Genomic DNA, 110,846 nt, shown 5'->3' on the forward strand with positions numbered 1-110,846 from the left:
TGCTTTAATAACGGTCTGATCATGCGCGCCGTGGGCGACACCATGATCATCGCGCCGCCCCTGGTGATCAGCCAGGCAGAAGTGGATGAGCTGGTCGAGAAAGCACGCAAGTGCCTGGACCTGACCTGGGAGCAGGTGCGTAGCCTGGCATAAGCTCACGGTCCGGTGGGAGGGGCTTTAGCCGCGACAGTAACAACCCGCAGCTAAAGCGCAATGCCGCCCAGCCGCTCCTACAGGTGTAGCTTTTGCGTAGGAGCGGCTTCAGCCGCGAAGGACGATGAGCAAAAGAAAACCCCGCAACCGTTACCGGTGGCGGGGTTTCGTTTTTCAGCCGCTTACTTGAGGCTGTTCTTCAGCGTCTGCGCGGCCTGATCCATGGCGGAGCGCACCGCCGGGACTTCGGTCACCACGTTGAGCAGGCCGTAGTCGTGGATCATGCCGTTGTAGCGCACGGCGGTTACCGGCACGCCAGCCGCGTTCAGGCGGCGGGCGTAGGCTTCGCCTTCATCGCGCAGCACGTCCATCTCGGCGGTCTGCACCAATGCCGGCGGCAAGCCTTTCAACTGTTCCAGGCTGGCGCGCAGCGGCGATGCATAGATCTCGTTACGTTGCTTGGGGTCGGTGGTGTAGTTGTCCCAGAACCATTCCATCATGCCGCGAGTCAGGAAGTGGCCTTCGGCAAACTGGTTATAGGACGCATTGTTGAAGTTGGCGTCGGTCACCGGCCACAGCAGCACCTGGGCGCGCAGTTTCGGGGTGCCGGCTTCCTTGGCCTTGATGGCCACCACAGCGGCCATATTGCCGCCAACGCTGTTACCGGCCACGGCCAGGCGCGAGCCATCGACACCGATCTGGCTGCCGTTGTCAGCGACCCATTTGGTTGCGGCGTAGGCCTGGTTGATCGCGGTCGGGTACTTGGCTTCCGGCGACGGCGTGTAGTCGACGTAGATCGCGGCGGCGCCGGAACCTACCACCAGATCACGGATCAGGCGTTCGTGGGTCGGGTAGTCACCCAGCACCCAGCCACCGCCGTGAAAGAACATGAAGCCCGGCAGAATGCCGCGAGCACCTTCGGGGCGAACCACCTTGAAGGTGATCGACTGGCCTTCGACCTGAATCACCTTGGTGTCTACGACGATGCCGGACAAATCCACCTTGATGCTGGCCTGAGCCCCCACCAGCACGGCACGGGCGTCTTTCGGCGAGAGGGTTTCCAGCGGCTGACCGCCACCGGCTGCCAGGGCATCGAGGAAGCCTTGGGTGTTGCGCTCCACGCCGGGGCTGCCGGCGGCGAAGCTGCTGTTGATGGCCAGGGCGAGCAGGCCGGCAGTCAGGGTACGAGAAATGTTCATGGTCAAACTCCTGTCGATCAGTTGGGCTGCCGGTTGTCAGTTCTGGTTGGCGCAAGCGCTGGAAAGCTGTTCGTAGCCGAGAATTTCCACGTCACCCGCGCTGTTGCGGTAGGTCATCTTCGCCGTGACCACTTCGCACTGCGGTCTATTGGGCACGTCGATGGAAATCACCTTGGCGATATCCAGGTTCTGGCCGTAGCGGTAGGGCGTGGCCTCGGCACTGTGGGCGAGGGTGGTGAGCGATGCGCTGAGCGAAAGAACGGCCAGGGCGGTGGCGAACAGGGTGCGGGTTTTCATGGGGTTCTCCTCTTGGGGCCGCGCTCGGGCTATGGCCGCGAGCGCGGGCTGCTAGCTGTCAGACGATGGTCAAAGTGACGTCGATGTTGCCGCGAGTGGCGTTGGAGTACGGGCAGACGATGTGCGCGCGATCCACCAGGGTTTGTGCGGCTTCAGGGGCCAGGCCGGGCAGGCTGATGCGCAGTTCCACTTCGATGCCGAAGCCGGTGGGGATGGCGCCGATGCCGACGGTGCCTTCGATGAAGGTGTCAGCCGGGATGCTCAGCTTGTCGCGGGCGGCGACGAATTTCAGGGCGCCGAGGAAGCAGGCGGAATAACCAGCAGCGAACAGCTGCTCCGGGTTGGTGCCATTACCGCCGGCACCGCCGAGTTCTTTCGGGGTGGTCAGGGCAATGTCGAGGATGCCGTCGGAGGAAACGGCGCGGCCTTCACGGCCACCAAAAGCTTCGGCGGTTGCACGGTAGAGAACGTTTTCGATAGTCATGGCATTGATCCTTGTAGGTGGGGTAGTGATGGACTGGTTCGCTAATGTTTTGTGCGCTAACCGCTTCCATGGGGCGAACTATATTGCGCAAAACATTAGCGCGCAATATAAATCCATGGAAGATTTTGTTATGGATTTTTATTTTTCAGGAATAAGTAGGCGCGGCAGGGGTTGTGGCCATGCTTAGCAGTAGATGTTGTGGTGATTTGCCAGGTTTCCAGCGAATCGAGGTTCAGGATGAGTCAGTGAAACGGGGGCGTGGAAGGGGCGTGAGAGCGTTGGGAGCTGCGTGCAGGGGCGCGCTCGGAGGGGGAGCGTCTACGGCTTGGCGGGAGCAGGCGATGGCTGGCATCGCCAGGGATCAGAGGGCGTCTTGCAGATGGCTACGCAGTTCGATCAGGTCATCACGCAGCTTGCCTAGCTGTTCCATGTTCAACGCAGAAGCCTTGAGGATGCAGGCAGGCAGTGCTTTGGCCTGTTCGTGCAGGGCGCGACCTTTGTCGGTCAGGTACAGCTGCACCACGCGTTCGTCCTGGCTGCTGCGCTGGCGTTGCAGCAGGCCTTCGCTTTCCAGGCGCTTGAGCAGAGGCGTCAACGAGCCAGGGTCGGTCAGCATGCGTGCGCTGATCTCGCTGACGGTAATGCCCTCGTTTTCCCACAGCACCAGCATGGCCAGATATTGCGGATAGGTGAGACCAAGCGCCTGCAGCAACGGCTTGTAGGTCTTGGTCATCATCAGCGAGGTGGAATAGAGGGCAAAGCACAGCTGGTTATCCAGCATCAGCTCGGCGCAGGGTTCCACTTGGGATGTCATGGCATTGGCCTGTGCAAAGGGATGGGCGTTGACGGCAAGTGGTGCGGGGCAACCCGCACCCCGATGGCATCAGCCGCAGGATACGCGGGTGATCACTCGCTGATCGTCAACGTTGAGGTTAAGGCGCTGACCATTGTATTCCAAGGTCACCACGCTGTTCGGCGTGAGAATGCGGGCGGTGCTGGCGCCGGCTTGCTGACGTGCTTGCTCGAGCAGCTCGGGCGTTGCGGTCTGGCCTTTGAGGCGCTCGACAGCGGATGAGGTACAGCTGTCCGGAGCAGGGCCGCTCGGTGCGGCTGCGGAGGATGGTTTCTCAGCGGTGCTGCTGCAACCGGCAGCGAGCAGGGTGGCGCCGAGGATGAGGCAGAGACGGGTTTTGAAATTCAATGCATGAGCTCCTTGGGTTACTGCACGCCTTCCAGGCGCGCCAGGCGTTCTTCGAGGGCGGCGATGCGCGCTTCCAGTTCGACCAGTCGATCTTCGTTAGGTGCCGCAGCTTCTGCGCGAGCAGCTGGGCGGTTGGCCAGGAGGCTTTCCAGGTCGGCAGACTCACCCAGCAGGTGCATGTAGCGATCCTCGCGTTGACCGCTTTGGCGCGGTAGCAGCATGGCCATCCCACGACCGATCAGACGCTCCAGTTGATGCTGGACCTCCGCGACATCATCGAAATCGTGCATGCGATTGCTACGCGTGAGCAGCTCATTGAGCGTCTGTGGGCCGCGCAACAGAAGCAGGCCGAGCAGTACCGTCTGCGGTTTCACCAGCTCTAGCTGCTTGTCGCAACGCTGCTCCCAGCGGTCTGCACGGCTGCCCATCACCAGGTGCACCAGCTTGCGACCTTCCAGGCTGCGCAGGTAGCGCCCGACTTCGCCGGTTTCCAGGTTCATCAACGGCTCGCGGCTGGTCTTCTGGTTGCAGGCCAGTTGCACCGCATTGAGCGTCAGCGGGTAGGTTTCCGGGGTGGTCAGTTGCTTTTCGATCAGGCAGCCGAGGATGCGCACCTCGACGGCGTGCAATGGGGTTTCACCAACCAGCGGGGAAGGAGTGTGCGACATGGGGCGATCCTGGCAGAGATAACCTGTCTAGGTTAACGGCATCCGCGCTCAGCTGACAGGCTTCAATGTATGTTCGAGCATGTCCAGGCTGGCGCCGAGTACCTGCTGGCGCGACTCTTGGCTGGCCATCATGCGGGCCAGCAGCAGGCTGCCGAGGCATTGCGCGAGAATCGTCCAGGCCAGTTGCGGGTCACCAATGATCTCGGCCCAGGTGCTCTGCAGCTGCAGGATCTGCTGTTCGGTACGCAGCCTGACACGTTCGTCGGCGCGGGCGATTTCCGCGCCCAGGGTTGGCAGCACGCAGCCCTTGTCCGGCTGCTCGACATGCGCCAGGCTGAGATAGGCCGTCAGGCAGCGTTGCAGCTTTTCGCGCCCGGCGTCACCCGCTTCGCCGCCCAGTCGGCTCAGGCTGTTGCGCAGCTCGCGTTCGATCAGCTCGGCGAACAAGTCGTCCTTGCTCGGGAAATGGCTGTAGAAGGCTGCGCCGGTCAGGCCGATGTTCTTCATCAGCGCGTCCACGCCGGTCACGGCAAAACCTTGCTGCTTGGCAATCGCGCCGCTGCTGGCGAGCAGGCGCTCGCGGGTTTCGGCCTTGTGTTCGGCGGAATAACGCATGGCTGACTCCCTTCTATGCTGGGTTGACCTGCCCGAGAGCATAGCATAACGTTCGTTCAGATAACGACCGTTAGTTAATGGAGAAAGCCATGAACGAAAACAAGAAGGTCGCGTTGATCATTGGCGCGGGTGATGCCACCGGCGGCGCCATCGCCCGGCGTTTTGCCCGTGAGGGTTATGTCGCCTGCGTCACCCGCCGTAGCCTGGACAAGCTGCAACCGTTGCTGGAGGACATTCGCGGCGAAGGCGGCGAGGCGCACGGTTTCGCTTCCGATGCGCGGCGCGAGGAGCAGGTGGCTGAACTGGTCGAGAGCATCGAGCGTGACATCGGGCCGATCGAGGTGATGGTATTCAATATCGGCGCCAACGTGCCCTGCAGCATCCTCGAGGAAACCGCGCGCAAGTACTTCAAGATCTGGGAGATGGCCTGCTTCTCCGGCTTCCTCACCAGTCAGGCGGTGGCCAAACGCATGGTCGCCCGTGGCCGTGGCACCATCCTCTTCACCGGCGCCACTGCCGGCTTGCGCGGCGCTGCCGGGTTCGCCGCGTTCGCCGGTGCCAAGCACGGCATTCGTGCGCTGGCGCAGAGCATGGCGCGCGAGTTGGGGCCGTTGAACGTGCATGTCGCCCATGTGGTGGTGGATGGCGCCATCGACACGGCGTTCATCCGTGACAGCTTTCCCGAGCTCTACGCCAAGAAGGATCAGGATGGCATCCTCGATCCCGAGCACATCGCCGACAGCTACTGGTTCCTGCACGCACAGCCGCGTGATGCCTGGACGTTCGAGCTGGACCTGCGGCCGTGGATGGAGCGCTGGTAATCTGCGCTGAGCCCATAATCACAATAACGAGCGAGTGAAACTGATGAGCAAGACGGTGGAGTTCTTCTTCGATCTGGGCAGCCCGGCCTCCTACCTGGCCCATACTCAACTGCCCGATCTGTGCCGCGAGGCCGGCGCCCAACTGGTGTATCGGCCGATGCTGCTCGGCGGCGTGTTCCAGGCGACGGGCAATGCCTCGCCAGCGATGATTCCGGTCAAGGGCCGCTACATGATTCGCGACCTGGCGCGCTTTGCCGAACGCTATGGCGTACCGATGCGCTTCAACCCGCATTTCCCGATCAATACCCTGACGCTGATGCGCTTGCTGGTAGCCGTTCAGCTGCATCAACCGGAACGCTTCGACGATGCCTTGCAGGCACTGTTCCGGGCGATCTGGGTCGACGGGGTAAACATGGGCGATCCGGCCAAGGTGGCGGGCGTGCTGGTGGCGGCCGGTTTCGATGCAGCGCAGTTGCAGGCACAGATCGCTGAGCCGGCGGTCAAGGATGCGCTCAAGGCCACCACCGAGGAGGCGGTCAAGCGCGGTGTGTTCGGTGCACCGACCTGCTTCGTTGGCGCCGAGATGTTCTTCGGCCAGGATCGTCTGGATTTCATCCGTAAAGCTCTTGGCTCCTAGGCGCTTTTCGCGCTGCGCCTGATGCCTGGCACAATGGCCGGGTTGATTTCCGAGCATACGAGCAACCAATGAACCCCGAAGCACTGAAACTCCTGGTGACCCGCCGCATGCCTTACGGCAAGTACAAGGATCGACTGATCGCCGATCTGCCGGGTCACTACCTCAACTGGTTCGCCCGCGAAGGCTTTCCCAAGGGGGAGCTGGGTCAGTTGTTGGCGCTGATGCAGGAGATCGACCACAACGGCCTCAAACCGCTGCTCGATCCGCTGCGCAAGAATGCGTAAGCCGTAGGGTGCGCCATGCGCACCGGCATGCGCGTGCAGGAATTGCGGTGCGCACAGCCTGGGCGTCCCCGCGACACCCTGCGGTAATGCCGTCATCTCAATGCCAGCTGCGCCCGTGATCCAGCTTCTGGTCCACCAGCCATTTGCCGTGGGCGATGGAAGCGTGCTGGGCTTTGTTCAGGTCATCCATGAAGGCGTAATCCACCGGCAAGGTCTGGCGTTTGCTGGTATGGCCGTTGGGCTCGGTGATCTGGCAACCGCCGGCCCAGGGTGTCGGCAGGCCCGGATGTTCCATGACGCTGGCATGGATGGTGTGGTCGCGGTGGGTACAGGTAAGCGCGCTCATGAGGCCACCTCGTAGCTCAGGGCGCCGCCCTCGGCATCGACGCTACACCGAGGTTCCAGCCGGGAGCCGGTAGCGGCGCCGCGTGGATGAATGATGCGTCTGTTCCCATACCTTAGCCCAGCTACCGCCGCGGCGAGCACTGCCCGACAAACGCACAGGGCCGGCAATGGCCGGCCCTGTGTGGCGCATGCCGCGAGGTTACTCGGTCGCCTGGCGCACCTTGTCCGCGTTGCGTGGCTTGGGCGCAAAGCGGGCGGCCAGGCGCATCGAGACGGTCACCAGGCGTTGATACAGCGCCGGCATGCTGCGCTGCATCCAGTCCAGCACGTGGGCATCGGCGCCGATGAGGATGCGCCGCTTGTTGGCCAATACGCCGCTCACTATGACCCTGGCCGCCTGCTCCGGTGTGGTCCGTAGCAACTGGTCGTTGAATTGCTGGCGCGCCTGCTCGGCTGCCTGGCCGGTGACCTTGGCCAGGCTGTCGTTCATCCGCGCGGTCTTGGCGATGTTGGTGCGGATGCCGCCCGGGTGCACGCAGCTGGCGGAAACGCCGCAAGCGGCCATGTCCAGTTCCTGGCGCAGCGACTCGGTAAAGCCGCGCACGGCGAACTTGCTGGCGTTGTAGGCGCTCATGCCGGGTTGGGAGAACAGACCGAAGACGCTGGAGACGTTGACCACATGGCCCTGGCCAGCGGCCTTGAGGTAGGGCAGGAAGGCCTTGGTGCCGTTGACCACGCCCCAGAAGTTGATGTTCATGATCCACTCGTAGTCGGCGTAGTCGTTGCCTTCCACGGTGCCGCCCTGAGCCACGCCGGCATTGTTGAAGATGGCATTGACCCGGCCGAACTCGCTGACGATCTGCTCGGCCCAGGCCTCGACGGCGGCGCGGTCGGCAACGTCGACACGCTGCTGGCTGACGGTAACGCCGAGCTTGCGCGCCTGTTCGGCGGTTTCCTTGAGACCTTCGACATTGACGTCGGACAGCGCCAGGTGACAGCCCTGGCGAGCCAGGTGGTAGGCGAGGGCGCGGCCGATACCGGAGCCAGCGCCGGTGATGCCGGCTACTTTGTTTTCGAAGGATTTCATGCGGTGACCTCCTGCACATCGAGGGCGATGGCGTTGCTCTGCGCCGGATGAACGGCCTGTTTGCGGCTGAAGTGATAGGCATGCGGGTCGAAGTTGCGCGTGAGCATGCGGTAGCGCCAGGTGAAGTCCGGCCACACCGTGCAGTTGCGGCCGCTGACCGGGTGCAGGTACCAGCTCATGCAGCCTCCGGCGTTCCATACGGTGTTGCCTAGGGTGCCCTGGATCTTCTTGTTGAAAGCGTCCTGCGCCTCGCGCTTGGGCTCCAGGCTCTGCAGGCGGCCGTCCTCGATCTGGCGCAGGGCGCCGAGTACGTAGGTGATCTGCGATTCGATCATGTAGACCATGGAGTTATGGCCGAGGCCGGTGTTTGGCCCCATGAGAAAGAACAGATTGGGGAAGCCGGCGGTCATGGTGCCCTTGTAGGCCTCCGGCCCCATCGGCCAGGTGTCGAGCAGGTCGACGCCGCCACGGCCGAAGACCGTGCCGCGCGGCAGTGGGTCACTGGGGGTGAAGCCGGTGCCGAAGATGATCGCGTCGACCTCGCGCTCCTGACCGTCGCTGGTGCGCACGCCGTGTGGCAGGATCTCGGCGATGCCATCGGTGATCACGTCGACATTGGCCTGGGTCAGTGCCGGGTAGTAATCGTTGGAGATCAGCACGCGTTTGCAGCCCATGGTGTAGTCCGGGGTCACCTTGGCGCGTAGCACCGGGTCCTTGATCTCCTTCTTGATATAGAGTTTGGCGATGCCCTGGGCCATGCGCAGCAGGCGCGGAGCGAAGGCGAAGGCGATGACCCGGCTTTCGAGGATGCCGTACAGGGCGCCGCGCCAGAGTTTCTGCGCCAGCGGAAAACGCTTGAAGCGGGTGCGCTCGCCGTCGCGGATGGCGCGGTCCGGCTTGGGCATGATCCACGGCGCGGTGCGTTGGTAAAGATCGAGGTGCTGCACCTGCTTCTGGATCTGCGGGACGAACTGGATGGCCGAGGCGCCGGTGCCGATCACCGCCACGCGTTTGCCGCTCAGATCAAAGTCGTGATTCCACTGCTGTGAGTGGAATACTGCGCCGGTGAAATTCTCTAAACCCTTGAGCTTGGGAACCGACGGTGTAGACAAGGCACCCATGCCCGAGACTACGAACTGCGCGCTGTACTGATTGCCGGCACGATCCTGCAGGTGCCACAGCTCGGCATGTTCATCCCAGCGGATCTGCACGACCTCGGTGCCCAGCAGGGTCTTGTCCTGCAGGCGGTACTTCTCCCAGCAAGCTTCCAGATAGGCCTTGATCTCCGGTTGTTTGGCGAACATCCGCGTCCAGTTCGGGTTCGGCTCGAAGGAGAAGGAGTACAGGTGCGATTGCACGTCGCAGCCGCAGCCTGGGTAGTTGTTCACCCTCCAGGTGCCGCCAACGCCGGCCTCTTTTTCGAACAGCAGAAAGTCCTGCTCGCCTTGTTGCTTGAGACGAATGGCCATGCCGAGGCCGGAGAAGCCGCTGCCGAGGATGGCGATCTTGCAATGGCGGGCAGTGGTAGGGGGTGACACGGGCGCATTCATGGCCGAACTCCTGCTTGTCGTTCTTGTTGGTGTCTACATCTGTCTACCAAGGTAGACATGTGTATACTCCTCGGCAAGCCAGCGGATCAACAAGCCAACTTTAGGTAGGGGTAAGGATGCACAACGACGACGCGCAGGTACGCGACAAGGCCAGCGCAGCGCCTGGCAAGCGACTATTGATGGACGCAGCGTTACGTCTCACCTCAACCAGTCGCAGCCTCAGTAGCCTGGGGTTGCGGGAATTGGCGCGCGAGGCCGGGCTGAACCCCAACACCTTTTATCGGCACTTTCGTGATGTCGATGATCTTGGCCTGACCGTGATCGGCGAGATCACCACCTTGCTGCGCCAGCCGTTGCGTGACCTGCGCCGTGAGGCTGCACAGCGTGCGGTCAAGGACGAGGGGGCGATGCTGCCCAAATTGCTCGGTATCGACCTGGGGCGTGGGCGGCGCGTCTGCCACGAGACGGTGCAGCTGTTCTTCGACTTCGTCGCCGAGCACCCCGAGGCCTTCATCATCGGCGTGCGCGAACTGCATGGCGCCTCGCCGGTGCTACGCGAGGCGCTGCGCCAGGTGATGGACGATTTCGCCGACGACATGGCCGAAGACATCATCGAGTTCAAGTTGTTGCCGGGTATCGTCAGTGCGGCGGCGGTGCGCCAAGTTTCAGGGCTGATCAGCCGCAACCTGTTCGAGCAGTCGCTGGACTACATCGGCCAGCCACAGCGGCGCGAGGCGATCTGTGCACTGGCCGAGGAACAGATCGTCATGCTCTTCACCGGCGCCAGCGTGCTGCAGAGTCTGGGGCAGCTTCGCCTGGGCTGAGATGATTGCGTATGAGCGAGCTCTGCTCATACAGGTAGGTTGGCAAGGCAATGAAAAAGGGCGACCTAGGCCGCCCGAAGGGACATCAGTTGCTGAAGCCGAGACGCTCGCGCCAGCGGTTTTCCAGCTTCTCGGTATCGTGATCCTTGGGATGGAAGCCCGGGCGGTAGTAATCCAGGTAAGGGCCGATCAGCTTGGTGAAGAAGCCATTGCGCGGGCCGAACAGCTTCTTCAGGCCGAAGCCCCAGCTGCGCCAGTTGAACAGCTGGCCGTCCTTGCGCAGCAGATGAATCTGGAACCAACCGATCACGCCGAGGAACACCACGGTAGTCAGCAGCATGATCAGCGTGCGGGTGAAGTAGCCGCCATAGACCTTCTGGTACACGTCATAGCAGACGGCCTTGTGCTCGTTCTCTTCGATGGCGTGCCACATCCACAGCTGATACAGCTTGGGGTCGTTCATCTGCGTGGTCAGGTCTTCGCGCTTGAGCAGTTGCTCGGCCATGGTCGCGGTGAAGTGTTCCAGGGCACAGGTGGCCGCCAGCCGCTGCTTCTTGGTGCTGAAGCGTGTCGTCCATTCCAGCAGCACCTTGATGCGCAGCTCCAGGCGTTCCAGGTCGATGTCATGCGCGTTGGCGTAGTCGTTGTACGCCGCGTGTTCCTTGGAATGCATGGCCTCCTGACCAATGAAGGCACTGATGTCCTTCTTCAGTTGCGGCTCGGTGACCTGATCGCGCACAGCTCGTACGCTGTCGACGAAGAACTTCTCGCCATACGGGAACAGCGACGACAGGTTGTTCATGAACTGGCTCATGAACGGGTCGTCGTAGAACCAGTATTTGGGCGTTTCGGTGAAGCTGAAGTCCATGCGGCGAACCGGGAAGCTGGATTTCGGCTGGGGCAGGGTGGCGCTGGCGCTCATCGTTCGAGTCCTCTTCTGGGGAGTTGGTGCTCCCGATTGTTGTGCGGCTCTGGCTGACAGCACTCGGGGTCGCAGGTGGTTAATCTCGACAGACCAACTGTGTCATTGAACGATGTAACTATCGGATGTGTCGGCGCTTCGCGCCGCCAACTTAAGGCGGGTGTGTGATGGTGAAGGCGCGCAACCCGCTATGCCAGAGGCTGCGGGTTACTCCCAAGGACGGCTTAAGGTGCGCTACGGCGTAGTTCAGCCACTTCGCTGCGCAGTGCACGCAGTTCTTCGAGGATCGCCTGTTCACGTGCTATCGAGGCCTGTTCCTCGGCATTGGGCTCGTGGGTGCTCTGCATCGCGTTGACGATGACCGCGATGAACAGGTTGAGCATCATGAAGGTGGCGATGAGGATGTAGGGGATGAAGAACAACCAGGCCAGTGGGTGCTGTTCCATCACTGGGCGCACGATGCCCATCGACCAGCTCTCCAGCGTCATTACCTGGAACAGGGTGTACAGGCTGGCGCCAATGTTACCGAACCACTCGGGAAAGCTTTCGCCGAACAGCTGGGTAGCCATCACCGCGGCAACGTAGAACACCAGCCCCATCAGCATGACGATGCTGCCCATGCCTGGGAGCGAGGCGAGCAGTGCCTGTACCACCTTGCGCATGCTCGGGTTGATCGAAACCAGGCGCAGGACACGTAGCACGCGCAGGGCGCGCAGTACGGCGAATGGGCCGCTGGCCGGTACCAGGGCGATACCGACTACCAGGCAGTCGAATACGGCCCAGGGGTCACGCAGCAAGCCGAGGCCACGAGCGGTGAAGCGCAGTGCCAGCTCGATGACGAAGCAGGCGAGGATCAGACTATCCAGAACCAGCAGGGGCTTGCCCCAGTCGCTCATGATCGCTGGCGAGGTCTGCAGCCCCAGAATAGCGGCGTTGATGATGATCAGCAGGGTGATCAGGCGTTGTACGGAGGTGCCGTCCATGACAGCGCCCAGGCGCTGACGCCAATCGCTGGATGGGTTCAGTTCGAGTTCTTGCATGGGATCTGATTATGGCTGTCGGTGATGCCGGGCTCGCCCGGCAGAATCAGGAACCCGCCAACCGCGATCGGTCTGCGGGCGTGTCTGTTCAGCGATCGTCAAGCGCGAAGGCTGTCAGGGTGAAGGTGGGGATATTGGCATCCTGCAGCTTCTGCGAGCCGCCCAGTTCTGGGAGGTCAATGATCGCAGCGGCCTCGAAGACGGTCGCGCGCATGCGGCGCACCAGGTTGGCCGCGGCGATCAGGGTGCCGCCAGTGGCGATCAGGTCATCGAAGATCAGCACCGAGTCGCCTTCGCAGAGGCTGTCGCTGTGCACTTCGAGGAAGGCTTCGCCGTACTCAGTCTGGTAGCCCTCGCTGAGAACGTCCGCCGGCAGCTTGCCCTGCTTGCGGAACAGCACCAGCGGCTTGTTCAGTTCATAGGCGATGATCGAACCAATCAGAAAGCCGCGCGCATCCATGGCGCCGATGTGACTGAACTCGGCCTCCACGTAACGCTGGATGAAGCTGTCGGCGACCATGCGCAGGGCGCGCGGCGACTGAAACAGTGGGGTGATGTCGCGAAAGATGACGCCCGGTTTGGGGAAGTCCGCTACCGGGCGGATCAGGGTCTTGATGCTGAATTCGTCAAAGATCATCGTGGGGTCCTAATGCGTTGAGCCCGCGAACCTCGTGCGAACTCAAACGTCGAGATTACCGCCGGCCAGGGCACACAGCTCGATCGGGTCGAGAATGTGCACTTCCTTGCCTTCGGCTTCGAGCAGCTTGTTCTGTTGGAAGCGGGTAAATACGCGAGACACCGTCTCTACCGCAAGGCCCAAATAGTTACCAATTTCGTTGCGCGACATCGACAAGCGGAACTGGTTGGCCGAGAAGCCGCGTGCGCGGAAACGGGCAGAGAGGTTGACCAGGAAGGTGGCGATGCGTTCGTCGGCGGTTTTCTTCGACAGCAACAGCATCATCTGCTGATCGTCGCGGATCTCGCGGCTCATGATGCGCATCAGTTGGCGACGCAGCTGCGGCAGCTGCAAGGCCAGGTCGTCGAGGCGTTCGAAGGGAATCTCGCAGACCGAGGTGGTTTCCAGCGCCTGCGCGGAAACCGGGTAGCGCTCGCCGTCGACGCCAGACAGGCCGACCAGCTCGCTGGGCAGGTGGAAACCGGTGATCTGCTCCTCACCGCCATCGCTCAGGCTGAAAGTCTTCAGCGCACCGGAGCGCACGGCGAACACAGAGCCGAAGGTGTCGCCCTGGCGGAACAGGAATTCGCCCTTTTTCAGCGGGCGGCCGCGTTTGACGATGTCGTCGAGCGCGTCCATGTCTTCCATGTTCAGGGAAATGGGCAGGCACAGGGCAGCCAGGCTGCAATCCTTGCAATGGGCTTGATGCTGCTTATGCAGCTTGATGCTCTCGGACATCGTTGGGCTTCCCGGATATACACGCAATGTTCGTAAGGGTACCGCAGGGCTTGAGTGGCGGCCAGCCATATCAAGACTGACCGAGTGCTCAAGTTTGGCCTCTGGGTGCCGATGCAGACTGTAGAACCATAGTCCAAAGCAGGGAGCAACGCGATGCGCATACCATCCACGGGGCCATTGAATAATCTGGTCCAGGGCGTCCAGCGACAATTTACCGCAGGCGAGCGGAGCCCTGAGGAGGTGCGCGAGGGGCTGCGCGTGAGCCTGTCCGAACTGGGCAAGAGCATGTCGGCCGAGTCTGAAAAGAACGAGGACATCGACAAAAGCGACCTGCCTCAGGCGATCAAGGATCTGCTCAAGATGATCCGCGAGCTGCGCGCACAGATTGTCGAAAAGCAGGCGCAGATCGAGGCGATCATGAGTGATCAGAGTCTCGATGCGGAAGCCAAGCGCCAGCAGTTGGAAGGGCTGCAGACCGAACTGGCGTCGCTCAACAGCGCATTGACGGCGGCCAATGCCAATCTGATCAAGCTGATGCGCGAGAACGGCCTGTCGAGTGAGCAGATGCAGACCGCCGCTACGCTGGCGATGGGCTGATAGGGCAGCCAGTGTTGGACTCACTGGCTGTCATGATGGTCTTCAGATCACCCGAGAGAAGCGCTGGCGCACCTGATCGTTGAGATAACGGTCGAATAGCATGCACAGCGAACGCACCAGCAGACGTCCGGCCGGACGCACCTGGATGCCCTGTTCGTCGAGCACGATCAGGCCGTCACCTGCGAGTTGCTCCAGTTCGGGCCAGAGAGCGGCGAAGTAATCACGAAACACCACGCCATGCGCGCGCTCGATGTCGGCGAAGCGCAGTTCGAAATGACAGATCAACTGCTGGATCACGGCGCGGCGTAGGCGGTCATCGGCATTGCAATGCAAGCCGCGACGTGTCGCCAGCTGGCCGTTGCCCAGGGTCTGCTGATAGCTGGCGATGTCGCTGTCGTTCTGGCTGTACAGATCGCCGATCTGGCTGATGGCGGAGACCCCGAGGCCGATCAGGTCGCAATGGCCGTGGGTGGTGTAGCCCTGGAAGTTGCGTTGCAGCGTGCCTTCTTCCTGGGCGATAGCCAGTTCGTCATCGGGAAGGGCGAAGTGATCCATGCCGATATAACGGTACCCGGCGCGCGTCAGCTGCTCGATGCTGTTCTGCAACATGGCCAGCTTGTCTGCCGGGCTCGGCAGATCATCAGCGCTGATGCGGCGTTGCGGCATGAAGCGTTCCGGCAGGTGTGCGTAGTTGAACAGCGACAGGCGATCCGGTTGCAGGGCGATGACTTCGGCCACGGTGCGTGCGAAGCGCTCCGGGGTCTGCTTGGGCAGACCGTAGATCAGGTCGATGTTCACCGAGCGGAACTGCAGGGTGCGTGCTGCCTCGACGATGGCGCGGGTTTCTTCCAGGGTCTGCAGGCGATTGACCGCGCGCTGTACCTCGGGGTCGAGGTCCTGCACACCGAGGCTGACGCGATTGAAACCCAGCTCGCGCAGCAGGCCCATGGTCGACCAGTCGGCCTCGCGCGGGTCGATCTCGATGCTGTAGTCACCTGAGTCGTCATCCAGCAGGTTGAAGTGCTGGCGTAGGTGCTGCATCAGCCGGCGCAGTTCATCGTGGCTGAGGAAGGTTGGTGTGCCGCCACCGAAGTGCAGCTGTTCGATTGGCTGGTTACGGTCGATGTAGCGGCTGATGATCTCGATTTCCCGCTCGAGCTTTTCCAGATAGGGCAGGGCGCGGCCGCGGTCCTTGGTGATGACCTTGTTGCAGGCGCAGTAGTAGCAGATGTGGGCACAGAACGGCACGTGCACATACAGCGACAGCGAGCGCTTGGCTTTGCGGCTGTCACGCAGCGCGTGCAGCAGATCGAACGGGCCGATGTCGTCGTGAAACTGCACGGCGGTCGGGTAGGAGGTGTAGCGCGGGCCGGCGAGATCGTAGCGGCGGATCAGGTCGGCATCCCACTGGATGGTGTCGAGCATGGGAAATAATCCTGGACAGGCTGTGTGGCCAGTCTAGGGATGCGCGTAGGTGGCGGCCTTGACCTGAATCAAGGGCGCGTCGAGCGCCAGATGCGTTGTCGCTGCGTAGCCCGGATGAAATCCGGGCTACGTGTCAGTGCCCCATCAGCCAGTGTTGGTGAGGGCCGGGCAGGGTCCAGATGCCGAACAGGATGACCAGCAGGCCGCCAGCCATGCGAATGCCGCGCTTGCGTAGCAGTGCGGTGATACGTTCGGCGGCCAGGCCGGTAGCCAGCAGCACCGGCCAGGTACCCAGGCCGAAGGACAGCATCAGCAGGGCGCTGTTCACTGCGTTGCCCTGGCTGGAGGCCCATAGCAGGGTGCTGTAGACCAGCCCGCACGGCAGCCAGCCCCACAATCCACCCAGTATCAGGGCGCGCGGCAGGCTGCTCACGGGCATGAAGCGCCGGGTGAGTGGCTGTATATAGCGCCACAGGCCTCGGCCCAGCGCTTCGATACGCGTCAGGCCGCTCCACCAGCCGGCCAGATAAAGCCCCATGGCAATCAGCAGCAAGGCAGCCAGCGTACGCATGACCACTTCGGCTTTACTGCCGGCAACGGCCCAGCCGGCAAGGCCCAGGAGCAAGCCCGCAAGGCTATAGCTGAGAATGCGCCCAAGGTTGTAAGCCAGCAGCAACTGCAGGCGCCTGCCGCGTTGCTCCGGAGGAATCGCCAGGGTCAGGGCGCCCATCAGGCCGCCACACATGCCCAGGCAATGGCCGCCGCCGAGCAGGCCGAGAATCAGCGCGGACACCAGCAGCGGTGCCAGCTCAAGCATCAGGTTTGTCCTGCTTGCTGGATTCCTGGGCTTGTTCGACGCCTGCCTTGTGCAGCGGATCTTCGTCGTCGAACAGGATGCTGTGGGCCGGCCCGTCCAGGTCGTCGTACTGGCCACTGTCCACCGCCCAGAAGAACAGCCAGATGGCGAAGCCGACCAGGCCGATGGCGACGGGGATCAGGATATAGAGGGCGGACATGCGGTCTCCGTGGTGGCATCTGAATAGGACTGAGCGCAGCCCGAGAACCGCTGTCTCGTGAGCAGAGCTCGCTCCTATGTGTTCGGGGTGCTGCTCAGGCGCAGCGCGTTGAGCACCACCAGCAGCGAGCTGAGGGACATGCCTACGGCCGCCCAGATCGGTGTGATCCAGCCCAGGGCGGCGAAGGGCAGCACCAAGCCATTGTACAGCGTCGCCCAGGCAAGGTTTTCGATGATGATGCGACGCGTGCGTTTGGCCAGTTTCAAGCCGTCGACCAGGCTGCCCAGTCGGTTCGACAGCAGCACGGCGTCGGCACTGGTTTTCGCCAGGTCGGAGGCCGAGCCCATGGCCACGCTGATATCGGCAGCGGCCAGCACCGGTACGTCGTTGACGCCATCGCCGAGCATCAGCACGCGACGCCCTTCGCTGTGCAGCTGCTTGAGCACTGCCAGCTTGGCATCCGGGGTCAGGCCGCCACGGGCATCTTCGATGCCCAACTGCTGGGCGACTTCGCCCACCATCGGTGAGCTGTCGCCGGAGAGCAGGTGAATATGCCAGCCGCGGGCACGGGCTGCAGCAATCAGGGCCGGGGCATCTTCGCGCAGGCGGTCGTCGAGGACGAACCAGGCCAGTGGTCCCTGTTCATCGCCCAGCAGCAGCCATTGGCCGTGCTCGCCGGCAATAGAGGGCACGGCCTGGCCGCTCAGGGCGCAGACGAAGCTGGCTTCGCCAATGCGCAGTAGACGGCCGTCGACCCGGCCTTGCAGACCTTGCCCTGGATGACTGTCGACCGACTCCGCCGCGCGCGGCGCCTGGCTGAATGCGCGGGCGATGGGGTGTTCCGAGCGATTCTCCAGCGCGGCGGCCAGCGCCAGGCACGCGCCCTCGTCGAGCTCGCGCAGCGGGCGAATGGCCTTGAGCGTCAGGCGTCCCTCGGTCAGCGTACCGGTCTTGTCCAAGACCAGGGTGTCGATCTGGTTGAGGCCTTCGAGCACATGGCCGCGGGTCAGCAGCATGCCCAGTTTGTGCAGGGTGCCGGTGGCGGTGGTCAGTGCAGTGGGGGTGGCCAGGGCCAGGGCGCAGGGGCAGGTGGCCACGAGCAGGGCGAGCACGACCCAGAAGGCGCGGTTGGAGTCGATTTCCCACCAGGCGAAGCCGACCACGGCAGCGGCCACCAGGATAAACAGCAGGAACCATTGCGACACGCGGTCGGCGATTTCCGCCAGGCGCGGTTTCTCGCTCTGCGCACGCTCCAGCAAACGCACAATGGCCGACAGGCGCGTGGCATCGCCGAGTGCCTGCACTGCGACGGTCAGCGGGCCTTCGACGTTCAGCGTGCCGGCGGTGACGCTGTCGCCGATGCCGCGCGGCAGCGGCAGGTACTCACCGGTCAGCAGCGACTCGTCGACGCTGGACTGACCGGCAAGGATGCGGCCGTCGGCGGGAATCAGCGAGCCGGGTTGCACCAGCACCTGTTCGCCCTCATGCAATTCGCTGAGCAGGATGCGCTGGCTTTGGCCGCTTTCGTCCAGGCGCAGGCAGGAGGCTGGCAACAGCTTGACCAGCTGCGCGGTCGCGGCGGCCGTGCGTTCTCGCGCCCGTCGTTCCAGATAGCGTCCGGCGAGTAGGAACAGCGCGAACATGCCCACGGCGTCGAAATACAGCTCGCCCTGGCCGGTGATGGTCGACCAGATGCCGGCCACGTAGGCACCGCCGATGGCCAGCGACACCGATACGTCCATGGTCAGGTGACGGGTGCGCAGGTCGCGCAGGGCACCACGGAAGAACTGACCGCAGCAGTAGAAAACGATCGGCGTGGTGAGAAACAGGCTGGTCCAGCGCAGGATCTTGTCCAGCTCCGGCGACAGGTCGATGTTGAATTCCGGCCAGGTGGCCATGGTCGCCATCATCACCTGCATCCACAGCAGCCCGGCCACGCCCAGCTCGCGCATGCGCCGGCGGTTTTCCGCAGCCAGGCGTTCGGCAGCCTCATCGGCCCGCCAGGGATGCGCGGCGTAGCCGATACGGCGCAATTCGGCGAGCAGCTTGCTCAGGGGGATCTGGCTGTCCTGCCAGCGAACCTGCAGGCGGTGGTTGGACAGGTTCAGGTGTGCTTCGGCCACGCCCGGCACGCCGCGTAGGTGCTTCTCGATCAGCCAGCCGCAGGCGGCGCAACTGATGCCCTCGATCAGCAACTGGGTTTCGCTCAGCTCGCCTTCGTGCTGGACGAAGGGCTGCTGCACATCACTGCGGTCGTACAGCGCCAACTCGTCAGGCAGTGCTGCGGGTAATACCTGCGGGTTGGCGGCGTTCTCGCTGCGATGGCTGTAGTAGTGCTCCAGGCCGCCGGCAACGATGGCTTCGGCCACGGCCTGGCAGCCGGGGCAGCACATCTCGCGAGTCTGGCCGAGCACGTCGGCACGGAACTGGCTGCCGGCAGGAACCGGCAGGCCGCAGTGGTAGCAAGGAGTCGGGGCGGGCATTGGCGGGATCAGTAGGAGGGGTTGTCACCGATCATGATGGTCTGGCCACCGGTGATGTTTTCTTCCTCGAACAGGCGCCAGTTCTGGCTGCCTTCCTGACCGAGCAGCTCGACGAAGCGACGACCGCTGACCTCGTCGACCATCTGTCCACGGTACTGACCGTCAGCAGCCGGTTGCAGGATCACGCGGCGGTCACGCTCAGGCTGGGTTGGCGAAATCAGATTGAGGACAATCTGCTGCGGTCGGCTGTTGCCTTCCAATGTCAGGCTGGCGACACCGGTGGCGTTGTCCAGTACCAGTTCGCCATGCAACTGCAGACGCTCGGCCAGCTTCTCGCGCTCGAGCGACTGGTTGATGCCTTTGCCGACGTCGTAATAGTCATCGGAAATCAGGCCCGGTGGATTCTTGGTGGCGATGGTGAGCAGGGTCAGGCCCTGCACTACCGAATAGCCCAACAGGAACAGGATGAACCAGGGCCAGAACTGCTTGTACCAGGGTTTGACGGGCGATGAGGTTTGCTCGGTCATGCGTTTTCCGTTGTCAGCGGACGCTTGGGCCGATGAAACGGCTGTCGGCGTCATTCTTGATACTGGGGTCATCCGCGGATTGTACGTGGAAGACGATGTTGTTGGCGCTTGACGGCAGCTTCTCCGGTGCCATGGACAGCTCGACCGGGAAGGAATAGACCTCACCCGCCAGAGCGCGCACTTCGCGCTTGCCTTCGTAGACCAGGCCGTCGAGGCCGTCGGCGCTGATCACGTAAGTCATGTCGCGCTGCGCCTTGTTCATGATCTTCAGGGTGTAGACGTTCTCGATGTGGCCGCGCTCGTTCTCGCGGAACAGCACGCGATCTTTCAGTACGTCCAGCTCCACCAGCGGCCGATTGGCCACGGCCCAGGCGAACAGACCCATCATCGCTGCCAGCGCGACAGCGTACCCGATCAGGCGCGGGCGCAGCAGGTGGGTCTGGCGGCCAGACAGGTTGTGTTCAGTGGTGTAGCTGATCAGCCCTTTGGGGTAGTTCATCTTGTCCATGATGTCGTCGCAGGCGTCGATGCACGCGGCGCAGCCGATGCATTCGATCTGCAGGCCATCACGGATGTCGATGCCGGTGGGGCAGACCTGCACACACATCTTGCAGTCGATGCAGTCGCCGAGGCCCTGTGCCTTGTAGTCGGCGTCTTTCTTGCGCGGCCCGCGCGATTCACCGCGACGCGGATCGTAGGAGACGATCAGGGTGTCCTGGTCGAACATCACGCTCTGGAAGCGTGCGTAGGGACACATGTAGATGCACACCTGCTCGCGCAGGTAGCCGGCGTTGCCGTAGGTGGCGAGGGTGAAAAAACCGATCCAGAAATAGGCCCAGCCGCTGGCCTCCAGGGTGAAGATCTCGATCACCAGATCACGAATCGGCGTGAAGTAGCCAACGAAGGTGATCGCGGTCAACAGCGACACGCCCACCCAGATGCCATGCTTGGCCAGCTTGCGCCCCAGTTTCTTGCCGCTCATGGGTTGCTTGTCCAGCTTCATGCGCTGGTTGCGGTCACCCTCGGTGACTTTCTCCGCCCACATGAATACCCAGGTGAACACGCTCTGCGGGCAGGTGTAACCACACCAGACACGGCCGGCGAACACGGTGATGAAGAACAGGCCGAAGGCGCAGATGATCAGCAGCCAGGACAGCAGCATGAAGTCCTGCGGCCAGTAGGTGGCGCTGAAGATGTGGAATTTGCGTTCGGGGAGGTTCCACCAGACCGCCTGACGGCCGTTCCAGCTCAGCCACACCGTGCCGAAGAAGAGAATGAAGAGGAGGGCGCCGCCAGCGACGCGCAGGTTGCGAAACAGGCCGGTGAACGCGCGGGTATAGATCTTCTCGCGGCTGGCGTAGAGATCAACGCTGGCATTCTTGGCAGAAGGAGGGGTGACGTCCTGGACGGGAATCTGTTCGCTCATCAATGCATACCACGGCGGTTGGTTGGCAGCCCGGGCCGATACATGCCGGTCAGGGTCAGTTCACGATCACTATATGGTACGCCTGAAAGACAACGCCCGGGTGCGACCAGCAGTCGCGACCCGGGCGTTCATTGACCCTTGTCAAAAGAGTCGTCTGTGCTTACTGCTCTTGTGCCTTGTGCGACAGGCTGTAGACGTAGGCAGCCAGCAGGTGCACCTTGTCGTTGCCGAGGAATGCTTCCTGGGCCGGCATCTTGCCGTGACGACCGTAGCGGATGCTCTGCTGCAGTTGTGCGTAGCTGCTGCCGTAGATGAACGCTGCCGGGTTGGTCAGGTTCGGTGCGCCCATGGCTGGGGTGCCCTTGCCGTCGGCGCCGTGGCAGGCGAAGCAGGTACCGGCGAAGACCTTCTGGCCTGCCTCGATATCAGCTTCCACGCCTTCCGGCAGTTGACGACCGCCCAGTTGGGTCAGGACGTAGGCGGCGACGTTGCGCACGCCGTCTTCGCCGATGGCCGGGCCTTGGGCTGGCATGGCGCCTTCGCGACCCTTGAGGATGGTGGTCTTGATGGTTTCCGGCTCGCCGCCCCAGCGCCACTCGTTGTCGGTCAGGTTGGGGAAGCCGTAGCTACCCTTGGCGTCGGAACCGTGGCACACGGAGCAGTTGGAGGCGAACAGGCGGCCACCCATTTTCAGGGCTTGCTCGTCCTTGGCCACTTCCTCGATCGGCATGGCGGCGTACTTGGCGAACAGTGGGCCGTATTGCTCATCGGCGCGCGCCATTTCCTTTTCCCACTGGTGCACGCCGGTCCAGCCAGCGTGACGCATGGAGCCGTCAGCGATCTGTACACCAGCAGCGAAAGGCGTTTCTTTTTCGCTGTCGACGTAGTCGTAGCCCGGCAGCAGGCCTTTCCAGTTACCCAGGCCTGGGTACAGGGCGAGGTAGCCGAGGGCGAAGATGATGGTCGCGACGAACAGCATGAACCACCACTTCGGCAGCGGGTTGTCATACTCCTCGATGCCGTCGAAGCTGTGGCCGACGGTTTCTTCGGTGGTTTCCTGGCGCTGACCCTTGCGGGTGCCGAAGATCAGCCAGGTCAGGGCGAAGATGGTGCCCAGAGACAGAATGGTTACGTACCAACTCCAGAACGTGGTCATTGGTTATTGCTCCTGGAAGAGTCTTGATCGCGCTTGGACTCGGGCTTGGGATCGTCGGCGAAGGGCAGGTTGGCTGCTTCGTCGAAGCTCGATTTGCGCTTGCTGCTGTAAGCCCAGAGCACTACGCCAATGAAGGCGATGAAAACCACCGCCGTACCGATGCCGCGAATCATCCCGATGTCCATAGCGTCTTACCGTTTGTTCTTGATGGAAGTACCGAGAACCTGGAGGTACGCAACCAGCGCATCCATTTCGGTATTGCCTTTCACTGCATCGCGAGCACCGGCGATATCTTCGTCGGTGTAGGGGATGCCGAAGCCACGCATGACTTCCATCTTGTTCGCGGTGTCGCGACCGTCGAGCTTGTTCTCAACCAGCCATGGGTAGGCAGGCATTTTCGACTCGGGCACGACGTTGCGCGGGTTGTACAGGTGGGCGCGATGCCACTCGTCCGAGTAACGACCGCCAACACGGGCCAGGTCCGGACCGGTACGCTTGGAACCCCACAGGAAAGGGTGATCCCAGACGCTTTCGCCGGCGACGGAGTAGTGGCCGTAACGTTCGGTTTCGGCGCGGAACGGGCGGATCATCTGCGAGTGGCAACCGACGCAGCCTTCACGGATGTAGATGTCGCGGCCTTCCAGTTGCATCGCGGTGTAGGGCTTGAGGCCCTCCACCGGCTCGTTGGTGACGTCCTGGAAGAACAGCGGGACGATCTGGGTCAGGCCACCGATGCTGACGGCAATCACCATCAGCAGCGCCATCAGGCCGATATTCTTCTCGATGATTTCGTGTTTCATCAGTGAGCTACTCCGGCGGGAATCTGCGCAGCCGCTTCGTATTCAGCCGGCTTGGCGGCACGCACGGTGCGGAAGGTGTTGTAGGCCATCAGCAGCATGCCGGTCACGAAGAAGGCGCCGCCGATCATGCGTACTACGTAGCCCGCATGGCTGGCTTCAAGGGCTTCGACGAAGGAGTAGGTGAGGGTGCCGTCTTCGTTGACTGCGCGCCACATCAGACCCTGGGTGATGCCGTTGACCCACATCGACGCGATGTACAGCACGGTGCCGATGGTCGCCAGCCAGAAGTGGGTGTTGATCAGGCCGATGCTGTGCATCTGCTCGCGACCGAACACTTTCGGCAGCAGGTGATACAGCGAGCCGATGGAGATCATTGCAACCCAGCCGAGAGCGCCAGCGTGTACGTGGCCGATGGTCCAGTCGGTGTAGTGCGACAGGGCGTTGACGGTCTTGATCGCCATCATCGGGCCTTCGAAGGTGGACATGCCGTAGAAGGCCAGGGACACCACCAGGAAGCGCAGGATTGGATCGGTGCGCAGCTTATGCCAGGCACCGGACAGGCTCATCATGCCGTTGATCATGCCGCCCCAGCTCGGAGCCAGGAGGATGACCGACATCGCCATGCCGAGGGACTGCGCCCAATCCGGCAGCGCGGTGTAGTGCAGGTGGTGCGGGCCGGCCCAGATGTACAGGGTGATCAGCGCCCAGAAGTGCACGATGGACAGGCGATACGAGTAGATCGGACGTTCGGCCTGCTTGGGTACGAAGTAATACATCATGCCCAGGAAGCCGGTGGTCAGGAAGAAGCCCACGGCGTTGTGGCCGTACCACCACTGGATCATCGCGTCGGTCGCCCCGGCGTAGGCCGAATACGACTTGAACAGGCTCACCGGCATGGCGGCGCTGTTGACGATGTGCAGCATCGCGGTTACCAGGATGAATGCACCGAAGAACCAGTTACCCACATAGATGTGCTTGGTCTTGCGTTTGACGATGGTGCCGAAGAACACCACCAGGTAGGTGATCCAGACGATGCCCAGGAGGATGTCGACCGGCCACTCGAGCTCGGCGTATTCCTTGGAGCTGGTGTAGCCCATCGGCAGGGTGATCACCGCAAGAACGATGACCGCTTGCCAACCCCAGAAGGTGAAGGCAGCCAGACCGTCGGAGATCAGGCGCGTCTGACAGGTGCGCTGGACCACGTAGTACGAGGTCGCGAACAGTGCGCATCCGCCAAAGGCGAAAATCACCGCGTTGGTGTGCAGCGGGCGCAGACGGCCGAAGCTCGTCCACGGTAGGCCCAGGTTGAGTTCTGGCCACACGAGTTGTGCGGCGATGAACACGCCTAGACCCATCCCAATGACCCCCCAGATCACCGTCATAATGGCGAACTGGCGGACCACCTTATAGTTATAAGCAGTCTGACTGATTGCTGTGCTCATGCTAGGGGTTCCACGGTTAATGGATTTTTATGGGGCAAAAATCGGCGGCAAGTATGTAGAAAGCAAGTAGCCATTGCAACGCAAGGTGCCGACACGAATAGGGTTTCAGGGCCTTTTACGGGGAGTTCTAGACGCCCCTGGAAACGGCTCTGGCAGCTTTTTGCGCAACCAGTTTGCGCAGCGCTAAGAAAGGATCGCCTTGGAGTTGTGACAGATGGCGACTGAAAGGCAGCTTAGCCCAGATCAAGGAAATTGCAGGGCTATTGGTCGGCGGGTGCGACACTGGGTCGCATGCATATAAGGAGGGAGCCGGCGACCGCGATTCGGTCGCCGGTGACGCGGGTTTTACTTACTTGCGCCCTGGCTCAGCTTGAGCACGTAGGCGGCCAGCAGGTGGGCCTTGTCATTGCCGAGGAAGTCACCCTGGGCCGGCATGTTGCCGCTGCGACCATAGCGGATGGTTTGTTGCAGCTGAGCGAAGCTGCTGCCGTAGATGAACGCGCTGGGTTGGGTCAGGTTCGGTGCGCCCATCACTGGCATGCCGGTGCCGGCCGGCGTGTGGCAAGCAGAGCAGATAGTGGCGAAAATCTGCTTGCCGGCAGCGATGTCGGCCTGAGCGTCTTCCGGCAGCTCGCGGCCGCCGAGTTCGGTGAGGACGTAGGCAGCGACATTGCGTACGCCATCTTCGCCGATCACCGGACCTTGCGCCGGCATCATGCCCATACGGCCATGCATGATGGTGGTCTTGATGGTCTCCGGCTCGCCGCCCCAGCGCCAACTGCTGTCTGCCAGGTTGGGGAAACCGTAGCTGCCCTTGGCATCTGAGCCGTGGCAGACCGCGCAGTTGGAGGCGAACAGGCGACCGCCCATTTTCAGTGCGCGCTCGTCCTTGGCCACTTCTTCGATGGGCATGGCAGCATATTTGGCGAAGATCGGACCGTATTGCTCATCGGCACGATTCATCTCGCGCTGCCACTGGTTGACCTGGGTCCAGCCATCCTCATAGCCCGGCAGCAGGCCCTTGAAGTTACCCAGGCCCGGATACAGCAGCAGGTAGAAGACGGAAAACACCAGGGTGCCGAGAAATAGCATGAACCACCACTTGGGCAGCGGGTTGTCATATTCCTCGATGCCATCGAAGGCATGGCCCATGGTCTGTTCGGTCGGGCTCTTGTGCACTTCGCTCTTGCGAGTGGCGAAGATCAGCCAGAACAGGGCGACCATGGTGCCGAGGGTCAGCAGGGTGATGTACCAACTCCAGAAGGTGGTCATGCTTGGGTCCTCGAAACGGCGGGCTTGGGCTCATCGGCGAAGGGCAGGTTGGCGGCTTCGGCGAAGGCGTCGCGGCGTTTGCCGCTGTAGGCCCAGAGGGTGACGGCGGTGAAGGCGATCAGGACCAGCGCGGTGCCTAGGCCGCGCAGGGTGCCGATATCGATAAGCTCGAACATGGCACTCACCTCTTGTTCTTCACGGCGGTGCCAAGCACCTGTAGGTAGGCGACCAGAGCATCCATCTCGCTCTTGCCCTTGACCGCATCGCTGGCCCCGGCGATGTCTGCTTCGCTGTAGGGCACGCCCAATGTGCGCAGCGCGCTCATCTTCTTGGCGGTGTCCTTGCCATCGAGTGCGTGCTCCACCAACCAGGGGTAGGCGGGCATGATCGACTCCGGCACGACGTTGCGCGGGTTGTACAGGTGGGCGCGGTGCCACTCGTCCGAGTAGCGGCCGCCAACACGAGCCAGGTCCGGACCGGTACGCTTGGAACCCCACAGGAAGGGGTGGTCCCAGACGCTTTCACCAGCCACGGAGTAGTGGCCGTAACGTTCGGTTTCGGCGCGGAACGGGCGGATCATCTGCGAGTGGCAGCCGACGCAGCCTTCGCGGATGTAGATGTCGCGGCCTTCCAGTTGCAGCGCGTTGTACGGCTTGAGGCCGTCCACCGGCTCATTGGTGACGTCCTGGAAGAACAGCGGGACGATCTGCGTCAGGCCACCGATGCTGACCGCCAGGATCATCACCAGGGCCATCAGGCCGATGTTCTTCTCGAGAATCTCGTGTTTCATCAGTGGGCTCCTTCTACCGAGAACTGCGCAGCGGCTTCCATCTCGGTCGATTTCGCGCTGCGTACGGTCAGCCAGACGTTCCAGGCCATCAGCAGCATGCCGCTGAAGAAGATGGCGCCGCCGATCACCCGCACCACGAAGCCGACATGGCTGGCTTCCAGCGCTTCGACGAAGGAGTAGGTGAGGGTGCCGTCTTCGTTGACTGCGCGCCACATCAGGCCCTGGGTGATGCCGTTGACCCACATCGAAGCGATGTAGAGCACGGTGCCGATGGTGGCCAGCCAGAAGTGGCCGTTGATCAGGCCGATGCTGTGCATCTGCTCACGACCGAACACCTTGGGAATCAGGTGATACAGCGAGCCGATCGACACCATGGCGACCCAGCCGAGAGCGCCAGCGTGCACGTGGCCGATGGTCCAGTCGGTGTAGTGGGACAGGGCGTTGACGGTCTTGATGGCCATCATCGGGCCTTCGAAGGTCGACATGCCGTAGAAGGCCAGGGACACCACCAGAAAGCGCAGGATCGGGTCGGTACGCAGTTTGTGCCAGGCCCCCGAGAGGGTCATCATGCCGTTGATCATGCCGCCCCAGCTCGGTGCCAGGAGGATCAGCGACATCACCATGCCCAGGCTCTGCGCCCAGTCAGGTAGCGCGGTGTAGTGCAGGTGGTGCGGGCCGGCCCAGATGTACACCGCGATCAGCGCCCAGAAGTGGACGATGGACAGGCGGTAGGAGTAAACCGGGCGACCGGCCTGCTTGGGTACGAAGTAATACATCATCCCGAGGAAGCCGGCGGTGAGGAAGAAGCCCACGGCGTTGTGGCCGTACCACCATTGGATCATCGCGTCGGTGGCGCCGGCATACAGCGAGTAGGACTTGGTCAGGGTGACCGGAATCTCCAGGTTGTTGACCACGTGCAGGATGGCCACGGTGAGGATGAACCCGCCGAAGAACCAGTTGCCCACGTAGATGTGGCTGACCTTGCGCTGCATCACCGTGCCGAAGAAGACGATGGCGTAGGAGACCCAGACGATGGTGATCAGAATGTCGATCGGCCATTCCAGTTCGGCGTATTCCTTGGAGCTGGTCCAGCCCAGGGGCAGGCTGATGGCTGCAAGCAGAATCACCAGTTGCCAACCCCAGAAGGTGAAGGCCGCCAGTTTCGGTGCGAACAGCGTGGTCTGGCTGGTGCGCTGCACCGCATAGTAGCTGGTGGCGAACAGGGCGCAGCCACCGAAGGCGAAGATCACCGCATTGGTATGCAGCGGGCGCAGACGGCCGAAGCTGGTCCACGGTAGGTTTAAGTTGAGTTCGGGCCAGGCCAGCTGGGCAGCGATGAATACGCCGAGTCCCATGCCGACGATGCCCCAAACCACCGTCATAATGGCGAACTGGCGAACCACCCTGTAGTTGTAGGCGGAACGGGTTGTTGTGTTCATGTCTGGGCTTCCATCCACGGTTATGGCAGAGCGGCCGATAACCGTGGTGGCCGCAGGCATGAGCGAGCCACGGACACCACGGATATCGACGCGAGGCAAGCATGAGCAAAGGGCCATCTAGGTTTATTGACGCGGGTCAATGTGAGCAGGGACTACCCTGGCTGTGGGACGAACCGCCGCAGGCGGCATCGAGCACGTTGATCCTCGCCCATGGCGCGGGCGCGCCGATGGACAGTCCGTTCATGCAGACCATGGCTCAGGGCCTGGCAGAGCGGGGCGTGCGCGTGGTGCGCTTCGAGTTTGCCTACATGGCGCAGCGGCGGGTGGATGGGCGCAAACGGCCGCCCAATCCTCAGGCGCAACTGCTGCAACAATGGCGCGATGTGCATGCCCAGGTGCGCCAACGGGTCGCAGGACCGCTGGCTATCGGCGGCAAGTCCATGGGCGGGCGCATGGCCAGCCTGCTGGCAGACGAGTTGCAGGTGTCCGCTCTGGTGTGTCTCGGCTATCCCTTCTATGCCGCGGGCAAGCCCGAAAAGCCGCGCGTTGCCCATCTGGCTGAACTGCGCACGCCAACGCTGTTCATCCAAGGAGAACGCGATGCCCTGGGCAATCGGGAGACCGTCGCGGGTTATGCGCTTTCAGCGGCCATCGAGTTGCACTGGTTACAGGCAGCCGATCATGAACTCAAGCCATTGAAGGTGTCCGGCTTCAGCCATGAGCATCACCTCGAGGCGGCGCAGGCAGTGATCGCAGCTTATCTTTGTCCGGACTGACGGAGCGCTTCGCGCACTTGCAAGTGGCCCGGATGAAATCCGGGGATTTGCTCTAACAACCCGCCCCGGGATTTCATCCTAGCTACATCGATTCATTCAGACACTTTTTACTCGCGTGGCCGCTGTAAAAGCGGTTGCGCTCGACCGTTCGGTCACGCAATGTGACAGCTAAGTGTCCAGGCCCGTTTTAGGGCGGACGTTGCAGTCTTTCTGCCTGCATGGGTGAGCGACTGGCTGCCCTGCACGGCGCGCTGTGCCACGCAATGGGGCGGTGCGTCATGACGAGAACATGACAATGCACCTAAATGGTGCGTAATGTTTTTATTTTGTATGTAAGTTGTTGATATTAAAGGAATAATAGTGCTGGCTCGGGCCTTGCAGAGGATGCTGCAAGTCCGGGTGACAAGGAGTACGGCATGGCCCGCACCTTTTATGACGAGATGTACGACGCGAGCGGCGCTGTCCGCCCGCACTACCGCGAATTTGCCCGTTGGTTGGCAGAGACGCCGGACGATCTGCTGGCCCAGCGCCGACGAGAAGCCGACCTGCTGTTTCACCGCGCCGGGATTACCTTCACCCTCTATGGGGACGATCAGGGCACCGAGCGCCTGATTCCCTTCGACATCATTCCCCGCTCCATCCCCGCCAGCGAATGGCGTATCGTCGAACGCGGTTGCATCCAGCGTGTGCAGGCGCTCAATCTGTTTCTCGCCGACCTCTATCACGACCAGCGCATCATCAAGGCGGGGATCATCCCGGCCGAGCAGGTGCTGGCCAACGAGGGTTACCAGATGGCCATGCAGGGCCTCGACCTGCACCGCGACATCTACGCGCACATCGCCGGGGTTGACCTGGTGCGTGACGGCGACGGCAGCTACTACGTGCTGGAAGACAACCTGCGCACGCCCAGCGGTGTGAGCTACATGCTCGAAGACCGCAAGATGATGATGCGCCTGTTCCCCGAGCTGTTCGCCGCGCAGCGCGTGGCGCCGGTGGATCATTACCCCAACCTGCTGCTCGACGCGCTGAAGAGCTCGAGCCCGCTAGACAACCCCACGGTCGTGGTACTGACGCCAGGGCGCTTCAACAGCGCCTACTTCGAGCATGCGTTCCTCGCTCGCGAGATGGGCGTGGAGCTGGTGGAGGGCGCCGATCTGTTCGTGCGCGACGACAAGGTCTACATGCGTACCACCGCCGGTGCGCGTCAGGTGGATGTGATCTATCGCCGCCTCGACGATGCCTTCCTCGATCCGCTGGCTTTCAATCCAGATTCGATGCTCGGCGTTGCTGGCCTGCTGTCCGCCTATCGCTCGCGCAACGTGGTCCTGGCCAACGCCATTGGCACCGGCGTGGCCGACGACAAGTCGATCTACCCCTATGTCGGCGACATGATCCGCTTCTACCTGGACGAGGAGCCGATCCTCAAGAACGTACCGACCTGGCAGTGCCGCAAGCCGGAGGAGCTGTCCCACGTGCTGGCCAATCTGTCCGAGCTGGTGGTCAAGGAAACCCAGGGCTCCGGCGGCTACGGCATGCTGGTCGGCCCGGCGGCGAGCAAGGCCGAGATCGAGAATTTCCGCGCCCGCTTGATCGCCAGGCCGGAGGCCTACATCGCCCAGCCGACGCTGTGTCTGTCGACCTGCCCGACCTTCGTCGAACGCGGCATCGCACCGCGCCATATCGACCTGCGCCCGTTCGTCCTGACCGGCCGTGAAACCCGCCTGGTGCCTGGCGGCCTGACTCGCGTGGCACTGCGCGAAGGCTCGCTGGTGGTCAACTCGTCGCAAGGCGGCGGAACCAAGGACACCTGGGTGGTGGAGGACTGAATATGCTTTCGAGAACTGCCTCCGATCTGTACTGGATGTCGCGCTACCTGGAACGTGCCGAGAACCTGGCGCGCATGCTCGACGTCAGCTATTCGCTGTCGCTGATGCCGCAGGACGGCCGGGGCGATGGCCTCGACGAACTGGCCATGCCGCTGCTGATCACCGGCACCCTGGACGACTACCTGGAACGCCACGGCCCGCTGCACGGCGAACGCATGCTGCACTTCTTCGCCCTCGACGCGAGTAATCCGGGCAGCATCTACTGCTGCCTGCAGGCCGCACGCAGCAACGCCCATGCCGTGCGCGGGCGGATCACCGCCGACATGTGGGAGAACATCAACGCCAGCTGGCTGGAGATGCGCGGTATCGCCGAGCAGGGCCTGGGGCGTTACGGCATCAGCCGTTTCTGCGAGTGGGTCAAGGAGCGTTCGCACCTGTTTCGCGGCGCCACCTTCGGCACCATCATGCGCGGCGAGGCCTATCGCTTCATCCGCCTGGGCACCTTCATCGAGCGTGCCGACAACACCCTGCGCCTGCTCGATGCGCGCTACGAAATGCTCGGCGAGGAGATCGACGAGCTGGAGGAGCGCACGGCGCGCAGCTATTACCAATGGAGTGCGCTGCTGCGCGCGTTGTCCTCGTTCGAGGCCTTCGCCGAGAGCTATCGAGGCTCGCCACGCACGCGCAAGGTCGCTGAGTTGCTGCTGCTGCGTCCCGATGTGCCGCGTTCGCTGCGTGCCTGCATGGAAGAGCTCAATCTGATGCTTGCAGGTCTACCGGGAGAGAACGGCCGTCCGGCGCAGCGACTGGCTGCCGAACTGGATGCGCGGCTGCGTTACACCAGCATCGACGAAGTGCTCGACGAGGGCCTGCACGCCTGGCTCACCGACTTCATTCTGCTGGTGCGCCAGCTGGGCAACACCATTCACACATCCTATCTGGAGGTCGCATGAGACTCTCGATCAGCCATGACACCACCTACCGTTACGATGATCAGGTGCGCGCGAGCATCCAGTACCTGCGCCTGACCCCGCACGACAGCGAGCGCCAGCAGGTGCTCAGTTGGCAGCTCGATTTGCCGCGCCCGGTGCACGCCCAGCTCGACCCCTACGGCAACATCCTGCATGTGCTGACCCTGGACGAGCCGCACGAGTCGATCATCATCGGCGCCCGCGGCCAGGTGGAAATCGACGAAGCCTGCGAAGCCGAGCACGAGCGCCAGTCAGCGCTGCCGTTCTTGCGCTTCACCCGTCTGACCCAGGCCGATGACGCCATCCGTGAATTTGCCGTGCAGCAGAGCAAGGCGCGCAAGGATCGCAGCGGTCTGATCGACCTGATGCATGCGCTCAATGCCCATATCGCCTACCAGCCTGGCATCACTGAGGTGGATACCAGTGCGGCCGATGCTTTCGCCGGCCGTCGTGGCGTCTGCCAGGATCACACCCATGCCTTTCTCGCCTGCGCGCGCAGCCTGGGCGTGCCGGCGCGTTATGTGTCGGGCTACCTCTACACCGACGACGCCGAGCACCTGGCCAGCCATGCCTGGGCCGAGGCCTGGGTCGGTGATGCCTGGTACAGCTTCGACGTAACCAACTGCCTGGCGCGCCCGGAGCGACATCTGAAGCTGGCGGTCGGTCTGGACTACCTGGACGCCTGCCCGGTACGTGGCATGCGTCGTGGTGGTGGTTGCGAGCAGATGCATGCACAGGTGCAGGTGGCGCCACTGCTGCAGGTGCGTCAGCAGTGAAGCGCCAATGACGCTCATGACGTAGGTTGCGCCGCGCGCACCGCAGACGCTGCGTCACCACTGTGGGCCTTTCGTAGGTGCGCCGTGCGCACCTCGGGTGCCCCGTCAAAATCTCGGTGCGCACGGCGCACCCTACCTGAATCGCTCTACAGGCTCGTGTTGCTCTTACGCTGGGCCATGTGCTGCAGATAAGCGATCAATCGTTCTAGTTCGGCAGGCGGCAGTACCTGTTCGCTGAAGCCGGGCATGCGCCCCTGCGGCCAGCGGCGCAGGCTTTGCGGGTCGCGAATGTAGCGTTGTAGAAAATCGCCGCTGAAATAGTCGGTTGGGTTGTGCGGGATATTCAGATCCGGGCCGAACTCGGAGTCGCCCGCGCCATTGAGGCGATGACAGGCCATGCAGTTCTTCTGGTAGACGGCGAAACCCGTCTGCACTTTAGCATTCGCATCCGTCGCCGGGAGCAGGGCGGGGAAGCGTTGTTCGACCGGGGCCAATTGACGAATCCGGGCGACCTGAAATGGCCACTGCTCGGGGCCGATCTGGCTGGCGGTGGGATCGCTCCAGACCAGATAGAAAGGCCCGGCGCTGGCTTTGCCCTGTGATAGTGGTGGCCAGGGCTGTTGTGGATCTTCGATGGCCAGCCAGGCTTTCGCCCCTTCCTTGGCCAGCAGGATTGCGGCCGGCAGTTCTGCAGCAAAGCCGTCCAAGGCCACCGCTTGCAGGTGGTCGCCGGGTGCAACACCTTCGAGCAACGCACTGATCGGCACGGCGCGGTAGTGCATGGGACGCTTGTAGCTGACATCGTCGACGATTTCGATATCTCGGGCTTGCGGGTGCTCGAGCAATTCGCTGCTGCTCCAGGCATGCCGCCCATCGTTGAGCTGCACTTCGAACTCGGCAGCCTGCGCCACGTTGCTCAGGGCGATCAGAGCCAACAGCAGGGCGGCTCTCATTCGCGGTGCTCCAGCAATGGCCGCAGGTCGTCATAGGCGCCGGCATTGATCACCCTGCTATAGCCCATTTGTTCCAGGCTCTGCTGGGCGAGTGCCGAGCGGCGCCCACTGCGGCAATACAGCACCAACGGGCGGTCCTTGTCCGGTGCGACGCTGGCGATCTGTGCAGCGATGTCTTCGTGCCCGATGCGGATCGCACCAGGCAGCGCGCCGTCAGCGAACTCCTCGGCGCTGCGTACATCGATCAGCAGGCTGTCGCTTTGCTGCAAAGCGGAAATGGCGGCAGCCTGGTCGATTTCACTCGCTTGGGCAGTGAGCAGGCCGAGCAGACCGGCGAATAGGAGAATCAGGCGCATGGCGTACTCCGGAGTGGATTGATCAGCCCGTCATCATTGCCCGAGCCTTGCGTGCAGTCTAGGATGCCTCGCTCGACGTGACGGGAGTGGTAGATGTTAGCCGAGCTTTTCGCTGTTCTGGCCCCGGTTTTGATTGCTGCAGGCATTGGCTATGGCTGGGTGCGCAGTGGTCACGCCTATCCCACCGATTTCGTCGCGCGCCTGGTGCTCAATATCGGCACGCCCTGTCTGGTGCTGTCGACACTGAGCCGGGCGGAACTGGACCTCGGCGCGTTCTCGCAGATGGCGCTGGCCTGTGTGCTTGTGACCTGCGCGATGGGCGCGATTGGCTGGCTGCTGAGCCGCTTGTTCGCCATCGACTGGAAGGTGTTGGTGCCGGCCTACCTGTTCCCGAACTCGGGCAACATGGGGCTGCCCATGGCGCTGTTCGCCTTCGGCGAGCCAGGCCTGGCGTTGGCGGTGGCTTTCTTCCTGGCGTTGTCGGTGGGGCACTTCAGCATCGGCATGCTGCTGTCCGGCGCCGAGGGATCACTCAAGGGCCTGCTGCTCAACCCGATCATGATCAGCCTGGCGCTGGTGCTGCCGGTGTTGTTTCTCGATGTTGAACTGCCGCGCTGGCTGGCCAATACCGTCGACCTGTTGGGCGGCATGACCATTCCCATGATGCTGATCACGCTGGGCGTTTCGCTGGCCAGTATCCGTGTGCAGCACCTGGGCAGCGGCCTGCTGCTGGGCTTGCTGCGCATTCTCTGTGGCGCGGCGCTGGGCTGGATCATCGGTTGGGCAATCGGCCTGCAGCCGCTGGCGCATGCCGTGCTGGTGCTGCAATCGTCGATGCCGGTGGCGGTATTCAACTACCTGTTCGCCGTGCGCGCCGGCCGTTCACCGGAGCAAGTCGCCAGCCTGGTGCTGTGTTCGACGCTGCTGGCCTTCGCGCTGATTCCGTTGTTGCTAGCGTGGTGGATACCCGCACTGCGCTGAGCGCGCTACGGCGTCGGCACAGTGGCGGGTGCTGTGGAGGTTCAACTGACCAGGCGGGTCAGGTTGGGAAGGATCAGGATGACCGCCGTGGCGAAAAGGATGACGCCAGCCTGGCGGTATTTCGGCTGTTTGAACATGGCCGTATGCCTTTTTTGTTATGGGTGTGGCGTCGGGCGCCTGCCGCAATGCCTGGCGGGTCGCTTCGTCACGCCTGGGCGTGGTTCTGATTCACCACCCCGGCATGACCCGGCGGCGGCTCCCTGCGCCGTTATCTGTCCCGGCGCATGAATAACTCTAGGGTTGGCGTCACAATCTCCTTAGATGACTTGGTTTCTAGCCAAGGCTTTCTAGAAAGCTCGAGCTATGTGCATCGTCGTTGAACATGCTGCAGAGCCTGAGGCAGAGCGCTTGCTTGCAATGGCCGCAGCCAATCGAACAAACGACCGTTCGTCTGAGCTCAGTGGTCAATGGCGCTGAGCGCTTCGGTCATTGAGCCACGGCGCTCCGGCGCTATGGTAAGCAGGCTCAATAAGAACAGGCGTGGCCGGGGCATGATGTTCCACCAACGCCGCAATAGTCTCCGAGGACGCCATGACCGAAGCATATATTTTCGACGCGGTGCGTACGCCCCGTGGCAAGGGCAAGAAGGACGGCGCGCTGTACAGCGTCAAGCCCGTTCAACTGGTAGCCGGCCTGCTGAATGCCCTGCAAGCGCGCAATGATCTGGATACCAGTCAGGTCGACGACATCGTTCTGGGCTGCGTGACGCCCGTGGGCGATCAAGGCGCCGATATCGCCAAGACCGCCGCCATGGTTGCGGATTGGGACGTCAGCGTGGCGGGCGTGCAGCTCAATCGCTTCTGTGCGTCGGGGCTGGAGGCGGTGAACCTGGGCGCGATGAAGGTGCGCTCCGGCTTCGAGGATCTGGTGGTGGTCGGCGGTGTGGAGTCCATGTCGCGTATTCCCATGGGCTCCGACGGCGGCGCCTGGGTGATGGACCCGGAAACCAACATCCACAGCAATTTCGTCCCGCAGGGCATCGGCGCTGACCTGATCGCCACGCTGGAAGGCTTCAGCCGTAACGACGTCGATGCCTTCGCTCTGCGTTCGCAGCAGAAGGCCGCACGAGCCAGTGGCAATCGTGCCTTTGCCAAGTCGCTGGTGCCGGTTGCCGATCAGAACGGCATCGTGCTGCTCGACCATGACGAGTTCATTCGTGGAGATTCCACCCTCGAAGGCCTGGGCAAGCTCAAGCCCAGTTTCGAGATGATGGGGCAGATGGGCTTCGACTCCACCGCGCTGCGCGTCTACAGCTATGTCGAGCGTATCGAGCACGTGCACACGCCGGGCAACAGCTCCGGCATCGTCGATGGCGCAGCGCTGATGCTGATCGGCTCCGAGGCCAAAGGCAAGGAGCTGGGTCTGAAACCGCGCGCGCGCATCGTCGCCACGGCGGTGACCAGCACCGACCCGACCATCATGCTCACCGGCCCCGCACCGGCTACGCGTAAGGCACTGGCCAAGGCCGGATTATCCATCGACGACATCGACCTGTTCGAGGTCAACGAGGCCTTCGCCTCGGTGGTGATGAAGTTCATGAAGGACATGGGCGTCAGCGAAGACAAGGTCAACGTCAACGGCGGCTCCATCGCCATGGGCCACCCGTTGGGTGCCACTGGTTGCGCCATCCTCGGCACGCTGCTCGACGAGCTGGAAAAACGTCAGTTGCGCTACGGTCTCGCCACCCTCTGCGTCGGTGGCGGTATGGGTATCGCCACCATCATCGAACGAGTCTGACCGGTAGGGCGGGTGCAACCCGCCTTTCGTATGTTGGCGGGTTGCACCCGCCCTACGTGGCTCCCACAGCTTTGGCAAGAGAATATAAAAATGACTGACGCCATCCGTTACGAAAAGGGCCAGGACAATATCGTCGTCCTGACCATGGACATGCCTGGCCAGAGCGCCAACACCATGAACGCGGTCTACCGCGAAGCCATGGGCCAGATCGTCGACCGCCTGGAGGCAGAGAAGGATTCGATCGCCGGGGTAGTCGTCACCTCGGCGAAGAAGACCTTCTTCGCTGGCGGTGACCTGGGCGAGCTGATCAAGGTCACCCAGGCCGAGGCTCAGGGCTTCTACGCGATGATCCTGAAGATCAAGGGCCAACTACGTCGCCTGGAAACCCTCGGCAAGCCGGTGGTCGCCGCCATCAACGGCGCAGCGCTGGGCGGCGGCTGGGAAATCGCCCTGGCCTGTCACCACCGCATTGCCCTGAATGAAAGCCACGTGCAGCTTGGCCTGCCCGAAGTCACTCTCGGCCTTTTGCCGGGTGGTGGCGGTGTGGTGCGCATGGTGCGTCTGCTCGGCCTGGAAAAGGCTCTGCCATACCTGGCCGAAGGCAAGAAGGTGCGCCCGGACGCGGCGCTCAAGGCCGGCTTGATTCACGACCTGGCCAGCGACCGCGACGAGATGCTGGCCAAGGCCCGCGCCTGGATCGCCGCCAACCCCTCCGCCAAACAACCGTGGGACGTGCAGGGCTACAAGATCCCGGGCGGCACGCCGAGTTCGCCGAACGTGGCGCAGATGCTGGCCATCGCCCCGAGCGTGCTGCGTGACAAGACCAAGGGCTGCTTCCCGGCGCCGGAGAAGATCATGTGCGCCGCCGTCGAGGGTGCGCAGGTCGACTTCGACACCGCACAGATCATCGAAGCGCGCTACTTCACCGAGCTGACCTGCGGTCAGGTGGCGAAGAACATGATCGGCACCTTCTGGTTCCAGCTCAACGAGATCAACGCCGGTGGCTCGCGCCCGCAGGGCTATGAAAAGTCGGTAACCAAGAAGGTCGGTGTGCTCGGTGCCGGCATGATGGGCGCCGGTATCGCCTACGTCTCGGCGGCCGCCGGCATCGAAGTGGTGCTCAAGGATGTTTCCCTCGAAGCGGCTGAGAAGGGCAAGGCCTACTCGGCCAAGCTGCTCGACAAGAAGGTCAGTAAGGGCCATATGAACGCCGAGCAACGCGAGGCCTTCCTGGCGCTGATCAAGGCGACCGACAGCGAGGCGGACTTCGCCGGTTGCGACCTGATCATCGAAGCGGTGTTCGAGGATCGCGCGCTCAAGGGCAAGGTCACTGCCGCCGCAGAAGCCGCTGCGCTGAGCGATGCAGTGATCGCCTCCAACACCTCGACGCTGCCGATCACTGGCTTGGCGACTGCAGTGGCCAAGCCGGAGAAATTCATCGGCCTGCACTTCTTCAGCCCCGTGGACAAGATGCCACTGGTGGAGATCATCCGTGGCGAGAAAACCTCGGAAGAGACGCTGGCGCGTGGCTTCGACTACGTCATGCAGATCAAGAAGACGCCCATCGTGGTCAACGACAGCCGCGGCTTCTTCACCTCGCGCGTGTTCGGCACCTTCACCAACGAAGGCCTGGCCATGCTCGGCGAGGGCGTCAGCGCGGCGATGATCGAGAACGAGGCGCGCAAGGCCGGCATGCCGGTTGGCCCGCTGGCGATCAGCGATGAAGTGTCGATGAGCCTGATGAATCACATCCGCCAGCAGACCATCAAGGATCTGGCGGCCGAGGGCAAATCCATCCCCGAGCACCCGGCCTTTGCCGTGATCGATCTGATGTTCAATGAGTACAAGCGTCCGGGCAAAGCGGTGGGCGTGGGCTTCTACGACTACCCAGTAGGAGGCAAGAAGCACCTGTGGCCCGAACTCAAGGCGCGCTTCGAGAAGGCCGATGCGCAGATCTCGCAGGAAGACGTGCGCGACCGCATCCTGTTCATTCAGGCCATCGAGACGGTGCGCTGTGTGGAGGAGGGGGTACTGAAATCGGTGGCCGACGCCAACATCGGCTCGATCTTCGGCATCGGCTTCGCGGCCTGGACCGGTGGTGCGCTGCAGTTCATCAACCAATACGGGGTGAAGGACTTCGTCGCCCGTGCGCAGTACTTGGCCGAGCAGTACGGCGAGCGCTTCCTGCCGCCCGCGTTGTTGCTGGAGAAAGCGGCCAAGAACGAAACCTTCTGAGGTAAAAAGTCAGGCGACTCCGTAGGGTGCGCCACGCGCACCGAGTGTTATCAGGCACGCAATGAGAAACGGCCCGTCAGGGCCGTTTCTTTTGTTCAAGGGTGTCAATCTTCCAACTGGTCGCGAATCACTGCACCGCTCTTGCCGTCGATACGGAATTCGTAAAGGCGGCCATCCTGTTTCAGGCCTTCGCCTTCCCAGTAGCCAGCATCGTCGGCCTCGATCTTGTGCAGTTCGGTGTAGCCGGCCGCGCGGGCCTTGCTCAGGGCGTCGTCAATGGTGATCCAGTCGCTGCCGGGGCGATCCGCCAGGGCGTTGCCGGCCAGCAACAGGCTGCCGGTGAACAGGGCGATCAGAGTGCGTGTTTGCATGGGCCAGTTCCTCGTTCCGTGAATGTCACGAGAGTCTAGACCATCGCGATTTCACGCCACCTGGCACCAGCCCTGGCGAATGCAAACGGCTTCGTGGATCGCCAGCATCTCGCTGTGTCGTGTCGGCATGCGCAGGGTCAGCATGCTGCCATCATCGAGCTGCAGGGCGGCTTCGGTCTCGAATTGCAGGCCGCCGTCTTGCAGATGAACATAGGTGACGCCATAGGCGTCGTGGTTGAGTTGGCTGTGCATGGCTGCTCTCCTGCGTTGGCTGTCAGCTTTTACGAATGTCACGGGCGGCTGGCTCCGCTGGAGCGGGACGAGCCGGTGCCGAAGTCTGGAAGGCGGAAGCAGCGGCGAAGCTGGCGAGTGCGGCATAGATGCTCATGGTGAATTTCCTTCTGTGTGCTGAGGGCGACTGCCCGATGTGGCGATATTCGCCGCGGGCCGGCAATCACAGAAGTGAATGAAGCGCATGGTAACTATCGAAGCGGCTGATGGAGCGTCCTTCGGGCACGACTTTGCTTATGAGTTGTCAATTTTAATTGACGACTGTTCGTGGCATTGCACAGTGCCGACAATCGCGAATCTGCTTGAAAATCAGGGTCGGCTATTTCTTTGTGCGAGTTCATGTGTTAAGAAAAACGCACAAATCACCCACCCTCCGTGTTCACCACAGGAAACCTCATGTCACTGCGTATCTGCATCCTGGAAACTGACATCCTCCGCCCCGAACTGGTCGACCAGTATCAGGGCTATGGCCGCATGTTCGAGCAGTTGTTCGCTCAGCAGCCGGTTGCGGCGGAGTTCAGTGTCTACAACGTGGTGGATGGGCATTACCCGCCCGATAGCGAGAAATTCGATGCTTACCTGGTGACCGGCAGTAAGGCCGATTCTTTTGGTAGCGATCCGTGGATTCAGACGCTAAAGGAATATCTGCTTGAGCGTTACAAACGTGGCGACAAGCTGTTGGGCATCTGCTTCGGCCACCAACTGCTGGCGCTGTTGCTGGGCGGCAAGGCCGAGCGTGCCGAGCAAGGTTGGGGGGTTGGCGTGCACAGTTACCGCCTGGCAGGCAAACCGCAGTGGATGAGCCCGGCTCTGGACGAGCTGCAGCTGCTGATCAGCCACCAGGATCAGGTCACTCGCCTGCCGGAAAAGGCCACGCTGCTGGCGTCCAGCGACTTCTGCCCGATTGGTGCTTACCACATCGAGGATCAGGTGTTGTGCTTTCAGGGGCACCCGGAATTCGTCCACGATTACTCGCGGGCGCTGCTTGAGCTGCGTCAGCAGCATCTTGGCGAGCAGATCTATCAGCAGGGCGTGGATAGCCTCAAACACTCGCAGCAGGGCAGTGCTGTGGCGGAGTGGATGATGCGTTTTGTCGCTCAGGGCAAACAAGCCAAGGCCTGAATCTGATATCGAGACATGAAAAAGCCCGGTTATCCGGGTTTTTTCATGTCTGCTGAGTGAGCACGAAGTAAGGCGAGAGCCGTTCGCCTCTGCTCGGTGGTGGGCTGCTGCGCTGCCGCTTGAGGCTCTCGGCCAGCTCCAGATGATGAGCCAGTTTGTGGCTGCATTCGATATTGCGCGCCACGGTGCCAGCCGAGCCTTTGCCGATGCCACTCAGGGCCAGCAAGGTGGTCAGCAGCGACAGGCTGGCGAGCACCAGCAGGCGGGTGCGGTGATTTTTGATCATGGCCGTCCACTCAACCTTGCGAGCGCGCGCCGAGCAGGGCGGGCAAATGAGTGATCAGGCTCTGTAGCGGGCCTGCTTGTGCAACGGTTGGAGTGCTTGGCTGGACGGCGGCGTAACTCACGACCAGCACCGTAGAGGTGCAGATCAGGTATAGGCCGATGGCTGCGAGGGCACCGTTGCGGGCGGCTTGAGAGAGGCGGGACATGTTCTGTGCTCCAGGTCGGGAGGTGGCGTGGGCACAGAATCGCCGAAGTCATTTCGATTGAATAATGGATGCTCTGCAGAGTCACTATCGATGGATTTGATGATCAAGGCGGGTCGCCATTGCGCACAGGCGTCCCGCTTCAACACTCAGGCCGTCGCCAATTCCCTGTCCATGCTGCTGATGCACTCGCTCATGGCTTGCTGGCAGCGTTCCATCAGGGCGGGCATGTCGTCCAGGCTGAGGCCTTCGGTGGGGATTGCTGGCAACGAACGGATCATGATGCGCCCGCTGTTCCAGCGATTCAGGCGCATGGACTTAGCGTAGTTGCTCACGCACACCGGGATGATCGGTACGCCGGCACTGATCGCCATCTGAAATGCTCCCTTCTTGAACGGCAGCAGGCCGCGGCCTAGGTTGCGCGTGCCTTCGGGGAAGACCCAGATCGAGGTGTCGCGGTTGCGCAGCGTTTCGGTGGTGGTGAGCATCGCGCGCTTGGCGGCGACGGCGTTACTGCGATCGATCAGCACGTTGCCGGCCAGCCAGTACAGCTGTCCGAAGAACGGCACCCACTTGAGGCTCTTCTTGCCGATGCTCACGGTGCGCTCCGGTACCACGCGGCCAAGCACGTACAGGTCGAAGTTGGACTGGTGGTTGGCGATGATCACGCAGGAGCGCTGGTGCTCCAGCAAGGGACGTACATCGGTCTTCAGCTTCAGGCGCAGCAGGCACAGTGCAGGTAGCGAATAGAGGCGTGCACAGAGGCGGCTATTGTCCGGATTGAACGGGCGACACAGGCCAATCAGCAGGCCGAGGAGGCCGGCCAGGATGAAATGCACGCCCATCAGCAGCATGCGCAAAACGAAGAGCATGGGGGATAACCGTCAGAGGAGGGGCGCGCAGTGTACGGGCGTTCACTCTGCCGGGCAATTGTCCGAAACTACCGCTTGGTGTGCGCTAACGTCCTGAATTGTCGCAGAACTTGTCGGTTTCCGTGCCCCATGCAGAAAGGGCGCCTCACGGCGCCCTTCAATGCTTAGTCGGTTTCTGCCTTGGCCGGCTTGCCTGGCAGCAAACCGTCGGCGCGGAACATCGCCTTGATGCCGCGCAGCGCCTGACGACTGCGGTCCTGGTTCTCGATCAGGGCGAAGCGTACATGGTCGTCGCCATAGTCGCCAAAACCCAAGCCCGGCGAGACGCAGACCTTGGCCTCGGCCAGCAGCTTCTTGGCGAACTCCAGCGAGCCCAGGTGCGCGTAGGCGTCGGGGATCTTGGCCCAGATGTACATCGAGGCCTTGGGTTTTTCCACCATCCAGCCGATCTCGTGCAGGCCCTTGACCAGCAGGTTGCGGCGTTGCCGGTACTGTTCGGCGATGTCGTGCACGCATTGCTGATCGCCTTCCAGCGCAGCGATGGCCGCCACCTGCAGCGGGGTGAAGGTGCCGTAGTCGTGGTAGCTCTTGATCCGCGCCAGGGCGCTGACCAGCTCCGGGTTGCCGACCATGAAGCCGATCCGCCAGCCAGCCATGTTGTAGCTCTTGGACAGGGTGAAGAACTCCACCGCGATGTCCTTGGCACCCGGCACCTGCATGATCGAGGGCGCTTTCCAGCCGTCATAGACGATGTCGGCGTAAGCCAGGTCGTGCACCACCAGCACGTCATACTGCTTGGCCAGAGTCACCACGCGCTCGAAGAAATCCAGCTCCACGCACTGCGCGGTGGGGTTGGAAGGGAAGCCGAGGATCATCATCTTCGGCTTGGGAATCGATTCGCGGATGGCCCGTTCCAGCTCGGCGAAGAAGTCCACGCCCGGCACCAGCGGTACGGAGCGCACCTGGGCGCCGGCGATCACGGCGCCGTAAATGTGAATCGGGTAACTGGGGTTGGGCACCAGCACGGTATCGCCATGATCCAGGGTGGCCAGCATCAGATGCGCCAGGCCTTCCTTGGAGCCGATGGTGACGATAGCTTCGTTTTCCGGATCGATCTCCACGTCGTAGCGGTCCTTGTACCAGCGCGAGATTGCACGGCGCAGGCGGGGAATACCGCGAGAAGTGGAGTATCCGTGGGTGTCTTCACGCTGGGCGACCTGCACGAGTTTCTCGACGATGTGCGGCGGAGTCGCGCCGTCGGGGTTGCCCATGGAGAAGTCGATGATGTCTTCACCGCGACGGCGTGCAGCCATCTTCAGTTCGGCGGTGATGTTGAAGACGTAGGGGGGGAGACGATCGATGCGCGCAAAACGGCGCTTGGCGTTCTCGGCCATGATTTCCTCGGATACGTAAGCGCCCGGAACCGTCCGAGCGACGTTGGCCACAGGTGTGGTCGGCGCTAAAGATAAGGGCTGCCGAACTGCGCTGTCCAGCGCAGTTGCAGGCTAAAACAGCGAATCAGTCGCTTCAGCTCAACTCATCTTTCAAGCGCAGCAGCAAGGCACCCAGTGCCTCCACATCGGCGTCTTCGGTGCGCCAGGAGCAAAGGCTCAGGCGAAAGGCGGGGCGCCCCTCCCAGACAGTTGGTCCGAACCAGACTTCGCCGGACGCCTGGGCTGCTTGGCGAATGGCGATGGTCTGTTCGTCCGTATCGCCACGCACCAATACCTGGTTCAGCACAACCCGGTTCAGTACCTGATAGCCGGCGGCGCGCAGTCTGCTGGCCAGCTCTTCAGCCTGGCGGATGTGGCGGTCGATCATCGCTTTCAAGCCAGTGCGGCCCAGGTGGGCCAGGGCCGCCCAGACGGCGATGCCTCGGGCGCGACGAGAGAACTCCAGTGTCAGGTTCTTCTGCGCATCCTTGCTCGCCGACGCGTAGGCTGCATCACTGTTCATCGCGGCAGCCAGTGCGTCGGCGTCACGGCAGATCGCCATGGCACTGTCGTAAGGGGTGTTCAGCCACTTGTGTCCATCGGTCGTCCAGCTATCTGCCAGCTCGACGCCTTGGAGCAAATGCGCTGAGGATGAGGCGCGCGCCCATAGGCCGAATGCGCCATCGACATGCACCCAGGCGTTAGCCTCGTGGGCTATGGCAATCAGTTCGGCAAAACGGTCGAACTCGCCGGTATTGACCTCTCCGGCCTGCAATATCAGTAGCGTGCGCTCATCCAGTTCAGGGAGCCGGGCCGGGTCGATACGCCCGTACTGGTCCACGGGCGCATAGTGGAGGTGGTTCATGCCGAAGCCGAGTACGCGCAGTGCTTTCTTCACCGTGATGTGTGTCGTTTCTGCGAGTACGACGCGGATCTGCGGTGCGCCGAATAATCCGTCACCATCGAAATCCCAGCTCTGGCGTGCCAGCAGCACGCGCCGTGCGGCAGAAATACAGGCCAGGGTGCAGGCGGTTGCACTGGTGCCAAACCCCACGGCGCTCTGATCCGGTAGCCCAAGTGCTTGGCAGACCCAGCGTCCGGCAATTTTCTCCAGCCGATCAGCGACTGGCGAATTGTCGAAGGACGAGGCGCATTGATCCCAGGCCAGTACCAGGCGTTCCGCAGCTGCTGCCACCGGCAGCGTCGCGCCGATGACGAAGCCGAAGTAACGCGCGGCATTACTCGCCACGGTGGCTGGTGAGCCAATTTCGTCGAGCTGGCAGAGTACCTGATCGGCAGCATGGCCTTGCTCCGGCAGGGACTGGTCGAAGGTGGCCAGGGCGTCTATGGCTGAGGCGTCGGGGAAGACCCGGCGCGTGGGGATGCCGTCCAGGTAGGCCAGGGCGCGGCGGTCGGCTTCGGCCAGCAGGTCGTGTTCGGTCATGAGGGAATCCTCGGCTAGGGGCTGTCTACCCTAGCCGAGCCCAGCAGAACGCGGCATACACAGGCGCCAGCGAAGGCGGCTACAACAGTTGCCCGGGTGATACAGTCCATACCGATACAGTGAACTGTTTCAGCGGTACAGTTGCTCAGCCGCCGAGCATGTCGTGCATGGCGATGATCTGTTCGGCCACCTGAATCAGCTTCTGCTGGCGGCTCATGGCCTGGCGCCGCATCAGGGTGTAGGCCTCTTCCTCGTTGCAACTCTTCATCTTCATCAGCAGGCCCTTGGCCAGCTCCACGCGCTTGCGTTCAGCCAGTTGTGCGTCACGTGCCTGCAGCTGCGCGCGTAGCGCCTGGTCGCTCTCGAAGCGGGCCATGGCGACGTCGAGAATCGGTTGCAGGCGCTGAGCGTGGATGCCCTCGACGATGTAGGCGCTGACGCCGCTCTGGATCGCCTGGCGCATCACGCCGGGGTCGTGCTCGTCGGTGAACATGACGATGGGACGCGGTTGGTCACGGCTGACCAGCACCACTTGTTCCATCACGTCGCGGCCGGGGGATTCGGTATCGATCAGGATGACGTCGGGACGCACGGCCTCGACGCGTTCGGGCAGGTCGATGGTCAAGCCGGATTCGTCGATCACCTCGAAACCCGCCTCGATCAGCGCGCATTTCAGGCGGCCGACTTTCTTCGGGGTGTCGTTGATCAGCAGGATACGCAGCATCGAGGGCTCTCCTGGCAGTTACACGGCGACAGCCGAGCTGTCGGCCAGGGCATGCAGACGAAAACTGCGGGCGTAGGCGGCGGGATCGCTGCCGTCCCAGCACGTGCCGTCCTGCAGGATCGAGCTGCGCATCTCGCCCGGCACTGCAATCCCCAGTGCTGTTGCTGCCTCGCGGTACAGCGCCAGTTGCTGAACCTGGCGGGCTACGTCCAGGTAGTCGGGGTCGCTGCGCAGCAGGCCCCAGCGACGGAACTGGGTCATGAACCACATGGCATCGGACAGGTAGGGCTGGTTGACCAGGCCGCCGGCATGGAAGCGCAGCGGGTGCTCGTCCTGCCAGGCGTGGCCGAGGCCGTTCTGATACTGACCGAGGAAGCGCGGGGTGATCGCCGAGACTGGAGCGTTGACGTAGTCGCTGCCGCTGAGCAGCAGGGCGGTACTGCGCCTGTTTTCCTCGCTGTCATCAATGAAGCGTGCGGCGTCGAGCACCGCCATGATCAGGGCGCGGGCGGTGTTGGGATTCTGGTCGACGAAGGCGCGGGTGCAGCCCAGCACTTTTTCCGGGTGATCTGGCCAGATCGCCTGAATGGTGGTGACGGTGCAGCCGAGCTGTTCATCGACGGCCTTGGCGGTCCAGGGCTCGCCGACGCAGAAGCCGTCGATGCGCCTGGCCTTGAGGTGTTCGACCATCTGTGGCGGCGGCACCACTACGCTGTCGACATCGCGCAGCGGATGAATGCCCTGGCTGGCCAGCCAGTAGTAGAGCCACATCGCATGGGTGCCGGTCGGGAACGTCTGGGCGAAGGTCAGGCGTGCTTCATGCTGGTGCACGTATTGCCGCAGTGCTTCGCCGCTGGTCACGCCGGCCTCCTGCAGCGTTTGCGAGAGGTTGATGCTCTGGCCGTTCTGGTTCAGCCCCATGAGTACGGCCATATCGGTGGTCGCCGCACCGCCTAGGCCCAGCTGCACGCCGTAGATCAACCCATAGAGGCTGTGGGCGGCGTCCAGTTCACCACTGAGCAGGCGGTCGCGCGAGCTGGCCCAGGACGTCTGACGCTGCAGCCTGAGGCTCAGCCCATATTTCTCGGCGAAACCCTGGGTCGCGGCGACAATCACCGAAGCCGAGTCGCTCAAGGCCATGAAGCCGATGTTCAGCACGCTCTTCTCCGGGGCGTCGCTGCCCCAGGCCCAGGCCAGGGCATCGTCACGCGGGGTGTCGTGTTCGCTCATGCTGTTTCCTTACGCTCACGCAAAAGACGGTGGTTCATGGATTGCCGTCCATAAAAAAGCGTCGTACCCATCCCGGCTGCAAAGCAGGGATCGAATACGACGCCGTTGTCGATCAAGCCATTTCCGACGTTGGAAGGGCCTTTTGCGATGAGATGAAGCAAGGCATATGCCAGCGCGCTTTCAGGCCTCAGCGCTCGAGCATCTGTTTGACGCTGCTTTGCGGAATCTGTTGCTTGCGGCCCTCGCTGTCGGTGAACTCGAGCATGCCGGTGTCCTCGTCCAGTTCCGGCTTGCCATCGCTGGTGAGCATCTGGCCGTCTGTGGTGGTGATGATGTATTCGCTGGCGCAGCCGGCCAGGCCAAGCAGGCACAGGGCGACGATGATCCATGGCTTCATGATGGGCTCCTGAATGGTTGTCGGGGGACTCCCCATTTCAGACGGTAGACGGTGGTGCATCGGCTGCAAGCCGGGTGCGGAAAAAGGCCATTTGGCGTGGGTATAGAAAGGTTCTTCGCATTCTTGCGTGGAGGATCCGCTTGATATCGGACTGGCAAGTTTGTGTTTTCTGTACGCAGCGCTATTTATCTTCGGGCAACGATCATTAGTGTGGCGATCTTTCGTCTTGGTTTCGCCCCTCACGGGCGAGTCACTTTCTCTTGCTTGCCCAAGAGAAAGTAACCAAAGAGAAGGGCACCCCGACATCCGGCCCCGGCTACGCCGGGGTTCCCTCGTTCCATCACCACTCCAGGGGCACGCTGCGAAGGGCCATCCCTGGCCCATCGCAGCTCTCGCGACATCCATGTCGCTCAACCCCTTACATGGCGATTCCACTCGGCCTCCTGAAGGGGACTTGGGCGTCGTTTGTACCATCGCAGTTGAAGAGCAAAGGCAAGGCACAGACGCCGCTAATTTCAATTCTGCGAAGATTACGCAAGCTCGTGACCCGGCCCCCTTCAGGAGGCCGAGTGGAGGTGTTGCGTAGGGGAGCGAGCCGCATGGATGCGGCGAGAGGCTTAATGGGCCAGGGATGGCCCATGTAAGCCGGTCCCCGGAGCAGCACCGGAGCGAGGGAAGTTTCGCGTAGCGAAACCCGGATGTCGGGGTGCCCTTCTTTGGCACACCTTTCTTGGGCAAGCAAGAAAGGTGTGGCGCCCGTAAGGGGCGCAACCCAAACGCTCAGCGCACGCAGTAACGGATAGTGCCAAGTCAGTAAGCGATACGCACACAAACTTGCCAGCCCGGCTCAACCCGCACTTTCCCCAAGCTGTGCAAAGAACCCATAAAAAAGCCCCGCACTAGGCGGGGCTCATCATGATGACGCTTGGATCAGGCCTGAACGACCGGGATCTGAGCGCTCGCCGCCGCTTCGCGGAACTCGGCGATCTGGTCGAAGCTCAGGTAGCGGTAAACGTCGGCAGCCATGCTGTCGATGTTCTTCGCGTACTCCATGTACTCCTCGACGGTCGGCAGCTTACCCAGGATGGACGCGACAGCGGCCAGCTCGGCAGACGCCAGGTACACGTTGGCACCATCGCCCAGGCGGTTCGGGAAGTTACGGGTCGAAGTCGACACCACGGTCGAATTCGGCTCGACGCGTGCCTGGTTACCCATGCACAGCGAGCAGCCCGGCATTTCCATGCGCGCGCCGGCTTTGCCGTAGATACCGTAGTAGCCTTCTTCGGTCAGTTGGTGAGCGTCCATCTTGGTCGGCGGCGACAGCCACAGACGAGTCGGCAGTTGACCCTTGACCTGATCCAGCAGCTTACCGGCAGCGCGGAAGTGACCGATGTTGGTCATGCACGAACCGATGAACACTTCGTCGATCTTCTCGCCCTGAACGGTCGACAGCAGACGCGCGTCGTCCGGATCGTTCGGCGCGCAGAGCACAGGCTCCTTGATGTCGGCTAGGTCGATTTCGATGACTTCGGCGTACTCGGCGTCCTTGTCGGCGCTGAGCAGCACAGGGTTGGCCAGCCAGGCTTCCATCGCTTGAGCGCGACGCTCCATGGTGCGGGCATCGCCGTAGCCTTCGCTGATCATCCAGCGCAGCAGGGTGATGTTCGACTTCAGGTACTCGGCAATGGCTTTTTCCGGCAGCTTGATGGTGCAACCAGCAGCGGAACGCTCGGCAGAGGCGTCGGACAGTTCGAACGCTTGCTCGACGGTCAGCTCGTCCAGGCCTTCGATTTCCAGGATGCGGCCGGAGAAGGCGTTGATCTTGCCTTTCTTCTCGACGGTCAGCAGGCCATTCTGGATGCCGTAGTAAGGGATGGCATGGACCAGGTCACGCAGGGTGATACCTGGGTTCAGCTTGCCCTTGAAGCGCACCAGAACCGACTCCGGCATGTCCAGCGGCATAACGCCGGTGGCAGCGGCGAAGGCCACCAGGCCGGAACCGGCCGGGAAGGAGATGCCGATCGGGAAGCGGGTATGCGAGTCACCACCGGTACCAACGGTATCCGGCAGCAGCATACGGTTCAGCCAGCTGTGGATGATGCCGTCGCCGGGACGCAGCGACACGCCGCCACGGGTGCGGATGAAATCCGGCAGGGTGTGGTGGGTGGTGACGTCGATCGGCTTCGGATAAGCGGCGGTGTGGCAGAACGACTGCATCACCAGGTCAGCGGAGAAGCCCAGGCACGCCAGGTCTTTCAGCTCGTCGCGGGTCATCGGGCCAGTGGTGTCCTGGGAGCCGACGGTGGTCATTTTCGGTTCGCAGTAGGTGCCCGGACGGACGCCTTTGCCTTCCGGCAGACCGCAGGCCTTGCCGACCATCTTCTGGGCCAGGGTGTAGCCCTTGCCAGTGTCGACCGGCGCTTCCGGCAGTTTGAACAGGTCGGTTGGGCCCAGGCCCAGCTCGGCGCGTGCTTTCTCGGTCAGGCCACGGCCGACGATCAGCGGGATACGGCCGCCAGCGCGAACTTCGTCGAGCAGTACCGGGGTTTTCAGTTCGAAGGTGGTGATGACCTCGTCGGTACCGTGCTTGCAGACTTTGCCAGCGTGCGGGTACAGGTCGATCACGTCGCCCATGTTGATGTTCGACACATCGAATTCGATCGGCAGGGCGCCGGCGTCTTCCATGGTGTTGTAGAAGATCGGAGCGATCTTGGAGCCGAAGCAGAAGCCGCCGCCGCGCTTGTTCGGCACGTACGGGATGTCGTCGCCGAAGAACCACAGCACCGAGTTGGTGGCGGATTTACGCGAGGAACCGGTACCAACCACGTCACCGACGTAGGCGATCGGGAAGCCTTCGCCGCGCATTTGCTCGATCTGCTTCATCGGGCCGATGGAGCCTTGCACGTCCGGCACGATACCGTCGCGGGCCATTTTCAGCATGGCCAGGGCGTGCAGCGGGATGTCAGGGCGCGACCAGGCGTCCGGGGCAGGGGACAGGTCGTCGGTGTTGGTTTCGCCGGTGACCTTGAAAACGCGCAGGCTGATCTTGTCGGCCAGGGTCGGGCGCTTCTTGAACCACTCGCCATCAGCCCAGGACTGCAGCACGGCTTTGGCGTGAGCGTTGCCGGCTTTGGCTTTTTCAGCCACGTCGTGGAAGGCGTCGAACATCAGCAGGGTGTGCTTGAGTTGTTCTGCGGCAACGGCAGCCAGCTCGGCGCTGTCCAGCAGCTCGACCAGGGTAGCGATGTTGTAGCCACCCTGCATGGTGCCCAGCAGCTCGACAGCGCGCTGCTTGCTGATCAGCGAGGAAGTGGCTTCGCCCTTGGCAATTGCAGAGAGGAAACCAGCCTTGACGTAGGCTGCTTCATCGACGCCTGGCGGTACGCGGTTGGTGATCAGGTCTACGAGGAATTCTTCTTCGCCAGCCGGCGGGTTTTTCAGCAGCTCGACCAGGCCTGCGGTTTGTTCGGCGTTCAGCGGCTGGGGCACGATACCCTGAGCGGCACGCTCTGCTACGTGTTTGCGATAGGCTTCAAGCACAGTTATTACCCTCATCAGTGGTCCCAAAGGGTTGTCCGGGACGCGATCCAGATACCCATGAGCCAGGCGCTTTTCGACTTTATGAGCCGATCAGCCGAGGTTTCACGAGTCTCTTGTAGAAGCTGCTTTCAAAGTTTTACGCCGGCAGGACGGTTTCTGATGAGGGCTGACGCAGGCGCTTGGGGGGACTCCAAGTGGCTGCGCCGCCATCGTACCTGCAGGATCGACTGTGCTCGTGACGCTTTGAAAACAGCTTCCAACGGACATTGGCGCCTTAAAAGGCGGGCCGATTCTACTGGAAAGCGCGGATAAAGTTAAGCCGATGTCCTTGTCGCGGCAGGCTGCTGAAAACCTGGGCGAGGCAGGCGATACAAGAGCAAAACGGCCGAAAAAATGCAGGTTAGCTGCTCTAAGTGAGCATTTTTAGGCCGTTTTTAACGCAGTAGTGCCAACGCAGGCAGTTTTCAGAGGGCTGTCGGCAGGGGTGATCTGGATTAGACAAAGGGCTAACATGCCAGGCCGTTTTGCCGTTTATGTTGTTTCGCCATGTCCAATCAGCGCATCAAGACGCCTTGTGTGGGGCTTTGTTCGACCGTCTACGGCGATGTCGTGTGCCGCGGTTGCAAGCGTTTCCACCATGAGGTGATCAACTGGAACAGCTACAGCGACGACGAGAAGCGCGCCGTCTGGACGCGTCTGGAAGTGCTGTTGGTGCAGGTGATGGCGGGCAAGGTCGAGGTGTTCGATGAGCAGCGTCTACGTGGCCAGCTGGAACAGCGGCAGATTCGTTTCGTGCCGCAACAGTCGCCTTACTGCTGGGCCTATCAACTGATCGCGCGCGGCGCGCGGATGATCAATCAGTTGGAGGCATATGGCATGGTTGTACTACCTGAATTCCGCAATTGGGCTTTGCCCGAATTGCGTGACGCCATCGACCGCGAATTCTTCCTGCTCTCGGAAGCGCATTACGAGCGCTATATCGCGCCGAAATTCTTGCGCGAAGGGCTGGAAGTCCGCGTGTGAGAGGCGATGACCCGTAGGGTGTCGCGGGGCCGCCTAGGCTGCGCGCACCGCTTCCGGGATCGGCTTCAGTACCCGTCAAGCCGCTGGTGCGCACGGCGCACTCTACGTTCTAGCGCTGCGACACCAGCTCTTCCAGATGCGCAATGATGTCGCCCGGCTTGAGCACCAACACGTCACTTTCCAGCGCGTCGAGTATGACTTCTGCCGTGTTGCCGATCAGTGCGCCGGAAAGGCCGGTGCGTGCCACGGTGCCAATGACCGTGACCGCTGCGCTGAATTGGTGGGCGACCTGTGGAATCACCACATCGGCTGGGCCTTCGAGCACGTGCAGGCGCTCGTCACTGATGTCGTACTCGGCCTGGAAGGTCCGGCACTGCTCGCGGTAGCGCGCTTCGATGGTTTCCTTGAGCTGGAAGGTCGGATCGGCGGCGGACAGCATCGGCGTCGGGTGAGCAGTGACCACGTGCAGCGTGCCCTGGGCCAGGCCGGCGATATCGTAGCCGTGGCTGACGATGCCGGAATGCAAGGTGCGGTGCTCGCCGTCTGCGTTGCCGACGTCCACGGCAGCAAGGATGTTGCCGCCGGTCCAGGGCGTGTCGGTCTTGACCATCAGCACCGGGGACGGACAGTAGCGCAGTAGCTTCCAGTCTTCCGGGGTGAGGATGGCCTTCTTCAGCGGGTTGTCGGGGACGTGCTGCTTGATCACCAGGCTGCAGCCTTCGGCCTGTTGCACGGCGATGATGGTTTGGTGCGGGTTGTCGTGCCAGGACTGCTGGGTGGTGGCGCTGAAGCCCTCTGCGCCGAGGCTGCTGCCAAGCTCATTGAGCCAGGCGCTGTGGTCGCCTTTCTTGTCGCAGACCAGTAGGTGCAAATGTGACTGGGTGACTCCCGCTATCAGTTTTGCCCGCTTCAGTGCGAGGCCTTCGGGGTGCTGCGGCTCCATCACCACCAGAATGCTACGGATCGCTTGCATGGTCGTCTCCCTGAGAATGAATAGCGCTTAGCCAACTATAGGTGCGTCGTTGCCTGCGGCTTCTTGACCTGTATCAACAGCGTGCTGGTCGTCCGGCCTGCCACTCGTATAATGGCCCGCCATTTTCAACCTCGCCAGCACCAAGAGCGCTTCAAATATGATGTCAAATGCCCAGCATGTTCCGAGTAATGGTGAGGAACCTGTGTCGATCCTGCAGGAAATTCTCGCGTTTCTCGGCGGTGTTGCTACCCCCGACGCCTGGCTGGACGAGGCCTTGCGCCAGCAGGAAATCCTCCTGCTCGACCACCGCAATCTGGAATACAAGGCAGCGCAAACGGCCTTGAGCCTGATGGGGCGCTACCTGACCAAGACCGAATTGACCGCGAGAATGTCGCGTTTGGCCCGTGAGGAGCTGGTGCACTTCGAGCAGGTGAGCAAGATCATCCGTGGGCGTGGCATCGAGGTTCGCCATGTGTCCGCCTCACGCTACGCCGCCGGCTTGCGCGCACTGCTGCGTGGTGGCGAAGTGGAGCGGCTGGTGGATGTGCTGGTGGTCGGGGCTTTCATCGAGGCCCGCTCCTGCGAGCGCTTCGCTGCGCTGGTGCCGCGCCTGGATGCCGAGTTGGCCAAGTTCTACGCTGGGCTGCTGGAGAGCGAAGGACGCCACTACCGGGGCTATCTCAAGCTTGCCTATCTGTATGGCGATGCGGCCGACGTGGATGCGCGTATCGAGGTGGTGCGCGCGGTGGAGCGTGAGCTGATCACCACACCGGATGAGCAGTTCCGTTTCCATAGCGGTGTGCCCATAGAAAGCAGCCGCGAAGCGGCCATCTGATGACCCTCTCCTATTTATGGGAGAGGGTGCCCGAAGGGCGAGAGAGGGTGCTTCAGCCTACGCAGTTGCCTTCTCCCCCAGCCCCTCTCCCGCAAGCGGGAGAAGGGAGCAGAGCCCTATAGCTCGAACGGCGCCTGCGTGAAGCCTTCGTCATCGACCTGCAGCGCCCAACCCTGGCGATCCCAGTCGCCCAGCACGATGCGCCGTGATGACTGGCCGTTCACTTCCAACTCATGCACCGCCGGCCGGTGGGTATGACCATGGATCAGCGTACGTACGTCGTGCTCGGCCATTACCCTGATCACTTCCTCCGGCGTGACGTCGACGATGTCGCTGGCCTTCATCCGCGTTTGTGCGCGGCTTTCGTTGCGCAGCTTGCGCGCCAGCTTCTGCCGGGTAGTGAGCGGTAGGTTGCGCAGGATCAGCAGCGAGAGTGGATTGCGCAGCCAGCGGCGCAGCTTCATGTAGCCGACATCGAGGGTGCATAGACTATCGCCATGCATCAACAGCACCGGTTCGCCGCCCATCTGCACCTTGTGCGGGTCGCTCAGCAAGGTGCAGCCCGCCTCGCGGCAGAAAACCTTGCCGATAAGGAAGTCGCGATTGCCATGCATCAGGTAGATACGCGTGCCGGTTTTGCTCAGCTCACGCAAGGCGCAGGCGATCTCGTGCTGGAAGGGCGTCATGCCGTCGTCGCCGATCCAGACTTCGAAGAAGTCGCCGAGGATGTACAGCGCCTCGGCCTGGCGCGCGCGCGTGGCGAGAAAATGCAGAAACGCCCGGGTGATGTCCGGGCGTTTCTCTTCGAGGTGCAGATCGGAGATCAGCAGGATCATTTCGTTTAACAGACCGATGAAAAAGGTAGCGAGCGACGGCTAGGCTAGGCGCGGGTGGCCGAGGGCGCGGAGTTTACGGGCTGTAAATGAGCAGCCCGAGGCCGGCCGCAACGACGCATAGCCTAGCGCAGTAGTTTTTCGTCGGTCTGTCAGACGACTTCGGCCTTCTCGATTACCACGTCGTCCACCGGTACGTCCTGGTGGCCGGATTTCATGGTGGTGGCCACGCCCTTGATCTTCTCGACCACGTCCAGGCCTTCGACCACTTCACCGAATACCGCGTAGCCCCAGCCCTGAACGGTCGGCGCGCTGTGGTTGAGGAAAGCGTTGTCGGCGACGTTGATGAAGAACTGCGCACTGGCCGAATGCGGCTCCATGGTGCGGGCCATGGCGACGGTGCCGACCTTGTTGGCGACGCCGTTGTTGGCTTCGTTCTTGATCGGTGCGCGGGTCGGCTTTTGCTTCATACCTGGCTCAAAACCGCCGCCCTGGATCATGAAGTTGCCGATTACACGGTGGAAAATGGTGCCGTCGTAATGGCCTTCCTTCACGTATTGCTCGAAGTTGGCCACGGTTTCCGGGGCCTTGTCGGCGAACAGGTTCAGGGTGATGACGCCGTGGTTGGTGTGCAGTTTGATCATGATCGTATCCGTGATGGGGCAGGTTCGAGCCAATGGCTCTGAGGTGAACAGCGCTTGTCAGGGTGGTGTGCACCCTGTCAGGGGCTTGACAGGTTGGTTATGATACGGACTTTGCCCGAAGCGGCCTACCCTGTGCCGCGCCAGTATTGTTAAGGACACCATGAGCAAGCCTACCGTCGAAAAAGCTGCCAACTTCCTGCGCCCCATCGTCCAGGCTGATCTGGACAGCGGCAAGCACGCCACTATCGTGACCCGCTTTCCGCCGGAGCCCAACGGCTACCTGCACATCGGCCACGCCAAGAGCATCTGCCTGAACTTCGGCCTGGCCGAAGAGTTCGGTGGCCAGTGCAACCTGCGTTTCGACGACACCAACCCGGCCAAGGAAGATCAGGAATACATCGACGCGATCAAGGCCGACGTCGAGTGGCTGGGCTTCAAGTGGGCCGGTGAAGAGCGCTATGCCTCCAACTATTTCGATCAATTGCACGCCTGGGCCGTTGAGCTGATCAAGGTCGGTAAGGCCTTCGTCTGCGATCTGAATGCCGAAGAGATGCGCGAGTACCGTGGCAACCTGACCGAGCCAGGCAAGAACAGCCCGTTCCGCGAGCGCAGCGTCGAGGAGAACCTCGACCTGTTCGCCCGTATGAAGGCCGGTGAGTTCCCCGATGGCGCCCGTTCGCTGCGTGCCAAGATCGACATGGCCTCGCCGAACATCAACCTGCGCGACCCGATCCTGTACCGCATTCGCCACGCCCATCACCACCAGACCGGCGACGCGTGGTGCATCTACCCGAGCTATGACTTCACCCATGGCCAGTCCGATGCGATCGAGGGCGTGACGCACTCCATCTGCACCCTGGAGTTCGAGGATCACCGCCCGCTGTACGAGTGGTTCCTGGAAAACCTGTCGGTGCCGGCGCAACCGCGTCAGTACGAATTCGCCCGGCTGAACCTGAACTACACCATCACCAGCAAGCGCAAGCTCAAGCAATTGGTCGATGAGAAGCACGTCAACGGCTGGGACGACCCACGCATGTCGACGCTGTCCGGCTACCGTCGTCGCGGCTACACCCCGGCTTCGATCCGCACCTTCTGCGACATGATTGGCGTCAACCGTGCTGGTGGCCTGGTGGACATCGGCATGCTTGAGTTCGCGATTCGTGACGATCTGGACGCCAACGCTGCGCGCGCCATGTGCGTGCTCAAGCCGCTGAAGGTGGTGATCAGCAACTACCCGCAAGGCCAGGTGGAGAATCTGGAGCTGGCGCGCCATCCCAAGCAGGACATCGGCACCCGTGTGCTGCCGTTCTCCCGCGAGATCTACATCGATGCCAGCGATTTCGAAGAAACTCCGCCGGACGGCTTCAAGCGCCTGATCCCCGGTGGCGAAGTGCGCCTGCGTGGCAGCTACGTGATCCGCGCTGACGAGGCCATCAAGGACGCCGCCGGCAATATCGTCGAGCTGCGCTGCTCCTATGACGAGAACACCCTCGGCAAGAACCCGGAAGGCCGCAAGGTCAAGGGTGTGATTCACTGGGTGCCGGCCGCCGAAAGCGTCGAGTGCGAAGTGCGCCTGTACGATCGACTGTTCCGCTCGGCCAACCCGGAGAAGAGCGAAGAGGGCGGTAGCTTCCTCGACAACATCAACCCGGAGTCGCTGGTGGTGCTTACCGGTTGCCGCGCCGAGCCATCGCTGGCCCAGGCCACTGCCGATGATCGCTTCCAGTTCGAACGCGAAGGTTATTTCTGCCTGGACAAGGATTCGCAGCCCGGCAAGCCGGTATTCAACCGTACCGTCACCCTGCGCGATTCCTGGGGGCAGTAAATGGCACTGTCGATTTACAACACTCTGAGCAAGACCAAGGACGCGTTCAAACCGCTGGAAGGCAACCACGTGCGCATGTACGTGTGCGGCATGACCGTCTATGACTTCTGCCACATCGGTCATGCCCGTGTGATGGTCGCCTTCGACGTGGTCACGCGTTGGTTGCGTCAGCGCGGCTACGACGTGACCTACGTGCGCAACATCACCGATATCGACGACAAGATCATCAAGCGCGCCAATCAGAACGGCGAGCCGTTCGAAGCTTTGGTCGAGCGCATGATCGCGGCGATGCACGAGGACGAGGCGCGCCTGTCCGTGCTGCGCCCGGACATCGAGCCGCGTGCCACCGGGCATATCGCCGGCATGCACCAGATGATCCAGACCCTGATCGACAAGGGCTTCGCCTATGCGCCGGGCAATGGCGACGTGTACTACCGCGTCACCAAGTTCGAGACCTACGGCAAGCTGTCGCGCCGCAAGATCGACGAGCTGAAGATCGGCGCGCGCATAGAAGTCGACGAAATCAAGGAAGACCCACTGGACTTCGTGCTGTGGAAAGGCGCCAAGCCGGGCGAGCCGAGCTGGGATTCGCCTTGGGGCAAGGGGCGTCCGGGCTGGCATATCGAGTGCTCGGTGATGTCCACCTGCTGCCTTGGTGAGACCTTCGACATCCACGGCGGCGGCCCGGACCTGGTGTTTCCGCACCACGAGAACGAAATCGCGCAGAGCGAGGCGGCCACCGGCAAGCAGTACGCCAATGCCTGGATGCACGCCGGCGCGGTGCGCGTGGATGGCGAGAAGATGTCCAAGAGCCTGGGCAACTTCTTCACCATTCGCGAGGTGCTGGAGAAGTACCACCCGGAGGTGGTGCGCTACCTGCTGGTGTCCAGCCACTACCGCAGTCCGATCAACTACTCGGAAGAGAGCCTCAAGGAAGCCAAGGGCGCCCTGGAGCGTTTCTACAACGGTCTCAAAGGTCTGCCGGAAGCGGCGCCTGCCGGTGGCGAGGCGTTCGTCGAGCGCTTCGGTGCGGCGATGGACGACGACTTCAACTCGCCGGAAGCCTGCGCCGTGTTGTTCGAGATGATCCGTGAGGTCAATCGTCTGCGCGAGTCTGATCTGCAGGCCGCCGCCGGTCTGGCTGCTCAGCTCAAGCAACTGGCCAGCGTGCTCGGCGTATTGCAACTGGAGCCGGAAGCCTTCCTTCAGGCCGGCGCTGCCGGCAAGGTCGATGCGGCCGAGGTCGATGCGTTGATCGCCGCGCGCCTGCAGGCCCGTGCCGATAAGAATTGGGCTGAAAGCGACCGCATTCGCGACCAGCTCACCGCCATGGGCGTGGTGCTGGAAGACGGCAAAGGCGGAACCACCTGGCGCCTTGCCGAGTAAGTGCAGCGCTGAATGACAAAGGCCGCTTTCCAGCGGCCTTTGTCATTTCTGGGAAAAGCGCTAGCGTGGTTGGCGAGCGTCAAAACGCTCCGCCCAGCGATGCTCACGAAATCGCTCGACGATAAAGTCGATGAATACCCGGGTCTTGGCCGGCAGTAGCTTCTGCGCGCTGAAGTAGAGGCTCAGGCTCCCGGTGTCGACGTACCAGTCGGGTAATACCCGCTGCAGACTGCCGCGTTGCAAATAGGGTAGCGCGTGGACGGTGCTGACCAGGGTGATGCCAAGGCCTTGCAGGGCCGCATGGCAAGCCGCTTCGGGATCGTTCATGGTCATGCGCTGCTTCAGTTCGAGGGTGGCCTGCTGATTGTCACGCGTGCGCAGCGGCCAAGTGCGCACGCGGCCGGTCTGCGGTGAGCGGATGAGGATGCCGTCGTGCCGGGGCAGATCCTCCGGTCGCGCGATGGGGGCTTGTCTGGCCAGATAGGTCGGTGCCGCCAGCAGCACTCGGTGGGCAGGTGCCAGTTGCCGGGCAATCGCGCCGGGAGGTAATTCGAAGCCGCCGCCGATGGCTGCGTCGAAGCCTTCACCAATGAGATCGACGGCACGGTTGTCGAAATGCCAATCCGGGGTGATCGCCGGGTAACGCGCGAGGAAATCGGCCAGGTGCGGCAGGATATAGTCGCGACCAAAGGCTACGCCCATGCTCACCTTGAGGGTGCCGGCCGGTTGGCCCTGGCTGCTCGCCAGGTTCGCCACCGCGCCCTGGATGCTCGCCAAGCCGCCTGACACCTCTGCAAGAAAACGCTCGCCGGCTTCGGTCAGGGTCAGGCGTCTGGTGCTACGTAGGAACAGGCGCACGCCGAGATTGGACTCCAGGCGTGCGACGTTCTTGCCAACGGCTGCCGGGGTCAGGCCCAGGCGCCGCGCGGCTTCGGCGAAGCTGCCTGCCTCGGCGGTGCGGACGAAGCACTCGATGCTGCTGAGGGTTTCCATGGTTACTCCATAAACCATTGGTATCGACTGAATATAGCGATTGCTAGCTTATCGGTTTTGAATGCCGGATGAATACTGAGGGCGTGTTCCATTCAACCCCTCAGTTTCAGGAGATTCCCCATGAGCATTCAGAAAACCCTCGAAAACAAGGTCGCCTTCATTCAGGGCGGCTCCCGCGGTATCGGTGCCGCCATTGCCCAGCGCCTGGCAAAAGAAGGTGCTGCCGTTGCACTGACCTATGTTTCATCAGCGGCTGGAGCTCTCGATGTGGTGCGTGAGATCGAAGCCGCTGGCGGCTGCGCCATCGCCATTCAGGCCGACAGCCGTGACGAGCAGGCCATTCGCGGCGCCATCCGCCATGCGGTGGATACCTTCGGTCGTCTCGATATCCTGGTGAACAATGCCGGTGTGCTGGCGGTGGCGCCGATCGATGAATTCAGTATCGAGGATCTGGATCGCACCCTGGACGTCAACGTGCGCAGCGTGGTGATCGCCAGCCAGGAGGCTGCGCGGATGATGGGTGAGGGCGGTCGCATCATCACCATCGGCAGCACCAATGCCGAGCGCATGCCGTTCGCCGGTGGTTCTGTCTATGCGCTGAGCAAGGCGGCGGTGGCTGGTTTCACTAAGGGCCTGGCGCGTGACCTGGGGCCGCGTGGCATCACCGTCAATAATGTGCAACCGGGCCCGGTGGATACCGACATGAACCCGGATCAGGGGGATTTCGCCGAATCGCTGAAGCAGATCATGGCCTTGCCGCGCTACGGCAAGGCCGAGGAGATCGCTAGTTTCGTGGCCTATCTGGCCGGCTCGGAGGCGGCATATATCACCGGTGCCAACCTGACCATCGACGGTGGCTTCTCGGCCTGACGAGGCTGGCAGGGCTGCGCCGGTAGGGTGCGCTTTGCGCACCGGCTTCCCGCGCTCACACGTCTTGCCAGGGTTACGTTACGGCTCGATGGCATCGAGCAGTTGCAGTGCCAGGCGCACGCGCTCGGCGTTGGGGTAGTTGCGGTTGGCGAGTATCACCAGCCCGGTATCGCGTGCTGGTAGCAGCAGGATGTAGGCACCGAAGCCGTTGGTCGAGCCGGTCTTGTTCAGCAGCAGATCGCCCTCGGCTGGCTTGGGCGCGCTAAAGCGTTCGACGGTCTGGGGCTGCAGCGCCATTTCTGCTGAGTTGCCGGCCTGCAGTTTTTCCAGGCTGATAGGGTAGGCGTAGCGTTCCCAGCCCAGCGCCTGGGTCATGTCACCGACCTGGTAGTGGCCGCGATGGCTGGAGCTGATGGCCTGGCGCAGCGGTGCGGACAGTGAGGCCGGGTGCAGGTTGGCGTCGATGAAGCGAAGCATGTCGTTGGCGCTGGATTTCAAACCGTAGGCTTCGGCGTCCAGTGCGCCGGGGCTTACCCGCACGGCTTTGTCGTCGCGGTAGCCCCAGGCATAGCGCCCCATTTGCTCAGCCGGTATCTGCACGTAGCTTTCCTGCATGCCCAGTTGCGGTAGCAGGTCTTTCTCCATCAACTGCTGAAACGGTTCGGCCAGGCTGGCGGCCGCCAGGTGGCCGAACAGGCCGATACTGGGGTTGGAATACAGTCGTTGCGTACCCGGCGGATATACCGCCTGCCAGTTACGGTAGTAATCGAGCATCTGCTGTTCGTTGCTGACTGCATCTGGAAATTGCAGCGGCAGGCCGCCGGCGGTGTAGGTGGCCAGATCCAGCAGGCTGATGTGATCGAATGCGCTGCCTTGCAGGGCCGGCAGGTACTGGCTGGCGTTGTCGCTGAGGTTCAGCGTGCCACGTGCTTCGGCATAGGCGCCGAGGGTGGCGGTGAACAGTTTGCTGATCGAGCCCAGCTCAAACAGCGTGTGGCGGTCTACGGCTTGGCCAGTTTCGCGCGAGGCGACGCCATATTCGAAGACATGCTGCTGCCCCTTATGGCTGATGGCGATGGCCATGCCGGGGATGGCATAGGTCTGCATCATCGACTTGGCGGCGGCGTCCACCTGCTTGTCTAGTGACGTTGTCGCCAGCGCGTGGCTGGAGGCGAGCATGGCCAGGGCGGTGAGTAGAGGGCGGTACGGATGGCGCATGGAGAATTCCTTTCATGGCGAGGCGACGCCAGCCCCGCTGGAGAAGTCGGGCGGGATGGCAAATGTATGGCTTTGGCCGGCTCCTTGAACAAAGGTTCAGGGGCGGACGCCTTGTTCGCGCAGGCGCTTGTACAGGGTATTGCGGCTCAGGCCAAGGTGGCGGGCCAGGTAGGAGATATTACCGCCGCAGGCCTGGTATTGGCTGGCCAGGTCGTCGGGCTCGGGATGCACTGGCAGGGGTACGTCCGTTGGCAGGTCGAGAGAGAAATCGTCCGGCAGGTGCTCGGTGCGGATGGGTTGGTCGTCGGCCATGGCCAGCGCCACGCGCAGCACGCTGCTGAGCTGGCGCAGGTTGCCTGGCCAGGGGTGGTGCTGGAACAGTTCCAGCACCTCGCGACTGATACCCGCGCGCTGGTGGGGTTCACGGTGTTGCTCCCACAGCCTCTGGAACAGCGCCTGTTTGTCGGTACGCTCGCGCAGCGGTGGCAGCTCCAGGTTCAGGCCGCTGATGCGGTAGTACAGGTCGGCGCGGAACTGGCCACTGTCGACGTCCTGGCGTAGCGGACGATTGGTGGCGGAGACCAGGCGTACATCGACCGGATGCAGTTCGCTGCTGCCCAGCGGTTGCACGCAGCGCTCCTGTAGCACGCGCAGCAGGCGGGCCTGCACGCGTAGCGGCATGTCGCCGATCTCGTCGAGAAACAGCGTGCCCTTGTGCGCCTTGCGGATCAGGCCGACATGGCCCTTTCGGCTGGCGCCGGTAAAGGCGCCTTTCTCATAGCCGAACAGCTCCGACTCCACCAGCTCTGCCGGAATGGCTGCGCAGTTGACCGCGATGAACGGCTGGCTGGCGCGTGAACTGGCCTGGTGCAGGGCTTTGACGAACACTTCCTTGCCGGCGCCGGTTTCGCCCTGCAGTAGAATCGGAATGTCCTTCTCCAGCAGCCGTTCAGCCTGGCGGACGGCCTTGTCCATCCGCGCATCACCCGCGCTCAGCGTATGCAGCTGTGGCTCTTGCGGCGTGCTCTGCGCCGCTTGCGGGCGGAAGTCGCGAGGTTGGATCGGTACTGGCCGGGCAGGGCGCCGCACCCGCGCGTGAAAGCGAAAGTGGCCACTGGTGCGCAGGCTGAAGGGCTGGCCATCCGGTTGGTTGAGCAGTTGTTGCAGCGGCACGTCGAACAACTGCTCGATAGCGCCATAGGTCAGGGGTTGGCCAAGCAGGTTGTCAGCGCGGCGGTTGGCAGACACCACGTGGCCCTGTTCGTCGAACACCACCAGGCCGGCCCAGGGGCTGTCGAGGTTGTCGAGGCTGGTATTGAAGCTGAGCAGGTGGTACTGGTCGGCGAACAGTTTGAGGATCAGGCGGTTCTCCACCGACTGGCTCATCATCTTCACCATACCCAGGGTGTGCGCCGGCGGCAGGTAGCTGTCGCTGGACACGTCGAGCACGGCGATCATGCGCCGCTGTTCGTCGAAGATCGGCGAGGCCGAGCCGGTCATGAAACGGTTGGCCTTGAGGAAGTGTTCATCGTGCTGGATATGCACGGCCTGGCCGCAACTGAGCGCGGTGCCGATGGCGTTGGTGCCGGTGTAGCGTTCCAGCCAGCTGGCGCCCGCGACGAAGCCGGCGGCCTGGCGTGGCTCGATGAAGCGCTGGTCGCCCCAGGATTGCAGCAGTCGGCCCTGGTCGTCGGCGAGCATGATCAGACAGTTGGAGTTGGACAGGATGGTGCCGTAGTAGGGCAGCACTTCCTGGTGAGTGGTCTGCACCAGGGCCTGGCGGCTCTCCAGCAGCGCCGAAAGATCGCCGGGCGCCGGAGGATCGAAGCGAGGCGCGCTCTGGTGGGTCAGGCCGTAGTCACGGCAGCGCGACCAGGACTCCTGGATGATGGCGTCGTGCGCCGGGGCGCGGGCAGCTTCTGTCATGGTGCGATCTCTTCTTGTTGGTTCGCGATCTGCGCCGCGATCGATCCAGTTTCGTTCAAGCCTGTTCAAAGTCAACGAACGAATTGTTCAGTTGTTCACATTTGACTGTTCAAAAGTGTTCAGTGAAAAACTGGCAGGCCTGTAGAAACTGGCAGCTTTTTATTATTTATCAAAGAGATGCGTTTATTCTGCGGGGACTGGCACGCTTGTCGCTATCGATGTTCGCAATCGAATGGCACGACAAGAAAAAGGACAGGTCATGTCGCTCAAGCTCGAACACGTCACCCGTATCGTCGACGGCCAGGTGCATATCGACGATGCCAGCCTCAGTTTCGAACCTGGCTCCTTCAACGTTCTGCTCGGTCGCACCCTGGCCGGCAAGACCAGCCTGATGCGCCTTATGGCCGGGCTGGATCGGCCCAATAGCGGTCGGGTGTTGATGAACGGCGCCGATGTCACCGGCGTGCCGGTGCGCCAGCGCAACGTGTCGATGGTCTATCAGCAGTTCATTAACTACCCGACCCTGACGGTGTTCGAGAACATCGCCTCGCCACTGCGTCAGGCCGGTGTGGCCAAGGAGCAGATCGTCGAGAAGGTCGAGGCCACCGCGCGTATGCTGCGCATCGAGAAACTGCTGTCGCGTTATCCGCTGGAACTCTCCGGCGGCCAGCAACAGCGCACGGCCATGGCCCGGGCGTTGGTCAAGGATGCCTCGCTGATCCTGTTCGACGAACCGCTGGTCAACCTCGACTACAAGCTGCGCGAAGAGCTGCGCCAGGAAATGCGCGAGCTGTTCCAGGCGCGCCATACCATTGCCATCTACGCCACCACCGAGCCCAACGAGGCGCTGGCACTGGGCGGTACCACCACCATCCTGCATGAGGGGCGGGTGGTGCAGAGCGGCAAGACCGCCGAGGTCTACCACCGTCCGCAGCAGGTGCTGGCTGCCGAGCTGTTCTCCGAGCCCGCGATCAACCTGATGCCGGGGCGTATCAGCGGCTCCGAGGTTAGCTTCGCCGACTGTGTGCACTTTCCGCTCAACCCCGATCTGCGCGGCATCGCCGAGGGCGAGTACCGCTTTGGCGTGCGCCCCAGCCATATCGGTTTGGTACCGTCCAACGACGATGATCTGGAGCTGGCGGTGACCGTTGAGCTGGCCGAGATCAGCGGTTCGGAAACCTTCCTGCATGTGCGCAACGAGCAGTTCGTGCTGGTGCTGCATCTGCCGGGCGTGCACGAGTATGCGGTCGATACGCCGATCCTGATCTACATCCCCACACACAAGCTGTTCGTCTTCGCTGCCGATGGGCAGTTGGTGCAGGCACCCAGTCGTCGTCAGGGGAGGGCCGCCTGATGGCCGAGATTCGCTTGCACAACCTCGCGCATAGCTACAGCGGCACGCCGAAAGCGCCGGAAGATTACGCAATCCGCGAGATGAACCATGTCTGGCAGCAGGGCGGCGCCTACGCGTTGCTGGGGCCGTCGGGCTGCGGCAAGTCCACCTTGCTCAACATCATCTCCGGGTTGCTCAGTCCGTCGCAGGGCGAGGTGCAGTTCGACGGCAAGGCGGTCAACACGCTGTCGCCGCAAGAGCGCAATATCGCCCAGGTTTTCCAGTTTCCGGTGGTCTACGACACCATGACGGTGTTCGACAACCTGGCCTTCCCGCTGCGCAACCAGGGCATGGATGAAGCGCGGGTGATGAGCAAGGTGCACGAGATTGCCGAGGTGCTGGAGCTGCACCCGTTGCTGCACAAGAAAGCGCGCAACCTCACCGCCGACGAGAAGCAGAAAGTCTCCATGGGCCGTGGCCTGGTGCGTGACGATGTCTCGGCGATTCTCTTCGACGAGCCGCTGACGGTGATCGACCCGCACCTGAAGTGGAAGCTGCGGCGCAAGCTCAAGCAGATCCACGAGCAGTTCAACATCACCATGGTCTACGTCACTCACGACCAGCTGGAGGCTTCCACCTTTGCCGACAAAATCGCGGTGATGTACGGCGGGCAGATCGTCCAGTTCGGCACGCCGCGCGAACTGTTCGAGCGCCCCGGCCATACCTTCGTCGGCTATTTCATTGGCAGCCCGGGCATGAATCTGATCGACGTGCAGCGCTGCGAGGGCGGCGTGCGCTTCGCTGGCACCCAGTTACCACTCTCTGACGCGCTCAATCGGCGCCTGGTCGAACTGGACGGCAAACGTCTGCAGGTGGGCATCCGTCCCGAGTTCGTGCATGTCTGGGACGGTGCTTACGAAGACGCGCTGTGTGGTCGGGTGCTGCACGTCGAGGATCTCGGCACCTACAAGATCCTCACCTTCGACCTCGATGGCCAAGTGCTCAAGGTGCGCCTGCAGGAAGACCAGCCCGTGCCACGCGAGCAGGTCTACCTCAGCTTTCCGGCGCAGTGGCTGATGCTCTATGCCGATGACTATCTGGTGGAGGTGGCGCCATGAAGGTGCAGAACAACAAGGCCTGGTGGCTGGTGCTGCCGGTGTTCCTGCTGGTGGCGTTCAGTGCCATCGTGCCGATGATGACGGTGGTCAACTACTCGGTGCAGGACATCTTCGACCCGTCCACGCGCTACTTCGTCGGTGTCGACTGGTACCGCCAGGTGCTGCAGGACCCGCGTCTGCACGACTCGCTGCTGCGCCAGTTCATCTTCTCCGCCTGCGTGCTGCTGATCCAGATCCCGCTGGGTATCGCCATCGCCCTGTGTATGCCGACGCGCGGGCGCTGGGCCTCGCTGTGCCTGATCCTGATGGCCATTCCGCTGCTGATCCCGTGGAACGTGGTGGGCACCATCTGGCAGATCTTTGGCCGCGCCGACATCGGCCTGATGGGCTGGGCGCTGAACAGCCTGGGTATCAGCTACAACTACGCCGCCAACACCATGGATGCGTGGGTGACGGTGCTGATCATGGACGTCTGGCACTGGACCTCGCTGGTGGCGTTGCTGTGCTACTCCGGGCTGCGCGCCATTCCCGATGTTTACTACCAGGCCGCGAGGATCGACCGTGCGTCGAATTGGGCGGTGTTCCGCCATATCCAGCTGCCCAAGCTGAAGAGCGTGCTGCTGATCGCGGTGATGCTGCGCTTCATGGACAGCTTCATGATCTACACCGAGCCGTTCGTGCTCACCGGCGGCGGGCCGGGTAACGCCACCACCTTCCTCAGCCAGACCCTGACGCAAATGGCCGTCGGCCAGTTCGACCTGGGCCCGGCAGCAGCGTTCTCGCTGGTGTACTTCCTGATCATCCTGTTGGTGTCCTGGCTGTTCTACACCGCCATGACCCACGACGACAAAACCCGCTGAGGCCGACCATGACGCTGCGCAAACGCCTGGTACTGCTGATCTATTTTCTGTTCCTGCTGGTGCCGATCTACTGGCTGCTGAACATGTCGTTCAAGAGCAATACCGAGATTCTTGGTGGCCTCAGCCTATGGCCGCAGAGTTTCACCCTGGACAACTACCGGGTGATCTTCACCGACCGTAGTTGGTACGAGGGCTACCTCAACTCGCTGTACTACGTCAGCCTCAACACCCTGATCTCGCTCAGCGTGGCCTTGCCCGCAGCCTATGCCTTCTCGCGCTATCGTTTTCTTGGCGACAAGCACCTGTTCTTCTGGCTGCTGACTAACCGCATGGCGCCGCCGGCGGTGTTCCTGCTGCCGTTCTTCCAGCTGTACTCGTCCATCGGCCTGTTCGACACCCATATCGCCGTGGCGCTGGCGCATTGCCTGTTCAACGTGCCGCTGGCGGTGTGGATTCTCGAAGGCTTCATGTCCAGCGTACCCAAGGAAATCGACGAGACGGCCTATATCGACGGTTACAGTTTCCCGAAATTCTTCGTGAAGATCTTCATTCCGCTGATCCGCTCTGGCATCGGCGTCACCGCCTTCTTCTGCTTCATGTTCTCCTGGGTCGAGCTGCTGCTGGCGCGCACTTTGACCTCGGTGGACGCCAAGCCCATCGCGGCGGTGATGACCCGCACCGTGTCCGCCTCGGGTATCGACTGGGGTGTACTCGCCGCTGCCGGGGTGCTGACCATCATCCCCGGGATGCTGGTGATCTGGTTCGTTCGCAATCATGTGGCCAAGGGCTTTGCCCTCGGTCGCGTGTAAGGGAGGTTCATCATGAGCTGGATGGCCTGGACTCTACCGACCGCGCTGTTCTTCGCCGGCATCGCCGTGCTGCTGGCCGGCATGACGCTGGTCGAGCTGCGCTGGCCGTGCGTCGAGCGCAAGGGTTTTCTGCCGATCACCACCACCCGTGGGGATCGGCTGTTCATCGGTCTGCTCGGCAGCGCCTACCTGCATCTGCTGGTAATCGGCGTGACCGACTGGAGCGTGTGGATAGCGTCGCTGCTATCACTGTTGTGGTTGTGCGCAGTCATGCGCTGGGGCTGAGCCGGGCTGCCACCGGTATGCCTCTCCCCATATCCTGAGATGGAGGTCTCTATGTTCGACAATAACAACAAGACCCGACATAGCATGGCGTTGGCCGCCCTGCTGGCGTTGTCCGGTTTGAGCGGTGCGGCCTGGGCAGATGCCTATGAAGAAGCCGCGAAGAAATGGATCGCTGATGAGTTCAACCCCTCGACCCTGACGCCCGAGCAGCAGCTCGAAGAGCTGAAGTGGTTCATCAAGGCTGCCGAGCCGTTTCGTGGCATGAACATCAATGTCGCCTCGGAAACCCTGACCACCCACGAATACGAGTCCAAGGTGCTGGCCAAGGCGTTCAGCGAAATCACCGGGATCAAGCTCAAGCATGACCTGATGCAAGAAGGCGATGTGGTCGAGAAACTGCAGACGCAGATGCAGTCTGGCAAGAACATCTACGATGGTTGGGTCAATGACTCGGACCTGATCGGCACCCACTTCCGCTATGGCAAGGCGGTCTCGATCACCGACATGATGGCTAACGAAGGCAAGGATTTCACCTCGCCGACCCTCGATCTCGAAGACTTCATCGGCCTGTCCTTCACTACCGGGCCGGACGGCAAGGTTTATCAGTTACCCGACCAGCAGTTCGCCAACCTCTACTGGTTCCGCGCCGACTGGTTCGAGCGCCCCGAGCTGAAGGCCAAGTTCAAGGAAATCTACGGCTACGAGCTGGGCGTGCCGGTGAACTGGTCTGCCTACGAGGACATCGCCGAGTTCTTCTCCAAGCACGTCAAGGAGATCGACGGTAAGCGCGTCTATGGCCACATGGACTACGGCAAGAAGGATCCGTCGCTGGGCTGGCGCTTCACCGATGCCTGGTTCTCCATGGCTGGCGGTGGCGACAAGGGATTGCCCAATGGTCTGCCGGTGGACGAGTGGGGCATTCGCGTCGATGGCTGCCGGCCGGTAGGTTCCAGTGTTGCCCGCGGCGGCGACACCAATGGGCCGGCGGCGGTGTTCGCCACGCAGAAATACGTCGATTGGATGCGCCAGTACGCGCCACCGGAAGCGCAGGGCATGACCTTCTCCGAGTCCGGCCCGGTGCCGGCGCAAGGGGCGATCGCTCAGCAGATCTTCTGGTACACCGCCTTTACTGCCGATATGACCAAGCCGGGCCTGCCGGTGGTCAACGACGATGGCACACCGAAATGGCGCATGGCGCCGTCGCCCAAGGGCCCGTACTGGGAGGAGGGCATGAAGCTCGGTTACCAGGACACCGGCTCCTGGACCTTCCTCAACTCCACCCCGGAGAAACAGCGCCTGGCTGCCTGGCTCTACGCACAGTTCGTCACCTCCAAGACCGTCTCGCTGAAGAAGACCCTGGTCGGCCTGACACCGATCCGCGAGTCGGATATCAACTCGCAGGCGATGACCGACGTGGCGCCCAAGCTCGGTGGTTTGGTGGAGTTCTACCGCAGCCCGGCACGCGTGCAGTGGACGCCGACCGGCACCAACGTGCCGGACTATCCACGTCTGGCTCAGCTGTGGTGGCAGTTCATCGCCGAGGCCGCTAGCGGTGACAAGACGCCCCAACAGGCGCTTGATGGCCTGGCCGCAGCGCAAGACACCATGCTCGGTCGCCTGGAGCGCTCCGGTGTATTGGGCGAGTGCGGGCCGAAGCTGAACGAGCCACGTGATCCGCAGTACTGGTTCGATCAGCCGGGCGCACCGAAGCCCAAGCTGGCCAACGAGAAGCCCAAGGGCGAAACCATCGCCTATGACGAGTTGCTCAAGTCCTGGGAACAGGCGCGCAACTGATCCATACGGCAGAAACGACAACGGCACCCTCGGGTGCCGTTGCTCGTTATGCAGCGCTGCTTATTTATGCAGGTGTTCGGCTGCGTGCAGGGTGTTCTCCAACAGCCCGGCGCGAGTCATCGGGCCAACGCCGCCTGGGACCGGAGTGATCCAGCCAGCGCGGGGCAGGGCGGCATCAAAGGTCACGTCGCCGACCAGCTTGCCGTCTTCCTGTCGGTTGATGCCAACGTCGATGACGATGGCGCCTGGCTTGATCCACTCACCCTTGACCAGGCCCGGCTTGCCGGCCGCGACCACGACGATATCGGCCTGGCCGACGTGGCCGGCCAGATCCTTGGTGAAACGGTGGGTGACGGTCACAGTGCAACCGGCCAGCAGCAGCTCCATCGCCATCGGGCGGCCAACGATATTGGATGCACCAACTACCACCGCATGCATGCCGTACAGATCGACACCCGTGCTTTCCAGCAGGGTCATGATGCCCTTCGGTGTGCACGGGCGCAGCAGAGGCATGCGCTGGGCCAGGCGACCGATGTTGTAGGGGTGGAAGCCATCGACATCCTTGTCCGGGCGAATGCGCTCGAGCAGCAGAGACGAGTCGAGGTTCTCCGGCAGTGGCAGTTGTACCAGGATGCCGTCGATGGTCGGGTCTTCGTTGAGCTCATCGATCAGCGCGAGCAGATCAGCCTGGCTGGTCTCTGCAGGCAGGTCATAGGCGCGGGAGAGAAAGCCGACTTCTTCGCAATCCTTGCGTTTATGCGACACATAGACCTGGGAGGCGGGATCGGTGCCGACCAGAATCACTGCCAGGCCTGGCGCACGAAGGCCTTGCTGGCGACGTTCGGCGACACGTTGGGCGATTTGCTGGCGGAGGCTGGCGGCTATCGCCTTGCCGTCGATCAGTTGTGCGGTCATTGCGCTGGTTAACCATTAATAAGGATGAAAAAAGGACGCGCATTCTCGCATGGGCGCTCACTCGGGCAAAGGCGCCGACCGCGGTTTTCGCGTAACTCCTTTAAATCGCTGAATTTTTTTGAAAATTTCTGTTGACGAGGTTGGGAGTCGCCTATAACATTCGCCCCGCTTCTCAGGAACAGCCACTCGCTGGGTGAGGCGGCAAGAGCCAAGCCCTGGTGGTGAGGTTGGAGCCAAAAGCTTGTAAGTCTGCGCTAGCGGATGGATAAGTGCCCGTAGCTCAGCTGGATAGAGCATCCGCCTTCTAAGCGGATGGTCGCAGGTTCGAGTCCTGCCGGGTGCGCCATTTGGCGGTCAGGCAAGTTGAGTAAGCAAATGCAATATGGTGGGCGTAGCTCAGTTGGTAGAGCACAGGATTGTGGCTCCTGGTGTCGTGGGTTCGATTCCCATCGTCCACCCCATATTCCAAAGCGCCAGGCCCAAAGCCTGGCGTTTTTGTTTTAAGCTGCAAAGCCACGCGGACGTGGTGGAATTGGTAGACACACCAGATTTAGGTTCTGGCGCCGCAAGGTGTGAGAGTTCGAGTCTCTCCGTCCGCACCATCTTTATATAGCCCTCCCGACTGCCGCCTGCTTCTAGGGTGACTTCTGCACATTGACCCTCTAGAATGCTTGGCCTTGATTCGGGGCCGGTTCGAGCCGGCTTATGTCTGTGCAACGAGGAATATCCATGCAAGTTTCTGTTGAAAGCACTTCTGCTCTTGAGCGCCGCATGACCGTCGGCGTACCCGTCGAGCGCATCGAGACCGAAGTCAACAAGCGTCTGCAGCAGACTGCCCGTCGTGCCAAGGTTCCTGGCTTCCGTCCTGGCAAGGTACCGATGAGCGTGATTCGTCAGCGTTACGAAGATGCCGCTCGTCAGGAAGCACTGGGCGACCTGATCCAGGCTACCTTCTACGAGGCCGTGGTCGAGCAGAAGCTGAACCCGGCTGGTGCTCCGGCCGTAGAGCCGAAGTCTTTCGAGAAGGGCAAGGCTCTGGAATACGTCGCTACCTTCGAAGTGTTCCCCGAGTTTCAGGTTTCCGGTTTCGACACCATCGCCATCGAGCGCCTCGAGGCAGATGTAGCTGACAGCGACGTCGACAACATGCTCGACATCCTGCGCAAGCAGAACACCCGCTTCGAAGCTGTTGAGCGTGCTGCCGAGAACGGCGACCAACTGAACATCGATTTCGTCGGCAAGATCGACGGCGAAGCCTTCGCTGGCGGTAGCGCCAAGGGTACTCAGCTGGTGCTGGGCTCCGGCCGCATGATCCCGGGCTTCGAAGACGCCCTGGTCGGTGCCAAGGCTGGCGAAGAGCGCGTCATCAATCCGGTTTTCCCTGAGGACTACCAGAACCTCGATCTGGCCGGCAAGACCGCCGAGTTCACCGTTACCGTGAACAGCGTTTCCGCCCCGCAATTGCCTGAGCTGAACGACGAGTTCTTCGCTCTGTTCGGCATCAAGGAAGGTGGTCTGGAAGGCTTCCGCGCCGAAGTTCGCAAGAACATGGAGCGCGAGCTGCGTCAGGCCATCAAGTCCAAGGTCAAGAACCAGGTAATGGACGGCCTGCTGGCTGCCAACCCGGTCGAAGTGCCGAAGGCGCTGATCGGCAATGAAGTGGATCGTCTGCGTGTGCAAGCCGTTCAGCAGTTCGGTGGCAACATCAAGCCTGATCAACTGCCGGCTGAGCTGTTCGAAGAGCAAGCCAAGCGCCGTGTCGTGCTGGGCCTGATCGTCGCTGAAGTGGTCAAGCAGTTCGAGCTGAAGCCGGACGAAGCCCGCGTACGCGAGCTGATCGAAGAGATGGCTTCGGCTTATCAGGAACCTGAGCAAGTGGTTGCCTGGTACTACAAGAACGACCAGCAAATGAACGAAGTGCGTTCGGTTGTACTGGAAGAGCAAGTTGTAGATACTGTTCTGCAGAAGGCCAACGTGACCGATAAAGCGGTTTCCTACGAAGACGCAGTCAAGCCGGCGGAAGCTCCTAAAGCCGACTGATCTGGTAACCTCGTTCGAGTACACCACCATAAGCCAGCCTCCGTGCTGGCTTATGCGTATTTGAGACATGACTATTAGGGAGTGAGCGCAAGACATGTCCCGCAATCCTTTTATGCAAAACATGCCTGAAATCCAGGCCGCTGGCGGCCTGGTGCCGATGGTCATCGAGCAGTCCGCTCGTGGCGAGCGTGCCTACGACATCTATTCGCGCCTGCTCAAGGAGCGCGTGATCTTTCTGGTTGGTCAGGTCGAGGACTACATGGCCAACCTGATCTGCGCCCAGTTGCTGTTTCTGGAAGCAGAAAACCCGGACAAGGACATCCATCTGTACATCAACTCGCCAGGTGGCTCGGTGACTGCCGGCATGGCGATCTACGACACCATGCAATTCATCAAGGCCGATGTGTCCACCACCTGCATCGGGCAGGCCTGCAGCATGGGTGCATTCCTGCTGGCTGGCGGTGCCAAAGGCAAGCGTTTCTGCCTGCCGAACTCGCGTGTGATGATTCACCAGCCGCTGGGCGGCTTCCAAGGGCAGGCCTCGGATATCGAGATCCATGCCAAGGAAATCCTCTTCATTCGCGAGCGTCTGAACCAGTTGCTGGCTCACCACACCGGTCAGAGCCTGGAAATCATCGAGCGTGATACCAACCGCGACAACTTCATGAGCGCTTCGCGCGCCGTGGAATATGGTCTCGTCGATGCCGTACATGAAAAACGTCAAATGCCGGTCTAGATAAGGCGCAGCCTGCGGGCACCCTTCAATGACGCGACCTGCGCCCTTGAAAATGCCCGCATTTGCCTTCATCTTGTGTTTCAAGCCTACCGTATTGGATTGATCGAATGACTGATACCCGTAACGGTGAGGACAACGGCAAACTGCTTTATTGCTCCTTCTGCGGCAAAAGCCAGCATGAAGTGCGCAAGTTGATCGCCGGTCCTTCCGTCTTCATCTGCGACGAATGCGTCGACCTGTGCAACGACATCATCCGTGAGGAGGTGCAGGAAGCCCAGGCCGAGAGCAGCGCGCATAAACTCCCGGCACCCAAGGAAATCAGCGGCATCCTCGATCAGTATGTGATTGGTCAGGAGCGCGCCAAGAAGGTGCTGTCGGTAGCGGTGTACAACCACTACAAGCGTCTGAACCAGCGCGACAAGAAAGACGATGTCGAGCTGGGCAAGAGCAATATTCTGCTGATCGGCCCGACCGGTTCCGGTAAGACGTTGCTGGCGGAAACGCTGGCGCGCCTGCTCAACGTGCCGTTCACCATCGCCGATGCCACCACCTTGACCGAAGCTGGTTATGTGGGTGAGGACGTCGAGAACATCATCCAGAAGCTGCTGCAGAAGTGCGATTACGATGTCGAGAAGGCCCAGATGGGCATTGTCTATATCGACGAAATCGACAAGATTTCGCGCAAATCGGACAACCCGTCGATTACCCGTGACGTATCGGGCGAGGGCGTGCAGCAGGCATTGCTCAAGTTGATCGAAGGCACCGTGGCTTCGGTTCCGCCGCAGGGCGGGCGCAAACATCCGCAGCAGGAGTTCCTGCAGGTCGATACGCGCAACATCCTGTTCATCTGCGGCGGCGCATTCGCCGGTCTGGAGAAAGTCATCCAGGCGCGTTCCACCAAGGGCGGCATCGGTTTCGGTGCGGAAGTGCGCAGCAAGCAGGAAGGCAAGAAAATCGGCGAGTCTCTGCGTGAGGTCGAGCCGGATGATCTGGTCAAGTTTGGCCTGATCCCCGAGTTCGTCGGTCGTCTGCCGGTGATCGCGACTCTGGAGGAGCTGGACGAAGCAGCTCTGGTACAGATTCTCACCGAGCCGAAGAATGCGCTGACCAAGCAATACGCCAAGTTGTTCGAGATGGAAGGCGTGGATCTGGAGTTCCGCTCCGATGCGCTGAAGTCCGTGGCGCAGAAGGCGCTGGAGCGCAAGACTGGTGCTCGTGGCCTGCGTTCGATTCTCGAGGGCATTCTGCTCGATACCATGTACGAGATCCCGTCCCAGCAGGACGTGAGCAAGGTGGTTATCGACGAGAGCGTCATCGAGGGTTCGTCCAAGCCGCTGTTGATCTACGAGAACAGCGAGCCGCCGGCGAAGGCCGCGCCAGACGCCTGACGGCTGTTACACGATGCAAAGAAGGGGCCCTTTGGGCCCCTTCGCTTTTCTGGACATTGCGCTTGTTTTTTGTGGGAGCTACCCCCATCTTAAAAGCCAAGGGTAATCCCGCCTGTTTACGGCCTTATGGCCGCCGCTGAGCCGAAATCATGAAGACAACCATCGAATTGCCTCTCCTGCCATTGCGCGATGTAGTGGTCTATCCGCACATGGTCATCCCGCTTTTCGTCGGGCGTGAGAAATCTATCGAGGCCCTCGAGGCTGCGATGACGGGCGACAAGCAGATTCTTCTGGTGGCCCAGAAGAATCCGGCCGTCGATGATCCGGATGATCAGGACCTGTATCGCGTTGGCACCGTTGCCACCGTCCTGCAGCTACTCAAGTTGCCCGACGGCACCGTCAAGGTGTTGGTCGAGGGTGAGCAGCGCGGCTCCATTGAGCGTTTCATCGAGTTCGATGACCATTGCCGTGCCGAAGTGCAGCTGATCGAGGAGGGCGAGACGGCCGAGCGCGAGTCGGAAGTCTTCACTCGCAGCTTGCTCAGCCAGTTCGAGCAATATGTGCAGTTGGGCAAGAAAGTCCCGGCGGAAGTCCTTTCTTCGCTCAATAGCATCGATGAGCCGAGTCGCCTGGTAGACACCATGGCTGCTCACATGGCGCTGAAGATCGAGCAGAAGCAGGAGATCCTGGAGATTACCGCGCTGTCCGCTCGTGTCGAGCACGTACTGGCGCTGCTGGATGCCGAGATCGACCTGCTGCAAGTCGAGAAACGCATTCGCGGCCGCGTGAAGAAGCAGATGGAGCGTAGTCAGCGCGAGTACTACCTGAATGAACAGATGAAGGCCATTCAGAAAGAGCTGGGCGACATCGACGAAGGCCACAATGAGCTCGACGAGCTGCGCAAGCGCATCGACAACGCTGGCCTGTCCAAGGAGGCCATGACCAAGGCCAATGCTGAGCTGAACAAGCTCAAGCAGATGTCGCCAATGTCCGCTGAAGCCACCGTTGTACGTTCCTACATCGATTGGCTGGTCAACGTGCCGTGGAAGGCAGAGAGCAAGGTCCGCCTGGACCTGGCGCGTGCCGAAAGCATTCTCGATGCCGATCACTACGGCCTGGAAGAGGTCAAGGAACGCATCCTCGAGTATCTCGCCGTGCAGAAACGGGTGAAGAAACTCAAGGGGCCGGTGCTCTGCCTGGTCGGTCCGCCCGGCGTGGGCAAGACCTCGCTGGCCGAGTCTATCGCCACCGCGACCAACCGCAAATTCGTGCGCATGGCGCTCGGTGGTGTGCGTGACGAAGCCGAGATTCGTGGTCACCGTCGTACCTACATCGGCTCGATGCCGGGTCGTCTGATTCAAAAGATGACCAAGGTCGGTGTGCGCAACCCGCTGTTCTTGCTCGATGAGATCGACAAGATGGGCCAGGACATGCGTGGCGATCCTGCCTCGGCACTGCTGGAGGTGCTCGACCCCGAGCAGAACCACAATTTCAACGATCACTACCTAGAGGTCGATTACGACCTGTCGGATGTGATGTTCCTCTGTACTGCCAACTCGATGAACATCCCCGGTCCGCTGCTGGATCGTATGGAAGTCATCCGCTTGCCGGGCTACACCGAGGACGAAAAGGTCAACATCGCCATCAAGTACCTGGCGCCCAAGCAGATACAGGCCAATGGCCTGAAGAAGGGTGAGCTGGCGTTCGAAGAAGCGGCGATTCGCGACATCATTCGTTACTACACGCGCGAAGCTGGTGTGCGCAGTCTTGAGCGGCAAATCGCCAAGGTATGCCGCAAAGTGGTCAAGGAGCACGTGCGCGAGAAGCGTTTCCAGGTCACGGTCACTGCTGATTCGCTGGAGCACTTCCTGGGCGTGCGCAAGCATCGTTACGGTCTTGCCGAACAGCAGGATCAGATCGGTCAGGTGACCGGATTGGCCTGGACGCAAGTAGGTGGCGAGCTGCTCACCATCGAGACGGCTGTGGTGCCTGGCAAGGGCAATCTGATCAAGACGGGCTCGCTTGGAGACGTCATGGCGGAGTCGATGACAGCGGCTATGACAGTGGTGCGCAGTCGGGCGAAAAGCCTGGGGATCTCCGCTGATTTCAACGAGAAGCGCGACGTTCACATCCATATGCCCGAAGGTGCAACACCCAAGGATGGCCCGAGTGCGGGCATAGGTTTGTGCACGGCATTGGTGTCGGCATTGACCCAGATTCCGGTGCGGGCAGACGTGGCCATGACCGGTGAAATCACCTTGCGTGGCCAGGTGTTGGCCATCGGTGGTCTCAAGGAAAAACTTCTGGCTGCTCATCGGGGTGGGATCAAGACAGTGATCATTCCCGAAGAAAATGTGCGCGATTTGAAAGAAATTCCGGAAAATATTAAGCAAGACCTGCAGATTAAACCGGTTAAATGGATTGACGAGGTCCTGCAAATTGCGCTGCAATACGCCCCGGAGCCCTTGCCCGATGCGGCTCCCGAGATGGTTGCAACGGATGACAAGCGCGAGTCTGATTCCAAGGAGCGAATCAGCACGCATTAGCCGGAGGGCTTCCTTGACACAATTTTTGAGCCCTTGTTATAAAGCGGCTCTTATTGTGTCAGCAGGCCATCCAGCACCCGCTTTGCTTACACTAAAAATCAAGAAACAAACTCAACAGAAATAAGGGGACTTAGAGTGAACAAGTCGGAACTGATCGATGCCATCGCTGCATCTGCTGATATCCCGAAAGCTGTTGCTGGCCGCGCGCTGGATGCAGTGATTGAATCCGTCACTGGCGCTCTGAAGGCTGGTGATTCCGTCGTACTGGTTGGCTTCGGCACCTTCGCTGTCAAAGAGCGTGCTGCTCGCACTGGCCGCAACCCGCAGACCGGCAAGCCGATCAGCATCGCTGCTGCCAAGATCCCGGGCTTCAAAGCTGGCAAGGCTCTGAAAGACGCCGTCAACTAAGCGTCTTCCGGGTTTGCCTCGCCGTCAGGCTCTGTCTGGCGGCTGTTAGGAGGCAGAGCAGGAAGTCGTCGACTCTTCTGCACTGACCGCTTAACGCGTTACGAGAAGGCGCATCCAAGGATGCGCCTTTCTTCTATCTGGACATTACCCACACTGCGCGGCTGGTGACTCTGTACAGTCGTTCTGGGGGAAGCATGCTGCAAAACATCAGGGACAATTCACGCGGTTGGATTGCCAAAATCATCATCGGCCTCATCGTGATGTTGATGGCCTTTACCGGTTTCGAAGCCATCGTCACGGGTACCAGCAACCGCAACAATGCGGCTGACGTGAACGGTGACACCATTACCCTCAACGAGCTCAACCAGGCCGTTGAAATGCAGCGCCGTCAGCTGCTGCAGCAACTGGGCCGTGATTTCGATGCCTCGTTGCTCGATGACAAGCTGCTGCGTGAGGCTTCGCTCAAGGGCCTGATCGAGCGCAAGTTGCTGCTGCAAGCAGCCGATGACGCTCATTTTGCCTTCTCGCAGGCGTCGCTGGATCAGGTGATCCTGCAAACTCCCGAATTCCAGGTAGATGGCCGCTTCGATGCTGGGCGCTTCGATCAGGTCATTCGCCAGATGGGCTACACCCGTATGCAGTTCCGCCAGATGCTGGAAGAGGAAATGCTGATCGGGCAACTGCGCGCCGGCCTCGGTGCCAGTAGCTTCGTCACCAAGCAGGAGGCCCTTGCGTTCGCCAATCTGGAGCGTCAGACCCGTGACTTCGCCAGCTTCACCGTCAAGGCCGACAGCGCTGCGATCGAGCTGAGCGATGACGACGTCAAAGCCTATTACGACGAGCATGCCGGCGAGTTCATGAGCCCCGAGCAAGTGGTGCTGGACTACGTCGAGCTGCACAAGGACAGCTTCTTTGATCAGGTCGAGGTCAGCGATGCAGACCTGCAGCCGCTGTACGAGAGCGAAATCGCCAACCTGGCTGAGCAGCGTCAGGCTGCGCACATCCTGATCGAGGGTGATGACCAGGCCGCACGTACCAAGATCGAAGAGATCAAGTCGCGTGTGGATGCTGGTGAAGACTTCGCTGCTTTGGCCAAGGAGTTCTCGCAGGACCCGGGTTCGGCTGCCGATGGCGGTGACCTGGGTTATGCCGGTCCTGGCGTATACGACCCGGCCTTCGAAGAGGCACTCTATGCGCTGCAGCAAGGCCAGGTTTCCGAGCCGGTGAAGAGCGAGTTCGGCTGGCACCTGATCAAGCTGCTGGGCGTTCAGGCGCCTGAAGTGCCAAGCTTCGACAGCCTCAAGGACAAGCTGGCGCGTGACTTCAAGGCTCAGCAGGTCGAGCAGCGCTTCGTCGAGGCGACCAAGCAGCTGGAAGATGCCGCATTCGAAGCATCGGATCTGGCTCAGCCGGCTCAAGAGCTGGGACTCGAGGTCAAGACCAGTGAAGCCTTCGGTCGTGAGGGTGGTGCAACGGGTATTACTGCCAATCGTCAGGTGCTGCAAGCTGCCTTCAGCCCTGAAGTTCTGGAAGATGGCACCAACAGCTCGACCATCGAACTGGACCCGAGCACTGTGGTTGTGGTGCGTGTGAAAGAACACAACAAGCCCGAGCAACTGCCGCTGGAGCAGGTTGCCGAAAGCATCCGTGCCCATCTGCAGCAGGAACGTGCTGCCGCTGCCGCCAAGGCTGAGGGCGAGAAGCAACTGGCCGCTGCCGAGGCAGGCGAAGCTACTGGTGCTGATTGGCAGGTTCAGGAAGCAGCCACTCGCAGCCAGGACGGCGTCGAGCCTAAGGTACTGCAGGCACTGTTCCGCATGCCCAAGCCTGCCAAGGCAGGTGAGCCGACCTTCGCCGGTGTGACGCTGAACAATGGCGACTATGTCGTGCTGCGTCTCGATGGCGTGAACGTACCGGAAGAAGCGCTGGCGGACGAAGAGCTCGCCATGTACCGCAACTTCCTCGCTTCGCGCGCGGGTCAGCAGGACTTCGCGGCGCTGCGTAAGCAGATTGAAGCCAAGGCCGACATCGAGCGTTTCTGATCGTTGTTTGCTACGAAAGAGCCCCGCCAAGTGCGGGGCTTTTTCGTTCGTGGTTCATAGCAGCCATTCGATGGGTAGCCACGAGAGCAGGCGTATGCCCAGGCTTTTTAGCGGGTTTGTGCCTGGCTCGCTGTCGAGTCGACGTTGCTCACCATCTACGCGTTCAAGCCAGTAGATCCGGCCATTCTCGTCCAGCTTCAGCTCGTAGGCATTTGCCGGGATCTCGGTTTCGAATGCCTGACCAATGGCTGCTGCCAGCGCCGGGCTTTCGATGATGAATCCCATCTCTGTGTTGAGGCGGGCCGAGCGCGGATCGAAGTTGAATGAGCCGATGAAGATTCGCTGGCCATCCAGGGCGAAGGTCTTCGCGTGCAGGCTCGAGCCGGAGCTGCCAAACGGCCCGGCTTTTTCCCGGTGGCCTTCGTCGTCTGCACCCAGGCGCATTTCATAGAGCTTGACGCCACCTTCCAGCAGGTCGCGACGGCGCTTGGCGTAGCCGGCATGTACGGGTGTCACGTCGGTTGCTTCCAGAGCATTGGTGAGAATGCGCACTTCTACGCCGCGCCGTACCATATCGGTGAAGAGGTCGACGCCAGTTTGCGTGGGGACGAAATAGGGAGAGACAAGATCGACCCGAGATGCGGGGCTGTCGAGCATCTCAGCCAGATCGCTGATCAGCAGTTCGCCGTCACTGGCGTTGCCAAGGCCCTTTGCGGGGTCGTCGCTGACCAGGGTGGTCTCGCTCCATTCGAAGCTCAGGTTCTTGTCCAGCAAGCGTGCAATGAAGTCACTATCCTGCAGCGCTTTCACATAACCGCTGGCAGCAGGCGAATTGGAAAGATCTGCAGCGATGTCGTGCAGGCGCAACGGAGCACTCTGGCGACGCGGCACGATCAGTTCCAGTGGATAGCTCGAATCACTGGCCCAGTAACGATCGAAATCGGCCGAGGTGTCGGCGACGACCGGGCCGATTGCCAGCACGTCGAGGTCGGCGAAAAGCACGCCCTCACTGGCATCGAAGTATTCGTCGCCAATATTGCGCCCGCCGATGATGGTGGCCTGGTTGTCGACGGTAAGCGACTTGTTGTGCATGCGCCGGTTAGCACGGGAGAAGTGAGTCAGATAACCCAGCATCTTGCCCTGGCGCAGGGAGAAGGGGTTGAACAGGCGTACTTCGATATTGGGGTGGTGATCGAGCGTGCTCAGCGTCCGGTCAAGGCCGGCGATGCCGTTGTCGTCGAGCAGCAAGCGCACGCGGACACCTCGTTCGGCTGCTCTGAGCAGCGCGTCGAGTAACAGAGTGCCGGTAATGTCGTTGCGCCAGATGTAATACTGCACGTCGAGGCTGCGTTCGGCCGCTTCGACCATCAGCATGCGTGCAGCGAAGGCATCTCGAGCGGCTGTCAGCGTCAGGATGCCGGACAGGCCCGGATGAGCATCTCGCTGGCTGCCCAGCGCTTGTCCCAGCGTGGTGTTGGCCGTTTCCGCCTGGGTGAAGGCCTGGCTCTCACTACGGCCATCCAGTGCCGGTAATGCGCAGCCCGCCACAAGGCTGCATAGCGCAGTGATCAGGCCGGCTCGCCACTTGTTTGTCGGGATCATTTACCCATCTCGATTCCTGGCTTCCCAGCTAGGACAACGTCAGCCTGGATGGGTGCCGGGCTTTCACGAGATAGGGGGGGCGGCATCAGCACCGCTGACTGAGGCTTTTGGCGTTCTGACGAATAATTGCCGGAAACGAAAACGCCGCAGTTCCAGGGAGCCTGCGGCGTTTTCGTTGCCGGCGCGTGCGCCGTTATGCAGGGGTGGGCATCGATGGTAGTGCTCCATTCGATGCCCAGGCGACTGCCAATCAGTCTTCCATGGCGCCCATGGCGGTGGTGTTGAAGCCACCGTCGACGTACATGATTTCACCGCTTACGCCCGAAGCCAGGTCGGAGCAGAGGAACGCGCCAGCGTTGCCGACTTCCTCGATGGTGACGTTGCGGCGCAGCGGAGTCTGCTTCTCGTTGGCAGCCAGCATCTTGCGGAAGCTGGCGATGCCGCTGGCCGCCAGGGTGCGGATCGGGCCGGCGGAGATGGCGTTGACGCGCGTGCCTTCAGGGCCGAGGCTGCCGGCCAGATAGCGTACACCGGCCTCCAGGCTGGCCTTGGCCATGCCCATGACGTTGTAGTTGGGCATGGTGCGCTCAGCGCCCAGGTAGGAGAGGGTGAGCAGGCTGCCGTTGCGGCCTTTCATCATCTCGCGACCGGCCTTGGCCAGGGCGACGAAACTGTAGGCGCTGATGTCGTGGGCGATCTTGAAGCCTTCACGGGTGGTGACGTCGGTGAAGTCGCCATTGAGCTGATCGCCCGGAGCGAAGCCAACGGAGTGAACGATGCAGTCCAGGCCGTCCCATTTCTTGCTCAGCGCTTCGAATACAGCAGCGATTTCTTCGTCATTGGCGACGTCGCAGGCGAAGCACAGGTCGGCGTTTGAGCCCCAGCCGGCAGCGAAGTCTTCTACGCGGCCCTTGAGCTTCTCGTTCTGGTAGGTGAAGGCCAACTCGGCACCTTCGCGGTGCATGGCGGCTGCGATGCCCGAGGCGATGGACAGTTTGCTGGCAACGCCAACGATGAGTACGCGCTTACCGGTTAGAAAACCCATTGTGCTATTCCTCTTCCTGTTTCAAGGATCAGTGAGCCGTTGCCGGGGCCAGAAAAGCGGCTTCCAGCAACTGCTGCGTATAAGGGTGTTGCGGTGCACTGAAGATCGACTCGGCAGACCCCTGTTCGACCACCTGGCCCTGCTTGACCACCATCAACTGGTGGCTCAGCGCTCTGACTACCGCCAGGTCATGGCTGATAAACAGATAGGTCAGGTTGTACTTGGCCTGCAAGCCGCGCAACAACTCCACCACCTGACGCTGTACCGTGCGGTCGAGCGCCGAAGTGGGCTCGTCCAGCAAGATCAGCGCCGGTTTCAACACCAGTGCCCGGGCAATGGCAATCCGCTGCCGTTGCCCGCCAGAAAACTCGTGGGGGTAGCGATGCCGCGTCTGCGGGTCCAGCCCTACCTCCAAAAGCGCGTCGATGATGGCTTGTTCCTGTTCCGCCTCGTTGCCCATACCGTGAATGCGCAGACCTTCACCGACGATCTGGCTCACCGACATGCGTGGGCTCAGGCTGCCGAAGGGGTCCTGAAACACCACCTGCATCTGCCGACGCAGCGGGCGTATTTCCTGCTGGCTGAGGCCCTGCAGCTGCTGACCCTGGAAGCGGATATCACCGCGACTGGCGAGCAGCCGCAGAATGGCCATGCCCAGGGTGGATTTACCGGAACCACTTTCACCGACGATGCCCAGGGTCTGGCCCTGAGGCAGGCTGAAGTTGATGCCGTCCACCGCTTTGACATGATCCACCGTCCGGCGCAGCAGGCCCTTCTTGATCGGGAACCATACGCGCAGGTCGTCCACTTCCAGCATCGGCTTGCCCGCAGGGTTGGCCGCAGGGTCGCCGCTGGGCTCGGCACCGAGCAGTTCCTTGGTGTAGGGATGCTGCGGAGCCTGGAACAATTCTTCACATGACGCCTGTTCGACGATGCGACCGCGCTGCATGACACATACGCGATGGGCAATTCTGCGAACCAGGTTGAGGTCGTGGCTGATCAGCAGCAGCGACATGCCCAGGCGCGCCTGCAAATCCTTGAGCAATTCGAGGATTTTCAGCTGTACGGTGACGTCCAGGGCTGTGGTGGGTTCGTCGGCAATCAGCAGTTGTGGCTCGTTAGCCAGTGCCATGGCGATCATCACGCGCTGACGCTGGCCGCCGGACAGTTCGTGCGGGTAGGCCTTGAGGCGCTTCTTCGGCTCGGGAATGCCAACCAGCTCCAGCAGTTCCAGCGTGCGCGCACTGGCCGCCTTGCCGCGTAGCCCCTTGTGCAGGGCGAGCACCTCGTTGATCTGCTTTTCGATGCAGTGCAGCGGGTTGAGCGAGGTCATCGGCTCCTGGAAGACCATGGCGATACGGTTGCCGCGAATGCCGCGCAGGCGGCCTTCGCCGAGCTTGAGCAGATCTTCGCCAGCGTAGTCGATGCTGCCGTGCGGGTGGCGCGCGAGCGGGTAGGGCAGCAGGCGCAGGATTGAGTGGGCGGTGACCGATTTGCCCGAGCCACTCTCACCGACCAGAGCCAGGGTTTCGCCTTTATGGATGTCGAAGCTGACGCCGTCGACCACGCGCTGGCATTGCTCGCCCATGACGAACTCGACGGCCAGGTCGCGAACTTGCAACAGGGTTTCGTTCTGGCTCATGTCATTTCCTCGGGTCGAAAGCATCGCGGGCGGCTTCGCCGATGAACACCAGCAGGCTCAGCATGATCGCCAGCACGGCGAAGGCGCTGATGCCCAGCCAGGGCGCCTGCAGGTTGCTCTTGCCCTGCGCGACCAGCTCGCCGAGCGACGGCGCGCCAGGCGGCAGGCCGAAGCCGAGGAAGTCCAGGGCAGTCAGGGTGCCGATGGCGCCGGTGAGGATGAAGGGCATGAAGGTCATGGTCGAGACCATGGCATTGGGCAGGATATGGCGGAACATGATCGCGCCGTTGCCCATGCCCAGCGCTCGCGCCGCGCGTACGTACTCGAGGTTGCGGCCGCGCAGGAATTCGGCGCGCACCACGTCGACCAGGCTCATCCAGGAGAACAGCAGCATGATCCCGAGCAGCCACCAGAAGTTCGGCTGCACGAAGCTGGCGAGGATGATCAGCAGATAGAGCACCGGCAGGCCCGACCAGATTTCCAGGAAACGCTGGCCGAGCAGGTCGACCCAGCCGCCATAGAAGCCCTGTAGTGCGCCGGCGATCACGCCGATCACCGAGCTGGCCAGGGTCAGGATCAAGGCGAACAGCACCGAGATGCGAAAGCCGTAGATCACTCGCGCCAACACGTCACGGCCCTGATCGTCGGTGCCCAGCCAGTTGTCCGCCGAAGGCGGGGCCGGGGCCGGCACTTCCAGGTCGTAGTTGATGCTCGAATAGCTGAAGGGGATCGGCGGCCAGATCATCTTGCCGTCCTTCTCCGCGATCAGGTCCTGAATGTACGGGCTCTTGTAGTTGGCCTGCAGCGGGAACTCACCGCCGAACACGGTTTCCGGGTAGCGTTTGAGTACCGGGAAATACCACTGCCCGTCGTAGCGCACGGCCAGCGGCTTGTCGTTGGCGATCATTTCGGCGCCGAGGCTCAGGCCGAACAGCAGGAGGAACAGCCACAGTGACCACCAGCCACGTTTGTGCGCCTTGAAACGGTCGAAGCGGCGTTGATTGAGAGGCGAGAGTTTCATGCTCAACCCTCCCGGCTTTCGAAGTCGATGCGCGGATCGACCAGGGTGTAGGTGATGTCACCGATCAATTTCACGATCAGCCCCAGCAAGGTGAAGATGAACAGGGTGCCAAACACCACCGGATAATCGCGGTTGATCGCCGCCTCGAAGCTCATCAGGCCCAGGCCGTCGAGCGAGAAGATCACTTCAATCAGCAGGGAGCCGGTGAAGAAGATGCCGATGAACGCGGCCGGGAAGCCAGCGATGATCAGCAGCATGGCGTTACGGAACACATGGCCGTAGAGCACGCGATGGTTGGTCAGGCCCTTGGCGCGGGCGGTCACCACGTACTGTTTGTTGATTTCGTCGAGGAAGCTGTTCTTGGTCAGCAGGGTCAGGGTGGCGAAGTTGCCGATGACCAATGCCGTGACTGGCAGCACCAGGTGCCAGAGGTAGTCGAGGATCTTGCCGCCGAGGCTGAGTTGCTCGAAGTTGTTCGAGGTCAGGCCGCGTAGCGGGAACCAGTCCCAGTAGCTGCCGCCGGCGAACATCACGATCAGCAGGATGGCGAAGAGGAAGGCCGGGATGGCGTAGCCGATGATGATCGCCGAACTGGTCCAGACATCGAAGGCGCTGCCGTGGCGGGTGGCCTTGGCGATGCCCAGCGGGATGGAGACCAGATACATGATCAAGGTGCTCCATAGCCCAAGCGAGATCGACACCGGCATCTTCTCGATGATCAGGTCGATGACCTGCGCGTCGCGGAAGAAACTGGAGCCGAAATCCAGCTGGGCGTAGTTTTTCAGCATTATCCAGAAGCGTTCTGGTGCCGACTTGTCGAAACCGTACATCTTCTCGATTTCGGCGATCAGCTGCGGGTCGAGGCCCTGGGCGCCGCGATAGTTGGAGCCGGCCACCGATACTTCGGCGCCACCTCCGGCGATACGGCTGGTGGCGCCATCGAAGCCTTCCAGCTTGGCGATCATTTGCTCGACCGGGCCGCCAGGCGCGGCCTGGATGATGATGAAGTTGATCACCAGGATGCCGAACAGGGTCGGGATGATCAGCAGCAGGCGGCGAAAGATATAGGCCAGCATGTTATTGCACCGCCTCTTCGGTCGCCTGTTGCTGGGCCTCGCTCGGCTGTTCCAGGCCCGGGCGCACCCACCAGGTGTGCAGGCCGATGTCGTAGAGCGGCGTCACCTTCGGATGCTCGAAACGGTTCCAGTAGGCGACGCGCCAGGTCTTGATGTGCCAGTTGGGGATCACGTAGTAGCCCCACAGCAGCACGCGGTCGAGGGCGCGGGTGTGGGCGATCAGATCCTGCCGCGAGTCGGCGTTGATCAGCTCTTCGACGATCTGGTCGATGGCCGGGTCCTTGAGGCCGATGAAGTTACGGCTGCCAGGGTTGTCGGCGCTGGAGGAGTGCCAGTATTCGCGTTGCTCGTTGCCCGGCGAGTTGGACTGACCGAAGCCGCCGACGATCATGTCGAAATCACGCGAGCGTAGGCGGTTGATGTACTGCGAAACGTCGACGCGGCGGATCACCAGCTCGATGCCGAGGTCGGCCAGGTTGCGTTTGAAGGGCAGCAGCACACGCTCGAATTCGGTCTGCGCGAGCAGGAATTCGAAACTCACCGGCTGGCCGTTGGCATCGAGCATGCGGTCGCCATCGATGCGCCAGCCGGCCTGTTGCAGCAGTTGGTAGGCACGGCGTTGCTGCTCGCGGATGATGCCGCTGCCGTCGGTAGCCGGTACGCGGAACTCTTCGCTGAAGACTTCGGCGGGAATCTTGCCGCGCAGCGGCTCGAGGATCGCCAGCTCCTCCTCGCCGGGCAGCCCTTGCGAGCCCAGTTCAGAGTTGTCGAAGTAGCTGCGGGTGCGGAAATAAGCACCGTTGAACAGGCGCTTGTTGGCCCATTCGAAGTCGTATAGCAGGCCCAGCGCCTCACGCACGCGGCGATCCTGAAACTGCGGGCGGCGGGTGTTGAAGATGAAGCCCTGCATCCCGGTCGGGTTGCGGTTCTGGATCTCTTCCTTGATCAGCTGACCGTTGGCGACTGCCGGGGTATTGTAGGCGGTCGCCCAGTTCTTCGCGCTGGTTTCCAGCCAATAGTCGAACTGGCCGGCCTTGAGCGCCTCCAGGGCCACGGTGTTGTCGCGGTAGTAGTCGATCTGGATGGTGTCGAAGTTGTAGAAGCCGCGGCTCACCGGCAGGTCTTTGGCCCACCAGTCGTCGACCCGCTCGTAGCGGATACTGCGACCGGCCTGGACGCGCCCGACCTTGTACGGGCCGCTGCCCAGCGGTACCTCAAGGTTACTCTTGGCGAAGTCGCGTTCGGCCCACCAGTGCTTGGGCAGTACCGGTAACTGGCCGACGATCAATGGCAGTTCGCGATTGCCGGCGTGCTTGAACACGAAGCGCACGCTGCGCGCAGACTCCACTTCGACTCGGTCGACGTCGGCGTAGTAGCCGCGGTACATCGGTGCGCCTTTTTCCATCAGCGTATCGAAGGTGAACTTGACGTCGTCGGCGGTGATCGGCGTGCCGTCGTGAAAGCGCGCCTCCTTGCGTATCAGAAAGCGTACCCAGGCATTGTCGGGCGCCTTCTCGATCTTCTCTGCTACCAGGCCGTAGGCGGTGAACGGCTCATCCATGCTCTGTACGGCAAGGGTGTCGTAGATCAGGTTGATCTCGTCGGCGGCCACGCCTTTGCTGATGAAGGGATTGAGGCTGTCGAAGCCACCGAAACCCGCTTCACGGAAGGTGCCGCCCTTGGGCGCATCGGGGTTGGTGTATTCGAAATGTGTGAAGTTGGCGGGGTATTTGGGCGGCTCGTCATAGAGCGTGACAGCGTGTTTGGGGGCGGCGAAGGCAAGGCCGGCTAGGCCGAGCAGAATGAGGCTGCTACCGTGAAGCAGGAAACTGCGCAGCGGGTGGGTCATCGAGTGTTCTCCGTGGGCTTCAGCCACCAGGTGCGCAGGCCCAGCGTGTAGGGCGGCGTGGTGACGAAGGCGAACCGGTTACGGTACGCCAGGCGGTGATAATTGATGTACCAGTTGGGAATGCTGTAGTGCTGCCAGAGCAGGACCCGGTCCAGGGCGCGAGCGGCGGCGACCTGCTCGTCGCGGGTCTGCGCCGAGAGCAGTTTGTCGATCATCTGGTCGACCACCGGATCGTTGACCCCGGCGTAGTTCTTGCCGCCTTTTACGTTCACCTGGCTGGAGTGGAAGTACAGCGATTGCTCCAGGCCTGGGCTGAGGGTTTGCGGTAGGGTCAGCAGAATCATGTCGTAATCGAACTGGTCGAGGCGTTGCTTGTACTGGGCGCGGTCCACGGTGCGCAGGTTGGCGCTTATGCCGATGCTGGCGAGGTTGGCGGTGTAGGGCTGGAGAATGCGCTCGAGGCTCGGGTTGACCAGCATGATTTCGAATTCGAGGCGTTGCCCTCGCGCATTGCGCAGCTCCTGGCCGACTGGCTTCCAGCCGGCTTCGGCCAATAGACCGAGGGCGCGCCGCAAGGTTTCCCGCGGGATGCCACGGCCGTCGGTTACCGGTTGTTTCGGCGCTTCGGTAAACAGGCGCGCAGGCAGCTTGTCGCGGTGGGGGGAAAGCAGCAGCCATTCCGCGCCTTCGGGTTTGCCGGTGGCCGAAAACTCGCTGTTGGGGTAGTAGCTGGCAGCGCGTACATAGGCGTTGTTGAACAGCGTGCGATTGGTCCACTCGAAGTCGAACATCAGCCCCAGCGCTTCGCGCACTCTGCGGTCACTGAACAGCTCGCGACGCGTATTCATGAACAGCGCCTGGGTCTGGGTCGGAATCTGGTGGGGTATCTCGGCGCGAATCACGTCGCCGCGGGTGACAGCTGGAAAGCGATAGCCGTTACTCCAGTTCTTCGCCTGATTTTCGATGTAGAAATCGAATTCGCCTGCCTTGAATGCCTCGAAGGCGACATGGTTGTCCCGGTAGAACTCCACTTCGATGCGGTCGAAGTTATATTTGCCGCGATTGACCGGCAGATCCTTGCCCCACCAGTCCTTCACTCGCTCGAACACCAGGCGGCGGCCCGGCACGACCTGGACGATACGGTAGGGCCCGCTGCCCAGTGGCGCGTCGAAGGTGGTGCTCTTGAAATCGCGGTCTTTCCAGTAGTGCTGCGGCAGGACGGGTAGTTCGCCCAGGCGCAGGATCAGCAGCGGGTTCCCGGCGCGCTTGAAGACGAAGCGGATACGGTGTCTGCCCAGAATGTCGACGCGCTTCACTTCCTGCAGGTTGGTGCGGTATTGCGGGTGGCCGTCATTACGCAGCAGGCGATAGGAAAAGGCCACGTCGTAGGCGGTAATGGGTTTGCCGTCGTGAAAGCGTGCTTCCGGTCGCAGGTTGAAGACCACCCAACTGCGGTCCTCGCTGTACTCGACGCTCTTGGCGATCAGGCCGTAGCTGGATGCAGGCTCATCGCCCGAAGGGTCATAGGCGCCGGTGCCGACCATCAGGGGTTCGTTCAGCTCATTGGCGCCGTACTGCAGGAAGTGCGCAGTCGAGATCGGGCTGCTGCCCTTGAAGGTGTAGGGGTTGAGCGTATCGAATGTGCCGGCCGCCATGATGCGCAACGTGCCACCTTTGGGCGCATCGGGGTTGACCCAGTCGAAATGACTGAAGCTGGCAGGGTACTTGAGTGTCCCGAACTGGGCATAGCCGTGGCTCTCGCTGAGAGTCGCAGAGGCGGGAAAGCTCAAGGCCAGGCTGAGGAACAGCAGGAGGAGGGGACGCATCGGGCGTGAGATCCGATCCATGGCGGCGTTTGGGCTTCTGGGGCGGTACAGTAACAGCTTGTATCGGCAGGAAAAAGAGCGCCGTGGCTGGCCGTCGCCCGTGACGCTTTGACATACACTTGCAGCAGACGTCACGAGGGTACGAGCTTTGTCTGAACATAGCCATGGTCTGCAGTCATGGATTGATCGCTTCAACCAGGCCGAGCTGCCTGCGCTGGCCTCGGTGGTGCAGGATCTGCAGCGCCTGGCGCAGCAGGAGTCTGCATCGGTACAGCAACTGGCTGATGTGTTGCTGCGTGATGCTGCGCTGACCTCAAAGGTGCTGCGGGTCGCCAATAGCGTCTACTACAACCCCTCGCAGGAAGCCATCAAGACCATTTCGCGGGCCATCGTGCTGATCGGCTTCGACAACGTTCGCCTGATCTGTCTTTCCGTCAGCCTGATCGACGGTCTGCTCACCCGCGCGCCACGTGAGCAGCTGCAGACGCTGCTCGCACGTTCCTTCCATGCTGCCGTGCAGGCACGCAACATGGCCAGCTATGTGATTGCCCGGCATGCCGAAGAGGTATTTATCGCGGCGTTGCTTCATCACCTGGGCGAGCTCGCGTTCTGGGGCTGCGGCGGGGCCCAGGCCGACGAGCTGGCCGATGCCCTCGAACGTCCCGGTGTCGATGTCGATGAGGCCGTGCGCGACATACTCGGTACCAGCTTCCGGCAACTGACCCAGGCACTGCTGAAAAGCTGGAGTCTGGGTGAGACCGCCAGCCTGGCGCAGGTCGGCGCCAGTGCGCATGATCCGGCAGCGTACGCGGTGCAGTTGGGCGTGCGTATCAGTGAAGCTGCGCTAGATGGTTGGGATTGCGCGGAGATGGAGAGCGCGCTGGGCAAGGTGGCCACCTTTATTGGGCTGACACCGGAAGAAGCCCTGCAGCAGGTGCTGGCCAGCGCCGACGAGGCGGTCAAGGTCGCCTCGACCTTCGGTGCCAGCAAGCTTTGCCGGCTGATCCCCAACACCGACCCCGAGCAGATTCGCCAGCAGCAGGAGGCGCGCATTGCGCGCTTGTTGCAGCCGGACCTGCTGGCGATGCAGCAGGCCCTGCAGGATCTCGGCTTGATGATCAGTGCCAGAGCGGATGTCGGCCTGGTGCTCGATACCCTGCTGAAAGGCCTGCACCGCGGCGCCGGCCTGGAGCGGGTAATGCTTACCGTGCTGGCTGAAGGACAAAGCCGCTTTCGCGCCAAACGGGTGATCGGTGAAAAGACTCAACACTGGCTGGAGGATTTCGTGCTGCCGGCCGAACAGGCGGAGCAGCCGCATATCTTCAGTTATGCGCTGCGCCATCGCGAGGCGATCTGGATGGGCGTGCCCGCCAGCTACAACCTGGCCGAGCTGGTGACCCAGCCGATTCGGCGCAGTCTGGGCGGTGGCATGTTCTTCATCGCACCGATCATCGCGGGTACGCGGGAGATCGGTGTGCTCTACGCCGACAGTCGATTGTCCGGGCGAGCGCTGCGGCATGAGCAATTCGTGGCGTTTCAGCGCTTCACTCAACTGACGGGGCGTTGCCTAGAGGCGATCAGCAAGCGCTGATCAGGGCAGGTAGAGGGTCAGCATCTCCCCTGGGCGCAGGGCATTGGTGCGCGGGTTCCAGGCTTGCAGGCGCTTGAGGTCGATCTTGAAGCGCTTGGCGATCACGTACAGCGAATCGCCATGCTGCACACGGTAGTAAGTGGCCTTGTCGCGCGAGCTGGCGCTGCTTCGAGTGCTGCTGGCGACGCGCGCGCCGCTCTCGGCGGCTGCCAGCGTGAGCACCTGGCCGACTTTCAGTTGATTGCCCTGCAGCTTGTTCCAGCGCTTCAGGTCATGCACCGCGACCTGATTGGCGCGAGCGATCTGCCACAGGTTGTCGCCGTTCTTTACCTGGTAGGTGCGCGTGCTCGTACTTTGGGCGACGGTGCGTTGTTGATACAGCGGTTCGCTCGGTTGCGCGCCGGGCTTGGCGGGAATCGTCAGCACCTGGCCAATGCTCAGGTTGTTGCCGCTCAGACGGTTGACGTCCTTGAGCATGTTCACTGACAGATGATGACGATTGGCGATGGCGTGCAGGCTGTCGCCCGAGCGCACGGTGTAGCTCTGCCAGTCGACCATTTCCTGCGGTTTCATCAGTGCCAGGTTGGCGCTGAGCATCTCGGCTTTCTCGGTCGGCACCAGCAGGTGCTGCGGGCCGTCGAGGGTGATGCCGCGTTTGTAGGCAGGGTTGAGTTGCAGCAGCTCCTGTTCGTCCAGGTCGGCCAGTTTGGCGACGCGGGCCAGGTCCATATGCTGCTTGATCGCGATCTGCTCGAAGTAGGGCTCGTTGGCGATTGGCGAGAGCGTTACGCCGTAGGCTTCCGGGGTCAGGATCACTTGCGACAGCGCCAGCAGTTTGGGCACGTAGTCTTCGGTTTCCTTGGGCAGCGACAGGTTCCAGTAATCACTGGGCAGGCCGAGTTTCTCGTTACGTTCGATCGCGCGGCTGATGCGGCCTTCACCGGCATTGTAGGCAGCCAGGGCGAGCAGCCAGTCACCGTTGAACATTTCATGCAGGCGACTGAGATAGTTGAGCGCGGCCTGGGTTGACGCGGTCACATCGCGGCGGCCGTCATACCAGTTGGTCTGGCGCAGGTTGTAGTGACGGCCGGTAGAGGGGATGAACTGCCAGAGGCCGACCGCGTGGGCCGATGAGTAGGCCTGTGGGTCGTAGGCGCTTTCGATGACCGGTAGCAGTGCCAGTTCCATCGGCATACCGCGCTCTGCCAGCCGCTCGACGATGTAGTGAATATAAGGTGCGCTGCGTTCGCTGACGGTGTCGACGTGCTTTGGATTGCTGGCATACCAGAGGCGCACGCGCTCGATGCGCGGGTTGATGCCAATTTCATCCTGCAGCATGAAACCGTCGCGCACTCGCTCCCAGATATCGCCGTATTCGCGCGGCTTGGCTTCACTGCTGAGCCATTCTGGTTCACGTTCAAGGCCGATGGCGCGAGAGGTATCGGTGGAGCGATCCGGGGTGTCGCTGGGCAGGCTCTGACAGCCGGCCAGGGTCATGCAGCACATCACTGCGAGCGCCCGGGCGTCTCGCGCCAATGCCTTTATATTCAATGGCTTGCGTAATGATGAAGGCATTGGGTGAGGTGTATGTCCCGGCGAAAAGATCGGGCGATTCTAGGAATCAGGCCGGGGGTGGTCAAGTTTTCGCCAGTCTGGAACAGGTCTTTTGCGGGCCCGTCGACCTTTTTCTCAGCGACTAGAAGGTGTCTTTCCAGGCACGCAGGCTAGCGAATACGGCGCTTGGCTCGCTCGACTGCCGGTCGTCGCGTCCTTTGGTCGCAGCGATGATCGACGGCTCGCTGGTGCGCAGGAACGGGTTGGTGGCCAATTCCAGCTCGATGCTTGATGGCAGGCTGATGCGACCCTCTTCGCGCCAGTGGGTCACCTCGGTCAGGCGCTCGTTCAAGTGCTTGTTGTCCGGCTCGACAGCGTGGGCGAAGCGCAGATTGCTCAGGGTGTATTCGTGGGTGCAGTACACCAGCGTGCTGGCGGGCAAGGCCGCGAGGCGACTCAGTGATTGATGCATCTGTTGCGCAGTGCCTTCGAACAGGCGACCGCAGCCGCCTGCGAACAGGGTGTCACCACAAAACAGCAGGTGCTGCTGCGCGTGGTAGTAGGCGATGTGCCCGAGGGTGTGACCAGGTACGGCCATGACCTGGAAGCGCAGGCCGAGCACCTCGATCTCGTCGTTATCCTTCAGGTCGACGTCGCGCGCCGGGATCTTTTCCGCTGCTGGGCCGAGGACACGTGCGCCGCTGGCTTTTTTCAGCGTTTCGATGCCGCCGACGTGATCGAAGTGATGATGAGTGATCAGAATATCGCTGAGCATCCAGCCGGGATGAGCCTCCAGCCAGGCCATGACCGGCGCCGCATCACCGGGATCGACCACGGCGCAGCACTTGCTGCCGGCGTCTTGCAGCAGCCAGATATAGTTGTCATTGAAGGCGGGCAGCGCGTCGATCTGGATCATTGCGGGTCGCTAAGCTGGTGATAAAGGTGCATCTTAGACAGGACATGCAGAACCTGTCATGTGGAGGCAGCGATGACTGACGAGGCATTCGCCCAGGCCGACCCGGAGTGGCTCAAGCTCATCGGCGAGGCGCGAGACTGGCTTGCCGGCCCGCTCGGACAACTGTTGCTGGAAGAAGAGCAGCGCTTGCTGGAAGAGGAGTTGGCGCGTTTTTTTGGTGGCTATCTGGTGAGCTACGGGCCAAATGCCGAAGGCCCGCCCAAGGCCGGGCAGATCCAGCACAACGTGCGCCTCGGCGCGCCGATGCCCGGTGTGCAGATCGTCTGTGAGGAGCAGGCCTGGCCTCTGGGCGAGCATGCTGCAGACGTGGTGGTGTTGCAGCACGGCCTGGATTTCAGCCTGTCGCCCCACGGCCTGTTGCGCGAAGCGGCGCGCAGTGTCAGGCCGGGCGGGCATCTGTTGATTCTCGGCATCCACCCCTGGAGTACCTGGGGTGTGCGTCGTCTGTTCGCCCGAGATGGACTGGCCAAGGCGCGCTGTATCGCCCCCAATCGCGTTGGGGACTGGCTCAGCTTGCTGGGCTTTGCGTTGGAGAAACGCCGGTTCGGGTGCTATCGTCCGCCGCTCGCTTCGCTGGCCTGGCAAATGCGCCTGCGGCGAATGGAGGGCTGGGGCGATGCCTGGCAGTTGCCAGGCGCTGGCGTTTACCTGTTGGTGGCGCGCAAATTGGTGGTTGGTTTGCGTCCGTTACGGCAGTCGCGGCGTGAACCGATGGGCAAGCTGCTGCCGATGCCAGTGGCCAAGGTCAGCCGGCGTGACCTCGACAACTGATTTGCAGTTTGCTGCAGGCCAGGCCCTGGCCAAACCAATCCGTACAGAGTTTATGAATGTCTGAAACCGATGATGTGGTGATCTACACCGACGGCGCCTGCAAAGGCAATCCTGGCCCCGGCGGTTGGGGGGCGCTGCTGGTGTACAAGGGAGCAGAAAAGGAGTTGTGGGGCGGAGACCTCAATACCACCAACAACCGCATGGAACTGATGGCGGCGATTGCCGGCCTGATTGCGCTGACCCGACCCTGCACGGTCAAATTGGTGACCGACTCGCAGTACGTCATGAAGGGCATCCAGGAGTGGCTGCCGAACTGGAAGAAGCGCGGCTGGAAGACTGCCTCTAAAGAGCCAGTGAAGAACGCCGACCTCTGGCAGAAACTGGATGAGGAAGTGAATCGCCATCAGGTGAGCTGGCAGTGGGTACGCGGGCATACCGGCCACCCTGGCAACGAGCGCGCCGACCAGTTGGCCAATCGCGGTGTCGACGAGGTGCGCTCTGCGCGCTGAGCCTTGGTGCACCCGCTGAGTTAAGATGTCGCGCTTTTAATGTGCGACAACCCGGATAGATGAGAGAGGCAAGGGCGTGACAACCGATAACACCGTCAGACGCTACGTGGTGCTGGATACCGAAACCACCGGCATGCCGGTCACCGATGGGCACCGCATCATCGAGATCGGCTGTGTCGAATTGATGGGGCGGCGTCTGACCGGGCGTCACTTCCATGTCTATCTCAACCCGGATCGCGAGATCGACGAAGGCGCCATTGCGGTTCACGGCATCACCAACGAATACGTTGCTGACAAGCCGCGCTTCAAGGAAGTCGCTGATGAGTTCTATGAATTCATCAAGGGCGCGCAGCTGATCATCCACAACGCGGCGTTCGACGTTGGCTTCATCAACAACGAGTTCGCCTTGCTGGGGCAGAGCGAGCGCGCCGACGTCAGCGATTACTGCTCGGTACTCGATACCCTGATGATGGCGCGCGAGCGCCATCCGGGGCAGCGCAACAGCCTCGATGCGCTGTGCAAGCGCTACGGCGTCGATAACTCCAACCGCGAACTGCACGGCGCCTTGCTCGACTCGGAGATTCTCGCCGACGTCTACTTGGCGATGACTGGCGGGCAGACCAATCTGTCTCTGGCCGGTGAAGGCTCCGATGGTGATGGCAGCGGGCGTCAACAGGCCACGCCGATCCGCCGTCTGGACGCATCGCGCCCGCGCACACGTGTCATTCGCGCCAGCGAAGACGAACTCGCAGCGCACATGGCGCGCCTGGCCGTGATCGAAAAATCCGCTGGCGGCCCATCGCTGTGGGCACAGCTGGAAAAAGCGCCGGAATAACCGAACAGCGCAATTGCGACCTTTTCTTATAGCGTGATGCACAGGGGGTTCCGCCGATCAGGGGGAGCCTCTAACCTGAGGCGATGGGCAGGCCAAGCCTGCCAGCCTTCAGGACGTCACAATGTATAAAGATCTCAAGTTTCCCGTCCTAATCGTGCACCGCGACATCAAGGCCGATACCGTGGCCGGTGATCGCGTGCGCGCCATCGCGCAGGAACTCACCCAGGACGGCTTTAGCATTCTGCCCACCGCCAGTGCGGCAGAGGGGCGTATCGTCGCGTCCACCCACCATGGCTTGGCCTGCATCCTGGTCGCCGCCGAAGGCGCGGGCGAGAACAGTCGGCTGTTGCAGGACATGGTCGAGCTGATCCGCGTGGCGCGGGTGCGGGCGCCGCAACTGCCGATCTTCGCCCTGGGCGAACAGGTCACCATCGAGAATGCGCCGGCCGAGGCGATGGCCGATCTCAACCATCTGCGTGGCATCCTCTACCTCTACGAAGACACCGTGTCCTTCCTGGCCCGGCAGGTAGCGCGCGCGGCGCACAACTACCTCGATGGTCTGTTGCCGCCGTTCTTCAAGGCGCTGGTGCAGCACACCGCGCAATCCAACTATTCCTGGCACACGCCCGGCCATGGCGGTGGCGTGGCCTACCGCAAAAGCCCGGTGGGGCAGGCCTTTCACCAGTTCTTTGGCGAGAACACCCTGCGCTCCGACTTGTCGGTATCGGTACCGGAACTGGGCTCGCTGCTCGATCACACTGGCCCGTTGGCCGAGGCCGAGGCCCGCGCAGCGCGTAACTTCGGCGCCGATCACACCTTCTTCGTGATCAACGGCACCTCGACGGCGAACAAGATCGTCTGGCATTCGATGGTCGGTCGCGATGACCTGGTGCTGGTGGATCGCAACTGCCACAAGTCGATCCTGCACTCGATCATCATGACCGGCGCGATTCCGCTGTATCTGTGCCCCGAGCGCAACGAACTGGGCATCATCGGGCCGATTCCGCTCTCCGAATTCAGCCGCGAGTCGATCCAGGCCAAGATCGACGCCAGTCCGCTGGCGCGCGGCCGGGCGCCCAAGGTCAAACTGGCGGTGGTGACCAACTCCACCTACGACGGGCTCTGTTACAACGCCGAGATGGTCAAGCAGGCCTTGGGCGACTCGGTCGAGGTGCTGCATTTCGACGAGGCCTGGTACGCCTACGCGGCGTTTCACGAGTTCTATGCTGGCCGCTACGGAATGGGCACCCAGTACGACGAGCGCTCGCCGCTGGTGTTTACCACCCATTCCACGCACAAGCTGCTGGCGGCCTTCAGCCAGGCCTCGATGATTCACGTGCAGGATGGCGGGCAGCGTCAGCTGGATCGTGATCGCTTCAACGAAGCCTTCATGATGCACATCTCCACCTCGCCGCAGTACGGCATCATCGCTTCGCTGGACGTGGCCTCGGCGATGATGGAAGGGCCGGCAGGGCGTTCGTTGATTCAGGAAACCTTCGACGAGGCGCTGAGCTTCCGTCGTGCGCTGGCCAACGTGCGCCGTAATCTGAGTGCCGAGGACTGGTGGTTCAGCATCTGGCAACCGGGCGCCGCCGATGGCGCCGACAGTCTGTCGACCGCCGACTGGGTGTTGCAGCCGGATGCCGACTGGCACGGCTTCGGCGAAGTGGCCAACGATTACGTGCTGCTCGATCCGATCAAGGTCACCCTGGTGATGCCGGGCCTCAACGCGGCCGGCAAGCTGGAACAGCAGGGCATTCCTGCTGCGGTGGTCAGCAAGTTCCTCTGGGAGCGCGGCCTGGTGGTGGAAAAGACCGGCCTGTATTCCTTCCTGGTGCTGTTCTCCATGGGCATCACCAAGGGCAAGTGGAGCACGCTGCTGACCGAGTTGCTGGAGTTCAAGCGCAGCTACGATGCCAACCTGCCGCTGGTGGACGTGCTGCCTTCCATTGCCCAGGCCGGCGCGGGTCGTTATCAGGGCATGGGCCTGCGCGACCTGTGTGACGCGCTGCACGGCTGCTATCGCGAAAACGCCACGGCCAAGGCGCTGAAAAGCATGTACACGGCGCTGCCCGAGTTGGCGATCAAGCCAGCTGATGCGTACGACCGCCTGGTGCGCGGCGAAGTGGAGGCAGTGCCCATCGAGCAATTGCAGGGGCGTATCGCCGCCGTGATGCTGGTACCTTACCCGCCGGGCATTCCGCTGATCATGCCAGGCGAGCGCTTCACCGCGGCGACACGCTCGATCCTCGACTACCTGGCATTCGCTCGAACCTTCGACCAGGCCTTCCCGGGTTTCGATATCGACGTGCACGGCCTGCAAACCGAAGCGGGTGAGTACTGCGTCGATTGCCTGGTGGAGTGAATCGGGTGCAGATCTGTCGAGGCGCAAGATCCTCGACAGATCAATCTCTTATCTCTGATATTCAAAGCAGTTGATAACCTCTGGGGTGTGTTCTGCATCACGGTGACAAGCATCGACTTTTATGCCGTGCTTGTTATAGTTGCTCGGTTATTAATCACAAAATAATTACCGCGCTGCTGAGGATGCCTGCCATGTCCGACTACAAAGCCTTCCACGTCGAGTTGGCGGACAAGATCGCCCATGTGCAGATCAACCGTCCGGAAAAGATCAACGCCATGAATGCCGACTTCTGGCGCGAGATCATCGAGATCTTCCAATGGGTCGATGACAACGACGCGGTCCGTGTCGTGGTGCTTTCCGGCGCGGGTAAGCACTTTTCCTCGGGCATTGATCTGATGCTGCTGGCCTCGGTCGGCGCCCAGCTGGGCAAGGATGTCGGCCGAAATGCCACAGCGCTACGCCGCAAGATTTTCGAGCTGCAAGCCTCCTTCAACGCCGTCGACAACTGCCGCAAGCCGGTGCTGGCGGCTATTCAGGGTTATTGCATCGGTGGCGCCATTGACCTGATCAGCGCTTGCGACATGCGCTACTCCACGGTCGATGCGCAGTTCTCGATCAAGGAAATCGACATGGGCATGGCCGCCGACGTTGGCACCCTGCAGCGCCTGCCGCGCATCATCGGCGATGGCATGATGCGTGAGCTGGCCTTCACCGGGCGCAACATCGACGGTAATGAAGCCGCCCGTATCGGCCTGGTCAATCGCACCTACGAAACCCAGGAGGCGCTGCTGGCCGGGGTGATGGAGCTGGCTGCGGAGATCGCCGCCAAGTCGCCGATTGCGGTGCGCGGCACCAAGGAAATGATTCGCTATATGCGCGATCACCGGGTCGACGATGGTCTCGAATACATCGCCACCTGGAATGCCGCCATGTTGCAGTCGGAAGACCTGCGCCTGGCCATGGCGGCGCACATGACCAAGCAGAAGCCGGAGTTTGCCGACTGATGCCGTATTTGCTGATGTTCGCTGCGAGGCCTAGAGCATGGTAAGTGGAGCCACATCCCTGAATCTGGTGCGCGACGAGCTGTTCGTCACAATGGAAGAGGCCGAGCAGAGCCTGGAGCAGTTCATCGCCGAGCGGCACAACGGCAGCCTGCTGCAACAGGCAGTAGAAAGCCTGCATCAGGTGCGCGGTACGCTCAATCTGATCGAGCTGGCCGGCGCCGAGTTGCTGGCTCAGGAAGTGCTGGATCAGGCTACTGACATCCCTGCCGGTGCTGGCGAAGAGCGCGACGCGCAGCTGTCGGCGCTGAGTAATGCCTTGCATGTGCTGCGTCGCTACCTGGAAAACGTCGACGCTCACCGCCAGGAAATGCCCGAGCTGTTGCTGCCAGCGATCAACGATCTGCGCCAGGCTGGCGCTCAACAGCCTCTGCCGGAAAGTTTCTTCTTCAGCGTGCGCCTGGATCACGCCCGACCGCACATTGCGACCCAGCCGCTCGATGGTGCTGCCAAGCTGAGCGAAGGCAAACGCCTGCGCCATATGTACCAGGTCGGGCTGCTGGGCTTTATCCGTGAACAGAATCCGCAGGCCAGCCTCAAGTTGATGGTGCGCGCCATGGCGCGTCTCGACAGCCTGTTCGCCAATGAGCCGCGTGGGCGCATGTGCTGGATAGGCGCTGCTGCCCTTGAGGCGCAGTGTGATGGGCAATTGCTGCCGCGCAAATCGCGTAAGCAGCTGTTCTCGCGGGTAGATCGCGAGCTCAAGCTGATGCTAGGTAGCCCGCAGTACGAAGCGCCGCGCAGCTTGCTCAAGGAGTTGCTGTATCTGGTCGCGCTCGCCGATAGCCATGGCCCGCATGCCAGCGCCATGCGCGAAGTATTCGGGCTTACGCCGCTGCCGTTCACCGACCACTTGCTGGAAGAGGAATACCAGCGACTCGCTGGGCCGGGCAAGGCGGTGATGCGCTCGCTATCCACGGCGATTCGCGAAGAGCTGGCCAGCGTCAAGGACATGCTCGACCTGCTCGAGCGCGGCACCTTGCAGGGGGAAACCCTGGGCACCTTGCATGCGCTGCTGGGCAAGCTGGCCAAGACACTCGGCATGGTCGGTCTGAACTCCGCAGGCAACTCGCTAAGCGCGCAGTTGCCGCAGGTCGCTGCTTGGAGCGAGGACGTGCCACCGCAGCCGCAGCAGCTGCACAAGCTGGCCGATGCCGTGCTGTATGTCGAAGGCATGGTGGCCAGTCTGGAACGTGGCGAAGGGCGCGACACCCGGCCTGCTGTGGTCGAGCCGGGTAACGAAGCCGATTCCTTCGCCATTCATCAGCTCAACGAGGCGCGCATCGTCGTGGTCGACGAGGCTCAGGCTGGTCTGGCTCTGGCCAAGCGCGCCATTACCGCTTATCTGGAGTCGGGTGGCGACAAGATGCACCTGTCCAACGTGCCGTTCAGTCTGCAGGCGGTGCGTGGTGGCCTCTGGTTCCTTGAGCAGCGCCGTGCCGCGATGCTGGTCGGGGCCTGCGCCGACTATATCCAGACGCGCATGCTCGAGACCGGGCAGATGCCGTCGGAGCAGATGCTGGAAACCCTGGCTGACGCCCTCAGCAGCCTTGAGTATTACCTGGAAGCTGGCGCGGTGATGCGTCCGGAAACCCGTCCTAGCGTGCTCGACCTGGCTGAGGAAAGCGTCAAGGCGCTGGGTATGCCGGTGGCGGCCTGATGGTCTGGCGCAATACCTTTCTCGATCCTGCTCAGCCAGGCGGCTGGGCGCTGCTCTACAACCAGCAGCATTTTCTCGCCGACAGCAATGGCGTGCTATTTCCGCGTGACTGGATCAAGCGCCAGGACCTGCCGATTATTGGCGAGCAGGGTATCGGTCATTTCGGTGACGATGCCGTTTACCTGCTGCAACTCAAACCCTCGGCGATGTTGGACGGCTGCACCTGGCAGAGCCTGCGCCAGTTCATGCTGCAGGGCGACGCAGAAACCTTCCGCATGCTGGCCTACGCCGCGCAGATTGGCACCTGGTACGCCGAGCATCGTTTCTGTGGCAGTTGCGGCGCGCCGACCCGGCAACTGCCGGGTGAGCGGGCGATGCGTTGCGACAGCTGCGAATCGCAGCACTACCCACGTATTTCGCCGAGCATGATCGTGCTGGTCACGCGCGGTGACGAAGTTCTCCTGGCGCGTTCACCGCGCTTCGTCACCGGCGTCTACAGCACCCTGGCCGGCTTCGTCGAACCGGGCGAATCGGTGGAACATTGCGTGGCGCGCGAGGTGCGTGAGGAGGTTGGCCTGGAGGTGAAGAACCTGCAATACATCGGCAGCCAGGGCTGGCCGTTCCCCCATTCATTGATGCTTGGGTTTCATGCCGAGTACGCCAGTGGCGAGATCGTCATGCAGGAAGACGAAATCGAGGATGCACGCTGGTTCCGTGTCGATGAGTTGCCGCCGCTGCCGGCGTCGCGCTCCATCGCTCGTCACCTGATCGATCTTTACGTTGCGCGCCGTCTGGGCTTGCCCGAGCCTACGTTGCCGGCCTAGAGCCGCTCCTACACGACCCTGGATGGCCTGCCGGATTCAGCCAAACCAGTGCTGCCAGACCAGGCGTGCGGTCAGTGCCAACACCACGGTGATGAACACCGGGCGGATGAATTTCGAGCCGCCCTTGATCGCCGTGCGTGCGCCGAGAAAGGCGCCGACCATCAGTGCCGCGCCCATGCTCAAGCCGAGCACCCAGGCCACTTGGCCGAACGCGATAAATACTGCCAGGGCAGCCGCGTTGCTGACGAAATTCATGGTGCGCGCTACGCCGCTGGCACGTACCAGATCGAGTGGGTACATCAGCAGGCTGCTGACCGTCCAGAAGGCACCGGTGCCCGGGCCTGCCACGCCATCGTAGAGCCCGAGGCCCAGTCCTTGCGGCCACTGACGGCCGCGGGCGATCGGCAGGTCGTGTTCGGCCGGTGCCTCCGGCATGCGGCCGAATAGCAGATACAGACCGCAACCGAAGACAATCACCGGCAGCATCTGGTTGAGCCAGGCAGCCGGCATCCAGTGGGCGATGACGGCGCCGAGTAGAGCGCCGATCAGGGTCGCCAACAGCGCGTTGCGCCATTGCTTGGGGTCGAACAGTTTGCGCCGGTAGAAGGTAAGCGCAGCAGTGCCCGAGCCAAAGGTGGCGCACAGCTTGTTGGTGCCCAGCACCAGATGTGGCGGTAGCCCTGCGGTGAGCAGAGCCGGAATAGTCAGCAGGCCGCCGCCACCGGCGATGGCGTCGATGAAGCCGGCAATGAACGCGACCAGCGCGAGAATGGCGAGTGTGCTGGGGTCGATGGCGAGCTCGAGAGCGAAAGGCATAGGAAAGTGTCGACTTGTGGGCGAATGCGCAGCCTGCTGGCTGTTCGTCGTGTGGAGAGCTGCGCATAATGCCGGGATTTCGTCAGAGAAGGAACGCAATCGATGCAATACGACGGGTTGGCCTGGGCCGTGGCGCTGCTGGCCGTATTGGCGCTGCTGGTGGCATTGCGCATTCTGCTCAATACGGGCTGGTTCCTCGGCTGGTTGCGTGGCACTTGTGGTCTGGCATTTCTCGCGTTGGCTGGTCTGGTCGGCCTGGTGGCGTACGACCTGTATGCCTACGAACCACTGCAGCCGGGCAAGCCGCTGGTGACGCTGAGCTTCAAGGCCGATGGCCCGCAGCGTTATCAGGTGACGCTGCTCGAAGGAGGGCGTGAGCGTACAGTCACTCTGGAAGGCGACATGTGGCAGCTCGATGGGCGGCTGATTCGCTGGAAAGGCCTGGCCGAGTTGATCGGCCTGGAGCCGGGTTACCGTCTGGAGCGTTTGTCCGGGCGGTTTCTGGCCATCGAGCAGCAGGCGCTGGCGCAGCACGGTCGTGTGCAGTTGGCCGAAAGCCCCTACGGGGTGGACTTGTGGCGCTGGTTGCGCCTGAGCCAGCGTGATTTGCTGCTGTTTGACCCGCAGGCGCTGCGAGTGACCTATCTGCCGATTGCCGCCGATGCCGTCTACAGCGTCAGCCTGACGCCGACCGGCCTGCTGGCCGAACCGATGAATCCCGCCGCCGAAGCAGCGTTGAAGGATTGGTAGCGGCCGCCTGGGGCCATCTGATGACCCTCTCTCGCTTGCGGGAGAGGGTGCCCGAAGGGCGGGAGAGGGTGGAGCGAAGTTTGGCGTTCGCTTCGGTGGCGTAGGGTGGGCTTTAGCCCACCGCGACCTTCATTGGTGGGCTAAAGCGCCGCCCGGCCCACCCTACAAACTGCAGTACGCACGGGACACACCCTACAAAAAAGGCACCTGCAAGGTGCCTTTGTCGTTTATGCCGTCGACCTCAGGAGAGGAAGCCGCCGTCCACGTTGAGCGCTACGCCGGTGGTGTAGCTGGAAGCTTCGCTGGCCAGGTACAGCACCGCGCCGGCCATTTCGCTTGGATCGGCCACGCGCTTGAGCGGGATACGCTGCAGGGCGTGCTTGAGGATGGCGTCGTTCTTCACCAGCGCCGAGGCGAACTTGGTGTCGGTCAGGCCTGGCAGCAGGGCGTTGCAGCGAATGCCGAACTGCGCGCACTCCTTGGCGAACACCTTGGTCATGCTGATCACCGCGGCCTTGGTCACCGAGTAAATGCCCTGGAACTCGCCCGGCGAGACGCCATTGATCGAGGCGACGTTGATGATCGAGCCGCCGCCGTTTTCCTTCATCAGCTTGCCGCCTTCGATGGACATGAAGTAGTAGCCGCGAATGTTCACGTCGACGGTCTTCTGGAAGGCGGAGAGGTCGGTGTCCAGCACGTTGCAGAACTGCGGGTTGGTTGCGGCGTTGTTGACCAGGATGTCGAGACGACCAAACTGTTCCCTGATCTGCGCGAAGACACTGGTGATCTGCTCCATCTCGCCGATGTGGCAGGCGATGGCGGTGGCCTTGCCACCTTCGGCAGTGATGGAATCGGCCACGGCCTGGCAGCCGTCGATCTTGCGACTGGAGACGATCACGTGCGCGCCTTGCTGGGCCAGCAGCTTGGCGATGGACTCGCCAATGCCACGGCTGGCACCGGAAACGAAGGCGATCTTGCCGTCGAGGTCGAACAGTTGGGTCTTGGACATTGTGATTACCCCGGGGTTAGAGAGTGGATTTGCCGATGACCTGCAGGCACATCTGCTCCAGCAGCTTGTTCATGTGAATGAACTGGGCGAAGCGCTTGTCCTGGGTCTGGCCGTGGTAGAAGCGGTAGTAAATCTGCTGCACGATGCCGGCCAGGCGGAACAAGCCATAGGTGTAGTAGAAATCGAAGCTGTTGATCTTGATGCCAGCTTTTTCGGCGTAGTAGTCGACGAACTGCTGGCGGGTGAGCATGCCTGGCGCGTTGCTCGGTTGGCGGCGCATCAGTTGCACCGGAGCCGGGTCGCCGGCTTCGATCCAATAGGCCAGGGTGTTGCCCAGGTCCATCAGTGGGTCGCCGATGGTGGTCATCTCCCAGTCGAGCACACCGATGATCTGCATCGGGTTGTTCGGGGCGAGGATCACGTTGTCGAAGCGGTAATCGTTGTGCACGATGCCAGGTTTGTGGTGATCGGCCGGCATCTTGTCGTTGAGCCAGGCCTTGACCGGTTCCCAGGTTGGCGCATCCGGGGTCAAGGCCTTCTGGTAACGGTCGCTCCAACCCTTGATCTGGCGCTCGACATAACCCTCGGGCTTGCCCAAGTCGCCCAGGCCGCAGGCGTTGTAATCGACGTTGTGCAGCTCCACCAGCTTGTCGATGAAGCTCTTGCACAGCGCGCCTGTCTGCTCGGCGCTGAAGCTCAGCTCTGCCGGCATCTCCGAGCGCAGGATGATGCCCTTGACCCGCTCCATCACATAGAACTCGGCGCCGATCACCGATTCGTCGGTGCAGTGCACGTAGGCTTTGGGGCAGTAGGGGAAACCGGCGTTGAGCTGGTTGAGAATGCGGTACTCGCGGCCCATGTCGTGCGCCGACTTGGCCTTGTGGCCGAACGGCGGGCGACGCAGGACGAATTCCTGCTGTGGGTATTCGATCAGGTAGGTCAGGTTCGAAGCACCGCCCGGGAACTGGCTAATCTTGGCCTCGCCGCTGAGGCCCGGAATGTTGTCTTTGAGGTAAGCGTCGATGACGGCAGCATCGAGTTCTTCGCCGGTGCGGATGCGGGTGGATTGGTCAGTGAGCGCCATGCTTATCCCTTCTACTTATGATGGGTGCCCCAGATAATTGGCTAATCTAATGCTGCACCCTGGCTGTCACAAGCAATACGCGCCGTTATAGGCGGGCGTGTTGCACCTCGATCAAACTGCCTGATCAGCCATCTTCGACCTGGGCCGTTTACCTATGCGCAGGCAATAAAAAACCGGAGTGCAGGACTCCGGTTTCGTGTTTTGCGCGCAGCTCGCCGATCAGACCGGGAACAGTTCGCCCAGCTTCATCGCCAGCATCATGTCGCCTTCGGCGCGCAGCTTGCCAGCCATGAAGGCTTGCATACCGTCTGTTTCGCCGCTGACGATGCCCTTGAGGGTTTCGCTGTCCATGATCAGGGTCACGTTGGCGTTCGGGTTGTCGCCTTGCTCGAGGGCGCAGGTGCCGTCTTTGACGATCAGCGCGTAGTTCTCGCCATCTTCGATGTTGAATTGGAATACCAGATCCAGGCCTGCAGCGGCGCTGGCGTTGAACTTGGACTGCATGGTTTGGGCGATGTCAGCAACACTCATGGTCTTATCCTTTTTCGGTTTTTTCGCGCAGCCTTGCGGCCGCAGTGGGCTGGAGCTCATCGGTAGGTGATGAGCTCCGGCGCCTTCAGCAGCTGTAAATGCACATGGCTGTTGAAGGAAGCCAGACTCACCTCGCTGCCGCGGAATTTCAGCTGGCTGAGCGAGGTATTGACGATTTGCCAATTCAGTTCGAAGGCCTTTGCCGCCGGTACGCCGGTAATCAGGCGGAGCAGGGCAGTAATGGTGCCGCCGGAGGTAAACACGGCTATGTTCTGTTTGCTGCCTGCCTGTTCGAGGATGCGCCGCAGGCCGCCTTCGACCTGTTCGACATAGGCCTGCCAGCTTTGCAGGCCGGGTTTGTCGTGTTCGCCGGAAATCCAGCGCTGGATCAGTTTGGCGAACAGGCGCTGGAACTCGGCGCGGTTCTGCGCACCGTTGCGCAGGATATGTAGGGCTTCGGGTTCTTCCGGTAGTAGATCCGGCAGCAGGGTGCGAATCACCGCATCGGCATCGAACTCGTTGAAGGCTTCGTCGATATCCAGCGCCGGCGCCTGGCTCATACGCTGCAGGGCAGCGTTGGCGGTGTGTTGCTGGCGGCGCAGGCTGCCGCTGACGCAGCGGTCGAGGCGGATGCCGAGTTGTTCGAGGTGTTCGCCCAGCACTTCGGCCTGGCGCACGCCGACGGGAGACAGGACATCGTAGTCGTCTGCACCGAATGAGGCCTGGCCATGTCGAATCAGATAGATGCTGCCCACGTCCGTATTGGTCCCGGCACGTTGAATGTTTCGCGAGGGTATGAGGAAGCTCAGGGGCTGTCAACGAAAAAACATACGCTTGTTTGAATTGCTCGTATGGCCATTGTACGGTGCCGCCGTGCTTGGCCGGTGAACCGCTGCGCCGGTATGCTTGGGCCTTTGGGCGCTCAGGCGCCGCTGCATTGTCCAAGGGGGATCCGTGGAGTTTCTTAGCGAGTACGCCAGCTTTCTGGCGAAAACCCTGACCCTGGTGGTCGCCATCGTCGTGGTGCTGGTGGTGATCGCTGCCACACGCGGCAAAGGGCGGCGCGGCAGTGGTCAGTTGCAGGTGCAGAAGCTCAATGATTTCTACAAGGATCTGCGCGAGCGCCTGGAGCACAGCGTGCTGTCCAAGGATCAGCTCAAGGCCACGCGCAAGGCCGAGGCCAAGGCGGCCAAAGAGGAAAAGAAAGCGCCACCGAGCAAGCCGCGGGTGTTCGTGCTGGATTTCGATGGCGACATCAAGGCTTCGGCCACCGACAACCTGCGCCATGAGGTGACGGCGCTGCTGTCCATGGCAAAGGCCGAGGACGAAGTGGTGCTGCGCCTGGAAAGCGGTGGCGGCATGGTGCACAGCTACGGTCTGGCGTCGTCGCAACTGGTGCGTATCCGCGACGCCGGTATCCCGCTGACCGTGTGCGTGGACAAGGTAGCCGCCAGCGGCGGCTACATGATGGCCTGCATCGGTCAGAAGATTCTCAGTGCACCGTTCGCTATCCTCGGCTCCATCGGCGTGGTGGCGCAGTTGCCCAACGTGCACCGTCTGCTGAAGAAGCACGAAATCGATTTCGAAGTGCTGACCGCTGGCGAATACAAGCGCACCCTGACGGTGTTCGGCGAGAACACCGAAAAAGGTCGGGAGAAGTTTCAGGAAGACCTGGAAACCACCCACGAGCTGTTCAAGGGTTTCGTCGCCCGTTACCGCCCGCAGTTGGACATCGACGCCATTGCCACCGGCGAAGTCTGGCTGGGTATGGCCGCGCAGGAGCGCCTGTTGGTGGACGAGCTCAAGACCAGCGACCAGTACCTGGCCGAGCGCGCCGCTGAGGCGGAGCTGTTCCATCTGCATTTCGCTCAGAAAAAAAGCCTGCAGGAACGCGTCGGATTGGCGGCCAGCATGGCGGCGGATCGCTTCGTTCTGACCTGGTTGAGCCGGCTCAATCAGCAACGTTTCTGGTAACACTTCGTTCATGATGGGCTGCACGACGCGACTCGCGACGCGCAGCAGCGAACCACGACAAGAGGAGAGGGTGATGACCGAGTTCAAGGCCTTGCTGGTCAGCGAAGGCGCCGATGGCGCTTTCCAGCGAGAAGTGGTCCAGCGCAACGACGAGCAACTGCCGCAGGGCGAGCTGCTGATCCGTGTGCGCTATTCCTCGCTCAACTACAAGGATGCCCTGTCCGCCAGCGGCAATCGTGGTGTGACCCGGGCTTACCCGCATACGCCCGGCATCGACGCGGCGGGTGTGGTCGAAGCTTCCAGCGTTGCCGAGTTTGCCGTGGGCGATGAGGTGATCGTTACCGGTTACGACCTGGGCATGAACACCGCCGGTGGTTTTGGCCAGTACATTCGCGTACCGGCCGCCTGGGCGATCAAGCGCCCGCAGGGGCTGCCGCTACGCGAGGCGATGATTCTCGGCACTGCCGGCCTGACTGCAGCACTGTGCGTGGACAAACTGGAGCAGGCAGGCGTTATCCCCGAGTCCGGCACCGTGCTGGTCACCGGCGCTACCGGCGGCGTTGGCAGCATCGCGGTCGTGCTGCTCAAGCAACTCGGTTATCGCGTGGCTGCTGCTACCGGCAAGGCCGAGCAGGCCGATTTCCTGCGTGGCCTGGGCGCCGACGAGATCGTCAGCCGCGAGGAACTACAACAGGGTAGCGAGCGACCGATGCTCAAGGAGCGCTGGGCGGGCGCGGTGGATACCGTGGGCGGTGACATCCTGTTTAACGTGGTCAAGTCGCTGCGTCACAGCGGCAGCGTGGCCTGTTGCGGGCTGACCGCTGGCGTCGGCTTCCAGGCCAGCGTCCTGCCGTTCATCCTGCGTGGCGTCAACCTGCTGGGGGTGGACTCGGTGGAGCTGCCGCTGGTGGTCAAGGCGTCGATGTGGGACAAGCTGTCGCTGCAGTGGAAGCTCGACCTTGCGCCGCTGTGCCAGGAAATTGGCCTGACGGAGTTGCCGGCGGCCATTGAGCGGATACTGGCTGGTGGCATGGTCGGGCGCATTCTGGTGCGTCTGGACTGATTGCAGTGAGGCCCGTCGATGACGGGCCTCTGCATTTTCAGGCCTGGCTGACGTACATGGTGATCTCGGCGCGGAACACCGGTTTGTCGCCGACGTAGGCCATCACCGGCACCTTGATGTCGCCGGTCTGGCTCCAGTCCACCTTGCTGCCGTCAGCCACGGTGCGGATATCGCCATCGGCCTTGGCCAGGTATTCCACCGTCATGCCCTTGGGAATCCAGCGACAACCGGCAGGAATGGACGCATCGGTCATGCTGCCGGCGGCAAGCTCGGCAGCATTGCACAGGGCAATGGCGTGCACCGTGCCGATATGGTTGAGCACTTCGCGGCGTTTGGCGAAGCTGACCTCGGCATAGCCGGGACGCAGCTCGACCATTTGCGGAGCGATACTGGCGAAGTAAGGGGCGACCTGGCCGATCATCGCGCTGAACTGGGCAGCGCCGGCCTGCTGGAACATCTGCAACATCTGACTCATGACTTTCTCCTGCGTATTGGCGATTGAAGATGAGCGCGCGCCGGGGCAGTATACGAGCATTAGAAAGTTATTCTAGAAAAATATTCTAGTCATGAGGAGTGGCATGGCCCGTCCATTGCGTAAAGACGAGATCCTGCAGGCTGCGCTGGCCTGCTTCACCGAGCACGGCGTCGATGTCACCACCATCGAGATGATCCGCGACCGCTCGGGGGCGAGCATCGGCAGCCTGTATCATCACTTCGGCAACAAGGAGCGGATCATCGCTGCGCTCTATCTGGCCGGCACTGCGCAATACGCCGACCTGCTGCAGCGCGGATTTGCCAGCGCAGCTAGCGCCGAGGCCAGCGTCAAGTTGCTGGTGACCAGCTATATCGACTGGGTGGTGGCCAATCCGGATTGGGCGCGTTTCATCCTGCACAGCCGCGGTCGGGTCGAAGCGGGAGAGATGGGCGATGTCCTGCGCGACGCCAATCGCCAGCATTTTGCGCAGATTCTTGCAGCGCTCACCGAGTACCGTCTGCAGGGGCTGTTCAAGGCGCTGCCGGATGACTGTTTCGCCTCGGTGGTAATCGGCCCGACGCATGATCTGGCGCGCAACTGGCTGGCCGGCCGCACCCAGAGCGAGCTGGGCGAGTGCCGTGAGCTACTGGCGCAGATCGCCTGGGACAGCGTGAAAAGCAGCGGCTAACCGAATCGATAGATATCCATGCCCAGCGCGCCGTAAGTGAAACCGCTGTGCTCAACCTTGAAGGTGCCGCCCGCACCGCGGGCGAAGAACAGCGGTAGCAGGTGTTCGTCGCTGGGGTGATTGCGTACGGCGCTCGGTGCCAGGTGACGGTAATGGTGCAAGGCCTCTTCGTCGTTCGCTTCGAGCTTTTCCACCACCCAGTCGCGAAACGCCTTGGCCCAGGGCGTGATGACGTCCGGCCCGGCGCGCCAGTCGAGTTCGCCGAGATTGTGGGTGATGCTGCCAGAGCCGATCAGCAATATGCCTTGCCCGCGCAGATCGGCCAGCGCGCGGCCGACGCGGGTCTGCAGTTCGGGGCCCATGCGGCTGGGTAGCGACAGTTGCAGCACGGGAATGTCGGCTTGCGGATACATCAGCGACAGCGGAACCCAGGAGCCATGATCGAAGGGACGCTGAGCATCGAGCTCGGCCGGCAGGCCTGCGTCGTTCAATTGCCCGGCGATCTCCTCGGCCAGCTCTGGCGCGCCGGGTGCCGGATACTGCAGGGCATACAGCGCAGCCGGGAAACCACCGAAGTCGTGCCAGGTTTTTGGATGCTCGCCCGCCGTCAGCAGCAGGCGCTGGCTTTCCCAGTGGGCCGACACCACCACGATGGCTTTGGGTCTGGGCAGCTCGGCGGCCAGTCTGGCCAGGGCAGGGCCGCTGGCACCTGGATCCAGGGCCAGCATGGGCGAACCATGGGATATGAACAGTGAGGGCAGCATGGCGATCAGCTCCTGAAGTAGGATGTCGCCATCTTCGTTGCTGGACCTATCGACTTCCAGCATAAATAGTTGAGCATTCCTATCGAATTTGTGGAGGTTTCATCCATGCAAGAGGCGTTCTGGCAGGAGCGTTGGGCACGTAGCCAAATCGGCTTTCATCAGGAGAAGGTCAACGGCTATCTGCGCCG

108 protein-coding genes, 3 tRNA genes and 1 pseudogene (1 of these 112 running past the window's edge) are annotated in these 110,846 nt (G+C 61.9%); 47 read left to right on the forward strand and 65 right to left on the reverse strand.

Translation table 11 applies throughout. The features are described 5' to 3' along the window. Window positions 1-153 (forward strand): annotated as a pseudogene (locus tag BM059_RS25165) (aspartate aminotransferase family protein); the annotation flags it as partial. Window positions 154-335: 182 nt separating this feature from the next. Here the strand turns inward: BM059_RS25165 and BM059_RS06170 are convergent. From BM059_RS06170 to BM059_RS06200, 7 genes are all read right to left on the reverse strand, one after another. Then, window positions 336-1,352, reverse strand: coding sequence for an alpha/beta hydrolase (locus BM059_RS06170; protein WP_074937443.1), 1,017 nt, complete (start codon window positions 1,350-1,352; stop codon window positions 336-338). Between the two features lie 36 nt (window positions 1,353-1,388). Beyond that, complete coding sequence (locus BM059_RS06175) at window positions 1,389-1,649, reverse strand: DUF2790 domain-containing protein (RefSeq protein WP_074937445.1); 261 nt, start codon at window positions 1,647-1,649, stop codon at window positions 1,389-1,391. A 58-nt stretch (window positions 1,650-1,707) separates the two neighbouring features. Beyond that, a complete protein-coding gene (locus BM059_RS06180) occupies window positions 1,708-2,133 on the reverse strand; it encodes an organic hydroperoxide resistance protein (protein WP_036994554.1) in 426 nt (141 codons plus the stop codon). A gap of 361 nt (window positions 2,134-2,494) precedes the next feature. Then, the gene (locus BM059_RS06185) at window positions 2,495-2,947 is read right to left on the reverse strand and encodes a MarR family winged helix-turn-helix transcriptional regulator (protein WP_036999895.1); all 453 of its coding nucleotides are present in this window, start codon (window positions 2,945-2,947) and stop codon (window positions 2,495-2,497) included. Window positions 2,948-3,016: 69 nt separating this feature from the next. Then, window positions 3,017-3,334, reverse strand: coding sequence for an I78 family peptidase inhibitor (locus BM059_RS06190; protein ID WP_074937448.1), 318 nt, complete (start codon window positions 3,332-3,334; stop codon window positions 3,017-3,019). A gap of 17 nt (window positions 3,335-3,351) precedes the next feature. Further along, entirely contained in the window at window positions 3,352-4,002 is a 651-nt protein-coding gene (locus BM059_RS06195) for a YceH family protein (protein WP_074937450.1), read from the reverse strand. A gap of 48 nt (window positions 4,003-4,050) precedes the next feature. Continuing rightward, entirely contained in the window at window positions 4,051-4,617 is a 567-nt protein-coding gene (locus BM059_RS06200; RefSeq protein WP_074937452.1) for a TetR/AcrR family transcriptional regulator, read from the reverse strand. A gap of 89 nt (window positions 4,618-4,706) precedes the next feature. On the opposite strand from BM059_RS06200, the gene BM059_RS06205 reads away from it, so the two are divergent. The 3 genes from BM059_RS06205 (at window position 4,707) to BM059_RS06215 (ending at window position 6,359) form a co-directional block, all read left to right on the forward strand. Continuing rightward, window positions 4,707-5,438 (forward strand): SDR family oxidoreductase, encoded by a 732-nt coding sequence (locus BM059_RS06205; RefSeq protein WP_074937454.1) that lies wholly within the window; start codon window positions 4,707-4,709, stop codon window positions 5,436-5,438. Window positions 5,439-5,481: 43 nt separating this feature from the next. Continuing rightward, window positions 5,482-6,075 (forward strand): 2-hydroxychromene-2-carboxylate isomerase, encoded by a 594-nt coding sequence (locus BM059_RS06210; RefSeq protein WP_074937457.1) that lies wholly within the window; start codon window positions 5,482-5,484, stop codon window positions 6,073-6,075. Between the two features lie 68 nt (window positions 6,076-6,143). Next, complete coding sequence (locus BM059_RS06215) at window positions 6,144-6,359, forward strand: DUF3820 family protein (protein WP_036999904.1); 216 nt, start codon at window positions 6,144-6,146, stop codon at window positions 6,357-6,359. A 97-nt stretch (window positions 6,360-6,456) separates the two neighbouring features. Here the strand turns inward: BM059_RS06215 and BM059_RS06220 are convergent, their stop codons facing one another. From BM059_RS06220 to BM059_RS06230, 3 genes are all read right to left on the reverse strand, one after another. After that, entirely contained in the window at window positions 6,457-6,705 is a 249-nt protein-coding gene (locus BM059_RS06220; RefSeq protein ID WP_036999905.1) for a hypothetical protein, read from the reverse strand. A 198-nt stretch (window positions 6,706-6,903) separates the two neighbouring features. Continuing rightward, window positions 6,904-7,791, reverse strand: a complete 888-nt coding sequence (locus BM059_RS06225) for an SDR family NAD(P)-dependent oxidoreductase (RefSeq protein WP_074937459.1) — start codon at window positions 7,789-7,791, stop codon at window positions 6,904-6,906. After that, complete coding sequence (locus tag BM059_RS06230) at window positions 7,788-9,341, reverse strand: flavin-containing monooxygenase (RefSeq protein WP_074937460.1); 1,554 nt, start codon at window positions 9,339-9,341, stop codon at window positions 7,788-7,790. The genes BM059_RS06225 and BM059_RS06230 overlap by 4 nt, the downstream gene beginning before the upstream one ends. 116 nt (window positions 9,342-9,457) lie before the next feature. On the opposite strand from BM059_RS06230, the gene BM059_RS06235 reads away from it, so the two are divergent. Further along, window positions 9,458-10,165: a TetR family transcriptional regulator gene (locus BM059_RS06235; protein ID WP_074937462.1), complete on the forward strand. Its 708-nt coding sequence runs from the start codon at window positions 9,458-9,460 to the stop codon at window positions 10,163-10,165. Window positions 10,166-10,250: 85 nt separating this feature from the next. Here the strand turns inward: BM059_RS06235 and BM059_RS06240 are convergent, their stop codons facing one another. The 4 genes from BM059_RS06240 to fnr all read right to left on the reverse strand — a co-directional run bounded on the left by BM059_RS06240 (window position 10,251) and on the right by fnr (window position 13,541). After that, window positions 10,251-11,087, reverse strand: coding sequence for a metal-dependent hydrolase (locus tag BM059_RS06240; protein ID WP_074937463.1), 837 nt, complete (start codon window positions 11,085-11,087; stop codon window positions 10,251-10,253). A 224-nt stretch (window positions 11,088-11,311) separates the two neighbouring features. Next, window positions 11,312-12,127: an ion transporter gene (locus BM059_RS06245; protein WP_074937465.1), complete on the reverse strand. Its 816-nt coding sequence runs from the start codon at window positions 12,125-12,127 to the stop codon at window positions 11,312-11,314. A gap of 88 nt (window positions 12,128-12,215) precedes the next feature. Then, a complete protein-coding gene (locus BM059_RS06250; RefSeq protein WP_036999914.1) occupies window positions 12,216-12,764 on the reverse strand; it encodes an adenine phosphoribosyltransferase in 549 nt (182 codons plus the stop codon). A 42-nt stretch (window positions 12,765-12,806) separates the two neighbouring features. Further along, entirely contained in the window at window positions 12,807-13,541 is a 735-nt protein-coding gene (gene fnr / locus BM059_RS06255) for a fumarate/nitrate reduction transcriptional regulator Fnr (protein ID WP_074937467.1), read from the reverse strand. Window positions 13,542-13,694: 153 nt separating this feature from the next. Here fnr and BM059_RS06260 point away from each other — a divergent pair, with 153 nt between their 5' ends. Next, window positions 13,695-14,138 carry a hypothetical protein gene (locus BM059_RS06260; RefSeq protein ID WP_074937469.1) on the forward strand — a complete coding sequence of 148 codons (444 nt, stop codon included), beginning with the start codon at window positions 13,695-13,697 and terminating at the stop codon, window positions 14,136-14,138. A gap of 42 nt (window positions 14,139-14,180) precedes the next feature. On the opposite strand, the gene hemN is transcribed toward BM059_RS06260, so the two are convergent. From hemN to ccoN (BM059_RS06330), 14 genes are all read right to left on the reverse strand, one after another. Beyond that, entirely contained in the window at window positions 14,181-15,563 is a 1,383-nt protein-coding gene (gene hemN, locus BM059_RS06265) for an oxygen-independent coproporphyrinogen III oxidase (RefSeq protein WP_074937471.1), read from the reverse strand. A gap of 133 nt (window positions 15,564-15,696) precedes the next feature. Beyond that, on the reverse strand, window positions 15,697-16,380 hold the full coding sequence (locus tag BM059_RS06270) for a sulfite exporter TauE/SafE family protein (RefSeq protein WP_074937473.1): 684 nt from the start codon (window positions 16,378-16,380) through the stop codon (window positions 15,697-15,699). After that, window positions 16,373-16,579 carry a cbb3-type cytochrome oxidase assembly protein CcoS gene (gene ccoS / locus BM059_RS06275; protein ID WP_036999919.1) on the reverse strand — a complete coding sequence of 69 codons (207 nt, stop codon included), beginning with the start codon at window positions 16,577-16,579 and terminating at the stop codon, window positions 16,373-16,375. Before ccoS ends, BM059_RS06270 begins: the two co-directional genes overlap by 8 nt. A 74-nt stretch (window positions 16,580-16,653) precedes the next feature. After that, window positions 16,654-19,062 (reverse strand): heavy metal translocating P-type ATPase, encoded by a 2,409-nt coding sequence (locus BM059_RS06280; protein WP_074937474.1) that lies wholly within the window; start codon window positions 19,060-19,062, stop codon window positions 16,654-16,656. An 8-nt stretch (window positions 19,063-19,070) separates the two neighbouring features. After that, complete coding sequence (locus tag BM059_RS06285; protein ID WP_036999921.1) at window positions 19,071-19,589, reverse strand: FixH family protein; 519 nt, start codon at window positions 19,587-19,589, stop codon at window positions 19,071-19,073. A gap of 13 nt (window positions 19,590-19,602) precedes the next feature. Then, the gene (ccoG, locus tag BM059_RS06290) at window positions 19,603-21,015 is read right to left on the reverse strand and encodes a cytochrome c oxidase accessory protein CcoG (protein ID WP_036999922.1); all 1,413 of its coding nucleotides are present in this window, start codon (window positions 21,013-21,015) and stop codon (window positions 19,603-19,605) included. 160 nt (window positions 21,016-21,175) lie between these two features. Continuing rightward, a complete protein-coding gene (ccoP, locus tag BM059_RS06295) occupies window positions 21,176-22,171 on the reverse strand; it encodes a cytochrome-c oxidase, cbb3-type subunit III (RefSeq protein WP_036999923.1) in 996 nt (331 codons plus the stop codon). Next, window positions 22,168-22,356 (reverse strand): CcoQ/FixQ family Cbb3-type cytochrome c oxidase assembly chaperone, encoded by a 189-nt coding sequence (locus BM059_RS06300; protein ID WP_017677205.1) that lies wholly within the window; start codon window positions 22,354-22,356, stop codon window positions 22,168-22,170. Before BM059_RS06300 ends, ccoP (BM059_RS06295) begins: the two co-directional genes overlap by 4 nt. Window positions 22,357-22,362: 6 nt before the next feature. Then, window positions 22,363-22,971: a cytochrome-c oxidase, cbb3-type subunit II gene (ccoO, locus tag BM059_RS06305; RefSeq protein ID WP_074937476.1), complete on the reverse strand. Its 609-nt coding sequence runs from the start codon at window positions 22,969-22,971 to the stop codon at window positions 22,363-22,365. Beyond that, complete coding sequence (ccoN, locus tag BM059_RS06310; RefSeq protein WP_036999925.1) at window positions 22,971-24,413, reverse strand: cytochrome-c oxidase, cbb3-type subunit I; 1,443 nt, start codon at window positions 24,411-24,413, stop codon at window positions 22,971-22,973. Before ccoN (BM059_RS06310) ends, ccoO (BM059_RS06305) begins: the two co-directional genes overlap by 1 nt. Before the next feature lie 345 nt (window positions 24,414-24,758). Then, entirely contained in the window at window positions 24,759-25,685 is a 927-nt protein-coding gene (gene ccoP, locus BM059_RS06315; protein ID WP_036999926.1) for a cytochrome-c oxidase, cbb3-type subunit III, read from the reverse strand. Next, complete coding sequence (locus BM059_RS06320) at window positions 25,682-25,861, reverse strand: CcoQ/FixQ family Cbb3-type cytochrome c oxidase assembly chaperone (protein ID WP_017677201.1); 180 nt, start codon at window positions 25,859-25,861, stop codon at window positions 25,682-25,684. Before BM059_RS06320 ends, ccoP (BM059_RS06315) begins: the two co-directional genes overlap by 4 nt. Before the next feature lie 5 nt (window positions 25,862-25,866). Next, window positions 25,867-26,475 (reverse strand): cytochrome-c oxidase, cbb3-type subunit II, encoded by a 609-nt coding sequence (gene ccoO / locus BM059_RS06325; protein WP_036999928.1) that lies wholly within the window; start codon window positions 26,473-26,475, stop codon window positions 25,867-25,869. Then, window positions 26,475-27,914 carry a cytochrome-c oxidase, cbb3-type subunit I gene (ccoN, locus tag BM059_RS06330; RefSeq protein WP_036999930.1) on the reverse strand — a complete coding sequence of 480 codons (1,440 nt, stop codon included), beginning with the start codon at window positions 27,912-27,914 and terminating at the stop codon, window positions 26,475-26,477. The genes ccoO (BM059_RS06325) and ccoN (BM059_RS06330) overlap by 1 nt, the downstream gene beginning before the upstream one ends. A 101-nt stretch (window positions 27,915-28,015) precedes the next feature. Here ccoN (BM059_RS06330) and BM059_RS06335 point away from each other — a divergent pair, with 101 nt between their 5' ends. The 4 genes from BM059_RS06335 (at window position 28,016) to BM059_RS06350 (ending at window position 32,263) form a co-directional block, all read left to right on the forward strand. Then, entirely contained in the window at window positions 28,016-28,690 is a 675-nt protein-coding gene (locus BM059_RS06335; protein ID WP_074937478.1) for an alpha/beta family hydrolase, read from the forward strand. A gap of 416 nt (window positions 28,691-29,106) precedes the next feature. Continuing rightward, the gene (locus tag BM059_RS06340) at window positions 29,107-30,516 is read left to right on the forward strand and encodes a circularly permuted type 2 ATP-grasp protein (RefSeq protein ID WP_036999931.1); all 1,410 of its coding nucleotides are present in this window, start codon (window positions 29,107-29,109) and stop codon (window positions 30,514-30,516) included. Window positions 30,517-30,518: 2 nt separating this feature from the next. Next, the gene (locus BM059_RS06345) at window positions 30,519-31,469 is read left to right on the forward strand and encodes an alpha-E domain-containing protein (protein WP_036999933.1); all 951 of its coding nucleotides are present in this window, start codon (window positions 30,519-30,521) and stop codon (window positions 31,467-31,469) included. After that, window positions 31,466-32,263 carry a transglutaminase family protein gene (locus BM059_RS06350; RefSeq protein ID WP_036999934.1) on the forward strand — a complete coding sequence of 266 codons (798 nt, stop codon included), beginning with the start codon at window positions 31,466-31,468 and terminating at the stop codon, window positions 32,261-32,263. Before BM059_RS06345 ends, BM059_RS06350 begins: the two co-directional genes overlap by 4 nt. Before the next feature lie 146 nt (window positions 32,264-32,409). Here BM059_RS06350 and BM059_RS06355 read toward each other — a convergent pair whose 3' ends face one another. Together BM059_RS06355 and BM059_RS06360 are read right to left on the reverse strand one after the other, a co-directional pair. Beyond that, entirely contained in the window at window positions 32,410-33,216 is an 807-nt protein-coding gene (locus BM059_RS06355; RefSeq protein ID WP_074937480.1) for a cytochrome c, read from the reverse strand. Then, entirely contained in the window at window positions 33,213-33,572 is a 360-nt protein-coding gene (locus BM059_RS06360; RefSeq protein ID WP_074937482.1) for a rhodanese-like domain-containing protein, read from the reverse strand. The genes BM059_RS06355 and BM059_RS06360 overlap by 4 nt, the downstream gene beginning before the upstream one ends. A gap of 93 nt (window positions 33,573-33,665) precedes the next feature. Between BM059_RS06360 and BM059_RS06365 the strand changes: the two genes are divergently transcribed. The 3 genes from BM059_RS06365 (at window position 33,666) to BM059_RS06375 (ending at window position 38,585) form a co-directional block, all read left to right on the forward strand. Beyond that, complete coding sequence (locus BM059_RS06365) at window positions 33,666-34,553, forward strand: AEC family transporter (protein ID WP_074937483.1); 888 nt, start codon at window positions 33,666-33,668, stop codon at window positions 34,551-34,553. A gap of 591 nt (window positions 34,554-35,144) precedes the next feature. After that, entirely contained in the window at window positions 35,145-36,350 is a 1,206-nt protein-coding gene (locus BM059_RS06370) for an acetyl-CoA C-acetyltransferase (RefSeq protein WP_074937485.1), read from the forward strand. 90 nt (window positions 36,351-36,440) lie between these two features. Then, the gene (locus BM059_RS06375; protein ID WP_074937487.1) at window positions 36,441-38,585 is read left to right on the forward strand and encodes a 3-hydroxyacyl-CoA dehydrogenase NAD-binding domain-containing protein; all 2,145 of its coding nucleotides are present in this window, start codon (window positions 36,441-36,443) and stop codon (window positions 38,583-38,585) included. A gap of 104 nt (window positions 38,586-38,689) precedes the next feature. Here BM059_RS06375 and BM059_RS06380 read toward each other — a convergent pair whose 3' ends face one another. From BM059_RS06380 to BM059_RS25720, 3 genes are read right to left on the reverse strand one after another with little or no spacing between them, the layout of a single operon-like run. Further along, entirely contained in the window at window positions 38,690-38,956 is a 267-nt protein-coding gene (locus BM059_RS06380; protein ID WP_074937489.1) for a PepSY domain-containing protein, read from the reverse strand. Between the two features lie 51 nt (window positions 38,957-39,007). Then, window positions 39,008-39,208, reverse strand: coding sequence for a type III secretion system co-regulatory protein PtrC (gene ptrC / locus BM059_RS06385; protein WP_036999942.1), 201 nt, complete (start codon window positions 39,206-39,208; stop codon window positions 39,008-39,010). A 22-nt stretch (window positions 39,209-39,230) separates the two neighbouring features. Continuing rightward, entirely contained in the window at window positions 39,231-39,344 is a 114-nt protein-coding gene (locus BM059_RS25720) for a PA2485 family small membrane protein (protein WP_277813595.1), read from the reverse strand. Between the two features lie 299 nt (window positions 39,345-39,643). On the opposite strand from BM059_RS25720, the gene BM059_RS06390 reads away from it, so the two are divergent. Continuing rightward, window positions 39,644-40,369, forward strand: coding sequence for an amidotransferase (locus BM059_RS06390; RefSeq protein WP_036999943.1), 726 nt, complete (start codon window positions 39,644-39,646; stop codon window positions 40,367-40,369). Between the two features lie 43 nt (window positions 40,370-40,412). On the opposite strand, the gene BM059_RS06395 is transcribed toward BM059_RS06390, so the two are convergent. The 9 genes from BM059_RS06395 to acnB form a co-directional block, all read right to left on the reverse strand. After that, window positions 40,413-40,655 carry a hypothetical protein gene (locus tag BM059_RS06395; RefSeq protein WP_074937491.1) on the reverse strand — a complete coding sequence of 81 codons (243 nt, stop codon included), beginning with the start codon at window positions 40,653-40,655 and terminating at the stop codon, window positions 40,413-40,415. Window positions 40,656-40,665: 10 nt separating this feature from the next. Then, window positions 40,666-40,860: a hypothetical protein gene (locus BM059_RS06400; protein WP_074937493.1), complete on the reverse strand. Its 195-nt coding sequence runs from the start codon at window positions 40,858-40,860 to the stop codon at window positions 40,666-40,668. Window positions 40,861-41,006: 146 nt separating this feature from the next. Then, window positions 41,007-41,729, reverse strand: coding sequence for a lysophospholipid acyltransferase family protein (locus BM059_RS06405; protein WP_036999946.1), 723 nt, complete (start codon window positions 41,727-41,729; stop codon window positions 41,007-41,009). Window positions 41,730-41,893: 164 nt separating this feature from the next. Next, the gene (gene alaC / locus BM059_RS06410) at window positions 41,894-43,123 is read right to left on the reverse strand and encodes an alanine transaminase (RefSeq protein WP_036999948.1); all 1,230 of its coding nucleotides are present in this window, start codon (window positions 43,121-43,123) and stop codon (window positions 41,894-41,896) included. A 133-nt stretch (window positions 43,124-43,256) separates the two neighbouring features. Continuing rightward, entirely contained in the window at window positions 43,257-44,606 is a 1,350-nt protein-coding gene (locus BM059_RS06415) for a pyridoxal phosphate-dependent decarboxylase family protein (protein ID WP_074937494.1), read from the reverse strand. A 145-nt stretch (window positions 44,607-44,751) separates the two neighbouring features. Next, window positions 44,752-45,330 carry an ANTAR domain-containing response regulator gene (locus tag BM059_RS06420; protein WP_036999951.1) on the reverse strand — a complete coding sequence of 193 codons (579 nt, stop codon included), beginning with the start codon at window positions 45,328-45,330 and terminating at the stop codon, window positions 44,752-44,754. Between the two features lie 18 nt (window positions 45,331-45,348). Then, window positions 45,349-46,560 (reverse strand): CmpA/NrtA family ABC transporter substrate-binding protein, encoded by a 1,212-nt coding sequence (locus tag BM059_RS06425; RefSeq protein WP_074937495.1) that lies wholly within the window; start codon window positions 46,558-46,560, stop codon window positions 45,349-45,351. 187 nt (window positions 46,561-46,747) lie between these two features. Continuing rightward, on the reverse strand, window positions 46,748-46,957 hold the full coding sequence (locus tag BM059_RS06430) for a YgdI/YgdR family lipoprotein (protein WP_074937497.1): 210 nt from the start codon (window positions 46,955-46,957) through the stop codon (window positions 46,748-46,750). A gap of 930 nt (window positions 46,958-47,887) precedes the next feature. After that, on the reverse strand, window positions 47,888-50,497 hold the full coding sequence (gene acnB, locus BM059_RS06435; RefSeq protein WP_074937499.1) for a bifunctional aconitate hydratase 2/2-methylisocitrate dehydratase: 2,610 nt from the start codon (window positions 50,495-50,497) through the stop codon (window positions 47,888-47,890). Window positions 50,498-51,043: 546 nt separating this feature from the next. Between acnB and BM059_RS06440 the strand changes: the two genes are divergently transcribed. Next, window positions 51,044-51,520 (forward strand): DUF1289 domain-containing protein, encoded by a 477-nt coding sequence (locus BM059_RS06440; protein WP_074937500.1) that lies wholly within the window; start codon window positions 51,044-51,046, stop codon window positions 51,518-51,520. Between the two features lie 109 nt (window positions 51,521-51,629). On the opposite strand, the gene BM059_RS06445 is transcribed toward BM059_RS06440, so the two are convergent. Continuing rightward, window positions 51,630-52,493: a universal stress protein gene (locus BM059_RS06445; protein WP_074937501.1), complete on the reverse strand. Its 864-nt coding sequence runs from the start codon at window positions 52,491-52,493 to the stop codon at window positions 51,630-51,632. Window positions 52,494-52,650: 157 nt separating this feature from the next. Between BM059_RS06445 and miaE the strand changes: the two genes are divergently transcribed. After that, window positions 52,651-53,328, forward strand: coding sequence for a MiaE family protein (miaE, locus tag BM059_RS06450; RefSeq protein WP_074937503.1), 678 nt, complete (start codon window positions 52,651-52,653; stop codon window positions 53,326-53,328). A gap of 116 nt (window positions 53,329-53,444) precedes the next feature. Here miaE and lpxH read toward each other — a convergent pair whose 3' ends face one another. After that, complete coding sequence (gene lpxH / locus BM059_RS06455; RefSeq protein WP_074937505.1) at window positions 53,445-54,164, reverse strand: UDP-2,3-diacylglucosamine diphosphatase; 720 nt, start codon at window positions 54,162-54,164, stop codon at window positions 53,445-53,447. A gap of 149 nt (window positions 54,165-54,313) precedes the next feature. Then, a complete protein-coding gene (locus BM059_RS06460; RefSeq protein WP_074937507.1) occupies window positions 54,314-54,805 on the reverse strand; it encodes a peptidylprolyl isomerase in 492 nt (163 codons plus the stop codon). 160 nt (window positions 54,806-54,965) lie between these two features. Between BM059_RS06460 and BM059_RS06465 the strand changes: the two genes are divergently transcribed. Both BM059_RS06465 and cysS read left to right on the forward strand, forming a co-directional pair. After that, complete coding sequence (locus tag BM059_RS06465; protein ID WP_074937509.1) at window positions 54,966-56,630, forward strand: glutamine--tRNA ligase/YqeY domain fusion protein; 1,665 nt, start codon at window positions 54,966-54,968, stop codon at window positions 56,628-56,630. Further along, entirely contained in the window at window positions 56,631-58,016 is a 1,386-nt protein-coding gene (gene cysS, locus BM059_RS06470) for a cysteine--tRNA ligase (RefSeq protein WP_074937511.1), read from the forward strand. Window positions 58,017-58,076: 60 nt separating this feature from the next. Here cysS and BM059_RS06475 read toward each other — a convergent pair whose 3' ends face one another. Next, entirely contained in the window at window positions 58,077-59,009 is a 933-nt protein-coding gene (locus BM059_RS06475; protein ID WP_074937512.1) for a LysR family transcriptional regulator, read from the reverse strand. A 120-nt stretch (window positions 59,010-59,129) separates the two neighbouring features. On the opposite strand from BM059_RS06475, the gene BM059_RS06480 reads away from it, so the two are divergent. Further along, a complete protein-coding gene (locus BM059_RS06480; RefSeq protein ID WP_074937513.1) occupies window positions 59,130-59,879 on the forward strand; it encodes a 3-oxoacyl-ACP reductase family protein in 750 nt (249 codons plus the stop codon). Between the two features lie 78 nt (window positions 59,880-59,957). Here BM059_RS06480 and blaPRC read toward each other — a convergent pair whose 3' ends face one another. Beyond that, window positions 59,958-61,097 carry a PRC family class C beta-lactamase gene (gene blaPRC / locus BM059_RS06485; RefSeq protein WP_074937515.1) on the reverse strand — a complete coding sequence of 380 codons (1,140 nt, stop codon included), beginning with the start codon at window positions 61,095-61,097 and terminating at the stop codon, window positions 59,958-59,960. Between the two features lie 96 nt (window positions 61,098-61,193). Beyond that, window positions 61,194-63,023: a sigma-54-dependent Fis family transcriptional regulator gene (locus BM059_RS06490; RefSeq protein WP_074937517.1), complete on the reverse strand. Its 1,830-nt coding sequence runs from the start codon at window positions 63,021-63,023 to the stop codon at window positions 61,194-61,196. A gap of 259 nt (window positions 63,024-63,282) precedes the next feature. Between BM059_RS06490 and BM059_RS06495 the strand changes: the two genes are divergently transcribed. From BM059_RS06495 to BM059_RS06520, 6 genes are read left to right on the forward strand one after another with little or no spacing between them, the layout of a single operon-like run. Next, the gene (locus tag BM059_RS06495; RefSeq protein ID WP_074937519.1) at window positions 63,283-64,377 is read left to right on the forward strand and encodes an ABC transporter ATP-binding protein; all 1,095 of its coding nucleotides are present in this window, start codon (window positions 63,283-63,285) and stop codon (window positions 64,375-64,377) included. After that, window positions 64,377-65,474, forward strand: coding sequence for an ABC transporter ATP-binding protein (locus tag BM059_RS06500; protein ID WP_074937521.1), 1,098 nt, complete (start codon window positions 64,377-64,379; stop codon window positions 65,472-65,474). The genes BM059_RS06495 and BM059_RS06500 overlap by 1 nt, the downstream gene beginning before the upstream one ends. Next, window positions 65,471-66,334, forward strand: a complete 864-nt coding sequence (locus tag BM059_RS06505) for a carbohydrate ABC transporter permease (protein ID WP_037000800.1) — start codon at window positions 65,471-65,473, stop codon at window positions 66,332-66,334. Before BM059_RS06500 ends, BM059_RS06505 begins: the two co-directional genes overlap by 4 nt. An 8-nt stretch (window positions 66,335-66,342) precedes the next feature. Beyond that, the gene (locus BM059_RS06510; RefSeq protein ID WP_037000801.1) at window positions 66,343-67,143 is read left to right on the forward strand and encodes a carbohydrate ABC transporter permease; all 801 of its coding nucleotides are present in this window, start codon (window positions 66,343-66,345) and stop codon (window positions 67,141-67,143) included. Window positions 67,144-67,155: 12 nt separating this feature from the next. Further along, window positions 67,156-67,428 (forward strand): DUF2160 domain-containing protein, encoded by a 273-nt coding sequence (locus tag BM059_RS06515; protein WP_003459912.1) that lies wholly within the window; start codon window positions 67,156-67,158, stop codon window positions 67,426-67,428. 51 nt (window positions 67,429-67,479) lie between these two features. Beyond that, window positions 67,480-69,222: an ABC transporter substrate-binding protein gene (locus BM059_RS06520; protein ID WP_074937522.1), complete on the forward strand. Its 1,743-nt coding sequence runs from the start codon at window positions 67,480-67,482 to the stop codon at window positions 69,220-69,222. A 60-nt stretch (window positions 69,223-69,282) separates the two neighbouring features. Here the strand turns inward: BM059_RS06520 and folD are convergent, their stop codons facing one another. Beyond that, complete coding sequence (gene folD, locus BM059_RS06525; RefSeq protein ID WP_037000804.1) at window positions 69,283-70,137, reverse strand: bifunctional methylenetetrahydrofolate dehydrogenase/methenyltetrahydrofolate cyclohydrolase FolD; 855 nt, start codon at window positions 70,135-70,137, stop codon at window positions 69,283-69,285. A gap of 269 nt (window positions 70,138-70,406) precedes the next feature. Here folD and BM059_RS06530 point away from each other — a divergent pair. From BM059_RS06530 to BM059_RS06570, 9 genes are all read left to right on the forward strand, one after another. Continuing rightward, window positions 70,407-70,483: transfer RNA gene (locus BM059_RS06530), tRNA-Arg, on the forward strand. A gap of 39 nt (window positions 70,484-70,522) precedes the next feature. Then, a tRNA-His gene (locus BM059_RS06535) sits at window positions 70,523-70,598 on the forward strand. 56 nt (window positions 70,599-70,654) lie between these two features. After that, window positions 70,655-70,739: transfer RNA gene (locus tag BM059_RS06540), tRNA-Leu, on the forward strand. 127 nt (window positions 70,740-70,866) lie between these two features. After that, the gene (gene tig, locus BM059_RS06545) at window positions 70,867-72,177 is read left to right on the forward strand and encodes a trigger factor (RefSeq protein WP_037000805.1); all 1,311 of its coding nucleotides are present in this window, start codon (window positions 70,867-70,869) and stop codon (window positions 72,175-72,177) included. Window positions 72,178-72,271: 94 nt separating this feature from the next. Further along, window positions 72,272-72,913, forward strand: coding sequence for an ATP-dependent Clp endopeptidase proteolytic subunit ClpP (clpP, locus tag BM059_RS06550; RefSeq protein ID WP_037000807.1), 642 nt, complete (start codon window positions 72,272-72,274; stop codon window positions 72,911-72,913). A gap of 107 nt (window positions 72,914-73,020) precedes the next feature. Continuing rightward, the gene (clpX, locus tag BM059_RS06555) at window positions 73,021-74,301 is read left to right on the forward strand and encodes an ATP-dependent Clp protease ATP-binding subunit ClpX (protein ID WP_037000808.1); all 1,281 of its coding nucleotides are present in this window, start codon (window positions 73,021-73,023) and stop codon (window positions 74,299-74,301) included. A 149-nt stretch (window positions 74,302-74,450) separates the two neighbouring features. Then, window positions 74,451-76,847: an endopeptidase La gene (gene lon / locus BM059_RS06560; protein ID WP_074937523.1), complete on the forward strand. Its 2,397-nt coding sequence runs from the start codon at window positions 74,451-74,453 to the stop codon at window positions 76,845-76,847. Between the two features lie 135 nt (window positions 76,848-76,982). Next, window positions 76,983-77,255 (forward strand): nucleoid-associated protein HU-beta, encoded by a 273-nt coding sequence (hupB, locus tag BM059_RS06565; RefSeq protein ID WP_003239952.1) that lies wholly within the window; start codon window positions 76,983-76,985, stop codon window positions 77,253-77,255. Window positions 77,256-77,449: 194 nt separating this feature from the next. Then, window positions 77,450-79,297, forward strand: a complete 1,848-nt coding sequence (locus BM059_RS06570; protein ID WP_074937525.1) for a SurA N-terminal domain-containing protein — start codon at window positions 77,450-77,452, stop codon at window positions 79,295-79,297. Between the two features lie 54 nt (window positions 79,298-79,351). Here BM059_RS06570 and BM059_RS06575 read toward each other — a convergent pair whose 3' ends face one another. The 7 genes from BM059_RS06575 to BM059_RS06605 form a co-directional block, all read right to left on the reverse strand. Beyond that, window positions 79,352-80,899, reverse strand: a complete 1,548-nt coding sequence (locus BM059_RS06575; protein WP_074937526.1) for a phospholipase D family protein — start codon at window positions 80,897-80,899, stop codon at window positions 79,352-79,354. Between the two features lie 250 nt (window positions 80,900-81,149). Next, on the reverse strand, window positions 81,150-81,944 hold the full coding sequence (gene fabI / locus BM059_RS06580) for an enoyl-ACP reductase FabI (protein ID WP_074937528.1): 795 nt from the start codon (window positions 81,942-81,944) through the stop codon (window positions 81,150-81,152). 28 nt (window positions 81,945-81,972) lie between these two features. Further along, on the reverse strand, window positions 81,973-83,586 hold the full coding sequence (locus tag BM059_RS06585) for an ABC transporter ATP-binding protein (RefSeq protein WP_074937530.1): 1,614 nt from the start codon (window positions 83,584-83,586) through the stop codon (window positions 81,973-81,975). Window position 83,587: 1 nt separating this feature from the next. Next, window positions 83,588-84,607 (reverse strand): ABC transporter permease, encoded by a 1,020-nt coding sequence (locus tag BM059_RS06590; RefSeq protein WP_074937532.1) that lies wholly within the window; start codon window positions 84,605-84,607, stop codon window positions 83,588-83,590. 2 nt (window positions 84,608-84,609) lie between these two features. Beyond that, window positions 84,610-85,683, reverse strand: coding sequence for a microcin C ABC transporter permease YejB (locus BM059_RS06595; protein ID WP_074937534.1), 1,074 nt, complete (start codon window positions 85,681-85,683; stop codon window positions 84,610-84,612). 1 nt (window position 85,684) lies between these two features. Further along, window positions 85,685-87,532: an extracellular solute-binding protein gene (locus tag BM059_RS06600; protein WP_037000817.1), complete on the reverse strand. Its 1,848-nt coding sequence runs from the start codon at window positions 87,530-87,532 to the stop codon at window positions 85,685-85,687. Then, window positions 87,529-89,358: an extracellular solute-binding protein gene (locus BM059_RS06605; protein ID WP_074937536.1), complete on the reverse strand. Its 1,830-nt coding sequence runs from the start codon at window positions 89,356-89,358 to the stop codon at window positions 87,529-87,531. The genes BM059_RS06600 and BM059_RS06605 overlap by 4 nt, the downstream gene beginning before the upstream one ends. A gap of 148 nt (window positions 89,359-89,506) precedes the next feature. Here BM059_RS06605 and BM059_RS06610 point away from each other — a divergent pair, with 148 nt between their 5' ends. After that, on the forward strand, window positions 89,507-90,949 hold the full coding sequence (locus tag BM059_RS06610; RefSeq protein WP_244154386.1) for an HDOD domain-containing protein: 1,443 nt from the start codon (window positions 89,507-89,509) through the stop codon (window positions 90,947-90,949). On the opposite strand, the gene BM059_RS06615 is transcribed toward BM059_RS06610, so the two are convergent. Next, the gene (locus BM059_RS06615; RefSeq protein ID WP_037000820.1) at window positions 90,950-92,524 is read right to left on the reverse strand and encodes a LysM peptidoglycan-binding domain-containing protein; all 1,575 of its coding nucleotides are present in this window, start codon (window positions 92,522-92,524) and stop codon (window positions 90,950-90,952) included. It lies immediately after the preceding gene. 121 nt (window positions 92,525-92,645) lie between these two features. Continuing rightward, window positions 92,646-93,419, reverse strand: a complete 774-nt coding sequence (gloB, locus tag BM059_RS06620; RefSeq protein WP_074937538.1) for a hydroxyacylglutathione hydrolase — start codon at window positions 93,417-93,419, stop codon at window positions 92,646-92,648. Window positions 93,420-93,491: 72 nt separating this feature from the next. Here gloB and BM059_RS06625 point away from each other — a divergent pair, with 72 nt between their 5' ends. The 7 genes from BM059_RS06625 to nudC all read left to right on the forward strand — a co-directional run bounded on the left by BM059_RS06625 (window position 93,492) and on the right by nudC (window position 101,504). Next, complete coding sequence (locus BM059_RS06625) at window positions 93,492-94,250, forward strand: class I SAM-dependent methyltransferase (protein WP_074937539.1); 759 nt, start codon at window positions 93,492-93,494, stop codon at window positions 94,248-94,250. Between the two features lie 56 nt (window positions 94,251-94,306). Then, a complete protein-coding gene (gene rnhA, locus BM059_RS06630; RefSeq protein WP_037000823.1) occupies window positions 94,307-94,759 on the forward strand; it encodes a ribonuclease HI in 453 nt (150 codons plus the stop codon). A 76-nt stretch (window positions 94,760-94,835) separates the two neighbouring features. Next, complete coding sequence (gene dnaQ / locus BM059_RS06635; RefSeq protein ID WP_037000824.1) at window positions 94,836-95,594, forward strand: DNA polymerase III subunit epsilon; 759 nt, start codon at window positions 94,836-94,838, stop codon at window positions 95,592-95,594. A gap of 121 nt (window positions 95,595-95,715) precedes the next feature. Then, on the forward strand, window positions 95,716-97,959 hold the full coding sequence (locus BM059_RS06640) for an Orn/Lys/Arg family decarboxylase (protein ID WP_074937541.1): 2,244 nt from the start codon (window positions 95,716-95,718) through the stop codon (window positions 97,957-97,959). Window positions 97,960-98,150: 191 nt separating this feature from the next. Beyond that, window positions 98,151-98,963, forward strand: a complete 813-nt coding sequence (locus tag BM059_RS06645) for a crotonase/enoyl-CoA hydratase family protein (RefSeq protein WP_037000827.1) — start codon at window positions 98,151-98,153, stop codon at window positions 98,961-98,963. A gap of 37 nt (window positions 98,964-99,000) precedes the next feature. Then, the gene (locus tag BM059_RS06650; RefSeq protein ID WP_074937543.1) at window positions 99,001-100,680 is read left to right on the forward strand and encodes a FimL-related protein; all 1,680 of its coding nucleotides are present in this window, start codon (window positions 99,001-99,003) and stop codon (window positions 100,678-100,680) included. Next, on the forward strand, window positions 100,680-101,504 hold the full coding sequence (gene nudC / locus BM059_RS06655; protein ID WP_074937545.1) for an NAD(+) diphosphatase: 825 nt from the start codon (window positions 100,680-100,682) through the stop codon (window positions 101,502-101,504). Before BM059_RS06650 ends, nudC begins: the two co-directional genes overlap by 1 nt. A gap of 36 nt (window positions 101,505-101,540) precedes the next feature. Here nudC and BM059_RS06660 read toward each other — a convergent pair whose 3' ends face one another. Further along, on the reverse strand, window positions 101,541-102,320 hold the full coding sequence (locus BM059_RS06660) for a TSUP family transporter (protein ID WP_037000830.1): 780 nt from the start codon (window positions 102,318-102,320) through the stop codon (window positions 101,541-101,543). A 102-nt stretch (window positions 102,321-102,422) separates the two neighbouring features. On the opposite strand from BM059_RS06660, the gene BM059_RS06665 reads away from it, so the two are divergent. Further along, on the forward strand, window positions 102,423-103,070 hold the full coding sequence (locus BM059_RS06665) for a hypothetical protein (protein ID WP_055985706.1): 648 nt from the start codon (window positions 102,423-102,425) through the stop codon (window positions 103,068-103,070). 241 nt (window positions 103,071-103,311) lie between these two features. On the opposite strand, the gene BM059_RS06670 is transcribed toward BM059_RS06665, so the two are convergent. The 4 genes from BM059_RS06670 to BM059_RS06685 all read right to left on the reverse strand — a co-directional run bounded on the left by BM059_RS06670 (window position 103,312) and on the right by BM059_RS06685 (window position 106,449). Then, window positions 103,312-104,079, reverse strand: coding sequence for an SDR family oxidoreductase (locus BM059_RS06670; RefSeq protein WP_074937547.1), 768 nt, complete (start codon window positions 104,077-104,079; stop codon window positions 103,312-103,314). A 16-nt stretch (window positions 104,080-104,095) separates the two neighbouring features. Further along, window positions 104,096-105,163 carry a phosphotransferase family protein gene (locus BM059_RS06675; protein ID WP_074937550.1) on the reverse strand — a complete coding sequence of 356 codons (1,068 nt, stop codon included), beginning with the start codon at window positions 105,161-105,163 and terminating at the stop codon, window positions 104,096-104,098. Between the two features lie 219 nt (window positions 105,164-105,382). Next, window positions 105,383-105,694, reverse strand: coding sequence for an SCP2 sterol-binding domain-containing protein (locus BM059_RS06680; protein ID WP_003459932.1), 312 nt, complete (start codon window positions 105,692-105,694; stop codon window positions 105,383-105,385). A gap of 56 nt (window positions 105,695-105,750) precedes the next feature. Beyond that, window positions 105,751-106,449 (reverse strand): histidine phosphatase family protein, encoded by a 699-nt coding sequence (locus tag BM059_RS06685; protein WP_074937552.1) that lies wholly within the window; start codon window positions 106,447-106,449, stop codon window positions 105,751-105,753. Window positions 106,450-106,648: 199 nt separating this feature from the next. Between BM059_RS06685 and sohB the strand changes: the two genes are divergently transcribed. Beyond that, entirely contained in the window at window positions 106,649-107,668 is a 1,020-nt protein-coding gene (gene sohB / locus BM059_RS06690) for a protease SohB (RefSeq protein WP_074937554.1), read from the forward strand. Window positions 107,669-107,741: 73 nt separating this feature from the next. Further along, window positions 107,742-108,731, forward strand: coding sequence for a YhdH/YhfP family quinone oxidoreductase (locus BM059_RS06695; RefSeq protein WP_074937556.1), 990 nt, complete (start codon window positions 107,742-107,744; stop codon window positions 108,729-108,731). Between the two features lie 37 nt (window positions 108,732-108,768). Here BM059_RS06695 and BM059_RS06700 read toward each other — a convergent pair whose 3' ends face one another. Further along, entirely contained in the window at window positions 108,769-109,206 is a 438-nt protein-coding gene (locus tag BM059_RS06700; protein WP_074937557.1) for a hotdog fold domain-containing protein, read from the reverse strand. A 103-nt stretch (window positions 109,207-109,309) separates the two neighbouring features. Between BM059_RS06700 and BM059_RS06705 the strand changes: the two genes are divergently transcribed. Continuing rightward, on the forward strand, window positions 109,310-109,894 hold the full coding sequence (locus tag BM059_RS06705; protein ID WP_074937559.1) for a TetR/AcrR family transcriptional regulator: 585 nt from the start codon (window positions 109,310-109,312) through the stop codon (window positions 109,892-109,894). Here BM059_RS06705 and BM059_RS06710 read toward each other — a convergent pair. Beyond that, the gene (locus BM059_RS06710; protein ID WP_074937960.1) at window positions 109,891-110,658 is read right to left on the reverse strand and encodes a DODA-type extradiol aromatic ring-opening family dioxygenase; all 768 of its coding nucleotides are present in this window, start codon (window positions 110,656-110,658) and stop codon (window positions 109,891-109,893) included. The two genes, BM059_RS06705 and BM059_RS06710, sit on opposite strands and share 4 nt — an antisense overlap. Before the next feature lie 105 nt (window positions 110,659-110,763). Between BM059_RS06710 and BM059_RS06715 the strand changes: the two genes are divergently transcribed. Beyond that, window positions 110,764-110,846 carry the 5' end (the start) of a thiopurine S-methyltransferase gene (locus BM059_RS06715; RefSeq protein WP_074937561.1) on the forward strand. 574 nt of this gene lie beyond the right edge of the window, so the window shows 83 of its 657 coding nt (coding positions 1-83); it begins with the start codon at window positions 110,764-110,766; the stop codon falls past the right edge of the window.

This window comes from Ectopseudomonas composti, assembly GCF_900115475.1.
Classification (GTDB): Bacteria; Pseudomonadota; Gammaproteobacteria; order Pseudomonadales; family Pseudomonadaceae; genus Aquipseudomonas; species Aquipseudomonas composti.

What these genes read in the sequence shown, in the direction of transcription:
- BM059_RS06195 (WP_074937450.1), bottom strand. Translation starts at nt 4,002, where the DNA reads ATGTCGCACACTCCTTCCCCGCTGGTTGGTGAAACCCCATTGCACGCC.
- BM059_RS06645 (WP_037000827.1), top strand. Translation starts at nt 98,151, where the DNA reads ATGTCCGACTACAAAGCCTTCCACGTCGAGTTGGCGGACAAGATCGCC.
- BM059_RS06425 (WP_074937495.1), bottom strand. Translation starts at nt 46,560, where the DNA reads ATGAGCGAACACGACACCCCGCGTGACGATGCCCTGGCCTGGGCCTGG.
- nudC (WP_074937545.1), top strand. Translation starts at nt 100,680, where the DNA reads ATGGTCTGGCGCAATACCTTTCTCGATCCTGCTCAGCCAGGCGGCTGG.
- BM059_RS06595 (WP_074937534.1), bottom strand. Translation starts at nt 85,683, where the DNA reads ATGCTGGCCTATATCTTTCGCCGCCTGCTGCTGATCATCCCGACCCTG.
- BM059_RS06660 (WP_037000830.1), bottom strand. Translation starts at nt 102,320, where the DNA reads ATGCCTTTCGCTCTCGAGCTCGCCATCGACCCCAGCACACTCGCCATT.
- ccoG (WP_036999922.1), bottom strand. Translation starts at nt 21,015, where the DNA reads ATGAGCGAACAGATTCCCGTCCAGGACGTCACCCCTCCTTCTGCCAAG.
- BM059_RS06220 (WP_036999905.1), bottom strand. Translation starts at nt 6,705, where the DNA reads ATGAGCGCGCTTACCTGTACCCACCGCGACCACACCATCCATGCCAGC.
- lpxH (WP_074937505.1), bottom strand. Translation starts at nt 54,164, where the DNA reads ATGATCCTGCTGATCTCCGATCTGCACCTCGAAGAGAAACGCCCGGAC.
- BM059_RS06365 (WP_074937483.1), top strand. Translation starts at nt 33,666, where the DNA reads ATGTTAGCCGAGCTTTTCGCTGTTCTGGCCCCGGTTTTGATTGCTGCA.
- BM059_RS06515 (WP_003459912.1), top strand. Translation starts at nt 67,156, where the DNA reads ATGAGCTGGATGGCCTGGACTCTACCGACCGCGCTGTTCTTCGCCGGC.
- BM059_RS06285 (WP_036999921.1), bottom strand. Translation starts at nt 19,589, where the DNA reads ATGACCGAGCAAACCTCATCGCCCGTCAAACCCTGGTACAAGCAGTTC.
- clpX (WP_037000808.1), top strand. Translation starts at nt 73,021, where the DNA reads ATGACTGATACCCGTAACGGTGAGGACAACGGCAAACTGCTTTATTGC.
- gloB (WP_074937538.1), bottom strand. Translation starts at nt 93,419, where the DNA reads ATGATCCAGATCGACGCGCTGCCCGCCTTCAATGACAACTATATCTGG.
- BM059_RS06665 (WP_055985706.1), top strand. Translation starts at nt 102,423, where the DNA reads ATGCAATACGACGGGTTGGCCTGGGCCGTGGCGCTGCTGGCCGTATTG.
- BM059_RS06240 (WP_074937463.1), bottom strand. Translation starts at nt 11,087, where the DNA reads ATGAGCGCCAGCGCCACCCTGCCCCAGCCGAAATCCAGCTTCCCGGTT.
- BM059_RS06510 (WP_037000801.1), top strand. Translation starts at nt 66,343, where the DNA reads ATGACGCTGCGCAAACGCCTGGTACTGCTGATCTATTTTCTGTTCCTG.
- ccoO (WP_036999928.1), bottom strand. Translation starts at nt 26,475, where the DNA reads ATGAAACACGAGATTCTCGAGAAGAACATCGGCCTGATGGCCCTGGTG.
- hemN (WP_074937471.1), bottom strand. Translation starts at nt 15,563, where the DNA reads ATGCTCGACACCATCCAGTGGGATGCCGACCTGATCCGCCGCTACGAT.
- BM059_RS06430 (WP_074937497.1), bottom strand. Translation starts at nt 46,957, where the DNA reads ATGAAGCCATGGATCATCGTCGCCCTGTGCCTGCTTGGCCTGGCCGGC.
- ccoN (WP_036999930.1), bottom strand. Translation starts at nt 27,914, where the DNA reads ATGAACACAACAACCCGTTCCGCCTACAACTACAGGGTGGTTCGCCAG.
- BM059_RS06505 (WP_037000800.1), top strand. Translation starts at nt 65,471, where the DNA reads ATGAAGGTGCAGAACAACAAGGCCTGGTGGCTGGTGCTGCCGGTGTTC.
- BM059_RS06300 (WP_017677205.1), bottom strand. Translation starts at nt 22,356, where the DNA reads ATGGACATCGGGATGATTCGCGGCATCGGTACGGCGGTGGTTTTCATC.
- BM059_RS06170 (WP_074937443.1), bottom strand. Translation starts at nt 1,352, where the DNA reads ATGAACATTTCTCGTACCCTGACTGCCGGCCTGCTCGCCCTGGCCATC.
- BM059_RS25720 (WP_277813595.1), bottom strand. Translation starts at nt 39,344, where the DNA reads ATGAGCATCTATGCCGCACTCGCCAGCTTCGCCGCTGCTTCCGCCTTC.
- BM059_RS06605 (WP_074937536.1), bottom strand. Translation starts at nt 89,358, where the DNA reads ATGCGTCCCCTCCTCCTGCTGTTCCTCAGCCTGGCCTTGAGCTTTCCC.
- BM059_RS06380 (WP_074937489.1), bottom strand. Translation starts at nt 38,956, where the DNA reads ATGCAAACACGCACTCTGATCGCCCTGTTCACCGGCAGCCTGTTGCTG.
- BM059_RS06520 (WP_074937522.1), top strand. Translation starts at nt 67,480, where the DNA reads ATGTTCGACAATAACAACAAGACCCGACATAGCATGGCGTTGGCCGCC.
- BM059_RS06600 (WP_037000817.1), bottom strand. Translation starts at nt 87,532, where the DNA reads ATGACCCACCCGCTGCGCAGTTTCCTGCTTCACGGTAGCAGCCTCATT.
- ccoO (WP_074937476.1), bottom strand. Translation starts at nt 22,971, where the DNA reads ATGAAACACGAAATCATCGAGAAGAATATCGGCCTGATGGCGCTGCTG.
- BM059_RS06180 (WP_036994554.1), bottom strand. Translation starts at nt 2,133, where the DNA reads ATGACTATCGAAAACGTTCTCTACCGTGCAACCGCCGAAGCTTTTGGT.
- BM059_RS06575 (WP_074937526.1), bottom strand. Translation starts at nt 80,899, where the DNA reads ATGATCCCGACAAACAAGTGGCGAGCCGGCCTGATCACTGCGCTATGC.
- ccoP (WP_036999923.1), bottom strand. Translation starts at nt 22,171, where the DNA reads ATGACCACGTTCTGGAGTTGGTACGTAACCATTCTGTCTCTGGGCACC.
- BM059_RS06480 (WP_074937513.1), top strand. Translation starts at nt 59,130, where the DNA reads ATGAGCATTCAGAAAACCCTCGAAAACAAGGTCGCCTTCATTCAGGGC.
- BM059_RS06695 (WP_074937556.1), top strand. Translation starts at nt 107,742, where the DNA reads ATGACCGAGTTCAAGGCCTTGCTGGTCAGCGAAGGCGCCGATGGCGCT.
- cysS (WP_074937511.1), top strand. Translation starts at nt 56,631, where the DNA reads ATGGCACTGTCGATTTACAACACTCTGAGCAAGACCAAGGACGCGTTC.
- tig (WP_037000805.1), top strand. Translation starts at nt 70,867, where the DNA reads ATGCAAGTTTCTGTTGAAAGCACTTCTGCTCTTGAGCGCCGCATGACC.
- BM059_RS06350 (WP_036999934.1), top strand. Translation starts at nt 31,466, where the DNA reads ATGAGACTCTCGATCAGCCATGACACCACCTACCGTTACGATGATCAG.
- ptrC (WP_036999942.1), bottom strand. Translation starts at nt 39,208, where the DNA reads ATGCACAGCCAACTCAACCACGACGCCTATGGCGTCACCTATGTTCAT.
- BM059_RS06230 (WP_074937460.1), bottom strand. Translation starts at nt 9,341, where the DNA reads ATGAATGCGCCCGTGTCACCCCCTACCACTGCCCGCCATTGCAAGATC.
- ccoP (WP_036999926.1), bottom strand. Translation starts at nt 25,685, where the DNA reads ATGACCACCTTCTGGAGTTGGTACATCACCCTGCTGACCCTCGGCACC.
- lon (WP_074937523.1), top strand. Translation starts at nt 74,451, where the DNA reads ATGAAGACAACCATCGAATTGCCTCTCCTGCCATTGCGCGATGTAGTG.
- fabI (WP_074937528.1), bottom strand. Translation starts at nt 81,944, where the DNA reads ATGGGTTTTCTAACCGGTAAGCGCGTACTCATCGTTGGCGTTGCCAGC.
- BM059_RS06335 (WP_074937478.1), top strand. Translation starts at nt 28,016, where the DNA reads ATGAGCAAAGGGCCATCTAGGTTTATTGACGCGGGTCAATGTGAGCAG.
- BM059_RS06250 (WP_036999914.1), bottom strand. Translation starts at nt 12,764, where the DNA reads ATGATCTTTGACGAATTCAGCATCAAGACCCTGATCCGCCCGGTAGCG.
- BM059_RS06445 (WP_074937501.1), bottom strand. Translation starts at nt 52,493, where the DNA reads ATGCAAGCGATCCGTAGCATTCTGGTGGTGATGGAGCCGCAGCACCCC.
- rnhA (WP_037000823.1), top strand. Translation starts at nt 94,307, where the DNA reads ATGTCTGAAACCGATGATGTGGTGATCTACACCGACGGCGCCTGCAAA.
- BM059_RS06710 (WP_074937960.1), bottom strand. Translation starts at nt 110,658, where the DNA reads ATGCTGCCCTCACTGTTCATATCCCATGGTTCGCCCATGCTGGCCCTG.
- BM059_RS06200 (WP_074937452.1), bottom strand. Translation starts at nt 4,617, where the DNA reads ATGCGTTATTCCGCCGAACACAAGGCCGAAACCCGCGAGCGCCTGCTC.
- BM059_RS06670 (WP_074937547.1), bottom strand. Translation starts at nt 104,079, where the DNA reads ATGTCCAAGACCCAACTGTTCGACCTCGACGGCAAGATCGCCTTCGTT.
- miaE (WP_074937503.1), top strand. Translation starts at nt 52,651, where the DNA reads ATGATGTCAAATGCCCAGCATGTTCCGAGTAATGGTGAGGAACCTGTG.
- BM059_RS06585 (WP_074937530.1), bottom strand. Translation starts at nt 83,586, where the DNA reads ATGAGCCAGAACGAAACCCTGTTGCAAGTTCGCGACCTGGCCGTCGAG.
- BM059_RS06235 (WP_074937462.1), top strand. Translation starts at nt 9,458, where the DNA reads ATGCACAACGACGACGCGCAGGTACGCGACAAGGCCAGCGCAGCGCCT.
- BM059_RS06570 (WP_074937525.1), top strand. Translation starts at nt 77,450, where the DNA reads ATGCTGCAAAACATCAGGGACAATTCACGCGGTTGGATTGCCAAAATC.
- BM059_RS06340 (WP_036999931.1), top strand. Translation starts at nt 29,107, where the DNA reads ATGGCCCGCACCTTTTATGACGAGATGTACGACGCGAGCGGCGCTGTC.
- BM059_RS06640 (WP_074937541.1), top strand. Translation starts at nt 95,716, where the DNA reads ATGTATAAAGATCTCAAGTTTCCCGTCCTAATCGTGCACCGCGACATC.
- BM059_RS06360 (WP_074937482.1), bottom strand. Translation starts at nt 33,572, where the DNA reads ATGCGCCTGATTCTCCTATTCGCCGGTCTGCTCGGCCTGCTCACTGCC.
- BM059_RS06260 (WP_074937469.1), top strand. Translation starts at nt 13,695, where the DNA reads ATGCGCATACCATCCACGGGGCCATTGAATAATCTGGTCCAGGGCGTC.
- BM059_RS06395 (WP_074937491.1), bottom strand. Translation starts at nt 40,655, where the DNA reads ATGATCAAAAATCACCGCACCCGCCTGCTGGTGCTCGCCAGCCTGTCG.
- BM059_RS06465 (WP_074937509.1), top strand. Translation starts at nt 54,966, where the DNA reads ATGAGCAAGCCTACCGTCGAAAAAGCTGCCAACTTCCTGCGCCCCATC.
- BM059_RS06320 (WP_017677201.1), bottom strand. Translation starts at nt 25,861, where the DNA reads ATGTTCGAGCTTATCGATATCGGCACCCTGCGCGGCCTAGGCACCGCG.
- BM059_RS06210 (WP_074937457.1), top strand. Translation starts at nt 5,482, where the DNA reads ATGAGCAAGACGGTGGAGTTCTTCTTCGATCTGGGCAGCCCGGCCTCC.
- BM059_RS06280 (WP_074937474.1), bottom strand. Translation starts at nt 19,062, where the DNA reads ATGCCCGCCCCGACTCCTTGCTACCACTGCGGCCTGCCGGTTCCTGCC.
- BM059_RS06590 (WP_074937532.1), bottom strand. Translation starts at nt 84,607, where the DNA reads ATGAAACTCTCGCCTCTCAATCAACGCCGCTTCGACCGTTTCAAGGCG.
- BM059_RS06185 (WP_036999895.1), bottom strand. Translation starts at nt 2,947, where the DNA reads ATGACATCCCAAGTGGAACCCTGCGCCGAGCTGATGCTGGATAACCAG.
- BM059_RS06390 (WP_036999943.1), top strand. Translation starts at nt 39,644, where the DNA reads ATGTCACTGCGTATCTGCATCCTGGAAACTGACATCCTCCGCCCCGAA.
- ccoN (WP_036999925.1), bottom strand. Translation starts at nt 24,413, where the DNA reads ATGAGCACAGCAATCAGTCAGACTGCTTATAACTATAAGGTGGTCCGC.
- BM059_RS06245 (WP_074937465.1), bottom strand. Translation starts at nt 12,127, where the DNA reads ATGCAAGAACTCGAACTGAACCCATCCAGCGATTGGCGTCAGCGCCTG.
- BM059_RS06355 (WP_074937480.1), bottom strand. Translation starts at nt 33,216, where the DNA reads ATGAGAGCCGCCCTGCTGTTGGCTCTGATCGCCCTGAGCAACGTGGCG.
- BM059_RS06415 (WP_074937494.1), bottom strand. Translation starts at nt 44,606, where the DNA reads ATGACCGAACACGACCTGCTGGCCGAAGCCGACCGCCGCGCCCTGGCC.
- BM059_RS06405 (WP_036999946.1), bottom strand. Translation starts at nt 41,729, where the DNA reads ATGCTCTTCGTTTTGCGCATGCTGCTGATGGGCGTGCATTTCATCCTG.
- BM059_RS06400 (WP_074937493.1), bottom strand. Translation starts at nt 40,860, where the DNA reads ATGTCCCGCCTCTCTCAAGCCGCCCGCAACGGTGCCCTCGCAGCCATC.
- BM059_RS06205 (WP_074937454.1), top strand. Translation starts at nt 4,707, where the DNA reads ATGAACGAAAACAAGAAGGTCGCGTTGATCATTGGCGCGGGTGATGCC.
- clpP (WP_037000807.1), top strand. Translation starts at nt 72,272, where the DNA reads ATGTCCCGCAATCCTTTTATGCAAAACATGCCTGAAATCCAGGCCGCT.
- BM059_RS06700 (WP_074937557.1), bottom strand. Translation starts at nt 109,206, where the DNA reads ATGAGTCAGATGTTGCAGATGTTCCAGCAGGCCGGCGCTGCCCAGTTC.
- BM059_RS06615 (WP_037000820.1), bottom strand. Translation starts at nt 92,524, where the DNA reads ATGCCTTCATCATTACGCAAGCCATTGAATATAAAGGCATTGGCGCGA.
- BM059_RS06440 (WP_074937500.1), top strand. Translation starts at nt 51,044, where the DNA reads ATGTCCAATCAGCGCATCAAGACGCCTTGTGTGGGGCTTTGTTCGACC.
- BM059_RS06215 (WP_036999904.1), top strand. Translation starts at nt 6,144, where the DNA reads ATGAACCCCGAAGCACTGAAACTCCTGGTGACCCGCCGCATGCCTTAC.
- BM059_RS06475 (WP_074937512.1), bottom strand. Translation starts at nt 59,009, where the DNA reads ATGGAAACCCTCAGCAGCATCGAGTGCTTCGTCCGCACCGCCGAGGCA.
- BM059_RS06375 (WP_074937487.1), top strand. Translation starts at nt 36,441, where the DNA reads ATGACTGACGCCATCCGTTACGAAAAGGGCCAGGACAATATCGTCGTC.
- BM059_RS06370 (WP_074937485.1), top strand. Translation starts at nt 35,145, where the DNA reads ATGACCGAAGCATATATTTTCGACGCGGTGCGTACGCCCCGTGGCAAG.
- folD (WP_037000804.1), bottom strand. Translation starts at nt 70,137, where the DNA reads ATGACCGCACAACTGATCGACGGCAAGGCGATAGCCGCCAGCCTCCGC.
- alaC (WP_036999948.1), bottom strand. Translation starts at nt 43,123, where the DNA reads ATGGCCGAGAACGCCAAGCGCCGTTTTGCGCGCATCGATCGTCTCCCC.
- BM059_RS06270 (WP_074937473.1), bottom strand. Translation starts at nt 16,380, where the DNA reads ATGCTTGAGCTGGCACCGCTGCTGGTGTCCGCGCTGATTCTCGGCCTG.
- BM059_RS06680 (WP_003459932.1), bottom strand. Translation starts at nt 105,694, where the DNA reads ATGAGTGTTGCTGACATCGCCCAAACCATGCAGTCCAAGTTCAACGCC.
- ccoS (WP_036999919.1), bottom strand. Translation starts at nt 16,579, where the DNA reads ATGTCCGCCCTCTATATCCTGATCCCCGTCGCCATCGGCCTGGTCGGC.
- BM059_RS06675 (WP_074937550.1), bottom strand. Translation starts at nt 105,163, where the DNA reads ATGGCGCTCACTGACCAATCCACCCGCATCCGCACCGGCGAAGAACTC.
- BM059_RS06225 (WP_074937459.1), bottom strand. Translation starts at nt 7,791, where the DNA reads ATGAAATCCTTCGAAAACAAAGTAGCCGGCATCACCGGCGCTGGCTCC.
- BM059_RS06500 (WP_074937521.1), top strand. Translation starts at nt 64,377, where the DNA reads ATGGCCGAGATTCGCTTGCACAACCTCGCGCATAGCTACAGCGGCACG.
- blaPRC (WP_074937515.1), bottom strand. Translation starts at nt 61,097, where the DNA reads ATGCGCCATCCGTACCGCCCTCTACTCACCGCCCTGGCCATGCTCGCC.
- BM059_RS06460 (WP_074937507.1), bottom strand. Translation starts at nt 54,805, where the DNA reads ATGATCAAACTGCACACCAACCACGGCGTCATCACCCTGAACCTGTTC.
- BM059_RS06705 (WP_074937559.1), top strand. Translation starts at nt 109,310, where the DNA reads ATGGCCCGTCCATTGCGTAAAGACGAGATCCTGCAGGCTGCGCTGGCC.
- BM059_RS06495 (WP_074937519.1), top strand. Translation starts at nt 63,283, where the DNA reads ATGTCGCTCAAGCTCGAACACGTCACCCGTATCGTCGACGGCCAGGTG.
- BM059_RS06175 (WP_074937445.1), bottom strand. Translation starts at nt 1,649, where the DNA reads ATGAAAACCCGCACCCTGTTCGCCACCGCCCTGGCCGTTCTTTCGCTC.
- BM059_RS06650 (WP_074937543.1), top strand. Translation starts at nt 99,001, where the DNA reads ATGGTAAGTGGAGCCACATCCCTGAATCTGGTGCGCGACGAGCTGTTC.
- BM059_RS06420 (WP_036999951.1), bottom strand. Translation starts at nt 45,330, where the DNA reads ATGCTGCGTATCCTGCTGATCAACGACACCCCGAAGAAAGTCGGCCGC.
- BM059_RS06625 (WP_074937539.1), top strand. Translation starts at nt 93,492, where the DNA reads ATGACTGACGAGGCATTCGCCCAGGCCGACCCGGAGTGGCTCAAGCTC.
- BM059_RS06490 (WP_074937517.1), bottom strand. Translation starts at nt 63,023, where the DNA reads ATGACAGAAGCTGCCCGCGCCCCGGCGCACGACGCCATCATCCAGGAG.
- fnr (WP_074937467.1), bottom strand. Translation starts at nt 13,541, where the DNA reads ATGTCCGAGAGCATCAAGCTGCATAAGCAGCATCAAGCCCATTGCAAG.
- BM059_RS06345 (WP_036999933.1), top strand. Translation starts at nt 30,519, where the DNA reads ATGCTTTCGAGAACTGCCTCCGATCTGTACTGGATGTCGCGCTACCTG.